Consider the following 115,107-nt stretch of genomic DNA (forward strand, 5'->3'; position numbering starts at 1 on the left):
ATTCTTATCTACACCGCCTGGTGTTACTGGAAAATGTTCGGACGCATCACCAAAGAGCACGTTGAATCCAATACCCACTCTATGTACTAAGTAAGGAGCTAATAATGTGGTATTTCGCATGGATTTTAGGAACGCTTCTTGCCTGTGCTTTTGGGATTATTACCGCGCTGGCGCTTGAGCACGTGGAAGCGACCAAAGCCGGGAAAGAAGAACATTAATGAATGAAATTATCGCGAAGCTCTATGCGGTAATGGATAAGCGCCCGTTACGGGCGCTTTCATTGATTATGGCATTAGTGCTGGCAGGCTGTATTTTCTGGGATCCCTCCCGATTCGCGGCTAAAACCAGTGAGTTCGAAATCTGGCAGGGCTTTCTGCTGATGTGGGCAGTCTGTGCAGGCGTGATTCACGGAGTAGGTTTTCGCCCGCGTGCCATCGTCTGGCAGGGGGTGTTTTGCCCGTTAATCGCCATCATTGTTATGTTAACGGGTCTGATCTTTTTCTTCTTTTGAATAAGAAATCTCCGTTTACGACATGGGCTTGCAAAAGCCCATATATTTTTACTCTCCGTTTACTTCAACCCATTCCAAACCACCTTCCCCGCGCGTATAGTAGCGAAGTTTAAAAGCTCTAACTTTTTTTGCATTACCGGGATGTAAAGTGAATACAACGCTGTTTCGATGGCCGGTTCGGGTCTATTACGAAGACACTGATGCCGGTGGTGTGGTTTACCACGCCAGCTATGTTGCTTTTTATGAACGAGCACGCACTGAGATGCTGCGCCATCATCACTTTAGCCAGCAAGTCCTGCTGGCCGAACGGGTCGCATTCGTGGTACGTAAAATGACGCTGGAGTACTTTGCACCCGCCAGACTCGACGATATGCTCGATGTCCAAACGGAAATAACATCAATGCGTGGTACCTCCCTGGTCTTCACGCAGCGGATCGTCAACGCAGAGAACACGGTGCTTAATGAAGCCGAGGTTCTTATTGTTTGCGTTGATCCACTCTTAATGAAGCCTCGTGCGCTTCCCAAGTCTATTGTCGCGGAGTTTAAGCAGTGACTGACATGAACATCCTTGATTTGTTCCTGAAGGCTAGCCTTCTGGTCAAACTTATCATGTTGATTTTGATTGGTTTTTCAATCGCATCCTGGGCCATCATCATCCAGCGAACGCGTATTCTTAATGCTGCTGCCCGTGAAGCGGAGGCCTTTGAAGACAAGTTCTGGTCCGGTATTGAACTCTCACGTCTGTATCAGGAAAGCCAGGGGCGTCGCGAAAATCTGACCGGCTCGGAACAGATGTTTTACAGCGGATTCAAAGAATTTGCGCGCCTGCACCGTGCTAACAGCCATGCGCCTGAAGCCATTGTTGAAGGGGCGGCGAGGGCGATGCGTATTTCCATGAACCGTGAGCTTGAAAATCTGGAAACGCATATTCCTTTTCTCGGCACTGTGGGTTCTATCAGCCCTTACATCGGTCTCTTTGGTACCGTATGGGGGATTATGCATGCCTTCATCGCGCTTGGCGCGGTGAAACAGGCCACCTTACAAATGGTTGCGCCGGGTATTGCTGAAGCGTTGATCGCGACCGCTATCGGTCTGTTTGCGGCGATTCCAGCGGTAATGGCATACAACCGCCTGAACCAGCGCGTGAACAAACTGGAAATGAACTACGACAACTTTATGGAAGAGTTCACGGCTATTCTGCATCGTCAGGCGTTTACCAGCACCGAGAGCAACAAGGGGTAAACCATGGCCAGAAAGCGTGGACGCGGCAGTCGTGACCTCAAGTCCGAAATCAACATTGTGCCTCTGCTGGATGTGTTGTTAGTGTTGCTGCTGATCTTTATGGCAACCGCTCCCATCATTACGCAGAGTGTTGAAGTTGATCTGCCAGACGCGACAGATTCGAAAAGCGTCAGCACCAACGACGATCCACCGGTCATTATTGAGGTTTCGGGTGTCGGCCAGTACAGCGTGGTAGTGGAAAAAGATCGTCTGGATCAGCTACCGCCTGAACAGGTTATTGCAGAGGCGCAGCGCCGTTTGCAAGCCAATCCGAAAACCGTTTTCCTGATCGGTGGCGCGAAAGAAGTGCCTTACGATGAAATCATTAAAGCGCTAAACCTGTTACATAGCGCGGGTGTGAAGTCGGTTGGCTTGATGACGCAGCCTATTTGATCCCCGGCATAACAGGCGGGCAGTTTTTGGGAACCGAGAGTGTCAAAGGCAACCGAACAAAACGACAAACTTAAACGCGCGATCATCATCTCAGCCGTGCTGCACGTAGTGCTTGTAGCTCTGCTGATTTGGAGTTCGTTCGATGAAAATATTGACGCTTCTGCCGGCGGTGGTGGCGGTTCATCCATCGATGCGGTGATGGTTGATCCCGGCGCCGTGGTGCAGAATTACAACCGCCAGCAACAGCAGCAGTCCAGTGCGAAACGTGCTGAAGAGCAGCGTGAGAAACAGGCGCAACAGCAGGCTGAAGAGTTACGTGAAAAGCAGGCTGCCGAGCAGGAGCGCTTAAAGCAGCTTGAGCAGGAGCGTTTGCAGTCGCAGGAAGCGGCACGTCAGCAGGCTGAGCAGCAGAAGAAAGCGGAAGAAGCGGCGAAAAAGGCTCAGGAAGCGCAGAAGCAGGCTGAAGAGGCCGCTGCAAAAGCGGCCGCTGATGCAAAAGCGAAAGCGGATGCTCAGGCAAAAGCCGCTGCGGATGCTGCTAAGAAAGCAGCAGCAGACGCCGCGAAGAAAGCCGAAGCCGATGCAGCTAAAGCGGCGGCGGATGCGCAGAAAAAAGCCGAAGCTGAAGCTGCTAAAGCTGCAGCAGACGCTCAGAAGAAAGCGGAAGCAGACGCGGCGAAAAAAGCCCAGCAGGATGCTGAGAAGAAAGCCGCTGCTGAGGCTGCGAAAAAAGCGGCTGCAGCAGAGAAAGCCGCCGCTGAGAAGGCTGCTGCTGCTGAAAAAGCCGCTGCCGAGAAAGCTGCGGCCGCTGAAAAAGCGGCTGCTGAGAAAAAAGCTGCCGCCGCTGAAAAAGCCGCTGCCGATAAAAAAGCCGCTGCTGAGAAGGCCGCCGCTGACAAAAAAGCGGCTGCTGACAAAAAAGCGGCTGCTGACAAAGCTGCTGCTGCGAAGAAAGCGGCTGCAGAGAAAGCGGCGGCTGCGTCAGGCGTGGATGATCTGTTTGGCGACCTGAGTTCCGGTAAGAATGCACCGAAAGCGGGCGGAGGAGCGAAGGGGAATAGTGCGGCAGCAGCAGGTGCAGGTAATACTAAAAACAATGGTGCGTCAGGAGCTGATATCAGTAACTATGCGGGCCAGATTAAGTCGGCGATTGAAAGCAGGTTCTATAACGACCCTTCTTATAATGGCAAGACTTGTACATTACGCATTAAGCTCGATCCGGATGGGACACTTAGAGACATTCAGTCCGAAGGGGGTGATCCAGCTCTCTGTCAGGCAGCGCTTGCGGCGGCACGACAGGCTAAAATTCCTAAACCCCCTACACAGGCGGTTTATGAAGTGTTTAAAAATGCACCACTGGACTTTAAGCCATAACCATAGATTTCTCATGAAAATGTAGAAAAAGTGGCTATGTTATGACCATGAACTAAGTCATTTTGTGTCTTTGAGTTTGTTAACATTCTGCTAAATTATCGCGGGTTTTCCGCCCGGATAAGGGAGATATGATGAAGCAGGCATTACGTGTAGCGTTTGGTTTTTTAATGCTGTGGGCAGCGGTGCTGCATGCAGAAGTACGTATCGAGATCACCCAAGGGGTCGACTCGGCACGCCCAATCGGTGTTGTACCTTTCCAGTGGGCAGGGCCGGGTGCTGCACCTGAGGACATCAGTGATGTCGTTTCCTTCGATTTGCGCATGAGTGGAAAATTCAATCCGCTGGACAAATCTCGCCTGCCCCAGTCACCGGCAACCGCACAGGAAGTTCAGCCTGCGGCATGGTCTGCGCTGGGCATTGATGCAGTCGTCGTCGGCCAGGTAACACCTAACCCGGACGGCAGCTTCAACGTGGCCTACCAGCTCGTTGATACCGGCGGAGCGCCAGGTACTGTCCTTTCACAGAACTCTTTCAAAGTCACTAAACAGTGGCTGCGCTACGCGGCGCACACCGCCAGTGACGAAGTGTTCCAGAAGCTGACCGGCATTAAAGGCGCGTTCCGTACCCGTATCGCTTATGTGGTACAGGCTAACGGCGGCCAGTTCCCGTATGAGTTGCGCGTATCCGATTACGATGGTCACAACACCTCGGTGATTCACCGTTCGTCTCAGCCGCTGATGTCTCCTGCCTGGTCTCCGGACGGTTCGCAGCTGGCTTATGTGACGTTTGAAAGTGGTCGTTCTGCGCTGGTGATTCAAAATCTGGCAACCACTGCAACGCGTCAGGTGGCTTCTTTCCCGCGTCATAACGGTGCGCCTGCGTTCTCGCCTGACGGCAGCAAGATCGCCTTTGCACTGTCTAAAACCGGTAGCCTGAACATCTATGTGATGGATCTGGGTTCCGGTCAAATCCGTCAGGTTACCGACGGTCGCAGCAATAACACTGAACCGACCTGGTTCCCGGATAGCCAGAATCTGGCGTTTACTTCCGACCAGGCAGGCCGTCCACAGGTCTATAAAGTCAATGTGAATGGCGGTGCAGCACAACGTATCACCTGGCAGGGTTCGCAGAACCAGGATGCTGACGTCAGTGCTGATGGTAAATTTATGGTAATGGTGAGCTCCGAAGGCGGTCAGCAACACATTGCCAAACAAGATCTGGCAGCGGGTGGCGTACAAGTTTTGTCGTCAACGTTCCTGGATGAATCGCCAAGTCTGGCACCTAACGGCACGATGGTAATCTACAGCTCTTCTCAGGGGATGGGATCCGTGCTGAATCTGGTTTCTACAGATGGGCGGTTCAAAGCGCGTATTCCGGCGTCTGATGGACAGGTAAAATCACCTGCCTGGTCGCCGTACCTGTAAATAATAAATAATTGATTACTAAAGGATCAAAGAAATGCAACTGAACAAAGTGCTGAAAGGGCTGGGTATCGCTCTGTCCGTAATGGCAATCGCCGCATGTTCTTCTAAAAAGAACGTGAGCAACGACCAGAGCGGCGAAGGCATGATGGGTGCTGGCACCGGTATGAACGGCAACGGCAATATGTCTTCTGAAGAGCAGGCGCGTCTGCAGATGCAGCAGCTGCAGCAGAACAACATCGTTTACTTCGATCTGGACAAATTTGACATTCGTTCTGATTTCGCTGCGATGCTGGATGCTCATGCTAACTTCCTGCGTAGCAACCCGTCCTACAAAGTCACCGTAGAAGGTCACGCGGACGAACGTGGTACGCCGGAATACAACATCTCCCTGGGCGAACGTCGTGCTAACGCCGTTAAAATGTACCTGCAGGGTAAAGGCGTTACCGCTGACCAGATCTCCATCGTTTCTTACGGTAAAGAAAAACCTGCAGTACTGGGTCATGACGAAGCGGCTTACTCCAAAAACCGTCGTGCCGTACTGGTTTACTAAGAGAATTGCATGAGCAGTAACTTCAGACATCATCTAATGAGTCTGTCGTTACTGGTTGGCATAGCGGCCCCCTGGGCCGCTTTTGCTCAGGCGCCAATCAGTAGTGTCGGCTCTGGCTCGGTAGAAGATCGGGTCACTCAACTCGAGCGTATTTCTAATGCTCACAGTCAACTATTAACGCAACTTCAGCAGCAACTCTCTGACAACCAATCCGATATTGATACCCTGCGCGGTCAGATTCAGGAAAGTCAGTATCAGTTGAACCAGATTAATGAGCGGCAGAAGCAGATTCTGACGCAGATTGAAAGTCTGGGCAGTGGTGCAGGTGCGGCTGCAGGGCAGAACCCGCAAGCCTCTGGCGACCAAAGTGCGGCAGCGGCACCTGATGCCTCTGCATCCACTGCGGCCCCTGTGCAGAGCGGTGACGCCAACACGGATTACAATGCGGCAATCGCCCTGGTGCAGGATAAGTCTCGCCAGGATGAAGCGATGACTGCATTCCAGAATTTCGTCAAAAATTACCCGGATTCGACCTATATCCCGAATGCCAATTACTGGCTCGGTCAGTTGAATTACAACAAGGGTAAAAAGGACGATGCGGCATACTATTTTGCGTCGGTAGTGAAAAACTATCCGAAGTCACCAAAAGCGCCTGATGCCATGTTTAAAGTCGGCGTCATCATGCAGGACAAAGGTGATACAGCAAAAGCGAAAGCTGTTTATCAGCAAGTGGTCGCGAAATATCCTGGCACTGACGGCGCAAAACAAGCGCAAAAACGTCTTGGTTCGATGTAGCGAATAGCGCTTGACCAGAAATCGCGTTATTTCTGGTCTTGTCGCGTGAATCGTAAGCAGTTAAGTGATCTTCCTCGAAATTTTTGTTGCGCTGAATTCTTAAATCAGTAATATATGCCGCCGTTGCCAAGGGATATCAAACATCTCAAAAGCAGCGCAGAAGTGGGTCGTTAGCTCAGTTGGTAGAGCAGTTGACTTTTAATCAATTGGTCGCAGGTTCGAATCCTGCACGACCCACCAATCGTTCTGGTGGAACGCGATAGTAAAACGTGAAGGATAAGGTTGCGACAGCAACGGCCCGTAGGGCGAGGCGAAGCCGAGTCATCCTGCACGACCCACCACTTAAAGTAGTATCCAGCGCAGTATCGGGTGATTAGCTCAGCTGGGAGAGCACCTCCCTTACAAGGAGGGGGTCGGCGGTTCGATCCCGTCATCACCCACCACTCGGGTCGTTAGCTCAGTTGGTAGAGCAGTTGACTTTTAATCAATTGGTCGCAGGTTCGAATCCTGCACGACCCACCAATAGTTCTGGTGGAACGCGATAGCAAAACGTGAAGGATAACGTTGCGACAGCAACGGCCCGTAGGGCGAGGCGAAGCCGAGTCATCCTGCACGACCCACCACTGTATGTGGTTCCGAGTAAAAATCTTCAGGCGACACCCGAATGGGTCGTTAGCTCAGTTGGTAGAGCAGTTGACTTTTAATCAATTGGTCGCAGGTTCGAATCCTGCACGACCCACCATCCTGAATGATTTAAGCAGTAAATCCCGCAAGGGGTCGTTAGCTCAGTTGGTAGAGCAGTTGACTTTTAATCAATTGGTCGCAGGTTCGAATCCTGCACGACCCACCAATGTAAAAAAGCGCCCTAAAGGCGCTTTTTTGCTATCTGCGATATATAAGATTCGAACCTGCAGCAGGTTCGGGTCTCACGCAGTGCGACAACGGAGCCGCTCGCGGCGACGGCCCGAAGGGCGAGGCGAAGCTGAGTCATTCTGCACGACCCACCAATGTAAAAATGGCGCTGGCGGCGCTTTTTTGCTATCTGCGATATATAAGATTCGAACCTGCAGCAGGTTCGGGTCTCACGCAGTGAGACAACGGAGCCGCTCGCGGCGACGGCCCGAAGGGCGAGGCGAAGCCGAGTCATCCTGCACGACCCACCAGGGTAAAAATGGCGCTGGCGGCGCTTTTTTGCTATCTGCGATATATAAGATTCGAACCTGCAGCAGGTTCGGCTCGACAAAATTGTCGGGAACAATTTTGCACAACGCGAAGCGTTGCCCGAAGGGCGAGTCTCAGGATGAGACAAGTAGCGCAGTGAGACAACCGAGCCGCTCACGGCGCTTTATTATCCACCCTCTCTTCTGGGTATAACCTCGTTACCTATGCCTGTACCTGGCGCAGCTAATCAATTCCTGTGACTTTTGCCGCCCGATCCGCTATCGTGTTTAGTATATAAAACACATTAGCCTTTCTTTTCTCCCCATCCTTCAAAGACAGGCATTTTTGTTAAGTCAGCAAAACGAGTGAGCAGAATGAGCGTAATGTTTGATCCGGAAGCAGCCATTTATCCTTTCCCGCCTAAACCCATGCCTCTCAGTCGGGATGAGAAACAGTTTTACCGCGACAAAATCAAGCGCTTACTAAAAGAGCGCGATGCGGTAATGGTCGCGCATTACTATACCGATCCAGAGATCCAGCAGCTCGCTGAGGAGACAGGTGGTTGCATCTCTGATTCCCTGGAGATGGCGCGCTTTGGCGCGAAGCACGCCGCCTCGACGCTGCTGGTAGCCGGGGTGCGTTTCATGGGTGAGACGGCGAAAATACTCAGCCCGGAGAAAACCATTCTTATGCCAACCCTCCATGCAGAGTGTTCACTCGATCTTGGCTGCCCCATTGAGGCTTTCAGCGCTTTTTGCGATGCCCATCCAGACAGAACCGTGGTGGTGTACGCCAATACCTCCGCTGCGGTAAAAGCACGCGCCGACTGGGTTGTCACCTCCAGCATTGCCGTGGAACTGATAGAACATCTGGACAGTCTGGGGGAGAAAATCATCTGGGCCCCGGACCGCCATCTCGGTAGCTACGTGCAAAAGCAGACCGGTGCCGATGTGCTGTGCTGGCAGGGGGCCTGCATTGTCCACGATGAGTTTAAAACGCAGGCGCTGGGTCGGATGAAGGCCCTCTATCCTGACGCGGCGGTGTTAGTGCATCCTGAATCCCCCCTCGCCGTGGTCAGGCTCGCCGATGCCGTAGGCTCAACCAGCCAGTTAATTAATGCTGCAAAGACCCTTCCGCACAAACAGCTTATCGTTGCCACTGATCGTGGGATTTTTTATAAAATGCAGCAGGCGGTGCCAGAAAAAGAGCTACTGGAAGCGCCAACAGCCGGAGAGGGCGCTACCTGCCGCAGCTGTGCCCACTGCCCGTGGATGGCGATGAATGGCCTTAAAGCGATTGCTGATGGCCTTGAAAATGGTGGAACAGCTCATGAGATTCATGTGGATGCGGCACTGCGTGAAGGGGCGTTACTGCCGCTTAACCGTATGTTAGATTTTGCGGCTACACTACGTCCGTAACATTTATAACGCGTAGGAATACGCTCTGGGGAAAAGATGGATTTTTTTAGCACGCAGAACATTCTGGTACATATTCCGATCGGGGCCGGAGGCTACGATCTTTCATGGATAGAGGCGGTAGGAACGCTGGCGGGGCTACTGTGTATCTGGCTCGCCAGCCTGGAGAAAATCAGTAATTATGCGTTTGGCTTAATCAACGTCACGCTGTTCGCCATCATCTTTTTCCAGATCCAGCTCTATGCCAGCCTGCTATTACAGCTCTTCTTTTTTGCGGCAAACATTTATGGCTGGTATGCATGGTCCCGACAAACGACATCGAACGAAGCCGCGTTGCAGATTCGTTGGCTGCCGTTGCCGAAGGCCATTGGCTGGCTGGTAGCCTGTGTCTGTGCCATCGGGCTGATGACGGCCTTTATTGATCCTGTCTTTGCGGTACTGACCCGCATTGCGGTGAGCCTGATGCAGACGCTCGGGCTTAATGTCGCCATGCCGGAACTGCAACCCGATGCCTTCCCGTTCTGGGATTCCTGCATGATGGTGCTGTCGATTGCTGCCATGATCCTGATGACCCGTAAGTATGTTGAAAACTGGCTACTTTGGGTCATCATCAATGTCATCAGCGTTGTTATCTTCGCACTGCAAGGCGTCTGGGCCATGTCGCTGGAATACATGCTGCTGACCTTTATCGCGTTAAACGGCAGCCGTATGTGGATGAAGAGCGCCCGTGAGCGTGGCTCCAGAGCGTTTTCCCGTTAATGATGATGTAAATGGGCGTGCTCAGACTGCATCTCGCTGAGGTGGCAGTCTGGCACGCTGCAGGGGTGATACTCCATCTGAATAGTGGCGTGTTCAATTTGGTAATGATGGGCCAGGAAATGCGCAATCTGGCGGAGAAGACCATCATGGTCGTGGGGCGGGATAACATGCACATGCAGCGTCATAAGCCTTTTCTCGCCCACCAGCCAGACATGCACATGATGAACATCGCGTACCGCCGGAATAGCACGCCGGACATGGCGTTTAAGCGCCTCCACATCCATTGACACCGGCGCCCCCTCCAGCAGTTCATTGACACTCTCGCGTAACAGTGACCATGCGCTACGCAGTACCAGTAGCGAGACCAGTACCGAGAGGATCGGGTCGGCAGCCGTCCAGCCGGTATACATGATAATGAGCGCGGCGATAATCGCCCCGACCGATCCCAGTAAATCGCCCAGCACATGCAAAGCCGCCGCGCGCACATTGAGATTCTTCTCTTCGTTGCCGCGATGCAGCAGCCAGAATGCCAGCAGGTTTGTCAGAAGCCCGGCCACCGCGATAGCCATCATGGTCGCACCGGCCACCGGTTGCGGGTGTCTGAAGCGAACAAAAGCTTCCCAGATGATAAAAACCGTAATCACCACCAGGGCAATGGCGTTAACGAAAGCAGCTAGTGTGGTCAGTCGCAGCCAGCCAAACGTGCGGGTGGCGCTGGGAGGTCGTCTGGCAAAATGAACCGCCAGCAGGGCGAAAAAGAGGGCCGCGGCATCGGTAAGCATGTGGCCCGCATCGGCCAGCAGAGCCAGCGAGCCTGAAATAAACCCGCCGACCACTTCCACCAGCATAAACAGCGCCGTAACGCTAAAAGCCAACAGTAGACGTCTGGCGTTGGCATCTTCAGGAAGGGATGAGTGTGAATGAGAATGCGCCATGTTAAGCGTCCTGTGTCAAAACGATATCAGCGACTTACATCATTGCAGATCTTTTCCCATCCCACAGAAAAAATTAAGGAGAGCCGAAGCTCTCCTTTTTCATTCCCGAATCAGTGTTACTGAGTCGTACCGTCGGTTTTAGTGTTGGTATCGTTGTTAATACCCTCACCGGTCTGGACTTTTTCATTGATGTCCGGACATTTACCGTCTTTACACTGGGAATTTTTATGAATTTCATCTTTGGTCATGCTGTTATCGCTCATCCCGTGTTTACCATCATTGTTGGAATGCAGCATGGTACCGCTTTGAGTGCCCGAGTTGTTCGGCGCAAGATTTTCTTTTGCATCTGGTGCAACCTGGCCTGCATTTGCCGCGGCGTTAGCCTGGCCGTTATTCGTTTGTGAAGTGGAGTCCGCTGCTAATGCCGCGCCACTTGCCATGGTCAGGGTAGTCGTCAGTAAAAGTGCCGCTAATTTATTCATTTTCATCATGATGCTCCTGTTCTGGTCGTCATTTGCCGATCGGCTGATCGGTTTAACGTGCGCGAACGAGTTATCACGCTCAGTGGTTAAAAATTCCTTACATGCAATAAATTGCAGCATGGAATATCGCAATAAAATAAAAACAAAGTATTTACACTTAAAAAGTGTAGCCCTGGAATCACTGTTCGCTACTTTCTGGCGGTTTTTAGCGTAATTCCAGGAATTTTCTGCCCGTAGTGTAAAATCGCGTTTACACTCCTTGACCGACAAGTTAGATTGGATAGATTGCATTCATTAAAAATAGTTGGCAAAGCTGGAACGAACATGACTTATCAGAACGATGATTTACGCATAAAAGAGATCAACGAGTTATTACCCCCGGTCGCACTCCTTGAGAAATTCCCCGCCACTGAAAATGCAGCCAATACGGTTTCCCATGCCCGCGCTGCTATCCACAGCATTTTGCGCGGCAGCGACGATCGTCTGCTGGTGGTCATTGGTCCTTGCTCCATTCACGATCCCGCAGCGGCGAAAGAGTATGCCGCACGGCTGCTGACGCTACGCGAATCGCTTAAAGATGAGCTGGAAGTGGTAATGCGCGTCTATTTTGAAAAGCCGCGTACCACCGTGGGCTGGAAAGGGCTTATCAACGATCCGCATATGGATAACAGCTTTCGGATCAACGATGGACTGCGCATTGCACGTAAGTTGCTGCTTGAGATAAATGACAGCGGTCTGCCGGCAGCGGGTGAGTTTCTCGATATGATAACCCCACAGTATCTTGCTGATTTGATGAGCTGGGGGGCCATTGGTGCCCGCACCACTGAATCGCAGGTCCACCGTGAACTGGCCTCCGGCCTCTCATGCCCGGTTGGTTTTAAAAACGGTACTGATGGCACCATCAAAGTAGCCATCGACGCCATTAATGCTGCCAGCGCGCCGCACTGCTTCCTGTCGGTGACGAAATGGGGCCATTCAGCTATTGTTAACACGGCGGGTAATGGCGACTGCCATATCATCCTGCGCGGCGGGAAAACGCCTAATTACAGCGCCTCGCACGTGGCAGAAGTGAAGCAGGGTCTGGAAAAAGCCGGTCTTAAAGCCCAGGTCATGATTGACTTCAGCCATGCAAACTCCAGCAAGCAGTTTAAAAAGCAGATGGACGTGGGTACGGATGTCTGTGGCCAGATTGCCAGTGGCGAAAACGCCATTATGGGCGTGATGATTGAAAGTCATCTGGTAGAAGGTAATCAGAGTCTGGAAAGCAGTGAACCGCTGGTCTATGGCAAGAGTGTGACCGACGCCTGTATCGGCTGGGAAGACACGGAAATCCTGTTGCGTCAGCTGGCAGAGGCAGTAAAAGCCCGCCGCAAATAAATACACTTCATCCTTTGGTCTGTCTCTTTGTTGGCCGGACTCAGAAGCCCCAGTTACATAGTTATATGTTACTGGGGATTTCTTCCTTTGCCGCCTCGACACAGCCTCAAATGAGTTTGTGTATTGGACCCACAAAGAAAAAAAGCGTGGATTTCTCCACGCTTTTTCATGCAAAACGAAAAATTACTTCGCTTTACCCTGGTTGGCGACGGCTGCTGCTTTTGCAGCGATTTCGTCGGCGTTACCCAGGTAGTAATGCTTAACTGGCTTGAAGTTTTCATCGAACTCATAGACCAGCGGGACGCCAGTCGGGATGTTCAGTTCGAGAATTTCATCTTCACCCATGTTATCCAGGTATTTCACCAGCGCACGCAGGGAGTTACCGTGGGCCGCGATGATCACGCGCTCGCCGCTTTTCAGGCGTGGCAGAATGGTTTCTTCCCAGTAAGGCACAACGCGTTCGATGGTCAACGCCAGACTTTCTGTCTGCGGCAGCTCTTTATCGGTGAGTTTTGCGTAACGCGGATCATGGCCCGGGTAACGCTCATCATCTTTAGTCAGCTCCGGCGGGGTTACCGCAAAGCCGCGACGCCATTGCTTAACCTGCTCGTCACCATACTTCTCAGCAGTTTCCGCTTTGTTCAGACCCTGCAGCGCACCGTAGTGGCGTTCGTTCAGCTTCCAGGATTTCTCAACCGGCAGCCAGGCCTGATCCAGTTCGTCCAGTACATTCCACAGGGTGTGGATGGCACGTTTCAGCACAGAGGTATAAGCGAAATCGAAGCTGAAGCCTTCGTCTTTCAACAATTTACCTGCCGCTTTGGCTTCGCCCACGCCTTTTTCTGACAGATCAACGTCATACCAACCGGTAAAGCGGTTTTCGTTGTTCCACTGACTTTCGCCGTGACGAACCAGAACCAGCTTAGTTACAGCCATATACTTACTCCTCATAAGCCTGATTGAATGATAACAATTCTCATTATATTGCCCGGCGATGCGCCGCAGCAACGATTACCCTTAACCATAGCGAAAATAGTCGCGCAGTGTAAGGTGCATGTGAATCAGGGGTTACCATTTTGTCGATAACTGACCGATTTTTCAGCGTTTCGGGCAAAAAAAACCCTCCGCAGGGAGGGTTTTACATCAGGCTGGAATGAACTGATACACCGTCTGGCTGACGTACCTGTCGCCGGGCTTAAGCACGCAGTCAGGCTGCGGGAAGTCCGGGCGGTTGGGGCTATCAGGTAAAAATTCACTTTCCAGCGCCAGGCCCTGCCACGCGCTGTAGACGTTGTTACCCCGCGCCGGGGCGCCTTCCAGATAGTTACCGGAGTAAAACTGTAAGGCGGGTGCAGTAGTGAAGACGGTCATCTGCAGCTGCTTATCTGTTGACCATAGCTGGGCGGCTGGCTTTGTGACGTCGCCCTGGGTCTGCAGTAAGAACGCATGATCATAGCCCTTCACGGCCCGCTGATCGTCATCGCTGAGGAATTCCAGGGCGATAGGTTTCGGCTGGCGAAAATCGAAGCTGGTTAAGGCTACTTTTTTCAGACTACCAACCGGGATCCCCATCTCATCAACCGGAAGATAGGTATCGGCCAGCAGTTGCAGGGTATGGTTACGCACATCGCTCTGCTCGCCATCAAGATTGAAATAAGCATGGTTAGTAAGATTGACAGGGCAGGGCTTGTCGGTAGTCGCCTGGTATTCAATCGCAAGGCGGTTATCGTCATCCAGCCGGTAGAGCACGCTGGCGAGAACGTTACCTGGAAAACCCTGGTCCCCATCGGGAGAGGTAATAGAGAGCAGGGCTTCGCTGTCGTTCTGACGCTCAATTTTCCAGCGACGCTTGTCGAAGCCTTCCGGGCCGCCGTGCAGCTGGTTTTTCCCCTGGCTTGGGGTGAGTGGGTAGGTTTTACCGTCCAGAGTAAACGAGCTGTTCGCTATACGGTTGGCATAGCGCCCCACTGAGGCACCCAGAAAGGCGGTCTGCTCAATGTAGTGTTCAGGCGTGGCACAGCCTAACAGCGCTTCACGAACGGTCCCGTCTTTCATCGGTACCCGGGCGGAGAGCAGGGTGGCCCCCCAGTCCATAACGCTTACAACCATCCCTGCGCTGTTGCGCAGGGTAATCACTCGAAAAGGCAGGCCGTCAGGTGCGGCCCCGGTGGTTTCATTTAGCACTGTCCTGCTCCCTGTGATGGTTTACAGACATAAAAGGTCTCTTTGATCCCGGTTTTCGCTTCGTATTGTGCTTCTACCGCTTGTTTAACGGTATCCACCATTGATTCGGGCACCAGTGATACGATGCAACCACCGAAACCACCGCCGGTCATACGCACGCCGCCGTGATCGCCAATCACCCCTTTTACAATCTCAACCAGTGTATCAATTTGTGGGACGGTAATTTCGAAGTCGTCACGCATAGAGGCGTGGGATTCCGCCATCAGTTCACCCATGCGTTTCAAATCCCCTTTTTCCAGGGCGGAAGCCGCTTCAACGGTGCGGGCGTTTTCGGTCAACACATGGCGAACGCGTTTTGCCACCACCGGATCAAGCTCATGCGCCACGGCATTAAACTGAGCGATATCGACGTCACGCAGCGCTTTTTGCTGGAAGAAACGCGCACCGGTTTCGCACTGTTCGCGGCGGGTGTTGTACTCACTTCCCACCAGCGTACGCTTAAAGTTGCTGTTAATGATGACGATAGCCACCCCTTCCGGCATGGAAACCGCTTTGGTTCCCAGGGAGCGGCAGTCGATAAGCAGAGCATGGTCTTTCTTGCCAAGCGCAGAGATGAGCTGATCCATGATGCCGCAGTTACAGCCGACAAACTGATTCTCCGCCTCCTGGCCATTAAGCGCTATCTGGGCGCCATCCAGCGGCAGATGATACAGCTGCTGGAAGACCGTCCCCACCGCCACTTCCAGCGAAGCCGAGGAGCTTAGCCCCGCACCCTGTGGAACGTTGCCGCTGATCACCAGATCCGCGCCGTGGAAGGTGTTGTTGCGCTGTTGCAGGTGTTTTACCACGCCACGCACATAGTTAGACCACTGTTGGCTCTGATGCGTCACGATAGGGTCATCAAGGGAAAACTCATCCTGCTGATTGTCATAATCTGCGGCTATAACGCGCACAATATTGTCAGGACGTGGGGTACAGCTGATTACCGTCTGGTAATCAATGGCACAGGGGAGCACGAAACCGTCGTTATAATCGGTATGTTCACCAATCAGGTTCACGCGCCCCGGTGCCTGGATGGTATGAGTGGCAGGGTAGCCAAATTTTTCAGCAAACAGAGCAAGCGTTTTTTCTTTCAGACTCATTTTAAACTCCTGATTCGCGAAAATGGATGTCACTGACCGCGCGCAGGCGTTCGGCAGCTTGTTCGGCAGTCAGATCGCGTTGCGTTTCCGCGAGCATTTCATATCCGACCATAAATTTACGCACGGTGGCAGAACGCAGCAGCGGCGGATAGAAGTGCGCATGCAGCTGCCAGTGGGTATTGTCCTGTTCAATAAAGGGCGCGCCATGCCATCCCATAGAGTAAGGGAACGAGCACTGGAACAGATTATCGTAACGGCTGGTGAGGCGCTTCAGTGCCAGCGCCAGATCGCTGCGCTGGGCATCGGTGAGATCCGTCATCCGCAGGATATGGGCTTTTGGCAGCAGCAATGTCTCAAACGGCCACGCGGCCCAGTAAGGCACAACCGCCAGCCAGTGTTCGGTCTCCACAACCGTGCGGCTGCCGTCTTTGCTTTCACGAGCGGCATAATCCACAAGCATAGGTGAACCGTACTGACTGAAGTATTCTCTCTGCAGTCGGTCTTCGCGTTCGGCTTCATTAGGCAGGAAGCTGTTGGCCCAGATTTGCCCATGCGGGTGTGGGTTAGAGCAACCCATGGCCGCGCCTTTATTCTCAAACACCTGAATCCACGGATAGCGTTGACCCAGCTCCAGCGTCTGTTCCTGCCAGGTTTTCACCACATCTTCCAGCGCGCTCAGGCTCAGTTCTGGCAGCGTCTTGCTGTGATCCGGCGAGAAGCAGATGACGCGGCTGGTGCCGCGAGCGCCCTGACTGCGCATCAGCGGGTCGTCACTTTCTGGCGCATCCGGCGTGTCGGTCATCAGGGCTGCAAAATCGTTGGTGAAGACATAGGTGCTCGGATAATCGGGGTTTTTGTCTCCTGTGACACGGGTATTACCCGGGCAGAGGAAACAGTCCGGATCATGTTTCGGCAGCGTTTCTTTCGACGGCGTCTCCTGCGCGCCTTGCCACGGGCGTTTGGCACGGTGCGGGGAGACCAGGATCCATTGCCCGGTCAGGGGGTTGTAACGGCGATGCGGATGATCGACCGGATTGAATTGCGTCATGATCCTTCCTTAATCTTCGTAGCCTTGCGGGTGGCGAGACTGCCAGCGCCAGGTATCTTGTGCCATCTCATCAAGCGTGCGGGTAACGCGCCAGTTGAGTTCAGTGTCTGCTTTGCTGGCATCCGCCCAGTACGCCGGGAGATCGCCATCGCGACGGGGTGCAAAGTGGTAGCTGACGGGCTTGCCGCAGGCTTTGCTGAAGGCGTTAACCACATCCAGTACGCTACTGCCTACGCCCGCACCGAGGTTATAGGTGTGTACACCTGATTTACCGGCCAGTTTCTCCATGGCGGCAACGTGGCCATCGGCCAGATCCATGACGTGGATGTAATCCCTGACGCCGGTGCCATCAGGCGTCGGGTAATCATTGCCGAAAATGGCCAGCGAATCGCGACGACCGACAGCAACCTGTGCGATGTAGGGCATCAGGTTATTGGGAATACCTTGCGGGTCTTCCCCCATATCCCCTGACGGATGTGCGCCAACCGGGTTGAAGTAACGCAGCAGGGCAATGCTCCACTCTGGTTGGGCTTTTTGCAGATCCGCCAGAATCTGTTCCACCATCAGTTTGCTTTTGCCGTACGGGCTTTGTGGGGTGCCGGTCGGGAAACTTTCGACATAGGGGATGTTGGGCTGATCGCCGTAGACGGTGGCGGAAGAGCTGAAAATGAAGTTCTTGACGTTAGCCGCGCGCATGGCATTCACCAGCCGCAGAGTACCGTTCACGTTGTTATCGTAATACTCCAGCGGTTTAGCGACCGATTCACCGACGGCTTTTAAGCCAGCAAAATGGATGACAGCCTCAATAGCATGGTCATGCAGGATTTCCGCCATCAGCGCTTCGTCGCGAATATCCCCTTCAACGAAAAGCGCGGATTTTCCGCCGAGGCGCTCCAGCACCGGCACCACGCTACGCTTACTGTTACAGAGGTTGTCGAGAATGATGACGTCATGGCCATTTTGCAGCAATTGTACGCAGGTATGGCTTCCTATGTAACCGCTACCACCGGTGACAAGAACTTTCATTTTTCACTCCATTAGGCGTATGTTATGAACTAACAGTAGCATAACAGAGATGTCAAAACTGTGATATGCGATAAGTTTGTGGAATCGCTTACACTAAGATTTCAATGCAGGGATAGAGCGGAAAAAGAGATTATAAATCAAAAGAATGAATAACGAATGATGCATAAAATCCGAAAATGAATCGACAAGAGAGCAGGAGCGACAGCTCCCGCCCATGAAACTTAATCAAACTGATAGCGCCAGCCCTCGCCATCGGACACAAATTGTAAGCGGTGCGTGATACAGTCAGGGGCATCATCAGCATGATGAGAAACAAACAGCAGCTGCGTTTCACCTTCCCCGATAAGCACGTCAATAAAACGTCTGATCAACTGGCGGTTTAGCGGATCCAATCCCTGTAAAGGTTCATCCAGAATCAGTAAGGTCGGGTGCTTCACCAGCGCGCGGACGATAAGCGCAAGCCGCTGCTGCCCCCAGGAGAGACTATGGAAAGGGGCATCAGCCGTTTGGGCAGTGAAGCCCAGAATATCCAGCCACTGCTGTGCGAGCTTACGCTGTTTATCTGATACCGCCTGGTAAAGCCCAATCGAATCGAAATACCCTGAAAGAATGACGTTGCGCACGGTGGTGCTGACGCGGTAATCCAGATGCAAGCTACTGCTGACATAACCTATGTGCTTTTTGATGTCCCAGATGGTTTCTCCGCTGCCGCGACGGCGCCCAAATAAGGTCAAATCGTTGCTGTACCCCTGAGGATGATCGCCGGTCACTAAACTTAACAGCGTCGATTTTCCTGCGCCGTTAGGGCCACTGATCTGCCAGTGTTCTCCCGCTTTCACCGTCCAGTTGAGATGCTGAATGATGGGCCGATCGTTGTAAGAGACGAGGCCATCGTTAAGAACAATCAGCGGCTCGCCCTGGTTGAGCAACTCGCGGGCTGGCGGAGCATCAGGCTCCGGCAGACGCATACCCGACAGTTTTTCACTGTGCGCCAGTTGGGCTATCAGCGCCTGCTCCAGCAGGGTGGCCTTTTCCCCCGTCGCCGTCAGGGTGCAGTCGACCAGCACTCCTGCACGCTGCACAAAACGTGGGATCTCATCGAACCGGTTCAGCACCAGCACCAGGGTATAGCCGTCAGTATTTAACTCCGCGAGTAATTCAGCCAGCTGTTCGCGCGACTGGACGTCGAGCCCGTCGAAGGGTTCATCAAGAATCAGCAGATCCGGTTGCGACATCAGGGCCTGACAGAGCAGCGTCTTTCGGGTCTCACCGGTCGAGAGATACTTAAACCGGCGGGCGAGCAGGTGGGTAATACCAAAACGTTCCGCCAGCGCCTGGCAGCGCGCACGGTCTCTGACCTCTTCCTGAATGATGTCCGCCGTGGTACGACCGGTATCCTCTTCACCAGGACTCAGCAGATCGGTGTTGTTACGTTGCCACTCCTCGCTTACCAGCTTCTGTAACTGCTCGAAAGAGAGGCGGGTGATACGGGTAAATGTGCACTGGCGTGCGCCGTTGAGGAGCGTCAGCTCCCCGGCGAGGGCTCTGGCGAGCGCGGATTTACCGCTACCGTTTGCGCCGACAAACGCCCAACTCTCCCCGGCGCTCAGGGTTAAATTCTCTATGGTGAGCGTGCGGGTGTCACTCAGACGAAACGTGCCTTGCGCAATTTGCAATGATGACATGATGTATCCCATTTTTTGCAGCGATACCACAGGGATACGTCCTGAACAACAACTTGTCAATCGGCTCAGCACAACGTGGCAAGAATAACCTTATCGGCATTAAAATATGCGGTGACCTGCCCCCCTTCTGCCAGATCTTGCGTTTCAGCCAGCGGAAGGGTGGCGCAGAGCTGCTGGCCATCAGGGAGGGTCATCAATACTTCGCTCTGGGTTTCGCCACGTTCAATATGGCTGATGTATCCACGAAGTTTATTATCCGCGCAGGATGCCTGGGTATCGTCCAGCGTAATGCCAACCCAGGGCGCTTTCAGTAATACCAGCACCTGTTTCCCCCGCACCAGATCCAGGCGTTGCGCGCTCTGGGCTGTGATTGCCACTTTCAGTGAGGTTTCGCCATCTGCCAGCAGCACCTCGACATACTGTTGTACCTGCTTGTATTCAAGCGCCGTTATGGTGCCAAACCACTGGTTGCGGGCGCTGGTTTGCAGTGAAAAACGGGAAATCGCCGCCAGCAAACTGTTCAGCGGCAAAGCTTCATCGTCGCTCAGTACATCAAAGGCTTTTTGCTGGATTTGCCCAAGCAGGTCATAAAGTTGGATAAGCCGCTGCCCGTAGCGGGTGACCAGTGCGCCGCCGCCGCCTTTGCCGCCCGTTGCGCGTTCCACCAGCGTATGCTCGCTAAGCTGGTTCATTTCATTGATAGCATCCCAGGCGCTTTTATAGCTGATACCTGCATTTTTGGCCCCCTGGCTTATCGATCCGGTCAGCGCTATCTGTTTAAGCAGGGCAATACGTCGGGGATCGGCGAAGAGGCGTTGCTGGAGTTTAAGAGTAAGAAGAATTTCAGCCTGCATAGCGTCGTGTCCTGGCTTAAAACCACTATTGTGAAGGAAAAGCCACTATAAGCCTAATGCGCAACGTTTGACGTGATTTGCCTGAAGATTAATGCGTTAGGCGCGACATACCCTCCGGTGGAGCGGAGGACCGGAAAGCCACAGCTACCTGAAAACGTCCTGCAAAGCAGGGCGATGGCACAAAAGGGGAGTGTTTTTTTGAAAGTGCAGGTTAAAATAGTCAATTCACACTGAATGGAGTCGACCATGTTAGAGTTGTTAAAGAGTCTGGTTTTCGCCGTAGTCATGGTCCCGGTGGTGATGGCAATCATCCTGGGTTTGATTTATGGCCTGGGTGAAGTGTTTAACGTGTTCTCCGGTATTGGTCACCGCGATCGTCCCGCGAAAAACCGCTGATTTCTGTAAACGCCCGCTTTTGCGGGCGTTTTGCTTTTTAAGTAACGTCCACTCCTGCCGGTATCTTATTAATTCCTGTAATGCTTCAGAGGTATGATCTCTCCCCCGGTAATATCTGTTATCATCGCTATATTCTGGAATATATAACGACACGCACAGGAGTTAGAGATGGCACGTACATGGTTACGCCTTTTTGCCGGGGCAACATTATCGCTTTCCATCGCCGGTCACGCCGTGGCTGAGGAAGGGAAAATCACGGTTTTTGCGGCAGCGTCGCTGACTAATGCGATGGAGGATATTGCCGCTGCGTATAAAAAAGAGAACCACGTCGAGGTCGTCTCTTCGTTTGCCTCTTCTTCTACGCTGGCGCGTCAGATTGAAGCGGGTGCCCCTGCCGATCTCTTTATTTCTGCCGATCAGAAGTGGATGGACTATGCGGTAGAGAAGAAAAGCATCGATACGGCGACCCGTGACACGCTGCTCGGCAACAGCCTGGTTGCGGTGGCACCAAAAGCCAGCGCACAGAGCAATATCACCATTGATAGCAACACTGACTGGAAAAGTTTGCTCAAAGGCGGGCGTCTGGCGGTAGGCGACCCTGAACACGTTCCGGCAGGCATCTATGCCAAAGCGGCCTTGCAGAAACTGGGCGCGTGGGAAGCCTTGTCTCCGGCCCTGGCACCGGCGGAAGATGTACGCGGCGCTCTGGCGCTGGTTGAACGTAACGAAGCGCCGTTGGGCATCGTCTACGGCTCCGACGCCGTGGCCAGCAAAGGGGTGAAAGTCGTCGGAACCTTCCCCGAAGAGAGTCACAAAAAAGTGGAGTACCCGATGGCCGTGACAGCGGGGCATAACACTGCGGCGGTTAGCGCCTTTTATGACTACCTGAAAGGCCCCGAAGCGTCCGCCATCTTCAAACGTTACGGATTTACGACCCACTGATGATATTAACGGATCCCGAATGGCAGGCGGTATTGCTGAGCCTTAAAGTCTCATCCCTTGCGGTTCTCTTTAGTCTGCCTTTTGGGATCTTCTTCGCCTGGCTGCTGGTGCGCTGCACTTTTCCTGGCAAAGCGCTACTCGACAGCCTCCTTCATCTCCCCCTGGTGCTCCCTCCGGTTGTGGTGGGATATCTGCTGCTGATTGCTATGGGAAGGCGGGGATTTATCGGCGAAAAACTCTTTGACTGGTTTGGCATTACGCTGGCCTTTAGCTGGCGGGGTGCGGTGCTGGCGGCGGCGGTGATGGCCTTCCCGCTCATGGTGCGTGCCATCCGTCTGGCGCTTGAAGGAGTAGACACCAGGCTTGAACAGGCAGCCCGAACCTTAGGGGCAGGCCGCCTGCGGGTTTTTGTGACCATCACGCTTCCGTTAACCCTGCCCGGTATCATTGCGGGCACCGTGCTGGCCTTTGCCCGCTCGCTCGGTGAATTCGGTGCGACTATCACCTTTGTCTCCAATATTCCTGGCGAAACGCGCACTATCCCTTCGGCGATGTATACCCTGATTCAGATGCCGGGAGGGGAAGGCGCTGCCGCCCGCCTGTGTATTATCTCAATCGTGCTGGCGCTGGTTTCGCTGTTGTTCTCAGAGTGGCTGGCGCGTTTGAGCCGTAAACGGATTGGGAGATAACCGGGATGCTGGAGCTCAATTTCACCCAGACGCTGGGAACACACACACTGCGCCTTAATGAATCGCTGCCTGCCAGCGGTATCACCGCAATTTTTGGGGTATCAGGCGCGGGTAAAACCTCGCTCATCAATGCCATCAGTGGCCTGACGCGCCCCCAAAGCGGCCACATTATTCTTAACAATCGTGTGCTGTACGATGCACAAAAGAAAATCTGTCTGCCGCCGGAAAAGCGCCGCGTCGGTTACGTTTTCCAGGATGCGCGTCTGTTCCCTCACTATAAGGTACTGGGTAATCTCCGCTATGGCATGGCGAAATCCATGACCGGGCAGTTTGACAAGCTGGTGGCGTTGCTGGGTATTGAAGCTCTGCTGGACCGCTTGCCCGGCGGGCTGTCCGGCGGTGAAAAACAACGCGTTGCCATTGGCCGCGCGCTGCTGACCGCCCCGGAACTCCTCTTGCTGGACGAGCCGCTGGCTTCGCTGGATATCCCGCGTAAGCGTGAGCTGCTTCCTTATCTGCAGCGTCTGACAAAAGAGATTAATATTCCGATGCTTTACGTCAGCCACGCGCTGGATGAGATCCTTCACCTGGCCGACAAAGTCATGGTGCTGGAGGCGGGTGAGGTGAAAGCCTGCGGCAATCTGGAAGATGTCTGGGGAAGTCGGGTTATGCACCCCTGGCTGCCTCAGGATCAGCAAAGCAGCGTGCTGAAAGCGAGCATACTGGAGCACCATCCACACTACGCCATGACGGCACTGGCGCTGGGCGACCAGCCTCTGTGGGTCAATAAACTGGATCGCCCGTTGCAGTCTGACGTGCGCATTCGCATTCAGGCCACCGATGTCTCGCTGGTGCTACAGCCGCCGACCCATACCAGTATTCGCAACATTTTGCGGGCTAAAGTGATGGCCATTTTTGACGTAGACGGGCAGGTAGAAGTGCAACTGGATGTAGGCGGACGTTCATTGTGGGCGCGTATCAGCCCCTGGGCCAGGGATGAACTTAATATCAAACCCGGCCAGTGGCTCTACGCACAAATCAAGAGCGTATCGATTACCGCCTGATCACAGCAGGTGGCTGTAGATAAAGCTGGCGATGCTGTCGGTAGTGTTATCACCAATCACGACATTGGCGCGGGCTTTCACCGCGTCATCGGCATTACCCATCGCGACCCCTACACCTGCCGCTTCCAGCATGCTGATGTCGTTATAGTTATCACCAAAAGCAACCACGTCCTGCATGGAGAGACCCTGCGACGTGACCCACTCGGTCAGACGCTTGCCTTTGCTGTTACCGCTGCGCGCAATATCCACCTGGTCATGCCAGGACCACTCGCATTCCAGCCCCAGCGTCTGTTCAACGCTGCACGCAAAACGTTTCAGTTTCTCTGTGTCTTCATCCGTCAGGGCAAACTTCCAGATAGCCTCGACTTCGCTTGCCGCCGCACGCAGAGAATCGACCTGAGTAAAGACCGGACGTTGTTCAGGCGGCAGCGTTTGCGCCCAGTTATGGGTACGAATGACATGGCCGGTTGGTTTTTCGTACAGCATGGCATTGTCGACATACATCAGGCCGTGAACGTCGTGGGTGTCCAGCATCTCAATCAACTGCAGGGCTTGTGATACAGGCAGCGGATCGGCAGTTAACACTTTTTTTGCATGATAATCATACAAATAAGTGCCATTACAGCAAATTGCAGGTGTATCGAGGGCCAGCGCCTGATAAAAAGGATGGATGGCGATGTGATGCCGTCCGGTAACAATAATTAACTGGTGCCCGGCGGCTTTAGCGCGGGCGAGCGCTTCCAGCGAAGCGGGGAGAAGCGTTTTTTTGGGGGTCAGTAAGGTACCGTCTAAATCCAGTGCAATCACTCGCGAGGTCATGGCGTTTTCCGTGGTCAATGATCAATTTTAGCTCTCCCGGATGGTACACCGGGTCGGCCTGCGGGCAAAATCTCAGGGCGAAATTCGGCATTAACGACGAAAAAAGGCTATCCTGGTTAATTAACGCAGTATTGAGGAAAGGAGTATTCATGAAGCAAACCGTTTATACCGCCAGTCCGGAAAGTCAGCAAATCCATGTCTGGCGTTTAAATCAGGAAGGCACCCTGACGCTGGTGCAGGTGGTGGATGTGCCGGGCCAGGTTCAGCCGATGGTCATCAGCCCTGACAAGCGCTACCTTTATGTGGGCGTACGCCCGGAATTCCGCGTTATCGCCTACCGCATTGCGCCTGATGATGGTGCGCTGACCTTTACCGCCGAAGCGGCGTTGCCAGGCAGCCCGACGCATATTTCTACCGATCGCAGCGGACGTTTCCTGTTTAGCGGCTCCTACAACGCAGGCTGTGTGAGCGTCACCAAACTGGACGATGGTATCCCGACGGAGACCCTGGACGTGGTGGAAGGGCTGGAAGGGTGTCATTCCGCGAATATTTCCCCGGATAACCACACGCTGTGGGTGCCGGCACTGAAACAGGATCGAATCTGCCTGTTCACCCTGACGGAGGAGGGCAATCTGTTGGCGCAAGAGCCTGCTGAAGTCGCCACGGTGGAAGGCGCTGGCCCGCGTCATATTGCCTTTCATCCCAACCAGCGCTATGCCTATTGCGTTAACGAACTGAACAGCTCGGTTGACGTATGGCAGCTCAGCAATGCGCACGGCAACATCGAATGCGTGCAGACGCTCGACATGATGCCGGCTGATTTCACCGGCACGCGCTGGGCAGCAGATATCCACATCACCCCGGACGGTCGCCACCTGTACGCCTGCGACCGTACCGCCAGCGTGATTACCGTGTTCAGTGTCTCTGAAGATGGCAGTATTCTGGCTGTTGAAGGCCATCAATCGACAGAGACGCAACCGCGCGGTTTTAATGTCGACCATAGCGGTAAATTCCTGATTGCCGCCGGACAAAAATCACACCATATCGCACTGTATGAAATTGCAGGTGCGCAGGGACTACTGACTGAAAAAGCCCGCTATGCGGTAGGTCAGGGGCCAATGTGGGTGGTGGTGAACGCTCACTAAGTCTGAGCCATAAAAAAACCTCGCCGCGGCGAGGTTTTTTGTTATCCGTGGCGGTTACTTTTTGGGTTCTGCCACGACCTGGCTGCCTACGCCACGGTTATTAAATTCCCAGGCACGATTGAACTGGCTGTCATTCAACTGACGCTGAACGTTGCCTTTGTCGTCCACGGCACCCGTATTGCCTGCAAAGGCGCGACCGGAGATCGCCGCATTTCCCCAGGGCTTCGCGACGTTAAAGCCTTCGTTGATGACGCTATCACGAATAACCACCTGGCCATTGGTATTGCCATCAACGTCCAGCGAGCGACCCAGTTGTGCGACACCGTTGCCCGCCGCGGTAAAGCGGCTGTTGGTGGCGAGGAAGCCATAGTAGATGTTGGACAGCGTTGCCGGGGCAAAGACATAACCTTCCTGCTGCGTACGGGAGTTAACTATCCGGAAATCGGTATTGTCGAATACCACCGCACCACGACCCGCGACGATATCAACATCGCCTTCTATGTAGCTGTTGGTAACCTGAGTACGCGTCTGACGATCGGTACGCAGGGCATTTTCAACGCCGCTGTTGGTCACAAAGAAGGTGTTCTGACGCCCCAGGATGTTCACGTTATTCAACTGAACTTTGTCACCATCGCTACGGAAGGCCACGGCCTGATGGTTACCAGCGTCAACGCTGTCCCCAAGGGTATTCTGGATGGTCAGGTTCTGCAGTTGCAGGCCATTGTTCTGTGACCAGAAGACTGCAGAGCACATCACGCCGATGGTTGCCGTACGTTTGTTCTGGCAGTTATCAAACATGTACCAGGCCGGTTTACCCGGCATGTATTTGCCTGACGGGTTCACCAGCTTACGCCAGGTGTTTGCATCCATTTCCGCATCGATAGCAAGACCAATTTTTACGTCAAGCGGCTTCTCACCGGTGCCGTAAATTGTCACGCTGCCGGAAGCTGCGGGGACAAAGACTGTGCCTTCATAGTCGCCCGGCATCACGGCGATAAACTGACGATCGCTGGAGTGCTTGTTAATTGCCGCATCAACGGCTGCCTGAATGGTGGTGTGGGTCACGCCTGGCGTTCCGGCCGGACCTACTACGAAATTCGCCTGCGCCGGAACGCGGATAGCGAACGGTTTCCACGCTTCAGCGTTGGGCGTCAAAGAGGCAAAGTAATTCGCCGCAACAAAGTTTTTCGCTTCGCCCGCAGAGAGGACCGGACGGGAAGCCGTACCCGGCGCCGTTTGCGTGGAAGGAAGTTGATCCGGTGGCGTTGAGCTGCAGGCGGTCAATGTCACGCCAAAAGCCAGTGCCAGCGTCAGACGAGAAACCGAGAATGTGTTCAAGGAGTGCTCCAGCTGTACAAGTTTAAATGAATTCCTCAGAAGCCTGCTTTTTTATACTAAGTTGAGCGAAACGGGAAGCCGATTGTGCAAATCGGCTTCAATTCAGTGATGTTCTAGCTGAAATACACGGTAATGGAGGCACTGGCCAGGGTATGGAAATGGACGTTAAAACCGACCATTGCGCCGCTGGCATTTTCGTCGACCTCAAGGGCGGGAACATTGAGCGCGAAAACAGTGAAAACATAGCGGTGCGTCTCACCCTTTGGTGGTGCGGCACCGCCATAGCCTGCCGTGCCAAAATCGGTACGGGTCTCAAGCGCACCCTCCGGCAGGGCGGTCAGTGACGAACCTGATCCCTGGGGCAGCACACGGGTATCCGCAGGCAGATTCACCACCACCCAGTGCCACCAGCCGGAACCCGTAGGCGCATCCGGATCGTAACAGGTCACCACAAAGCTCCTGGTGCCGGCGGGCACATCGTCCCATGCCAGATGGGGAGAAATATTATCACCGTCATAACCCATGCCGTTGAAGACATGACGATGATGCAGTTTATCCCCGTCGTGTAAGTCATGGCTTACCAGTTTCATTTCACCTCCGCAGGTCGATTGTCAGCCTTCTATTTTAGTCCATTTACACCCAACGCAAGCCACGCTTAAGCCATAAAGAGATCGTCACGCCAGACGGCCGCCGTCACCGCATCCGTCAGGCAGGTGAGCTGTTCGGGGGAGATGACGTAAGGCGGCATCAGGTAAATCAGGCGTCCAAACGGGCGGATCCAGACCCCCTCATCGACGAAGAAACGCTGCAGGGCGGCCATGTTCACTGCTTTTGTCGTTTCAACGACGCCAATCGCCCCAAGTACACGCACGTCGGCTACGTTGTGGCTTGCACGGGCCGGTAAGAGGGCTGTCCGTAGCTGCGCGTCAATAGCGGCAACCTGTGACTGCCACTCCCCGTTCTCCAGCAGGCTCAGGCTGGCGTTGGCCGCAGCGCAGGCCAATGGGTTGCCCATAAAGGTCGGGCCATGCATAAAACAACCCGCGTCACCGTTGCTGATAGTGTCAGCGACCGCGCGGGAGGTAAGGGTAGCCGACAGCGTCATGGTGCCGCCGGTCAGCGCTTTACCGAGGCAGAGGATATCGGGAGCCACCCCTGCATGGTCGCAGGCAAACATTTTTCCGGTGCGACCAAAGCCAGTGGCTATCTCATCGGCAATCAACAAAATGCCTTCCCGGTCACACATTTTACGGATGCGTTTGAGCCATGCGGGATGGTACATCCGCATGCCGCCCGCGCCCTGTACGACAGGCTCCAGAATTACGGCGGCAATCTCATGGCGATGCGCTGCCATCAGACGGGCAAAACCCACCAGATCGTGCTCATCCCACTCGCCGTCGAAACGGCTTTGCGGTGCGGGGGCAAAGAGGTTCTCAGGAAGATAACCCTGCCAGAGACTGTGCATGGAGTTATCCGGGTCGCAGACTGACATCGCACCAAAGGTGTCGCCGTGGTAGCCATTGCGAAAGGTAAGAAATCGCTGACGAGGCTCCCCTTTTGCCTGCCAGTACTGGAGGGCCATCTTCATCGCCACTTCCACCGCGACCGAGCCGGAATCGGCCAGAAACACGCACTCCAGGTTATCCGGGGTCATTGCCACCAGTTTGCGGCACAGCGTAACGGCGGGCGAATGGGTAATACCACCAAACATCACATGCGACATCTCATCAATCTGCGCTTTCATCGCCGCATTCAGTACCGGGTGGCTATAGCCGTGGATCGCCGCCCACCAGGAGGACATGCCGTCGATAAGACGCTCGCCGCTGCTCAACAGAAGCTCGCAGCCGTGCGCGGACTGGACCGGATAAACCGGCAGAGGAGAGGTCATAGAGGTATAGGGGTGCCAGATATGGCGCCGGTCAAAGGCAAGATCGTCCGCTGTCATAATCGACTTGTAAACCAAATTGAAAACATTTAGGTTTACGAGTATAACCCGAATCGAATTTTTACAACACCCTTTGGAGACGCCCTATGGCTCACCACGCACGCTGGACACTGTCGCAGGTCACTGAGCTTTTTGATAAACCTCTCCTTGAACTGCTGTTCGAGGCCCAAATCGTGCATCGTCAGCACTTCGATCCGCGCCAGGTGCAGGTCAGTACGCTGTTGTCGATCAAAACCGGCGCATGCCCGGAAGATTGCAAATATTGCCCGCAAAGTGCGCGCTATAAAACCGGGCTGGAAGCCGAGCGCCTGATGGAAGTGGAGCAGGTGCTGGACTCTGCCCGCAAAGCGAAAAACGCCGGATCGACCCGTTTTTGTATGGGCGCGGCCTGGAAAAACCCTCACGATCGCGATATGCCCTACCTTGAGCAGATGGTTGAAGGGGTCAAAGCAATGGGGCTTGAGGCCTGCATGACCCTTGGCACGCTCAGCGACAGTCAGGCTCAGCGTCTGGCCACGGCGGGGCTGGATTACTACAACCACAACCTCGATACCTCGCCGGAGTTTTACGGCAACATCATCACCACCCGCACGTACCAGGAGCGTCTTGATACCCTCGGTAAAGTGCGGGATGCCGGCATCAAAGTGTGTTCTGGTGGGATTGTCGGGCTGGGAGAAACGGTGAAAGACCGCGCCGGACTTCTGCTGCAACTGGCGAATCTGCCGACCCCGCCGGAGAGCGTACCCATTAACATGCTGGTGAAAGTTAAGGGGACGCCGCTTGCGGATACCGATGACGTTGATGCCTTTGAATTTATCCGCACCATTGCTGTGGCCCGTATCATGATGCCGACCTCCTTCGTGCGTCTCTCAGCCGGGCGTGAGCAGATGAACGAGCAAACCCAGGCGATGTGCTTTATGGCCGGAGCAAACTCCATTTTCTACGGCTGCAAACTGCTGACTACACCCAATCCGGAGGAAGACAAAGACGTGCAGTTGTTCCGCAAACTGGGGCTTAACCCGCAGCAGACGGATGTACAGGCCGGAGATAACGAGCAGCAGCAACATCTGGAACAGCAACTGCTGCATGCTGACACTGAGCAGTTCTATAACGCGGCCGCCCTGTGAGCTGGCAGCAACGTATCGACGAGGCTAACCGAGCCCGTCGCGTGAATGACGCGTTTCGAACGCGCCACTGCGTCGGGCAGGGCGCAGGGCGCTGGCTGATTCAGGAGGCACACCGCTACCTCAATTTCTCCAGTAATGATTATCTGGGACTCAGCCAGCACCCGGCGCTGATTCGCGCCTGGCAACAGGGCGCTGAACGCTACGGCGTGGGCAGTGGCGGATCGGGTCACGTCAGTGGCTATACCGCTGCTCATCGCGAGCTCGAAGAGGCGCTGGCGGAGTGGCTCGGCTACCCGCGGGCACTGCTGTTTATCTCCGGTTTTGCCGCCAATCAGGCCGTGATTACGGCTCTGATGGCTAAAGATGATCGGATCCTGGCCGACCGGCTCAGTCACGCATCGTTACTGGAGGCTGCCGATCGCAGTCCCGCCCGGTTACGCCGGTTTCACCATAACGACACCGCCCACCTTGCCACGCTGCTGCAAAAGCCTGTTGCCGGAGAGCAACTGGTGGTGACTGAGGGTATTTTCAGCATGGACGGCGATGCGGCCCCACTCGCCGATCTTTACGCCCTGACGCGCAGCGCCGGGGGCTGGCTGATGGTTGATGATGCGCACGGCATTGGCGTGTGGGGTGAGGCCGGACGCGGCAGCTGTCATGCCCGACAGGTCATGCCCGATATCCTGGTCGTCACCTTTGGTAAGGGCATGGGCGTGAGCGGAGCGGCCGTGCTCTGCCGTGAACCGGTAGCCGATTATTTATTGCAGTTCGCCCGCCACCTGATTTACAGCACCTCAATGCCGCCTGCTCAGGCGGTGGCGCTTCTGGCGTCGCTCAACGTCATCCGCAGTGCAGAAGGCGATGCGCGACGCGAAAAGCTTGCTGAACGGGTTGCCCAGTTTCGCGCTGGCGCATCGTCGCTGGGGTTAACGATAAGCGGATCGCAGAGTGCCATTCAGCCGTTAAGGGTGGGTGAAAACAGCCGCGCGCTCATGCTGGCCGGCGCCCTGCGCGATCGCGGATGTTGGGTCACGGCCATCCGACCGCCGACGGTGCCCGCGGGGACCGCCCGTCTGCGCCTTACACTTACTGCGGCCCATGAAGCCGCAGATATCACGCAGTTGCTGGAGGTGCTGAATGACGCCAGTCAATAAGCAGGCCGTGGCCCGTGCCTTCGGGCGGGCGGCGCAACACTACCGGCAACACGACGACGTGCAGCGCCAGAGCACTGAACTGCTGCTCTCCCGTCTGGGCAACATTCCGGTTCGCAATGTACTGGATGCCGGATGCGGCCCCGGTTCGACAGGGCACTACTGGCGACGTCTGGGGGCGCAGGTCACCGCGTTCGATCTCAGCGTGCCCATGCTGGATGAAGCCCGTCAGCAGCAAACGGCACACCATTACGTACAGGGTGATATTGAAGCCATGCCCTTCCCTGACGGGCAGTTTTGCCTTGCCTGGAGCAACCTGGCTGTGCAGTGGTGCAATTCGCTGCGTCAGGCGGTAAACGAGCTCTGCCGGGTGGTTCGTCCGGGCGGGTATGTGGCCTTTACCACCCTCGCGCACGGCTCGCTACCGGAGCTGAACCAGGCGTGGCGGGCGGTAGATGGTCTGCCTCATGCTAATCGCTTTATGGCTATTGAGCAGATCCATGCCGCGCTTGCAGGGCGGCGTTATCAGGCCGGTGTGGAAACTCTCACCCTGCATTTTGATGAGGTGACGCAGGCGATGCGTTCGCTCAAAGGCATTGGGGCAACCCATCTTCATGCCGGACGTCGTTCAGGATTAACGCGGGGAGGGTTACAGCAGCTGCGGCAGGCCTGGCCACAGCAGGGCGGCGGCTACCCGCTCAGTTATCAACTATTTTGGGGAGTTATCAGCCGTGACTGAACGTTATTTTGTCACCGGAACAGACACTGAGGTCGGGAAAACGGTCGCCAGTTGTGCCTTGCTACAGGCGGCGAAAAAGCAGGGATGGCGCACCGCAGGGTACAAACCCGTTGCCTCGGGCAGTGAGCTGACCCCCGCGGGACTGCGTAACGGCGATGCACTCGCACTCTTGCGCAACAGCACACTGTCGCTCTCATATGAGGAGGTAAACCCCTGGACGTTCGCCGAGCCAACCTCACCACATATTGCCAGCGCGGCGACGGGCAAACCAATAATACCCGCAGCTCTTTCAGCCGGGCTGCGCCATCTGGAACAGCAGGCAGAGTGGGTGCTGGTCGAGGGGGCAGGGGGCTGGTTTACGCCACTGAGCGATGCTTACACTTTTGCAGACTGGGTAGTGGCCGAGCAGTTGCCGGTCATTCTTGTGGTGGGGGTAAAGCTTGGGTGTATTAACCACGCGATGCTGACCGCACTGGCGATTGAACAGGCGGGCTTAACGCTGGCAGGGTGGATTGCCAATGATGTCCAGCCGCCGGGGCGTCGTCACCCGGAGTATATCGCAACGCTGCGGCGCGTGATTAAAGCGCCTCTGATCGGGGAGATCCCCTGGCTTTCTCACGCGCCGGATGAGGCAAATAACGGTCATTATCTCGATCTCAGCGTACTGACTCCGGCGTCATCCAGTGGGACAGGACCTCTTCATTCAGTTGACTGACATCCCCCTGGGCAACATTGCGCCCCCTGTGTAGCAGGCAGAACCGGTCCGCCACGCGGCGGATAAAACCAAGGTGCTGCTCAGCCAGCAGGACGGTCATACCGACATCCTGATTCAGACGCACGATAAAATTACCGAGCTTATGAATAAACGCCTGCCCCATGCCCCGTGTAGGTTCATCAAGAATGAGCAAGCGCGGGCGGTTCACCATCGCCCGCGCCATCGCCAGTTGATACTGATTCTCCTCCGATAATACCGCCACTTTTTCCTGACGAAAGGCGTACAGCTCGGGAAAGAGGTCGTAGACCTCACTGCTCACAGCCTGACGGGGCGTCGCGCCCGCCAGCAGGGCGATGTGCAGGTTCTCTTCCACTGTGAGCTGCGAAAAAATGCGCCTGTCCTGAGGCACATAACCTATCCCCATAGCGCTACGGTGCGCCGCCTGCAGTGCCAGCAGATCTTTCGGAGGGCCGCTGGCATCCTGCCAGACCATGCTGCCACTCTCTACGGGCAGGAAACCCGTTATACAGTTAAATAACGTTGTTTTGCCCATACCTGGCAGGCCAATCACGGAGGTACAGCTACCGGTCACCAGATCAAGGTCGAGGTTCCACAACGTATGCTGATCACCGTAATACTGATTTACCGAACGTAAATGCAACATAACCTGCTCCTGTTGTTGCGTTAAGGTGGAGTAATAGGTGCAAAACGCTTGCCAACGCGCCAAAGCGTGGCTGTTTTCAGAGTCCGCTGATGAATTGCCCCGCACTGCACCGGTTCAGGAAAATAGGGCGTTATTGGCTGCACGTTGCCAGTGCTGCAGATGATGGTTATTGGTGCAGCAAATGAGAGAAATGTGAGAACGTTCGCAGGATATTTTGCCGTTTCGTCAACAGTCGTCATGCAAAAATAAGTGATAAAAAATTTTTACTGACGGCTGAAAAGGAGTTGTTAACATTTTGTGGGCTGGCTGTGGATGTGGCCTGGAATGAGTTATCCACTATTCCTGTGGATAACCTTGTGTATTAGAGTTAGAAAAAGTGCGACAAGCGAGTAAACACGCGGCTTGCGCCTGAATTGATGCGAAACGCGGCTTTTTATATAAAATGATAAATTTCAACGGGTTATATAAAAGCAATGGTTGTAAAAAAAGTGTCACCCGCTGCCACAAAACTTTCATCACCTTACTTGACAAATGTTAAAAAAGGAAATGTTCTGGGGATAACCTGTTTCGTCAGGCGTTTTATGCCATCCGGCCACCGTTTTACGGTGAACAACACAAGCTGTTCCCTGCGCTAGTCCAGATTTGGCATATTGCTACTGTTTTTTCATCCAGTATTAATGACTGGCATTTCCCGCCACGGTGAGTAAAATTACTAACCTGCCCGCTCATTCCTTCATCAGGTAGCTGTCCATGAGTAAACCGTTAAAATTGCATTCCGCTTTTCGCCCTTCCGGCGATCAGCCTGAGGCTATCCGTCGCCTGAAAGAGGGCCTGGAAGATGGGCTGGCCCATCAGACGCTGCTGGGCGTGACGGGGTCGGGTAAAACCTTTACCGTCGCCAATGTGATTGCTGACCTGCAACGCCCGACGATGGTGCTGGCGCCCAACAAAACGCTGGCTGCCCAGCTCTATGGCGAAATGAAAGAGTTCTTCCCGGAAAACGCGGTGGAGTACTTCGTCTCCTATTACGATTACTACCAGCCGGAAGCCTATGTGCCAAGTTCGGATACCTTTATTGAAAAGGATGCCTCGGTAAACGAGCACATAGAGCAGATGCGTCTGTCTGCGACCAAAGCATTGCTGGAGCGGCGCGATGTGGTTGTGGTGGCCTCTGTCTCAGCGATTTATGGTCTGGGTGACCCGGATTTGTATCTCAAGATGATGCTGCATCTCACTAACGGGATGATCATCGATCAGCGCGCCATTCTGCGTCGCCTGGCAGAGCTGCAATATACCCGTAACGATCAGGCTTTCCAGCGCGGCACCTTTCGGGTACGCGGCGAAGTCATTGATATTTTCCCTGCGGAGTCTGACGACATCGCCCTGCGGGTGGAGTTGTTTGATGAGGAGGTTGAACGGTTATCCCTGTTTGACCCGCTGACCGGGCATGTGGAGTCCGTGATCCCGCGGTTTACCGTTTACCCGAAGACGCACTATGTCACCCCGCGCGAACGCATTGTTCAGGCTATGGAAGAGATCAAAGGCGAACTGGCAGTACGGCGTAAGACGTTGATGGATAATAACAAGCTGTTGGAAGAACAGCGTATTACGCAGCGAACCCAGTTCGATCTGGAGATGATGAACGAACTTGGCTACTGTTCTGGCATCGAAAACTACTCGCGTTATCTCTCCGGGCGTGGGCCGGGTGAGGCACCGCCAACGCTGTTTGACTATCTTCCGGCTGATGGTTTGCTGGTGATTGATGAATCCCACGTAACCATTCCACAAATTGGCGGCATGTTTAAAGGCGACAGGGCGCGTAAAGAGACGCTGGTCGAATACGGTTTCCGCTTACCTTCAGCGCTGGATAACCGCCCATTGCGTTTTGAGGAGTTTGAAGCTCTCGCCCCCCAGACGATTTATGTGTCAGCCACTCCCGGCAAATATGAGCTGGAAAAATCGGGTGATGAGGTCATCGATCAGGTGGTGCGTCCAACAGGACTGCTCGATCCGGTTATTGAGGTACGCCCGGTTGCAACCCAGGTAGACGATCTTCTTTCTGAAATCCGTAAGCGCTCCACCATCAACGAGCGCGTGCTGGTGACGACCCTGACCAAACGGATGGCGGAAGATCTGACCGAATACCTTGAAGAGCATGGGGAGAAGGTGCGTTATCTCCATTCTGATATCGACACCGTCGAGCGTATGGAAATTATTCGTGACCTGCGCCTTGGGGAGTTCGATGTGCTCGTCGGCATCAACCTGCTGCGTGAAGGTCTGGATATGCCTGAAGTGTCGCTGGTGGCGATTCTGGATGCCGATAAAGAGGGCTTTCTGCGTTCAGAGCGCTCACTGATTCAGACCATCGGTCGTGCCGCGCGAAACATCAACGGTAAAGCGATTCTGTATGGCGACAAAATCACCCCCTCTATGGCAAAAGCCATTGGCGAAACGGAGCGTCGTCGTGAGAAACAGCAAAAGTACAATGAAGAACACGGTATTACCCCGCAGGGCCTGAATAAGAAAGTGGTGGATATTCTGAGCCTCGGGGAGAACCTGGCGAAAACCCGGGCCAAAGGGCGTGGCAAGTCACGCACGCCTGCGCAGGCGGAGGCAGCAGAGATGGCGCTGTCGCCGAAAGCCTTGCAGCAGAAAATACAGGAGCTCGAAGGGATGATGATGCAGCATGCGCAGAATCTGGAATTTGAGGAGGCGGCAAAATGCCGCGACAAGCTCCATCAGCTAAGAGAGCTGTTTATCGCAGTGTCATAACGGGAGGCCCGTCACAACGTGGTGAACGGGCCTTAATGTTCGCTTAATGTTGTTCCGGTACTCTCCCTGCCACTACCCCGGAGGGTCCCTATGCAAAAAGAAAACGTCTATCAGTTTCTCGCCATTGCGCTCTCATTGGCGATTGTGATTGCCTTCAGCCACAGCTGGGTGCTCAGTTACTGAACCCCGTCTGGCGTGATACCGGTTTGAATTTGACCCATGCCCGCACGCCGGGCGTGGTTGTTTTGTTCTGCAGGAAAAACTGAGCATCGTGCAGACGGGCAATGCGCGTCACGATACTCAACCCCAGTCCCGCGCCATCGTACCGGCTGTCCATACGCACAAACGCTTTGCTTAACTCTCCGCTACGAGATTCGTCGATGCCCGGGCCATCATCTTCAACCGCCAGAACAGGCTCGTCGCTGCTATCGATGCAAATACGAATAGTCGAGCCGGTGGGGCTGTAACGATGGGCGTTTTCCACCAGGTTTCTCACCAGCACTCGCAACAAGGTGACATCGCCGGCGACCGCCACATCCTGATTGCTTTGCGGCAGTAACAGCGTCTGCCCCCGCTCGGCCAGCATCGCATCCAGTTGCCCCCATACGGGCAGCACCACGTCGGTCATTAACATTACCTGCTGATAACTTCCCGCTGAGAAAGACTGCCCCACACGGGCGAGCTGCAGTAACTGCGCGATGTTTTCGGTCATCTGGTCGAGGCGCTGGATAAGCGGCGCAACGTTAAGATTGTGCGTTCTGGACATTAACTCCAGATGCAAACGTAAGCCTGCCAGCGGAGTGCGAAGCTCGTGAGCGACGTCGGCAGTAAAAAGTCTTTCACGATCCAGCGTCAGCGTTAAACGTTCTACCAGCTGATTAATAGCCGACTGCACGACTTCCACTTCCGGCACCGCATTATTCAGTACAATGGGTTGGAGGTTATCCGGCGTGCGGGCGTCGAGCTCCCGCTGCAATTCCGCGAGCGGGCGCAGGATCATTTTGACGGCCTGTAAACACAACAACAGCGCAAGGCCAATAATCAGCAGGCTCGGCACCAGTAAACTGGCTACGGCTTCATGCACCTCATGCCGGATGTGCCGGTGGTTGTTTTGGTTATGTACCGCGCTTTCTACCAGCAGCTGAATCTGCTCTTTGCTCTCGTGCCAGAGCCAGAACACGCTGACAAGCTGGCAGAACAGCAGAATGATGCCGATGGTCAGTACCAGACGGCGGCGCATGGACCAGCCTTTTACCGTGAATTTCACCCTGTACTATCCTGTCACTCTGCGTTAACCAGCATGTAGCCATAACCGCGAACGGTGCGGATACGAGCTTTGCCAATTTTGTCGCGTAGGTTATGGATATGAACTTCAAGCGTATTGGTTGCCGGTTCGTTATCCCAGTTATAAATGTCATTATAAAGAATTTCGCGGTGCACCGGGCTGCCTGCTTTCAGCATCAGCCGGGAGAGCAGGGCATACTCTTTTGGCGTCAGTTCAATCTGCTGGCCAGCCCGCCATGCCTGACGCCGCGTAACGTTCAGGGTTAAATCACCGTTGATGATTTCGTTGTCAGCCTGGTTGTTATGACGGCGCAGTAACGCCCGAATGCGCGCGTTGAGTTCTTCCAGTGCGAAGGGTTTGACAAGGTAATCGTCGGCACCGGTATCCAGACCGGTGATGCGATCACCCAGCGTATCGCGGGCGGTCAGGATCAGGACCGGCAGAGTAAACTTCTCCCGGCGGATACGCTGTAAAAAGTGCAGGCCATCTTCGTCCGGCAGGCCTAAATCGAGCACCATCAGGCTGTAATGTCCGGTGGTCAGACTGAGTCCTGCCTCATGGGCTGTAGATACCCCATCACAGGCGTAACCTTCGCTTTGCATGGCCAGCAGCAGTCCCTGTAGCAGCAGGGCATCATCTTCTACCACCAGAATTTTCATTTTTGCTCTCCACGGCAGGCGGTCAAAATATCATCCTGTGCCCGGTATTCTTTGGTTTCAACGCCGGTTAATCCCAGCATGGTTGAAAACAGATTATCCTGCGACACCTTTTTCTGCTGCGCTTCTTTTTGCAGGCAGGTACTGCTCACACCGTAGCGGTGCTGATAATCGTCAGATAGCCAGATTAAAAAAGGCACATGTTTTTGGCTCGCCGGGGCAATGGAGTAGGGCAGACCGTGCAGGTAGACGCCATTCTCCCCCAGAGATTCACCATGATCGGAGAGATAAACCAGGCTTGTGGTAAATCTGTCCTGCTTGCTTTGTAATAATTTAATGACCTTATCAACAATATAATCCACATACAGGATGGTATTGTCATAGGTATTCACTAACTGCTCCCGGGAACAGGTCTGGATTTGGTTGGTGTCGCAGGTTGGTGTGAATTTACGGAACGATGCAGGGTAGCGGTTATAATAGGTCGGCCCGTGGCTACCAATTGTATGTATTACAATAACGCCGTCCTGTTGGAGATTATTAATATACTCCTCAAGCTGGTGGAACAGCACCTCATCCAGACACTCACCCTCAATACACTGGCCCGGCAATTTCAATGCCGTCATATCCTGGTGTGGGACGCGATCGCAGGCACCTTTACAGCCGCCGTCATTTTCATTCCATAACACCTGAAGACCGGCACGCTGAATGATATCCAGAAGGCCTTCCTGGTGGTGGGCTAACTGTTCGTTATAACTGGCTCTTGGCATGCCTGAAAACATACAGGGTACCGAGATGGCCGTAGCGGTTCCACAGGAGGTAGTGTCGGGAAAATAGACCACGTTATCCTGCTTAAGCAACGGATTCGTTTCCCGCGTATAGCCGCCAAGGGAAAAATCATCTGCACGGGAGGTTTCACCCAGCACCAGAATAGTCAGGTTTTTCCGCGGGCCGTGCTGCATGGCCGGGTTTTGTCTGGCATCTTCACCGATGCGCACCAGTGGCAGATTTGCCATACGGTTATGCGTATACCAGGAGAGCGATGCCGCAATACTGTTCGACGGATTCAGGGATTTCACCAGCTCCTTATTGTTGCGAAACAACGAGGCGTAATCTTTATAGAAAACCAGGGCGACCAGGATTATCAACAATGCGGAGAGAACAATATTAAGGGTTCGCACTGTTATACCGCGCCAGAAAGAGCGGGCCGGTTTACTTTTCACCCACCAGGCTATCGCGACTGGCACAAAGGCGGAAAAGAAAAGCACCATCACCATCCGCAATGAGAGAAGGGCAAAACTCTCAGCCGGCGTAGTATCAAGAATATTGGTTATCATTGAGCGGTCGATAATCACGCCAAAGCTCAGGATGAAATATTGCGCCGCCGCACTGAGGATAATAAACAGACTTATCACCATGCGCTCTAACCGTAAAAAAGAGGCCAGTGACAGCACAATATTTATCACGCTGAAAGCCACTACCGGCATGGATAAAAAGACCAGCGTGTTGTGCAGCGAATTGACCGGCAAAAGCGTAAACGCCTGGTGATAAAAAGCGATATTTAAGAGTAGTGAAATATAGAGCGCAAAAAAGATAATCAACTGCAGACGGCTTAACGCTGGCCGGCGAAGCGTGAGTCCAGACATGGCGGCACTTCCTGGGAGAACATGCGGTCATGGTAGGCGGCGATGTTTAAGACAACCTTAAGAAATTAAGATTACGGGAAAAGCCACGCCGCTGCGAGAGAGGCACAAGGGCTGGCGAAACGGCGAGTGCTGATAAAAAAAATCCGGAAACGGGTAAGCGTTTCCGGACAGGAGTAGGTATAAACCGCCTGACGGATGCTGAACGGACAGTGCAGTCGTCAGGATCAGCAGAGGTTAGTCGGCGCGACCCATATAACGTTTTTCTTCGATATGGATACGAATTTTTTCCCCGGCGGAGAGATACTCAGGCACCTGAACCACCAGGCCAGTGGTCAGGGTTGCAGGTTTGTTACGCGCGCTGGCGGAGGCGCCTTTGATGCCCGGCGCCGTATCCACGATTTCGAGATCCACCGTCTGTGGCAGTTCGAGTGCGAGCAACTGACCATCCCAGGTCAGAACCTGCATGTCCGGCATGCCGCCTTCAGGAATGAATTGTAACTCTTCTTCAATCTGATCTTTGGTGAAGATATACGGAGTGTAATCTTCTTTATCCATGAACACATATTCGTTGCCGTCGATGTAAGAGAAATCGACATAACGGCGGGTCAGCGTCACGGTATCGACGATATCATCGCCTTTAAAACGCTCTTCTACCTTAAGCCCGGTGCGAACATCAGCAAAGCGCATTTTGTAGAGCGTCGCAGCACCACGGGCGCTGGGTGCCTGAATATCAATATCTTTTACAATCAGCAGTTTGCCGTTGTAATTCAGCACCATACCTTTTTTAATCTCGTTCGCTCTTGGCATCGCGTAAATCCTGTAAATTTAAAAGAGAGAAAATATCGCGACAAATTACTCGGGAGGGCCTTTCCAGGCAAGCGGAATCGCTGAGTTTTGCGTTTCGCACCGTGGACTTCAGACGTGCGGACCCCTCGATACAACGGCCAGTGGTCTTTCTTGCGAATTAGCTAGGGTAACGGGGATGAAAATGGTAGCCTGGTGGTTTACTGGTTAAAGAGTTGTCATTATGGAATGCCGCCCGGATTGCGGGGCCTGCTGTATCGCCCCCTCTGTATCAAGCCCGATCCCCGGCATGCCGCACGGCAAGCCGGCAAATACCCGCTGCGTTCAGCTGGCGGACGACTTCACCTGCAAGATTTTCACTTCGCCTTTGCGCCCGAAAGTGTGTTCCGGGCTGCAGCCGAGTCCTGATATGTGCTTCAGCCGCCGGGAAGAGGCGCTGACCTTTCTCATTGACCTGGAAGTGGCAACGGCACCTTAACCGCCGCAGACGATGTCAGCGCCTCCTCGTGCTCTAGCAGCCATTTTTTACGTGCAATGCCACCGCCATACCCGGTCAAGCCGCCAGCTTTGCCGGAAATCCGGTGGCAGGGGATGATAATGGCGATGCGATTCGCCCCTGTTGCACTGGCGACGGCGCGAACAGCATCCGGCCTTCCCGTTTTTGCGGCCAGCAGGGCGTAATGAGCCGTCTCGCCGTAGCCAACCTGCCGCAGCGCCTGCCAGACAGCCTGCTGAAAGGGCGTCCCGGGGATATCCAGGGGCACGGTAAAATGGGTGCGTGTCCCGCAAAAATACGCTTCGATCTCTTTTATGGCCTGCTGCGTATGCGCATTCTCTCCTGCCAGAATGCGGGCCTGATATACCCGTTGCAGAGCGTCGATTTCCCTCTTAAGCATTTTGCGGTCGGTGAACTCAAGCAGGCAGACCCCCTTATCGGTGGCGCAGACCACCATCGGCCCCAGCGGTGTGGTAAAGCGCTGCATAAGGATGACGCTGACCACCCCGGTGGGTGCTGCGCCGGTCAACTTTTTAAAGGTATAGCCGAAGCCGCTCAGGGAGTCATAGCCACTGTCAAACGCGGTTTCAGTGGCCGTACGTCCCGATTTCAGCGACAGCAGGGCATCATTGACCCGTTGCATACGCTGATAGGCCTGAAACGTCATACCCTGATGTTTACGAAACCAGCGCCGCAGGGCTTCCGGGCTTATCTGATGCTCACGCAAAACCCTATCACTGATTTTCATTCCGGCATGGTGACGCAGTAAGGCCAGCGCTTTTTCCACTTCTTGTGGCGGGCTGGCGGCGTTTTCCGTGGGGCGGCACACTTTACAGGGACGAAAGCCCGCCTCCTGTGCCGATCTCATCGTCGAATAAAACTGTACATTTTCACGCCTGGGTTTGCGCGCACGGCAGGTGGCGATACAAAAAACGCCGGTTGTCCTGACGCCAACAAAAAAGATACCGGCATAGTCCGGCGCGCGTTCAAGCAGCGCCTGGTACCAGGTATCACAGGTCGCCTCGTCATTCACCTGCATGGGCAAACACCGCCTCAAAAGATTGGTCATTCAGAATAGAGGAAAACAGACGGTGCGACGATGCCTGCGCGTGTTGGTGGATAACATTTCCCATCGAGATACGCTTAACGCCCAGCGCTTTTAGCGTGGTGAAATCGGCAAGCGCTGGCATGCACATGACATTAAGCGGCAGGGGAACGGCCTGCACGATGGCTGAAATTGCCTCCGGTTCCGTCAGGCCAGGGACGAAGAGACCATCAGCGCCGTGCTCAGCATACAGCATGCCTCTGGCGAGGGTCTTTTCACAGGCGTTTTCAAGACCCAACAAAAAAGTATCCGTGCGCACATTAATGAACAGCGGCAAGCCCCTGCGCGCCAGTTGCTGACGACAGGCGCGCAGAAGTAAGGCAAATTCCGTTGCGTCCTGTAATGTCCGCTCCCCTTGCCGGACCAGACTGTCCTCCAGATTGATACCGGCAACGCCCGCTTCAGCAAGCGTAAGCACATTCTTCACAATTTCTTCTGAGTTCGCACCGTAGCCATACTCCATGTCCACGGTGAGCGGGAGCGTGCAGCAGGCGAGCAGTCGTTGCACCAGATGGTGCAGTTCAGAGAAGGAGAGTCCCTCTCCGTCGGGATAACCGTAGATATCGGCAAGGGCGGCACTTGAGGTGCCCACTGCGTTAAAGCCGGCATACTGCGCGGCTTTCGCACTCGCCACATCCCAGACGTTGGCAATAAGCAAGGGGGTGGATCGGGCATGTAATTCCGTAAAATTCATTTTGAAGCTCCTGAGTCGACGAGCCATGACGATATAAAGCGTGCTCTCTCCTCACAACCGAAAAACAGACAGGTATTTTTTTGCCTGGCGTGCCTCACGTTTATTCCTTTCCCCTCAACCGTCAGCTTCAGCCTGAAGCTGACGTTAGCTGAAACATCAGCAAAAGGGCGGTCAGCTTTGTTCAGCAAAAAATTTACGTTCGGGGATAAAATGTGCAGTAGATCGAAATTTTGCGATTGAAAATGAGACTTTTCTTGCGTGCTGACGCGGAAAGGTCAAAACTTCGCGAAACGTTTCAGCGTCATCTTGGTTTACACACAGTTCAGGGTGGCGCATTATTTCTCAAGTTAGCTGAAACGATTCAGTTCAGCAGGAGAGGACCCACATGTTCCAGTTATCCGTTCAGGACATCCATCCGGGCCAGCAGGCCGGGAATAAAGAAGAGGCGATTCGTCAGATTGCCGCCGCTCTGGCAGAAGCAGGCAACGTAGCCGGGGGTTACGTTGAGGGCATGCTGGCGCGCGAGCAGCAGACCTCTACCTTCCTTGGCAATGGCATTGCCATTCCACATGGCACGACGGACACCCGCGACCAGGTGCTGAAAACCGGCGTGAAAGTCTTTCAGTTTCCGCAGGGCATTCTGTGGGGTGACGGTCAGGTGGCCTACGTGGCGATTGGTATTGCCGCCAGTTCCGACGAACATCTGGGCCTGCTGCGTCAGCTGACGCATGTTCTCAGCGATGACGCCGTCGCCGCACAGCTGCAATCAGCTACCACTGCTGAAGAGCTGCGTGCGCTGCTGATGGGTGAGCAACAAAGCGCCACCCTGAAGCTGGACAACGACACGCTCTCCCTTGACGTGGTCGCCAGTGACCTGGTGACGCTGCAGGCGCTGAACGCCGCGCGTCTTAAAGAAGCTGGCGCGGTCGACGCGGTTTATGTCGCGCGCGCTATCAATGAGCAACCGCTGAACCTGGGCCAGGGCATCTGGCTGAACGACAGCGCACAGGGCAATATGCTGAGCGCCATTGCCGTTAGCCGGGCGACCACCCCCTTCACTGCTGAGGGTGAAACCGTTGCGCTTCTGGTGAGTGTCGCAATGGTCGATGACCAGCCAATAGCAGTGCTGAAACGCCTGAGTGACCTGCTGCAGGCCAACAAAGCCGATCGTCTGCACGCGGCTGATGCCGCCACTTTGCTGGCATTGCTGACCAGTGACGACGCTATTGCTGACGATGTGCTGAACGCTGAATTCGTTGTGCGTAATGAGCATGGCCTGCACGCGCGTCCTGGCACCATGCTGGTGAACACCATCAAACAATTTAACTGTGACGTGACCGTGACCAACCTCGATGGTTCCGGCAAACCGGCCAACGGACGCAGCCTGATGAAAGTCGTAGCGCTGGGCGTGAAGAAGGGCCATCGCCTGCGTTTCACCGCGCAGGGTGAAGATGCGGAACTGGCGCTGAAAGCGATTGGCGACGCCATCGCCGCGGGCCTTGGGGAGGGAGCGTAATGAGCAGACGTGTTGCCACAATTACGCTTAATCCGGCTTACGACCTGGTAGGATTCACTCCGGAAATTGAACGTGGTGAAGTCAACCTCGTTCGCACCACCGGGCTGCACGCCGCCGGTAAAGGCATCAACGTAGCCAAAGTGCTGAAAGATTTAGGTATTGACGTCACCGTTGGCGGTTTCCTCGGGAAAGACAACCAGGACGGCTTTCAGCAGCTCTTCAGCGAGCTGGGCATTGCTAACCGTTTCCAGGTAGTGCAGGGCCGTACCCGTATTAACGTAAAACTGACTGAAAAAGACAGTGAAGTGACCGATTTTAACTTCTCTGGCTTTGAAGTGACGCCGGCAGACTGGGAACGCTTTGTTGCGGACTCCCTGAGCTGGCTGGGGCAGTTCGACATGGTCTGCGTGAGCGGCAGTTTGCCATCGGGTGTAAGCCCGGAAGCCTTCACCGACTGGATGACCCGTCTGCGCAGCCAGTGCCCGTGCATTATCTTTGACAGCAGCCGTGACGCGCTGGTCGCAGGACTGAAAGCCGCGCCGTGGCTGGTGAAACCGAACCGCCGTGAACTTGAAATCTGGGCGGGACGTAAATTACCGGATCTGCAGGATGTCATCGAAGCGGCGCATGCGCTTCGTGAACAAGGCATTGCCCATGTGGTGATTTCACTGGGCGCGGAAGGGGCGTTGTGGGTTAACGCTTCTGGCGAATGGATCGCCAAACCGCCGTCAATGGAAGTGGTAAGCACCGTTGGCGCAGGGGATTCGATGGTTGGCGGTCTGATTTATGGTCTGTTGATGCGAGAGTCCAGTGAACATACGTTGCGCCTGGCCACGGCGGTTGCAGCACTGGCAGTGAGTCAGAGCAACGTTGGTATTACCGATCGTACCCAGTTAGCCGCGATGATGGCGCGTGTTGACTTAAAACCCTTTAACTAACAGCAGGAGAGCATAATGAAAACGCTGCTGATAATTGATTCTGAACTCGGTCAGGCGCGTGCATACATGGCGAAAAGCCTGTTGGGCGCAGCCGCACAAAAAGCAAATTTGCAGTTTATCGACAACCCTGGTGAAGCGGATTTAGCCATTGTTCTGGGCTCACGCGTCCCTGCTGACGCTGCTCTGACGGGCAAAAAAGTCTGGCTGGGCGATATCAACCGTGCGGTGGCACACCCGGAGCTGTTTTTAAGCGAAGCGAAAAATCACGCTTCCCTTTACACGGCACCGGCGACCGCCCCCGCGACGGCCAGTGCGGGTCCGAAACGTATCGTGGCGGTCACTGCCTGCCCGACAGGTGTGGCTCACACCTTTATGGCTGCTGAAGCCATCGAAACCGAAGCGAAAAAACGCGGCTGGTGGGTGAAAGTAGAAACCCGTGGTTCCGTGGGCGCAGGCAATGCTATCACCCCGGAAGAGGTGGCAGAGGCGGATTTAGTGATTGTGGCCGCAGACATCGAAGTGGATCTGGCGAAATTTGCCGGTAAACCGATGTACCGCACCACAACAGGTCTTGCGTTGAAGAAAACGGCGCAGGAACTGGATAAAGCCCAGGCTGAAGCCAGACCTTACCAGCCGAGTGGCGGCGCGCAGGCGGGCAATGGTGAGAGTAAGAAAGAGAGCGCAGGCGCTTATCGTCACCTGTTGACCGGTGTCTCCTACATGCTGCCAATGGTGGTGGCGGGTGGTCTGTTAATCGCGCTCTCCTTCGCCTTTGGTATCGAAGCGTTCAAAGTGGAAGGTACTCTTGCCGCTGCACTGATGAAAATCGGTGGTGGTTCAGCCTTTGCACTGATGGTTCCGGTACTGGCGGGCTTTATCGCCTTTTCCATCGCTGACCGTCCTGGCCTGACGCCGGGTCTCATCGGCGGGATGTTGGCGGTGAGCACGGGCTCTGGTTTTATCGGCGGTATCATCGCTGGTTTCCTTGCAGGTTATCTGGCGAAAGGCATCAGCAAAGGGCTGAAGTTGCCACCGAGCATGGAAGCCCTTAAGCCAATCCTGATAATCCCGCTGGTTTCCAGCTTGGTCGTCGGTCTGGCAATGATCTACCTGATTGGTACGCCGGTTGCGAAAATCCTTGCGGGCCTGACCACATGGCTGCAGGGCATGGGCACCGCGAACGCCGTTCTGCTGGGCGCAATCCTCGGTGGCATGATGTGTACTGATATGGGTGGACCGGTGAACAAAGCGGCATACGCCTTTGGCGTCGGCCTGCTGAGTACCCAGACTTATGCGCCGATGGCCGCCATCATGGCAGCAGGTATGGTGCCACCGCTGGCGATGGGTCTGGCGACGATGGTTGCCCGTAAGAAGTTCGACAAAGGGCAGCAGGAAGGGGGTAAAGCTGCGCTGGTTCTCGGCCTGTGCTTCATCTCTGAAGGTGCGATTCCGTTCGCGGCGCGTGACCCTATGCGTGTGCTGCCATGCTGCATCGCCGGTGGCGCGTTGACGGGTGCTATCTCTATGGCGATTGGCGCTAAACTGATGGCGCCGCACGGCGGTCTGTTTGTGCTGCTGATCCCGGGCGCAATCACGCCGGTGCTGGGTTACCTGTTCGCTATCGTGGCGGGCACCCTGGTGGCTGGTCTGGCCTACGCCTTCCTGAAACGTCCGGAAACCGAAGCGGTTGCCAAAGTCGCATAAGCGTATTTATGAGTTCAAAAGGCCGATTCGTTCGGCCTTTTTTATTGCCTCAGTTCCGCACGCTTATGCATCTGTTTTTATCCGTGCCTTCCTCCGTTCTGCTTTTTCTACCGATATCCGTCCTGGTGGCATTTAACACCCGCTATTTTTCATACTTGATGATAAAAGAGGGCGACAGATTAAGTTGTCATGGCGATGTATTGAAATTTTCCTGAGGCATTACTTTATTGACACAATTAACTGTGACGGCGGAGGAGTAACCATTAATTCCGTTTCAGGGATGCAATAAAGTTCTGTTTAAGTGGCTTGTGTTATTACTGCGCTGGTTTTAATGATAGGTGTAATATGAATCATTCATTATAAATATAATAAAGAAATAAAGAATTCATAGGGGTTATGAAAAATAAAGACAATCAAAGCGGCGCATCATTTTTATAAAGTGTACGCTGGCGCTGAGAGGCGGATCCAGCGCTGTCTTGCCCCTAAAATGCTTATTTACATTACAGAGACTTCTAACAAATCAGGCGTTCATGGTAGGATTCGGGGCGTGACAGGAGGGTGCCTGCACCATTTTTTACCCATTAATCCATGCATTGTTATTCCCTTCTCCATTAACAACAACGATAAGGATTTCTATGTTGTGTTACCTTAAAGTATTTCCGTTAATGTTACTTTCGCTTATTTTTTTTGGCACTTGCGCATATGCAGGGTGTGGGTTTAACCAGACAGCTGAATATACGGCTAATGCGACAAGAAATTTCACTGTTCCTTTTGTGGCAAATACGACGATATCCGTGCCACCAGGTACGGCAATCGGGCAGGTTATTTATCAACAAGAAATTCAAATTAAAAATTTCGAGCCCGTACAAATTAAATGTGACAGTGCCGATAATTTCTTTTTTAGCTACACCTACGGTGTGCTGCCGCTGCCAGTATCGACAACGGATTCAAATATTTATGAAACAGGGGTGGCGGGAATAGGAATTAAATTTACTGTTAATTCCGCCGTCAATGTTCCCTACCTCTCTACCAGCATCAGTCACTGTGCGCATAGTCTAAGCTGTGTGCCTACCACAAGCTGGTACTATCCCGTGCAATTTGCCCTTGTCAAAACCGCAAATACCGTCGCTGCTGGTATGATTTCCGCCAACAATCTCCCCTCGATCCTTTTCAATCTGGGGCAAAAAAACAGTATGGTAACCCTGCACAATGTTAAGTTGACCGGGGGAATTACCGTAACGGTGCCGACCTGCGATGTGACTCCCGCCAGTGGCTCTATGAGTATTAAGATGGGTGTACATGATGTCGATGCCTTTTCCGGTATCGGCACGGGAACGGAGTGGAAGGACGCCAGTATTATGCTTATGAACTGTGCCCGCTTTTACGGCACGACCAGCGCCTCCATCGCCAGCTTTAATGGTTCAACAAACACCTCAATGGGGACGCTGGCTAACAATGAGTGGGCCCTTACGTTAGCCCCCCACAGCGCCATTATCAATGCCACACAAGGGATAATGGATATAGACAATGATCCCCTGCGGGCGACCGGGATCGGCATACAGCTTTCAACCAGCAGCAGTACAAGTGGGGTGGTCGATCTCTCTCAGGCGGTAAAGGGGGCATTACCTAAAGATGGCAGCCCGAACGTGACTATCCCTTTGTTTGCACGCTATGTTCAGACTCAAAATAACCTTTCTGCGGGCACCGCCAACGGAAAACTGGTTTATACCGTCACCTATCAGTAGCTAAGCGTACCAGCACAGCGCTACACCATTTTTTATCGAGGCCGCTTTTGCGGCCTTTTTCATTGTTTATTTGACATATATCGCAACTTTAAACGCTATCCATTGAGAATGGCTAAATAATTGTGACCGCCTTCATATCTGTAAACCCAGGATCGTTTTGCACGCTTTACTTTAAACAAAACCCACTTACTATGAACACATGTTTGAAGATAAACATGTGCTCTAATAGAGTGATTCATTTTCCTGTAGTGTATTTTCAGCGATCTCACTGATATGGCAATAAGTTGCCAGAGGGCGTTTTATGCGTAAAAAGGATTATATTGTCACTGTCGGCTCCGCTAACATGGATGTTGCCGGGTATTCTCACGGTGTACTGAATTATGCAGATTCCAACCCCGGTAAAATAAAGTTCACGCCCGGCGGCGTCGGGCGCAATATTGCGCAGAACCTGGCGCTGCTGGGTAAAGAGTCATGGTTATTAACCGCCGTTGGCGACGATTTTTATGGTCAATCTCTGCTAAATGAGACCCGCCGTTCCGGGGTTCATGTCAATAAGTGCCTGGTGGTGCCGGAAGAGAATACTTCAAGCTATTTATCCCTACTGGATAATACCGGTGAAATGCTGGTGGCTATAAATGACATGAATATTAGTAGCTATTTATCCGCAGCGTTTCTGGCAAAACATATTGATTTTATACGCGATGCAGCGGTGATTGTGGTTGATTGTAATATCAGTGAAGATGCGCTCTCCTGGCTTCTCACGCATGCCGGTAATACACCGATTTTTGTCGATCCGGTTTCCGCCTGGAAGTGCGTGAAAATTCGCAACTGGCTCCCTCAGATACACACCCTGAAACCGAATCGTGTCGAAGCGGAAACCCTGAGCGGCCTTGCACTGACCGGGCGTGATGACGTGAGCAACGTTGCAAGGTGGTTTCATGAGCGCGGGCTTAAACGTCTGGTGCTGAGCATGGGGGGCGATGGCGTCTACTACAGCGAGCTGGGTGGAGAAAGCGGCTGGTCACTCCCTTTTAAAACGCAAATTATTAATGTTACCGGCGCAGGCGATGCCATGATGGCCGGGCTGGCGGCGTGCTGGGTAGAAGGTTTTTCATTTAGTGATTCGGTCCACTTTGCGCAGGGTTGCTCTTCAATGGCACTCGCCTGTGAATATACCAATAACCCCGACTTGTCTTTTTCAAATGTCATTTCGTTAGTGGAGAAACAAAATGTCTGAATTAACACTCTCACCTGCATTGTTAGAAATATCACCCGAAGTACAAGATGCACTTAACAATAAACAACCGATTGTTGCACTCGAATCAACTATTATTTCTCACGGTATGCCCTTCCCGCAAAATGCGCAAACGGCCATTGAAGTTGAAGACACTATTCGTAAACATGGAGCGGTTCCTGCCACCATTGCCATTATTAATGGGGTGATGAAAGTTGGTCTTTCGAAAGAGGAGATCGAATTATTAGGCCGCGAAGGTCATGACGTAGCGAAAGTCAGTCGCCGTGATTTACCCTTTATTGTCGCGGCAGGATTAAACGGCGCTACCACCGTTGCCTCGACAATGATTATTGCGGCTCTTGCAGGAATTAAGGTTTTTGCAACCGGCGGCATTGGTGGTGTTCATCGTGGCGCCGAGCACACCTTCGATATTTCGGCTGATTTACAAGAGCTGGCACATACGAATGTCACAGTGGTCTGTGCAGGGGCGAAATCAATACTCGACCTGGGCTTAACCACTGAATATTTAGAAACCTTTGGCGTTCCGTTAATTGGTTATCAAACCACCTCCCTGCCGGCCTTTTTCTGTCGCACCAGTCCGTTCGATGTGAGCATTCGCCTCGATACGCCGCAAGAGATTGCCCGCGCGATGGCGGTGAAGTGGCAAACCGGCCTGAACGGTGGCCTGGTGGTGGCTAATCCTATCCCAGAGCAGTTCGCGATGGCAGAAGAGAGCATCAATGCGGCCATTGACAGGGCGGTTGCCGAAGCCGAAGCCCAGGGAGTAACGGGAAAAGCCAGTACCCCGTTCCTGCTGGCGCGTGTTGCAGAACTGACCGGTGGCGATAGCCTGAAATCGAATATTCAACTGGTGTTTAACAACGCCATTCTGGCTTGCGAAATAGCGAAAGAGTATCAACAGCTCGCCTGACTTTTATGCGGGCAGTTTGTGGTCGCCCGCCACGTTATCAGACACACCAAAACCTGGCGCAATCGCCGGGTTTCCTGGCATGAAGGGAAATCATTATGGATATAATGAGAAGTGTTCTGGGGATGATGGTATTACTGGTCATCGCATTTCTGCTGTCCGTTAATAAAAAACGCATCAGTTTACGAACCGTCGGGGCGGCATTGCTGCTGCAAATCGTGATTGGCGGGGTGATGCTCTACTTTCCGCCAGGCAAATGGCTGGTGGAGCAGGCGGCACTCGGCGTGCATAAGGTCATGTCCTACAGCGATGCGGGCAGCGCCTTTATCTTTGGTTCGCTGGTCGGCCCTAAAATGGATCTCCTGTTTGACGGTGCGGGTTTTATTTTTGCCTTCCGTGTTCTGCCGGCGATCATTTTTGTGACTGCATTGATAAGCCTTCTTTATTACATCGGGGTTATGGGGCTGTTGATTCGTATTCTGGGGGGAATTTTCCAGAAGGCGCTCAGGATCAGCAAAATAGAATCTTTTGTGGCGGTGACGACGATTTTCCTCGGGCAGAACGAAATCCCGGCTATCGTCAAGCCCTTCATCAATAAGCTTAATCGTAATGAACTCTTTACCGCTATCTGTAGCGGGATGGCCTCCATTGCCGGTTCGATGATGATTGGCTATGCCGGCATGGGCGTACCGATTGACTATCTGCTGGCGGCATCATTAATGGCCATTCCGGGTGGCATCCTCTTTGCTCGTTTGCTGAGTCCGGCAACGGAAGACTCACAGGTCACCTTCGAGCATCTCTCTTTTACCGACACGCCGCCAAAAAGCATTATTGAAGCGGCGGCCAGTGGCGCTATGACCGGGCTGAAGATTGCCGCTGGCGTAGCAACGGTGGTGATGGCCTTTGTGGCGATCATTGCCATGCTGAACGGTATCATTGGCGGTATTGGTGGCTGGTTTGGCTACGGGCAGGCCTCGCTTGAGGGGATTTTTGGCTATGCGCTGGCACCGCTGGCGTGGATCATGGGAGTGGACTGGAGCGACGCGACCCTTGCCGGTAGCCTTATCGGGCAGAAACTGGCTATTAACGAGTTCGTGGCCTATCTGAATTTCTCCCCCTATCTGCAGACAGCAGGTGCGCTGGACGTGAAAACCATCGCCATCATCTCATTTGCGCTGTGCGGCTTTGCCAACTTTGGATCGATAGGGGTCGTGGTGGGGGCGTTTTCTGCCATCGCGCCGCAGCGCGCGCCGGAAATTGCTCAGCTTGGCCTGCGGGCGCTGGTAGCGGCCACGCTCTCTAACCTGATGAGTGCGACCATTGCCGGCTTCTTTATTGGTCTGGCCTGATATTGAGCGTGCGCCAGCGGCGGCTGGCGCATGTGAAAGTCTGCCGCCTGTCATGGTTAGTGGAGTAAATGACCAAATTTATTCTCAGGATCCATCTCACGTGCCAGCGCGGTTATACGCTTTTTATCCCTGAGGAGATAGCCAGATTTCTGCTTCTCTAATATGCCTTGCTTCGTAAACTGCGCTATTACAAACAAGAGATGACGGTAGGAGACGCCCATGTATTCCGCTGCCTGGGTATGTTTTTCATGATAGACGTCGTTATGTTGCGTCAGCAGGATAAACGCCGCCAGCCGGTTCGCCAGGGGAAATGACTGATTTTGCGTTAACGAGACAATGTTACGGTAATTTTTATGACTCAACGCAACACAGAGGTAGCGCAGGAAAACCACGTCATTTAATAGCTGGGGCCGAAACGCTTTCATTGGCAGGGCAAGGCACCAGCACTCTTCGATAGCCTGTACCGCCCGTGGTTCATGGCTGATGTCCACCAGTTCAATCTCACCGATGAAACAGGGCGCACCGAAAAAATCGATCAGTGATACCCGCCCATTGGGTAAGCTGGCGTAGAGTTTTGCTCGTCCCCGTGCCAGATAAAACAGGTAAGCCGGCTGGGTGCCTTCTCTGATAATAAAATCGCCTGCCATCACATGAAACAGCCGGGTTTCGCTGACGACCGTTGCGGTGAATCGCTCAATATAGCCGGAATCCCGGATAAGCTGTTGTTTTAGTTCTTTATTTTGTATTTCTTTCACAATGATTTCCTGGTATGAGATTTCTCATATTTTGCAACGGTTTTCTGTTGTTATTCTTCAGTCGTCGGCCTGAATAGTTTTCTTTGATGAAGTGAAAATAACCTAACAGCAACAGAGGAAATAGAATATGGAAAGAAGAAAGATTATCCTGGATTGCGATCCCGGTCATGATGATGCTATTGCCATTATGATGGCGGCAAGGCATCCGGCAATAGAATTGCTGGGCATTACCATTGTTGCTGGAAATCAGACGCTGAATAAAACATTAATCAATGGATTAAACGTTTGTCAGAAGTTAAGCATTAATGTTCCTGTCTATGCAGGAATGCCTCAGCCTATCATGCGCCAACAGATTGTCGCTGATAATATACACGGCGAAACTGGATTAGATGGTCCTGTATTTGGACCGCTCACCCGTAAAGCAGAAAGCACACATGCTGTTAAGTATATTATTGATACGCTTATGGCAAGTGATGGTGATATTACTCTGGTGCCGGTCGGGCCACTCACCAATATTGCGGTTGCCATGCGTATGCAACCCGAAATTCTGCCGAAAATTCGTGAGATCGTATTAATGGGCGGTGCTTACGGGACCGGCAATTTCACCCCCTCGGCTGAATTTAATATTTTTGCCGACCCGGAAGCGGCCAGGGTGGTCTTTACCTCGGGTGTCCCGCTGGTGATGATGGGACTGGATCTTACAAACCAGACCGTATGTACCGCAGACGTGATTGCCAGAATGAAAAAAGTGGGTGGGCCTGCGGGTGAATTATTCAGCGATATCATGAGTTTTACTCTGAAAACCCAGTTTGAAAACTACGGGCTCGCAGGCGGGCCGGTACATGATGCCACCTGCATCGGATACCTGATCAATCCGCAGGGCATCAGGACCCAGGAGATGTATGTTGAGATCGATGTGAACAGTGGCCCCTGCTACGGACGTACCGTATGTGACGAACTCGGCGTGCTGGGGAAAGCTGCCAATGCAAAAGTTGGGGTAACCATCGACACCCAATGGTTCTGGGATTTAACCGAAGCGTGTATACGGATGTATATTTGATTTACGGAATCTGTACTCCCGGTTTTCACGTGTAAAGACTCTTACTCCTGACCTGTATTAATGGGCAGTTTGCTGTCGCCCATATCAATATCAGTCATACCAAAAAAATAATATTGAGATAATCATTATGGATATAATGAGAAGTGTTCTGGGTATGGTGGTATTACTGGCGATAGCATTTCTGCTGTCAGTAAATAAAAAATGCATTAGCTTAAGAACCGTCGGCGCTGCGTTAGGGTTGCAGATTGTTATTGGCGGTATCATGCTCTATTTCCCGCCGGGTAAATGGCTGGCGGAGCAGGCGGCGCTGGGTATTCATAAAGTAATGACCTACAGCGATGCGGGCAGTGCGTTTATTTTTGGATCGCTTGTGGGGCCAAAAATGGATGCGTTATTTGACGGGGCAGGCTTTGTATTTGCATTTCGCGTCCTGCCCGCCATCATATTTATTACCGCACTGGTGAGCTTACTTTATTACATTGGCGTTATGGGGTTCCTGATTCGGATCCTCGGCGGCATTTTCCAGAAAGCGCTCAGTATCAGTAAAATCGAGTCCTTCGTAGCGGTCACCACTATCTTCCTCGGTCAAAACGAAATCCCGGCGATTGTTAAACCCTTTATCCACAAGCTCAACCGCAATGAGCTTTTTACGGCTATCTGTAGCGGCATGGCATCTATTGCCGGTTCGACGATGATTGGCTATGCGGGGCTCGGCGTACCTATTGATTATTTGTTAGCAGCATCGCTCATGGCGATTCCGGGCGGCATCCTCTTTGCCCGTCTGCTCAGCCCTGCAACAGAGGCAACTCAGGTTACCTTCGATAATCTCTCATTCACCGAAACGCCGCCGAAGAGTTTTATTGAAGCGGCGGCCAGTGGCGCAATGGCAGGGTTAAAAATTGCGGCGGGTGTGGCAACGGTGGTGATGGCTTTTGTGGCAATCATCGCCATGCTTAACGGCATTATTGGTGGTATCGGTGGCTGGTTTGGCTATGATCAGATTTCGCTTGAGGCGATCTTCGGCTATGCGCTGGCGCCGCTTGCCTGGCTGATGGGCGTTGACTGGGGTAATGCTACCCTTGCCGGTAGCCTGATTGGACAGAAACTGGCTATTAACGAGTTCGTGGCCTATCTGAATTTCTCCCCCTATCTGCAGGCTGCAGGTACGCTGGATGTAAAAACCATCGCCATCATCTCATTTGCGCTGTGCGGCTTTGCCAATTTTGGATCGATAGGGGTCGTGGTGGGGGCGTTTTCTGCCATCGCGCCGCAACGCGCACCGGAAATTGCTCAGCTTGGCCTGCGGGCGCTGGCAGCGGCCACGCTCTCCAACCTGATGAGCGCAACCATTGCCGGGTTCTTTATTGGGTTAGCTTAATTTCTGGAGAAAGCCGCTCTGCTTCAGGCCAGCGAGGCCTGAAGCAGAGAAAGCGCATTTTCGGCAGACAGGGCAGGGTTATTAATGCTGACACTGGCGCGGGAAATGGCGGCGCAGGCCATGGCGAAGTGGGCGCACTCTCTGAAATCACCCCCATCCATAAAGCTGTAGACCAGCCCTGCCATGAAGGCATCATCAGCGCCAAAGCGATCAATTACCTGATGATCCGGGGAAGGGATCAGATACTGTTCACCCTCACGTTTACTGCAAAACACCGAATCGTCGTCAAGACAGACAAATATCCGCTGAACGCCCTGTTCATGCAGTGAGGCTATTGCCGCGAACTGGTCTGCCTCCCGGCGAATGGGCTCTCCCCACAATATCTGCAACTCTTTAAGGGTCGGCTTCAGGGTGTGGATACGCGAAAGCCAGGGACGGATTTTATCCGCTTTAAACTCTGATACGGTATCCACAAACACCGGAAGATGGCCAGCCATAGTGAAAATCCACTCCAGCGCCTCTTCCGTCAGATTACAGTCCGCTACCACCACGCCCGCATGCAACACCAGATCCCGGGAGTTATTGAGTAACTGTGGCGTAAGCTGCTGCAAAATATGGGTGTCGTTAATCGCCAGCACCGTCTCTTCCTGCTGGTTGGCCACTGAAAGATAGGTAGAGGTATTATGACCGTGCAGGCGCAGACAGCTTTGAACATTCACCCCGGCGACACGCGTCTGTTCCAGCAGCGTTTCACCATAGAAGTCATCACCCACGGCGGAAATCAGATGCACATCGCGTCCGAGCAGGGCCAGATTGTGCGCCACATTGCGCGCCACACCGCCTGCCGAGCAGTGAATACTGCCAGGGTTGGAGGAGGACTGAGGATAATGGATAGCTGCCGTACCGCGAATATCCATGTTAATGGCACCGAAAGCGACGCAATAATCCTGCTCGGTGAGTATATAGCCTTTGCCTTTAATAAGTCCTTTGCGCATCAAATCCATGATATGAGCCGCAACGCGTGAACGGCTTATCTGCAGAATATCGCCAATTTCATTTTGCTGAATCAGCGGGTTACTGCGCAGGATTTTGAGTATCTGTTTTTCCCTGTCATTCATTTACGCGGCTGCCTCTTGATGTTGCTGCGCTTTAAGCCAGGCGATCTCTTCTGCCCAGATATCCGGGTTAATGGTTTCCAGAATCAGTGGAATACCGTCGAAACGGCTGTCCTGCATAATCCAGCGAAAAGCATCATGACCGATGTTGCCTTCGCCGAGACTATGGTGACGGTCAACACGGCTGGCAAACTGGCTTTTCGCATCATTAAGGTGCATCCCCCGCAGATACTGAAAACCCACCACACGATCAAACTCAGCGAAGACATCTGCCGTGGTTTCAGCACTGCGCAAATCGTAGCCAGCAGCAAAGGCGTGGCAGGTATCAATGCAGACGCCGACGCGGGATTTATCCTCCACGCCCTCAATGATAGCCGCCAGATGTTCAAAGCGAAAACCCAGGTTGCTGCCCTGACCGGCGGTATTTTCAATCACGGCTGTCACACCGGTGGTTTTATCCAGCGCAATATTAAGGGACTCAGCAATACGTGCCAGACACGCGTCTTCACTGATTTGCAGCAGGTGGCTGCCGGGATGGAAGTTCAGCAACGTCAGCCCGAGTTGCTCACAGCGCTGCATCTCATCCAGAAATGCGTCGCGGGATTTCTCCAGCGCATCCTGAACCGGATGACCCAGATTTATCAGATAGCTGTCGTGCGGCAGGATCTGCCCCGGTTGATAATGGTATTTTTCGCAGGCGGCTTTGAAACCATCAATCACCTCTGTCGTCAACGGGGCGGCCCGCCACTGACGCTGGTTTTTAGTGAACAGGGCAAATGCGGTGGCATCAATTTCAGCGGCACGGATTGCGGCATTTGCAAGGCCGCCAGCGGCGCTGACGTGCGCTCCAATGTATTTCATGAATAACTCCTGTTAAACCCGCCAGGGGAAAGCAATCCCCTATCATAGCGGGTAAACCGGAGGGAGATGTATGGGTTTATGCCATCACATGGTGTACAAGGAGATTTATTGCCCCGCCCCCTACGATTAACCAGATAAACAGCATCAGCGCCATCAACAGCGGTTTAGAACCTGCACGTTTCAGGGCGCTGATATGGGTGGTTAACCCCAGCGCGGCCATCGCCATGGCGAGGAACAACGTGTCGACCGTGACCAGCGCGTTCACCACACCCTGCGGCAGCAGGTGAAAAGAGTTAAAGAGCGCGACAACGATAAAAAACAGGGCGAACCAGGGGATGGTGATTTTGCTCTTCTGCGCCGCATTCGCCGGTGCCAGCGTTTTTACCCGCATCGCCAGAATAATCAGAAAGGGGGCCAGCATCATCACGCGGAGCATTTTGGCAATAACCGCTGCGTTTTCCGCATCGGGACCGATAGCATGCCCGGCAGCCACCACCTGCGCCACTTCGTGCATGGTCGACCCCATATAGATACCGTAATTTTCCAGGGTAAACAGGTGGCTCAGAAAGGGATAAAGCGCCGGGTATAAAAAGATGGCGAGCGTACCGTAAATCACCACCGTTGCGACGGCTACCGTTACTTTCGACGCTTCAGCTTTCACCACCGGCTCAGTTGCCAGCACCGCCGCTGCGCCGCAGATGCTGCTGCCAGCCCCAATCAACCAGCTGGTCTGGCGGTCAAGACCAAACACTTTCTGCCCCAGCCAGCAGGCTAAAAGAAAGGTGGAACTGAGGGTCAGAACGTCAATAACGATGCCGCTGACGCCAACGTCAGCAATCTGGGAAAAGGTCAGGCGGAACCCGTACAGAATGATGCCCAGACGCAAAAGATAATGTTTTGCCACGCGCACCCCGTCGTCACAGGAGCGGCTTAAACGCGGATAAAGGGTATTGCCGAGCAGTATGCCGAGCAGTATCGCCAGCGTCAGTGCGCTCATGCCTGCTGCGGTCAGCGTCGGAACAGTCCCTGCCCATAAGGCCACGCCTGCGACCAGTGCGCTGAGTGCAAGCCCCGGTAACAGGCCAGGCTTCAGCAGGGGGGCATGTTGGGATTGTGTGATGTTGTTCATAGCCTTCTCCTTTGTCTGCGGAAAAGGGTACGTCGCGATGGTTTAAAGGTAAAATTGATTATATATTTATAATTAATCTTTATAAGTGGTAAGGGCAGGGTATGCATATCACGCTCCGGCAGCTTGAAGTGTTTGCCGAGGTTTTGAAAAGCGGATCAACGACGCAGGCCTCACAGAGGCTTGCGCTGTCGCAGTCTGCGGTCAGCGCCGCATTAACCGATCTGGAAGGCCAGCTCGGTGTACAGCTGTTTGACCGGGTAGGTAAAAGGCTGGTGGTGAATGAGCATGGCCGCCTGCTTTATCCGCGCGCGCTGGCATTGCTGGAACAGGCGCTTGAAATTGAACAGTTATTTCGCGAAGAGAACGGGGCCATACGGGTGTATGCCAGTAGCACCATCGGCAACTATATTTTGCCGGAAGTGATCGCCCGCTATCGTCGCGATCTGCCGGATCTGCCGCTGGATATGCGCGTCGGTAACAGTCAGGACGTGATCAACGCGGTGGCAGATTTTCGTGTGGATATCGGCCTGATTGAAGGACCGTGCCACATGGCCGAAATCATTGCCGAGCCCTGGCTTGAAGATGAGCTGGTAGTGTTTGCGCCGCCGGGCTGCGCATTACTCCAGGGTGAGGTCACGCTGTTACGGCTTGCGGCAGCCCCCTGGATCCTGCGTGAACGCGGTTCAGGGACCCGTGAAATTGTCGATTATCTGCTGCTTTCTCATCTGCCTGAGTTTCACCTGGGCATGGAGCTTGGAAACTCCGAGGCAATAAAGCATGCGGTGCGCCACGGTCTGGGCATCAGCTGTTTATCGCGACGGGTGATTGCCGAGCAACTGGATGCCGGCTCACTGGTGGAGGTGCCGCTGCCATTGCCACGCCTGGTGCGCACCCTCTGGCGGATCCATCACCGCCAAAAACACCTCTCCAGCGCACTCCATCGCTTTTTGCGCTACTGCGACATCTGACTGCACCATCACGATGCGCCTGCACCTTTCTGGTGTGCAGGCGTAGCCATAATCTCTCCCCCGACGCCCGCAGCGACAGCGGCCGTCGTGTAGCGCCGCGTTGGCACATTAGTTGCAAAATATGATTCAAAGAATCTTTTGTTTCATAAGCGACAGGGTGATGACGATGAAAAAGTGGATGCGGGCAGCAGCAGGTGCTGCATTAATGTTCTCCTCAGTGAGTGCGGTTCTGGCGGATCAACTGCAGGATATTCAACAGCGCGGCGTGTTGCGCGTTGCGGTGCCGCAGGATTTCCCGCCGTTTGGGTCAGTTGCTATCGACCTTAAGCCGCAGGGCTACGACATTGACATGGCAGAATATCTGGCAAAAGGCATGAAGGTGAAAGTAGAGCTGGTGCCGGTGACCAGTGCCAACCGCGTTCCCTACCTGCAGACCAATAAAGTGGATTTGGTGATTTCCAGCCTCGGTAAAAACGCGGAGCGCGAAAGGGTCATCGATTTCAGCCGCGCCTACGCGCCGTTCTTTCTCGGCGTATTTGGCCCCAAAGATGCCGCGCTTGCCGATGCCAACGCCCTGAGCGGGAAATCGGTGGGGGTCACGCGCGGTGCCGTCGAGGATATGGTCCTGACCGACCTGGTGCCGAAAGATGCGCAACTGAAGCGCTATGAAGATAACAACACCACCATTTCTGCTTATCTTTCCGGACAGGTGCAGTATCTCGCTACCGGTAACGTCGTGGTCGCGGCCATCGCGCGCCAGAACCCATCGCAAGCGCCGGTGAGCAAATTTATGCTCAAAGATTCACCCTGTTACATCGGCCTGAAGAAAAATGAACCAGCGTTGAAAGCGGAAGTGGACAAGCTGGTCGCGCAGGCGCTGAAAGAGGGCACGCTGAACACCTTCTCCGAAAAATGGATGCAGGCGCCATTGCCGGCTCATTTCGGCGCTTAAGGGGTCGGCATGACGACAACCCTTGATTTTGCCGCCCTCTGGCCCTTCTGGCCGCAGTTGCTGGCGGGGCTGTGGACCACGGTCACCCTGACCACTGTGGCGACCCTCGGTAGGGTGTCGCTCGGGATCATCGGCGCGGCGCTGCGCAGTGGTAAACCGACTCTCCTCAGTCACCTCTGGGGGGCGTATGTGGAGCTGATTCGCAATACCCCCTTCGTGGTGCAGCTTTTTTTCATTGTGTTTGGCCTGCCAGGGCTTGGCCTCAAGCTTACGGCAGGGCAGGCGGCGCTGATTGCCATGTTGATTAACCTCGGCGCGTACAGCACTGAAATTATCCGCGCCGGTATTCAGGTCGCGCCAAAAGGCCAGTGGGAAGCGGCGAGGGTGCTGGGATTAACGAAAGTGCAGACCTTTATACGGGTGATTCTCCCCCCGGCGCTGGGGCGGATTTACCCGGCGCTGGTGAGTCAATGCATCATCGTGATGCTGGGGTCATCGGTGGTGTCGCAGGTCTCATATGAAGAGCTGACCTTTATGGCAAACCTGATTCAGTCTCGCACTTTTTTGAGTTTTGAAGTCTATCTGGTCACCACGCTGTTGTACCTTGCGCTCTCATTGCTGATGCGTCAGGTTTTGCTGGCCGCCGGGCGCAAGTGGTTAGGGAGTGAACACTGATGAGCACATTTACCGACTGGGATATTCTGCGCAACCTGCTGCTGGCCGCACGCTGGACGCTGCTGCTCTCCCTGATTGCCTTTATTTGCGGCACCTTAGTGACTCTGCCGCTGCTGGTGCTGCGCATCAGCCGCTGGGTGTGGCCGAAACGTTGTATTGCAGCTTACGCCGCCCTGTTTCAGGGCACGCCGCTGCTGATGCAGCTCTTCCTGGCGTTCTTTGGTCTTGCGCTGTTTGGCATTGATGTCAGCCCCTGGACGGCGGCCACGCTGGCGCTGACCTTATTCACCAGCGCTTTTTTGCTCGATATCTGGTACGGCAGCATCAAAGCGTTACCAAAGGGGCAGTGGGAGGCGTGCCGCTGCCTGGGGTTAAGCTTCGGTCAGACGTTGTTTCGCGTGATTGCGCCCCAGGCAATACGTATTGCCATCGCCCCGACGGTGGGCTTCTCGGTGCAGGTGGTGAAGGGGACAGCCCTGGCTTCCATTATTGGCTTTGTTGAACTCACCAAGGCGGGCACCATGCTCAATAACGTCACCTTTGCACCCTTTAAAGTGTTTGGCCTGGTCGCGCTGGGCTATTTCCTGATGTGTTACCCGCTGTCGCGTTACAGCCGTTACCTGGAGAAGAAATTCCATGCCGCTCATCACCATTAATGACGTGCAAAAATATTACGGCGACAACCATGTGCTGAAGGGCGTCAGTCTGGATATCGAAATGGGTGAAGTGGTGTCGATTATCGGGCGCAGCGGCTCGGGAAAAAGCACGTTGCTGCGCTGCATGAACGGCCTGGAAGGTTACCAGGACGGCAGCATCAAGCTCGGTGGCATGACGGTGACGGACAGAGATTCGCAAGCCCGCGAGATCAGCCGTTCTGTCGGGATGGTGTTCCAGAGTTTTAACCTGTTTCCCCATATGACCGCGCTGGAAAACGTGATGCTGGCGCCGCGCCGGGTGCTGAAATTGCCCGCTGATGAGTGCCGCCAGTTGGCAAAAGAGATGCTGGAGAAGGTCGGGTTAGGGGAGCGTATGGACTATTATCCGTCGAACCTCTCCGGGGGGCAGCAGCAGCGCGTGGCCATTGCCCGTGCGCTGGCGATGAAACCCAAAGTGCTGTTGTGCGATGAAATCACCTCAGCACTGGACCCGGAGCTGGTGGGGGAGGTATTGCGCGTGCTGGAGCAACTTGCCGCTGAAGGTATGACGCTGATTCTGGTGACCCATGAGATGAGTTTCGCCCGGGAAGTGGGTGACAGGGTGGTGTTTATGCATCAGGGAAAAGTCTGGGAGCAGGGGGAGAGCAAGTCGTTCTTTAATCAGCCGAAGACACCAGAATTACAGCAGTTTATTGCGTCGGTAAGAGGGCTGAACTAGCCCTTGTGTAACCACCCCTCATCCTTACCTTCTCCCCAAAAGGGGGGAGGGACCCTGGTAATATTACGTTTTTACCGCCATAACGCGGCGCAATCAGAATAAAGCAATTACAGCGATGACAGGGTCCGGCTGAAAATCGGCGACGCGTATCCGCAAGGCCGGGGCGCCGCGCAGGGATGCGCGGCGAGGGCGGCTTTACAGGGAGGTTTCCTCCGCCCGTCCCCGATAAGCCTGAAGGATTAAGCGTCGTGGACTGCGCAGCGGCGATTTTCTTAGCCGGGAGCCCGGGTCGCCAGGGTGGTGGCGGTGAACCACCCTGGCACGTTCACGGGTTCTGGAGCTACAGAGAAGCAAGGAAGATAAGGTGAACGGAATGACCCTCAGAGCCGCATGTTCCCCTCACCCTGACCTTCTCCCCCAAGAGGAGAGGGAGCTGTCCGTGCTCGCATTTTCTTTGTGGTAATTCCTTAACCCTGAGTGAGAGGGAACTGTCCGTGCTCGCACTTTCTTTGTGGTAATTCCTTAACCCTGAGTGAGAGTGAACCGAACGAGAATGGCTTTGATTTTCTCCCTCTCCCTTAGGGAGAGGGCCGGGGTGAGGGGGCGTCATCCACTGCCTTACTTATAATCCACCTGCTATCATGAAGGTGTCTAATATGAGGGTTTTTGTGCCAGATTGAACCCTTTTCGTTTGCTACAATCGCGCCTCATTTTTTGGATGGATAGCATTTTCTTATGGTTTGTGAAACTAAAACCACACAAGCGCCCACGCTTCGCCGTGCGCTCAAGGCGCGTCACCTGACGATGATCGCCATTGGCGGATCTATCGGAACTGGTCTTTTTGTTGCATCCGGGGCGACGATTTCCGCAGCGGGCCCGGGCGGCGCGCTCTTCTCTTATATTCTCATCGGCCTGATGGTCTATTTCCTGATGACCAGCCTGGGCGAGCTGGCGGCGTACATGCCGGTTTCCGGTTCATTTGCCACCTATGGTCAGCAGTATGTTGAAGAGGGTTTTGGCTTCGCGCTGGGCTGGAACTACTGGTACAACTGGGCCGTCACCATCGCCGTGGACCTGGTTGCCGCGCAGCTGGTAATGACCTGGTGGTTTCCCGATACGCCGGGCTGGATCTGGAGCGCCGTGTTCCTCTGCGTCATCTTCCTGCTGAACTATATCTCGGTGAAGGGCTTTGGTGAGGCCGAATACTGGTTCTCGCTGATTAAAGTGGCGACCGTGGTTATCTTTATCGTCATCGGTATCATGATGATTGTGGGCATTTTCAAAGGCGCGCAGCCTGCGGGGTGGAGCAACTGGACGACAGGAGATGCGCCTTTTGCCGGCGGCCTGTCGGCGATGATTGGTGTGGCCATGATCGTTGGCTTCTCTTTCCAGGGCACCGAGCTTATTGGCATCGCGGCGGGTGAATCTGAAGATCCTGAGAAAAATATTCCGCGCGCCGTGCGCCAGGTCTTCTGGCGTATTCTGCTGTTCTATGTGTTCGCGATTCTGATTATCAGCCTGATCATTCCGTACACCGATCCGAGCCTGCTGCGCAACGATGTAAAAGACATCAGTGTCAGCCCATTCACGCTGGTGTTCCAGCATGCCGGTCTGCTCTCTGCGGCTGCCATTATGAATGCGGTGATCCTGACGGCGGTACTCTCAGCCGGTAACTCTGGCATGTACGCGTCGACCCGTATGCTTTACACCCTGGCCTGCGACGGTAAAGCGCCGCGTATCTTCGCTAAGCTGTCAAAAGGCGGTGTCCCACGCAACGCGCTGTATGCCACTACCGTGATTGCGGGGCTGTGCTTCCTGACCTCTATGTTTGGTAACCAGACGGTTTATCTGTGGTTATTGAATACCTCCGGCATGACGGGCTTTATCGCCTGGCTGGGGATTGCCATCAGCCATTATCGTTTCCGTCGTGGTTATGTGATGCAGGGGCACGATCTCAATAATCTGCCGTACCGCTCGGGTTTCTTCCCGCTGGGGCCGATGTTTGCCTTCGCCCTGTGCCTGATCATTACCCTTGGTCAGAACTATGAAGCCTTCCTGAAAGACACCATTGACTGGGGCGCAGTGGCAGCAACTTACATTGGTATCCCGCTGTTCCTGATTATCTGGTTTGGTTACAAATTCTCCAGAGGCACCCGCTTTGTTAGCTACAAAGAGATGGTGTTCCCGGAGCGTTTTACGAAGTAAATCTCAGTTCCTGGCAGTCACAAATAAAAACGCCCCGGCAATCTGTCGGGGCGTTTTCTCATGTACGGATATCAGAAGCTATAGGTTAAACCGAGAGTATAACGGCGGCCATCAAGCACGGTGTCGTAGGTATCATAGTCAATTTGCTTATCAAGCACGTTATAGACACCCGCAGAAACCAGCAGATCTTTGGTGGCGTTATAGCGCACGCCCACATCCACCTGCGTGTAGGATGGCGTGCCCTGAGACATAGAGGTACGGCTCAGGTATTCCGAGGTTTTGCCGCGGAAGTTCAGGCGGCTCCATAAGCCCACATCCTGCATCGCCTGCCAGTCCAGCGTGGTGTTCAGCATGTGTTTTGGCATTTTGTTCAATGGTTTGCCAGAGAACTGCCCGCTTTTTTGCTCAGACTCCGTGTAGGTGTAATTGGCGGTCAGGTTCAGGTCAGGGGTGATTTTCCAGCCAAAGGAGGACTCCACGCCGCGCATGTTAGCTTTGTCGACGTTCACCCGGTCACTGACGAAATCATAGCTGACGTTACCGATAGTACAGGCCGGATCGGCGCTACTGTTGCAGCGACGAACTTCAGTTATTTTGTTTTTAAAATCGGTGTTAAAGAGGGTGATCCCGGCGTTCAGGTTATCGTTGTTATCCCACAACAAGGCCAGTTCTTCGCTTACGCTCTTCTCGGGCTTCAAATCCGGGTTACCCACGATAATGCCGTTCAGTCGACCGCCCCCTGTCACCTGTCCCCAGTTCGCGGAGGACTGACGCAAATCAGGTGCCCGATAACCGGCGGATACGCCCCCTTTCAGCGTCCATTGATCGGTCAGATGCCAGACACCGTAGCCACGCGGCGTCCAGTTGGTGCCATAGTTTTCATCCTTGTCCATACGCAGACCGCCGGTCAGACTCAGATTATCGAGAATGGCCCACTCATCTTCAGCAAACAGCGCCCAGCTCCAGCGGGTCAGTTTATTCAGACCGTCTGCCGCTTCCAGCTGGTTACCGTTATCGCGCAGTTTTTCGTAGCGATACTGACCGCCCAGCGTCAGGGTATGCGCATCCAGGAAGATCTGGTTCTGGGTGTTAAAGGTGGTGTTCCAGGACTTCATTTCACGACCTGGGTTATTGGTCTCTTCCTGCTGGAGATAGCTGACGGTGTTGACGTCTTCGTAATACCCGCTGTGGGTCAACGCATAAGTGGTGTGCTCGTAGCGGCTTTCACTTTTGCTGTTGGGGGTGCAGACGCTTCCACGGCAGCTTTGCGCAGCAGACGATTTACCTGGCGTACTGTTTCGATCCTGTAATTCACGTGAGACATCGAAATCGATGTCGTTTTTATCATCCGGTGTAAAGTTCAGTGTGACCCCGCCGTTGCGCAGACGCTGCTCGTTGTAGCCATTAAGAATCTTATCTTCGGCACGACGGGAGAAGAGGCCGGTCGCCTTCACGCCCAGCAGACCATCAATTAACGGGCCGGAGGCATAGGCATTGGTCTGATACAGATCGCCGGAGTCGCGATTTTCCTGCCAGGTGGCATCGCCATGCAGCGAGCCTGTCCAGGCCTGGGTATTGGAGACTTTTTTGGTGATGACGTTGATAACCCCGCCCATTGCATCCGAACCGTAGAGCGAGGACATCGGGCCACGAATCACTTCAATACGCTCTATGGATTCCAGAGGGGGCAGCCAGCCCTGTTCTATACCGGCGTTGTCGCTGTTCGGCCGAGTGCCACGGGTGCTGACGCGTTTGCCATTAACCAGGAAAAGGGTGTACTGGGAGCCCATACCGCGAATGCTGATATCGCTGCTACTGCCTCCGCCCGTTACCACTACGCCCGGGACATCTTTCAGGGCGTCGGTAACATCACGATAGGCCTTATCTTCGATTTGTTGTTTAGAGATAACCGAAATTGAGGCCGGGGCATTCTGGATTTTTTGTTCAAAACCGGTAGCGGAGACAACAACGGTATCCTGGTCGGCGGCGTGTAACAGGGAGGGGGAGAGTGCTGCACAGATTGCGACAGCAAGGACGTTTGCGCGAGGTGTCATCATCATGTCATTCCGTTTCAATGAAAAAGATGCCATATCAAAACCATGAAAACGCTAAGTGTTTGTCTTTTAAGCCTTCATGAGATGGCGAAGCGCAGGGATTGTGAAGAAAAAATGTCTTTATGTAAATACAAGTGAGAATTGAAATCATTTGTATTTAATTATTAATAAATGAAGAAAGCAAAGACGTTCAACGGGATAGGGGTGAATGTAAGGAAAAGTAAAGGGGAGGGCAGGTGCCCTCCCGCCTTATTTCAGGAGATGCCCGGCATGAAAACGCAGGTGATCTTCAATAAAGGAGGCAATGAAATAGTAGCTATGATCGTAACCCGGCTGCACGCGAAGCGTCAGCGGCCATGCATTCTGACGGGCGACTTCGGTCAGTCGCGCAGGTTGCAATTGCTCCGCGAGGAACTGGTCTGCATCTCCCTGATCGATAAGGGTCGGGATAGCATCTTCAGCCTGGCTTGCCTGCATCAAAAGGCAGCTGTCCCACGCCTGCCATGCAGACGTATCGTGACCAAGATAGGCCGTAAAGGCTTTCTGGCCCCAGGGGACTTTTATTGGGTTAACAATAGGGGCGAATGCCGAGACGCTGGTAAAACGGCCCGGGTTTTTCAGCGCCATTATCAATGCGCCATGACCTCCCATTGAGTGACCGCTGATAGCCTGACGATCGCTTACGGCAAATTCCGCCTGAATTAGTGCAGGCAGCTCATCGCGCAGATAGTCGTACATCCGGTAGTGAGAAGCCCAGGGCTGCTCGGTCGCATTAAGATAAAAACCCGCCCCTTTTCCCAGATCGTAACCGTCAGCATCCGCGACATCGTCACCGCGCGGGCTGGTGTCCGGCATGACTAGCGCTATACCCAGCTCAGCCGCCACGCGCTGCGCGCCTGCTTTGAAGGTAAAGTTCTCGTCATTGCAGGTCAGGCCGGAGAGCCAGTAAAGGACCGGCGGCGGTGTATTTTCACGGACAGGGGGCAAAAAGATGCTGAACGTCATCGCGCATTTCAGCACGGTTGAGTCATGTCGCACACGTAGCTGACGCCCTTCAAAACAGCGGTGCTCTTCAAGCAATTCCATGCAAGGCTCCTTTGAACTCGATTAAATAAAAGCGTGATAGCTCTCCATAATACAGATTATTCATGTCGCTGTGAGCAACTTTAACTTTCGCTTCGTTTCATCATATTGCATCATAAATTTTACTTTTTTTTAACTTTCGGGGTGCGGATGGCGCTTAGAATTGCGCTGAGCGGTTTTATTGTGCTGGTCGTGGCGATGGGAATAGGGCGCTTTGCTTTCACGCCTCAGGTGCCGCTGATGATCCACGATGGGCAACTGACCCTGACCAGCGCCGGGCTGGTGGCCGCCATGAACTACCTTGGTTACCTCATTGGCGCATGGGACGCAATGCGTGCCCGTCGCCACGTCGAAATGCGTCTGTACCTCGGCGTCGCGGGTGCCGTTGCTTTGACCTTGCTCTCCGCTGTTGCCGACAACCCGTTCACGCACGCTGCGCTACGTCTGGTGATTGGTGCCATGAGCGGCTGGGCGATGGTGCTGACCGCCGCCTGGACCAACGAGCGTCTGGCACACCATGCCCGCCCCGGCCTCAGCGCCGCCGTGTTTGCTGGGCCTGGCGCAGGCATTGCCTTAAGTGGCGTGCTGGCAGTGGCTATTCAGTCGCGCGGTCTTTCTGCCGCGGCGGCCTGGCAGGTTTACGGCGTGCTGGCGCTGATCCTGATTGCCTTTATTGGACGTTATCTGCCGCGCCCTGGGCAGTTACATCGCTCTGGCGACCAGCCGGCGCCTTTGCCTCTCACCCCTGACCTCAGGCGCCTGGTCTTAAGTTATAGCCTGGCGGGCTTTGGTTACATCCTGCCGGCCACCTTTTTATCGCAAATGGCGGCGCTGCGTTTTCCGGGAAGCCTGTTTGCCCAGTTTGTCTGGCCGGTCTTCGGCGCGGCGGCGGTGGTGGGTATTGCGCTGAGTATCGCGCTGCGTCATCTGGGAGAGAGCCATCAGCGCCTTGCCATAGTGTTATGGCTGCAGGGCGCAGGCGTATTAGCAGCAAGCGTGCTGCCGGGAATGAGCGGACTGGTGACTGGCGCGCTGTTAGTCGGCGGCGGTTTTCTGTGTGCGGTGCAGTTGTCGCTGTTATATGGCCGTGAACTGGCACCGAACCACGCGCGATATATGGCCGGGTTATTGACCACCGGTTATGCTATCGGACAACTGATTGGGCCCGTAACCTCAGCGCTCTCAACCTGGCTTACGCAGCGGCTGGAACCCGCGTTGGGGCTGGCGGGAATCGCCTTGCTGACGGGTGGTCTTCTGGTGTGGAAGCGTGCGCGTTAACAGGCGCGGGCTATTTCATTAATTATCGCCGTGAATACTGGATTCTGTGCGCGACCTCACGCACAATGCTTGCTCACTTCGCTTGTCATTCGGGCGAAGATGCCACACCTGCAGGAGAATAAAAAATGTCATCACTCAGTAAAGAAGCGGCTCTCGTTCATGAGGCCCTGGTTGCTCGCGGCCTTGAAACCCCCTTGCGTCCACCCGTCGACCTGGATAACGAATCCCGCAAGCGCCTGATAGCCGGTCATATGACTGAGATTATGCAGCTTCTTAATCTCGATCTTGAGGATGACAGCCTGATGGAGACGCCGCACCGTATTGCTAAAATGTACGTTGATGAGATCTTCTCGGGCCTCGACTATGCCAATTTCCCGAAAATTACCGTCATCGAAAATAAGATGAAAGTGGATGAAATGGTCACGGTACGCGATATCACGCTGACCAGCACCTGCGAGCACCATTTTGTCACCATCGACGGTAAAGCGACCGTGGCGTATATTCCAAAAGATTCGGTCATTGGGCTCTCCAAGATCAACCGCATTGTGCAGTTTTTTGCCCAACGTCCGCAGGTGCAAGAGCGTCTTACGCAGCAGATCCTGACCGCCCTTCAGACCCTGCTCGGCACCAACAATGTCGCGGTTTCCATTGATGCCGTGCATTATTGCGTGAAAGCGCGCGGTATCCGCGATGCCACCAGCGCCACCACCACCACCTCGCTGGGGGGATTGTTTAAGTCCAGCCAGAACACGCGTCAGGAATTCCTGCGCGCCGTGCGTCACCATAACTAGTTTTTAACAGGAGCCGGGTACATGGAAAGAAATGTCACGCTGGATTTTGTTCGTGGCATTGCCATTCTCGGTATCCTGCTGTTGAACATCGTCGGCTTTGGTCTGCCTAAAGCCGCCTATCTTAATCCCGCCTGGAAAGGCAGCATCAGTTTGCAGGATGCCTGGACATGGGCGGCACTCGACCTCGTGGCGCAGGTCAAATTTCTCTCTCTGTTCGCCATCCTCTTCGGGGCCGGCTTACAAATGCTCTTACCGCGCGGTAAACGCTGGATACAGTCACGTTTAACCCTGCTGGCGCTGCTTGGCTTCATCCACGGGCTGGTGTTCTGGGACGGCGATATTCTGCTGGCGTATGGTTTGATTGGCCTGGTCGCCTGGCGAATGGTACGTGATGCCGTCAACGTGAAAACGCTCTTTAATACCGGTGTGGCGCTCTACATTATTGGCATTGCGGTGCTGCTGCTGTTGGGGGTGATTTCCGGGAGTACGCCAAACCGTTCATGGCTGCCGGATGCGGCTACGCTGCAGTACGAAGGTTACTGGAAGACCACGGGCGGGTTCATGGAGGCCATTGGTAACCGTGCCGATATGCTCTCAAATGGATTGCTGGCGCTGGGAGCGCAATATGGCTGGCAGCTTGCCGGGTTAATGCTGATTGGGGCAGCCCTGATGCGTAGCGGCTGGCTGAAAGGGCAGTTCAGTCTGTCACATTATCGCCGCACGGGGCTTTTCCTGACGTTGCTGGGGCTTGCCATAAATCTGCCCGCCATTATTGCCCAGTGGCAGCTGGAATGGGCCTACCGCTGGTGTGCATTTATTTTACAGGCACCCCGCGAACTCAGTGCGCCGCTCCAGGTGCTGGGTTATACCTCACTCATTTTTGGCTTCTGGCCGCAGCTCTGCCGGAGCAGGCTGGTGAATGCCATTGCCTGCGTCGGACGCATGGCGCTCAGTAATTATCTCTTGCAGACGCTGATTTGCACCACGCTGTTTTACCGTTTTGGTTTGTTCATGAAGTTTGACCGCCTGCAGCTGCTGGCACTGGTTCCCCTCGTCTGGGCGGTCAATATCCTCTTCTCCCTCTTCTGGTTACGTCGCTTTCGTCAGGGTCCCTTCGAGTGGCTCTGGCGTCAGTTAACCGCTCGTGCTGCGGGGATGTCATTACCCCGCACATCCAGATAACGATCTGGATCACAATCATTAACAAAATGGATGTAACCGTTTCCATTCGTGTGATGCCACTCACGTAGCGGACTTACGCCGACTGAGAGAATACTCGCCTTGCTAACGACAGGGGGTGTGTCTGTGAGCTTCCGCCATCCATACAGGGTAAAACTATGGTAACCATTCGTGACGTGGCCCGTCAGGCGGGCGTTTCCGTTGCGACGGTTTCTCGCGTATTGAACAACAGTGCGCTGGTAAGCCAGGATACGCGTGAGGCCGTAACCCGTGCGGTTGCGCAGCTTGGCTACCGGCCAAACGCAAACGCGCAGGCGCTGGCCACTCAGGTCAGCGACACCATTGGTGTTGTGGTGATGGACGTATCCGATGCTTTCTTCGGTGCGCTGGTGAAAGCGGTGGATGTCGTCGCGCAGCAGCACCAGAAATATGTGCTGATAGGTAACAGCTACCACGAGGCTGAAAAAGAGCGTCATGCCATTGAGGTTCTGATTCGTCAACGCTGTAACGCCTTGATTGTTCACTCTAAAGCACTGAGTGATGAAGAGCTTGTCGGGTTTATGGAACAGATCCCCGGCATGGTGCTCATCAACCGTGTGGTGCCCGGGTATGCCCACCGCTGCGTTGAGCTGGATAACGTAAGCGGCGCCATTATGGCGACCCGAATGCTTCTTAATCATGGGCATCAGCGCATCGGGTATCTTGCTTCAAGCCATCAGATTGAAGATAACGATTTGCGCCGTGAGGGCTGGTTTAAGGCGCTGGCAGAACACGGTGTTACTGCACCGGACACCTGGGTTGGCACCGGCTCGCCCGATATGCAGGGCGGAGAGGCGGCAATGGTGGAGCTGCTGGGGCGTAACCTACAACTTACCGCGGTATTTGCCTATAACGACAGCATGGCCGCAGGCGCACTGACGGCGCTGAAAGACAATGGCATTGCGGTGCCACCGCATCTCTCCCTGATTGGCTTTGACGACATCCCCATTGCTCGTTACACCGACCCGCAACTGACCACGGTGCGCTATCCCATCGCCTCAATGGCGCGACTGGCGACCGAGCTGGCGCTGATGGGGGCCGCGGGCAAGCTTGATCCTGAAGCAAAACACTGCTTTATGCCGACGCTGGTGCGTCGTCACTCTGTTACATCACGGCAAATTGGGGTAACGATCACTAACCTATGAGTTTTGATGATGTAACCGTTTTCAATCTGTGAGTAAATTCACAGTATCTTAACAACGCGCTGACTATGATGTCAGCGTTTTAAGAGCTGAAACACGATGTAACGGTGGCGACCCGGCAATGGGGGCGTCAGTAAGCCTGAAGCATCGACAATTGCGCATCACTGGAGCGTTACCTTACACGGAAGAAAGAATTTTTTGAGTGAACTTCGGCCGACAGTAACGTTTCACTACCTTGCTGCCCCGCCGACCCTTGAATTCACAAGAACTACCCTGCAAAAAACCGGAGATACCATGAATAAGAAGGTGTTGACTCTGTCTGCTGTTATGGCAAGCATGCTGTTTGGCGCGGCCGCTCACGCTGCGGATACCCGTATTGGTGTGACCATTTATAAATACGATGACAACTTTATGTCCGTTGTACGTAAAGCCATCGAGAAAGACGCTAAAGACGCTTCCGGCGTACAGCTGCTGATGAACGACTCGCAGAACGACCAGTCCAAACAGAACGATCAGATTGACGTGCTGCTGGCAAAAGGCGTGAAAGCACTGGCGATCAACCTGGTTGACCCGGCGGCTGCAGGTACCGTCATTGAGAAAGCACGTGGGCAGAATGTGCCTATCGTCTTCTTCAACAAAGAACCGAACCGTAAAGCGCTGGATAGCTACGACAAAGCCTTCTATGTGGGTACTGACTCTAAAGAATCCGGCATCATTCAGGGCGACCTGATTGCTAAACACTGGGCTGCGAACAAAAACTGGGACCTGAACAAAGATGGTCAGATCCAGTTCGTTCTGCTCAAAGGCGAACCGGGCCACCCGGATGCAGAAGCACGTACCACTTACGTTATCAAAGAGCTGAATGATAAAGGCATCAAAACTGAGCAGCTTCAGCTTGATACCGCGATGTGGGACACCGCAATGGCGAAAGATAAGATGGATGCATGGCTCTCTGGCCCGAATGCAAACAAAATTGAAGTCGTGATTGCCAACAACGACGCCATGGCGATGGGTGCAGTTGAAGCACTGAAAGCGCACAATAAGTCCGCTATTCCGGTATTTGGTGTGGATGCCCTGCCAGAAGCACTGGCACTGGTTAAATCTGGCGCACTGGCCGGTACCGTTCTGAACGATGCCAACAACCAGGCGAAAGCGACCTTTGATCTGGCGAAAAACCTCGCCGACGGCAAAGGCGCGGCGGATGGCACCGACTGGAAAATCGACAACAAAATTGTGCGTATTCCTTACGTTGGTGTAGATCAGGAAAACCTGTCTCAATTTACTGGTAAGTAATCTTTAGCTTTTCGTACACACAGGGCGCGAGATCCTGCGCCCTGTTATAATAACTATGCCAGGCCAACAAGGTATAATTATGGTCAGCAACAATACTCAGTCGTCCGGTGAATTCTTGTTGGAAATGAGCAATATCAACAAGTCCTTTCCTGGCGTAAAGGCTCTCGATAATGTGAATTTAAAAGTGCGTCCTCATTCTATCCATGCATTAATGGGAGAGAATGGCGCGGGTAAATCAACATTATTAAAATGCCTTTTTGGGATCTACCAAAAAGATTCCGGCAGCATTCTTTTTATGGGAAAAGAAATAGATTTCCATTCTGCAAAAGAAGCACTGGAAAATGGTATCTCAATGGTTCATCAGGAATTAAACCTGGTGTTGCAACGTTCTGTTATGGACAACATGTGGCTGGGTCGTTATCCGACCAAAGGCGTGTTTGTCGATCAGGACAAAATGTATCGCGATACCAAAGCCATTTTCGATGAGCTGGATATTGATATCGATCCCCGTGCGCGTGTCGGAACCTTATCCGTTTCGCAAATGCAGATGATCGAAATTGCGAAAGCGTTCTCCTATGACGCCAAAATCGTTATTATGGATGAGCCTACTTCCTCGTTGACCGAAAAAGAAGTTAATCATCTTTTTACTATTATTCGTAAGCTGAAAGATCGTGGCTGCGGTATCGTTTATATCTCACATAAAATGGAAGAAATTTTCCAGCTGTGCGATGAAATCACGATCCTGCGCGATGGTCAGTGGATTGCCACCCAGCCGCTTGAAGGGCTGGATATGGATAAGATCATCGCTATGATGGTTGGCCGTTCACTGAATCAGCGTTTCCCGGATAAACATAACACCCCTGGCGAAACTATTCTTGAGGTGCGCAACCTGACGTCGATGCGCCAGCCGTCAATTCGTGATATCTCCTTTGATTTGCGCAAAGGTGAGATCCTCGGTATCGCGGGACTGGTCGGGGCGAAGCGTACTGATATTGTGGAAACGTTATTTGGCATCCGTGAAAAAGCATCGGGTACCATTAAGCTACATGGCAAAAGTATTAATAACCACAACGCGAATGAAGCCATTAATAATGGTTTTGCGCTGGTGACGGAAGAACGTCGTTCTACCGGTATTTATGCTTATCTGGATATTGGTTTCAACTCACTGATTTCTAATATTCAGAACTACAAAAATAAAGTTGGTTTGCTCGACAATTCCCGCATGAAGAGTGACACCCAATGGGTAATTGACTCAATGCGCGTGAAAACGCCTGGCCACCGTACACAAATCGGCTCCCTTTCCGGTGGGAACCAACAGAAAGTGATTATTGGTCGCTGGCTGTTGACTCAACCTGAAATACTGATGCTGGATGAGCCTACTCGTGGTATCGACGTAGGTGCGAAATTCGAAATCTATCAGCTGATTGCGGAGCTGGCGAAAAAGAATAAAGGGATAATTATTATCTCCTCAGAAATGCCTGAATTGTTGGGTATCACTGACCGTATTCTGGTGATGAGCAATGGTCTCGTCGCTGGAATTGTTGACACGAAAACGACAACGCAAAACGAAATTCTCCGTCTTGCGTCTTTGCACCTTTAAGATCAGGGGCTCCTCATGAGTGCGTTAAATAAAAAAACTTTTCTCACTTATCTGAAAGACGGCGGTATCTACGTTGTTCTTTTGGTGTTGCTGGCAATTATTATTTTCCAGGACCCCACCTTCTTAAGTTTGCTGAACTTAAGTAACATTCTGACCCAGTCCTCGGTGCGCATTATTATTGCACTGGGCGTTGCCGGTCTGATTGTGACGCAGGGTACTGACCTTTCCGCCGGTCGTCAGGTGGGTCTGGCAGCGGTTGTTGCCGCAACGTTGTTGCAGTCCATGGAGAACGTTAACAAAGTTTTCCCGGAAATGCAGACCATGCCAATCATTGCCGTTGTGGCGATTGTGTGTGTTATCGGGGCGATTATCGGCCTGATTAACGGGATTATCATTGCCTACCTGAACGTGACGCCCTTTATTACCACCCTGGGTACCATGATCATCGTTTACGGTATTAACTCCCTGTACTACGACTTCGTGGGTGCGTCGCCAATTTCGGGTTTCGACAGTGGTTTCTCCACCTTTACGCAGGGCTTTGTTGCGCTGGGCTCGTTCCGCCTCTCTTACATCACCTTCTACGCGCTGATTGCCGTGGCGTTTGTTTGGGTGCTCTGGAACAAAACTCGCTTCGGTAAAAACATTTTCGCTATCGGTGGTAACCCGGAAGCAGCGAAAGTGTCTGGCGTTAACGTTGCGCTGAACCTGCTGATGATTTATGCCCTCTCCGGTGTGTTCTACGCCTTCGGTGGGATGCTGGAAGCGGGCCGTATCGGTTCGGCGACCAACAACCTCGGCTTTATGTATGAACTGGATGCGATTGCGGCCTGCGTGGTGGGTGGCGTCTCCTTCAGCGGCGGTGTAGGTACCGTTCTGGGTGTGGTAACCGGTGTCATTATCTTCACCGTTATCAACTACGGCCTGACCTATATCGGTATTAACCCTTACTGGCAGTACATCATCAAGGGCGGCATCATCATCTTCGCGGTGGCGCTGGATTCTCTGAAATACGCCCGTAAGAAATAAGTGCTCTGCGCCGGCCGCTACCTGGCCGGTAAAGCTAAAACCCCGTCTCGTTGCAGACGGGGTTTTTTATGGGCGGTTTACGCACATCGGGAGAGGGCATCCGCTGCGGTGATGAGCGCCAGATGGCTCAGACCCTGAGGGACGTTTCCGCGCCACTCGCCGCTGCGGACATCAAACATCTCGTTAAAGGTTTCAACGTTGCCTTTGTCGCAGAGCGTTTCCAGTATGGTGTCCATACAGGTTGTGGCGCGTTCCTGTTCACCCATATAGGCCAGCGCTTCGACCAGCCAGAATGAACAGGCGACAAACGTACTCTCTTCCTTTTCCACCTCGCTGTAGCGATAGAGCATGGGGGTGCCATGACCCAGTTCGCGGATGATGGCATCAAGCGTCGACTTCATGCGCGCCGGGTTGCATTGCCGTCCGTAGTGCCATGCCATGCAGAGCGAAGCATCCAGTTTGTCGGTGCCCGCATAGAAGGTGTATGCCTGCTTTTTCTCCGACCAGCAATGCGTTTCAATCCACTCCTGAATGCGCACTTTCTCCCGGTCCCAGCGCTCAAGCCAGGTCTTTTCAATGTGCCCTTCATTGGCGAGGTAAACGGCCACATCCAGGGTAACCCAGCAGGCCATCTTTGAGTGGGTATAGTGCTGGAGATCGTGCAGTTCCCAGATGCCTGAATCATCCTGACGCCAGGTATCTGCACAGGTGTTGGCGAGTGCGGCCAACAGTCTGGCGGTAGTGAGATCGAGAATATGGCCTGCCCGGACAAACAGCATTGCGGTTGCCAGTAAATCGCCGTACATACTCAGTTGCTGCTGATCCCGTGCATTGTTGCCAATACGCACCGGGCGGGAGTTTTTATATCCACTCAACGGTGGATAGTGCTCAGCCGGGACAATTCCCCCTTGCAGGGTATAGCAGGCAAGCACCTTACCGTCGTGGCGCAGGATAGTATTGGTAAGCCATGAGAATGCCGCTTTACACTCTTCAAGGGCCCCAATAATGCTGAATGCGCGAATGATAAGGCAGGCATCGCGGGTCCACGCATAGCGATAATCATAATTTTTTTCCCCACCTATCCCTTCCGGAAGCGAGGTGGTAGGCGCAGCCGCCAGCGCGCCGGTCGGCGAGTAGAGCAAAAATTTCAGCGCCAGCGCAGAGCGTGTAACGTGGCCCGGATAGGCCCCTTCATAGGTCAGGCTTTCGGCCCAGATGCGCCAGACATGGTCAGAGGTATCAATATGCCCGTCTATTTTTTCCAGGGACGGGATAGCAAGCGGCTCTTTTTCACTGACTAACAGGGCAATAAGGGAGCGCACGCCTTTACGGGTGATGAGTGTGCCTTCAATGGCGTGATCGTCATAGCAGGTAATGCTGACGTCCTCTGTTGAACGCAGCATGCTCATCAAATCACCGATGTGCATCACCTGACCCTGTTCCGTCTTCTGCATCCAGGGCGCTCGCGTACAGGCGGCGCTACCGGGAACAAACATCATGCGAAGTTCGACTTCACCCTCAATGCCCTCAATACGCCGCGCCAGTTCACACCACGGCAGTCGACCTGCATAGTTACTGTTCAGTGACTCGGTAATCAGCACGCTGCCTGAGGCAGTGTCAAAGCGGGTTTCAAGCACATTGCTGTTATCACGATAGCGTCGCTGAACACGGTACTCTTCTACCGGTTCAATCTGGAAATAGCCGCCCGTGGCAGCATCCAGAATGCGATCGAAGAGAGGAGGGGAGTCCATATTGGGGGCGCACCACCAGTCGATAGCGCCATCCGGCGCAATCAGTGCGACTGAGCGCCCGTCACCAATAGCCGCATAATCGCCCAGTCCCGCGTACCCGTCGATTCGTTTTGGGTGAATGTACGACTCGTTCTTCATCTTTTCTCCTGTTTAAGACAGGACAGCAGAGAGCCGCCCCGTATTAAGCGTAAACAGAATTAGCGAGAACGCTGAAAAATGCCGATGATTTCACAAAAATTTTCAATGATGACTTATTGCAGGGGGCAGGTTTGCACTTGCCTGGCCTGAATTGACGACACTTTCTGTCGGAATGTACCGGGCATACAGCGGGAGGAGAACAGCAGGCAGCTATCCTGGAGAATAGTCATTTTTGAGGGGGTAGCCACGGTAAGGGAGAATCACCGTCGTCATGGCGTTGAGCAGATGTAGGCTCCAGGAGCAGGTCAAAACCTGCCCCTGGATGTGACGGATTACACCGTACCGGTGCCGCCATCTGAGCACCATACCTGACCGGATGAATAAGAACTTTCATCAGAGGCAAACAGCACGTACAACGGCGCAATTTCTACTGGCTGACCAGGGCGGCCAAGCGGGGCAGAAGCACCAAATTGTTTCACTTTTTCCTGAGGCTGCCCGCCGCTCGATTGCAGCACGGTCCAGTAAGGGCCGGGAGCAACGGCATTAACGCGAATGCCTTTCGAGCCCAGCTGTTGGGCCAGTGCTTTGGTAAAGGCCGCGTTACAGGCTTTGGTCTGCGCATAGTCGAGCAGCATCGGGCTTGGCTGGTAAGCCTGAACGGAAGTGGTATTGATAATCACCGCCCCTTCCTGCAGGTGCGGAATTGCCGCTTTGGTTATCCAGAACGGTGCATACACGTTGGTTTTGAAGGTCGCGTCGAAGGCTTCGGTAGTCAGGTCTTCAATGGACTCGCAAAATTGCTGGCGGCCCGCGTTATTTACCAGCACTTCCAGCCCGCCGAGCTGACTTACCGCATCTTCCACCAGTTGCTTACAGAATGCTTCGTCGCGAATATCGCCAGGCAACGCAACGGCTTTGCGCCCTTCAGCGTTGATAAGGGCAATAACGGCTTCAGCATCCGACTGCTCTTCTGGCAGATAATTTATTGCCACATCTGCCCCTTCACGAGCGAATGCGATAGCAACAGCGCGCCCGATACCTGAGTCACCCCCGGTGATGAGCGCTCGTTTGCCAGCCAGTCTTCCGGAGCCGATATAACTGGTTTCACCATGATCGGGGATAGGTTTCATCTCCGATGCCAGTCCCGGTGGCTGCTGTGGCTGTTCAGGAAAAGGTGGGCGCGGATATTGAAGATGTTTTTTGTCTGCAGGAGTCATATTTATCTACCTCTTAGAGAAAGCCATTTACACAAAACCAGAATTTTAAGGTAGACCCAAATATTCGTTTTCGCTAACAACCAGGAATAAACCAAACATTAATTTGATTATTTATACAAATTTAAGGGTGCCAGTGGATTATTAAAAATGCCAAATTAAAACTTCGTTTTAAATAATCTTTAATTTATGAACGTCAAGAATATATCCTTACAATGTGCTTTTTTGAACATAAAACCAACAACTTGTTAACTAATCAATGTGCCGAAAATAACATTGTTAGAGAATTATCTTAAAAGAGCTAATAAGAGGTCTTACCACTAATGTCACCCAAAAAATATATTGCTTCAGAAACGAAAAGTTCACGCATTACGTGTTGTTAAATTTTTCGTTTCGGTGCTACGCTCATGGAGGCATAACTTTCGTCACAACATTCACAAGGAGATTAGGATGAACAACGAATCAGCATTTCCTGCATTTCCAGTTAATGGATGGCAGGTAGGCGCAGTGGAAGATCTGAATAGTGTGGTGATACAGTTTGGCTATAGCACATCACCTTATGCACCGGGTGGCTCAACGTTCGAATCGCAGTTTTTCAGCCTCACACCTGAAAAGGTACGCAGCCTGATTTATGATTTGCAGGTCAGTTTGCACAAGTATGAAGATAAAGTAGCCTGACGGATTACTGTCAGCAGGGGTGCGTGTAGTGGCAGCAGTCTGTAAAGTATCAACGGTCTGCTGCAAGGATATATTTGTAGCATTACAACGTTTTACCTGATTAATCGTGCAGCGCTCACAAATATGGATGTTTAAGGCTAATCTTAATGTCAGGATCGTAATCAGATCTATGCTTATTGATGAGACAATGAAGTAATGATGAGCTGGAGCGCCTATGAATGTTGTGTATTTCAAAGTTGATCATCCGCCGCATGAAAAAATTCACCCCATTCACTTCTACCTGAAATCGGTAAAGCTTATCCGTGATAATGAGGTTATTGCCGATCTGGGCGACCTTAAAATCACCTCATTGCCATTTTACTCCTTCAGCATTGTCCCCACGGGCTTTGGCAAAATAGAGTTTAGCCTTGCAAACCGCTCTCAGCTGCGTATTGAATGCTCGACAGGATATATAAAAACCGGTGAATATTTGGTTGCTACACCTGAAGGTGAAGTAATCATGTCTTTTAACGCGTTAAGCGGTCTGTGGACGTTAAATAAGGCGGAGAAACGGGTTATCGATATTCAGGAGTTTACCGAGCGCCACTATTATTTACTTGGCCCGGTGAGAAATATTAACCGTGGCGCCTCGGTTTACTGACCCGACACGCACTATTCCTGACTGTTTTTCTTTTGCAGATCAAGCAACTGTTCGATGGTAACTGCAGGGTAGTCCTGCGCATCGTTCGGCACTTCCTGTAAAGAGGGGATCGGCTCCAGCGGCCCCAGGAAGCGTGGCTCGCGTTTGAACACATACAGATCAGCAATGGTGGCGAGCCGCGCGCCAAATTCCCGTACCCGCACACTCCACATATTCTTCGGCGAAGGCACGGCATAACATTGTGCCTGAATCCCCATATAACGGGCGATAAACAGGGCGCGCTCGCAATGGAAACGCTGGGTAATAATAATAAAATCGTTGGTATCAAAGACTTTGCGCGTGCGCACAATCGAGTCCAGCGTGCGGAATCCCGCATAATCAAGAACGATATCGGAAGGGTCAACGCCGCCTGCTATGAGGTCTTTGCGCATGGTCACCGGCTCATTGTAGCTCTGCTGGGCATTGTCGCCGCTTAGAAGCAGGTAGTTAACTTTGCCGCTGTTATAAGCATTTAACGCGCCCTGAATGCGGTAGCGGTAATACTGATTAATCACGCCGGTGCGGTAATATTTTGCTGTACCCAGTACCACGCCCACCTGACGCCACGGAAGGTCCTGCAGATCATCGTAAATGTAAGGGGCGGTTTTCCAGCTCATCCAGCGATCCAGGCCGAGCGCCGTTAACAGCAGTAAGCCGATAAGGACAAACAGGCTGTAAACAAAACGCTTCAACATGTAGACAAACTCGGTACAGGATTAAATTTCACTCAAGGCTACTTTACCCGTTCGGCAAGCGCAAGAAACGGAGGTTCAACTGCGGGGTTTTTCACCACTGCGGGAGCGAGCCCGCAGGGGAGAGATCAGGCAAGACGTTCGTGGTCAACGTTCTGACAGCCCAGCGCACGCAGGGTGGCCATTGTGGCATCCCACTGCGTTAAAGGCGCGTCCGCTTTTTCTGCCAGCACCGCACGTTGGATATCCGGATAATCATAACCGCTGAGGCTCAGCAGATTGAGCGCCCCTTGCAGAGGGGGAAGGGTGGGGTTAAACGCCGCATTTTCGGCATAACTGCCACTGAAGATCTGCCCGTCACGGCAGAGAATGGCGACACCAGAATAGGAGTGGGTATAAGGGCTATGGCTTTTATTCGCCGCGACAATGGCCGCCTGAACGAGGGCATCGCCACGCAGGGAAAACCCATGATCCTGCTCATCGAGCAGCAGCGTTTTGATCTCCAGATCTCTCGGGCCAAAGGCATCGGGAAGGTAATCACCCAGCGTATGCGGTGCGCGACCAGGCAGGTTAATACGCAGCGTCAAACCACTGTTCAGCTCATTCATAAACTGGCGACAGTGACCGCACGGGGTGTAATTCACCGTGATGCAAACCAGCGCTTTCTCACCGCGCGACCACGCATGGCTGATGGCGCTCTGTTCAGCATGCACGGTCTGTTGCATGGTGGCACCGAGGAACTCCATGTTGGCACCAAAATACCAGGCACCGCTGACGCCCCTGGCAATGGCACCGACGTTGAAATGGGAGAGTTCAGTACGCGCGCAGGCGGCGGCAAGGGGGAGCAGAGCGAAGGCCAGCGCGTCTTCGTCCATCCCGGTGGCGTCAAGCAGGTCAGATACCTGCTGCGCGCTTAACATCGCAGGAAAGTGCGCGTCATCGAGAAGCGGTGCCAGCGCGGTCCTGAGTGTGTCCGCGAGGGCCGGAAACGCAGTGTGGAAACGTGAATGCATGGCGTTGCCTCATAACAGTGTAATGGGATCGTAGTTTACGGGCCGTTTGCGCCTTTATATGTGATCAGCATCGCACTGTATATGCAACTTATGAAATTCAAATGAAAAATGCGCGATCCATCGCAAATTTTAGCCCGCCATCGCCAGAATAAGCGGGAATAAAAAGGGGGCAATAAGCGAGGTGATAATGCCGCAGATCACCAGGGCCAGCGAGCTGAACGCCCCTTCCTGATAATCAAGCTCAGTAGACCGGGCAGTACCGAGCGCATGCGAGGCGGTCCCCATCGCGAGCCCTCGGGCAGATTTCGTCTGTATTTTCATCAAATTCAACAGGGTATGACCAAAAACCGCCCCCAGAACACCCACAAAAATCACGCATACCGCACTGATGGCAGGAATGCCGCCTATGCTTCCTCCTACGGCCATCGCAATGGGCGTCGTCACGGATTTTGGAAGAACCGAAGCTGCAATTTCAGGTGTCGCCCCCATCATCAGGGCGATAACTGAACCGGTGACCATGGCGACCACGCTACCAATAAAGCAAATAGTGATTATCGATTTCCAGCGCGCCCGGATCTGGTGAAGCTGTTCATAGAGCGGGAAGGCGAGCGCCACGACCGCAGGCTGCAGCAGGTCATTGAGGATTTTGCTCCCCTGAAAATAGTGATCGTAAGGGATCCCCGTCAGCAGCAGGAAAGGAATAATCACCACCATGGCTATCAGCAACGGATTAAGCAGCGCCATCTTAAAACGTGCGGCGAGTTTGCGCGCAGCGAAGAACACGGCCAGGGTCAAAGGCAGGGACCACCAGATATACGTCATCATTATTTACTCTCTTTTTTACCAACGACGTTACGTTCGCCATGTACCAGATGGGTGCTCCAGCTCACAACCAAAAAGACAATGAGCGTACTCACGGCACAGGAGACCACAATGGGCCCGAACTGAGCGCGTAGCATGTCGTAATACTGCATGACCCCCACACCGATAGGCACAAAGAGAAGCGCCATATAGCGGATCAGGACGTAGCAGCCAGGGGCGACCCATTTCGCCGGCAGGATTTGCAGTGCCAGCAGGACAAATAAAATCAGCATGCCAATAATGCTGCCGGGAATAGTAATAGGTAGCAGCGAAGAGAGGTAAATTCCCGCATACAGACAGGCGTAAATAAGAGCAAAAGCGCGCAGATAGTGCCAGATATTAGTCAGTGATTTACTCATGGTGAAAACCCTTGATGAACCGCATTCATCATACAATTAAAGGCTAAAATGTGCTACCGATCACATCATGAATTATGAGCATACCAAATATTCCTTTAGGGAACGTCAGGCCTTACCACAGGATAACGCCTGCTTTTCGTCTGTCAGCTTGCGTATTGCCTCAGTAATATGGTGAACGACTTCCTGTATGCCACGGTGGACTACACGATCCTGGCGCATAACCCAGCCTAATGTACGGTGCAGCGGGGGCTCCAGAGGAAAAATTTCAAGGCCCTCTCTTTCCAGCGGCTGCGCAACAGCCATGCGTGGCACGATACTCACCCCCAGTCCTGCACGCACCATGCGTTTAATCGCTTCGACGCTGCCAAGCTCCATCACCGATTTCGCCTCTACGCCAGCGCTTAAAAACCAGTTATCAATTTGCTGGCGAACGCCGCTACCGGATTCAAACACAATGAGCGGCATCGCGGCGCAACGGGCCGGGGAAAAAGGGGCATCCACGCCTTCGAGTCCCGTCGCGCCAATCACCACAAACTCTTCCTTCATCGCCGGGGTTATCTCTATGTTTTTGCCTGCCGCGGGCAGAGTGACGAGGCCGATATCAATCCTGTTTTCTTCAATGGCGCGAACAATGTCCTGGGTATTCCCGGTGCGTACGTCGACGGTAAGCTTTGGCCAGAGCTGACGCAGCGCCAGCAATACCGGAGGCAGTAAATGAATACACAGGGTTGCGCCTGTTCCCAGAACAACGCTGCCGCTGATGTGCTGCTGGTGTCTGGCGACAGCCTGCACTGCCGTGTTGACCGCTCTGTCAATCTCAGCGCAATGTTCGAGTAACGTCAATCCGGCAGGCGTAGGGCGGATACCGCGCCCGGTTCGCTCAATTAAGCGCGCCTGCAAGGTGGCCTCTAACTGGCGTATCTGCAAACTGACCGCAGGCTGGGAGAGGCCCAGCACCGTGGCCGCAGCGGTAAAACTTCCCCGACTTATCACCAGCTTATAGGTGGCCAGCTGATCGAGACTGAGGGTGGTCATGCAAGGTTTTCCTTATACAGGTCATAAGTGAAGACCTGTGCCTGAAGAGAGAGGGAACGGTTATCCTGCCTGCATCAGAAACAGGAGTTGAAGAATGCACATTACTGAAGCCGAAGAACATCATATTCCCGCCATCCACGCAATATATGCCTGGCACGTGGCCCACGGCACCGCCTCGTTTGAAACCGAAATCCCCACGCCTGACGATATGCTGGTGCGCCTGAACAACTTGCGTGACGCCGGACTGCCCTGGTTTGTATTGATCCATGAGGGCAGTGTTAAAGGGTACTGCTACCTGTCACGCTACCGGACTCGTGCGGCGTACCGCTACACGCTTGAAGATTCGATTTACATTGATAATGCTTTTTGTCGCCAGGGGGCGGGCAAAAAGCTGCTCGCCAGGGCTATAGCCTGGGCCGAAGCACACGGGTACAGACAGTTGATCTGCGTGGTCGGTAACAGTGAAAACGAAGCTTCACTGGCTTTACACCAGCGTGCTGGTTTTACGCTAACGGGCACGCTAAAAAATGTTGGGTTCAAACATAATCGTTGGCTGGATATTGTTATTCTGCAACGTATGTTGGGGGAAGGGGCGCTAAGCGTGCCCAAGGACGCGCATCCTGCTTTAACCTGCGCATGACATCCACTTTTGCGTGGGTGGTCGTGGACCGTTGTTGTGACAAGCCTTATGGCATTACGCCAGCGCTGAACGTTAAGAGTAACGTTCTCTTACCTTCAGCGCGCCCGAAATAAGGGAAGGGGCATCACTCCGGTGCCGCTTTTTACGAGCCCGTTTCCATAAGCGGAAAAAGCATTACCCCTGAAACGTGAAAAATGCCACAATGGTGGCTGTTTATACAGTGTTTCAGGTTTGACGATGGCCCTTACCACTGCGTTAAGAGCGCAAATTGCCGCCTGGTATAAGGCGTTGCAACAACAGATCCCCGATTTTATTCCCCGAGCCCCGCAACGACAGATGATTGCCGATGTGGCGAAAACCCTCGCCGGGGACGAAGGACGGCATCTGGCAATCGAAGCGCCAACGGGGGTCGGCAAAACCCTCTCCTATCTGATTCCGGGGATCGCCATTGCTCGTGAAGAGCAGAAAACGCTGGTGGTCAGCACCGCTAACGTCGCTCTGCAGGATCAAATTTTCAGTAAGGATCTGCCGCTGCTGCGCAAGATTATCCCGGACCTGCGCTTTACCGCGGCCTTTGGGCGCGGGCGCTATGTCTGCCCGCGTAATCTGGCAGCGCTCTCCAGTACCGATCCCACACAGCAGGATCTGCTGGCCTTCCTTGAGGATGAGCTCACGCCAAATAATCAGGAGGAGCAGAAGCTTTGCGCCACGCTGAAAGCCTCTCTGGACAGCTACAAATGGGATGGCCTGCGCGATCATACCGATAAGCCGATAAGCGACGATCTCTGGCGGCGTCTCAGCACGGACAAAGCCAGCTGTCTGAATCGTAACTGCCATTACTACCGTGAATGCCCGTTTTTTGTCGCACGTCGTGAGATTCAGGAGGCAGAAGTGGTGGTGGCGAATCATGCGCTGGTGATGGCCGCACTGGAAAGTGAAGCGGTATTGCCCGAGCCGAAAAATTTGCTGCTGGTACTGGATGAAGGCCACCACCTGCCTGATGTGGCCCGTGATGCGCTGGAAATGAGCGCTGAAATCACCGCACCCTGGTTTCGTCTGCAACTTGACCTGTTCAGTAAACTGGTAGCGACCTGCCTTGAGCAGTTCCGGCCCAAAACTACGCCGCCGCTGGCGAACCCGGAACGCTTTAATGCCCATAACGAAGAACTGTACGAGCTTATTGCCTCGCTGAATAACATTCTCTGTCTTTATCTTCCCGCAGGTCAGGAAGCGGAACACCGCTTTACGATGGGGGAACTTCCCGAAGAGGTGATGGTGATTTGTCAGCGGCTGGCAAAGCTTACCGAGATGCTGCGCGGGCTGGCAGAGCTATTTTTGAACGATCTGAGTGAGAAAACCGGCACCCATGACATCGTGCGTCTTCATCGGGTACTGTTGCAGATGAACCGGGCGCTGGGCATGTTTGAATCCCAGAGCAAACTCTGGCGGCTGGCCTCAATGGCGCAGGCCTCTGGCGCACCGGTCTCCAAGTGGGTTACCCGCGAAGTACGGGACGGGCAAATTCACCTGTTCTTCCACTGCGTTGGCATTCGCGTCAGCGATCAGCTGGAAAAACTGCTCTGGCGCAGCGTACCGCACATTGTGGTCACCTCTGCCACCTTACGCTCGCTTAATAGCTTTTCACGCCTGCAGGAGATGAGTGGCCTCAAACCCAAAGCGGGCGACCGTTTTGTGGCGCTGGACTCTCCCTTCAACCATGTTGAGCAGGGGAAAATCGTTATCCCGCAGATGCGTCATGCGCCGCTTATTGACAATGAAGCGGCGCACCTGGCCGAAATGGCAGCCTATTTTCGCGAACAGGTTGAGAGTAAAGCCCACCGCGGAATGCTGGTGCTGTTTGCCAGTCAGCGGGCGATGCAGCTCTTTTTAACCTTTGTTACAGACTTGCGTTTGTTACTGCTGGTGCAGGGCGATCAGCCCCGCTACCGGCTGGTTGAACTTCACCGTAAACGCATCGATGAAGGGGAACGTAGCGTGCTGGTCGGTTTACAGTCCTTTGCGGAGGGGCTGGATCTTAAGGGCGACTATCTGACGCAGGTGCACATCCATAAAATCGCCTTCCCACCCATCGACAGCCCGGTCGTGCTCACCGAAGGCGAGTGGTTAAAAAGCCTTAATCGCTATCCCTTTGAGGTACAAAGTTTACCAAGCGCCTCGTTTACCCTCATTCAGCAGGTGGGGCGTTTGATTCGTAGCCACAGCTGCCACGGTGAAGTGGTGATTTACGACAATCGCTTGCTGAGCAAAAGTTACGGCAAGCGCCTGCTTGACGCGCTCCCGGTTTTTCCTATTTCCCAACCCACTGTTCCTGACGTTATAGTGAAGAGACCGAAGCAAAGCCGCCGTAAGCGCCGCTGAAAATGTGAGTCAGTGAGGAGTGTCGATGGATTACCGCAAGATCATCAAAGAGATTGGTCGGGGAAAAAACCATGCCCGCGATCTGGATTTTGACACCGCCCGTGGGCTGTATTCCCGGATGTTAAGTGGTGATGTCCCGGATCTTGAACTGGGTGGTATCCTGCTGGCCCTGCGAATAAAAGGGGAAGGCGAAGCAGAAATGCTGGGGTTTTACGAGGCCATGCAGCAGCAGACCCTACGCCTGACGCCACCGGTCGCGAAACCGATGCCGATTGTCATACCCAGCTATAACGGTGCGCGTAAGCAGGCAAACCTGACGCCGCTGCTGGCGATCCTGCTCAATAAACTGGGTTTCCCGGTTGTGGTTCACGGCGTAAGCATCGATCCGACCCGGGTAGTCAGCGAAACCATTTTCGCTATGCTCGGGATTGAAGCTACACATCATGCCGGGCAGGCACAGGCAAAACTGGAAGGTCAAAAGCCTGTGTTTATACCCGTGAGCGCGCTGTGCCCACCGCTGGAAAAACAGCTCTCTCTGCGCTGGGTGATGGGTGTCCGTAACAGCGCCCATACGCTCGCGAAACTGGCGACGCCCTTTGAGAAGGACGCTGCACTTCGCCTCTCCAGTGTTTCTCACCCGGAGTATATTCCACGCGTCGGTAAGTTTTTTGCCGACATTGGCGGCCGTGGTTTGCTGATGCATGGAACGGAAGGCGAAGTGTACGCCAACCCACAGCGTTGTCCGCAAATCACGCTCATCGACGCGCAGGGCACGCGTGTGCTCTTTGAACGTCAGGATGCCCCGACGCAAGCGGTTTTACCCTCAGCAAAAGACCCCGAAACCACAGCGCGCTGGATTGAGCACTGCCTGTGCGGGCGTGAACCGATACCGGAATCCTTAAAGATTCAGATGGCGTGCTGTCTGGTGGCGACGGGTGAGTGCAGTTCACTGGAAGCCGCGCACTCGCGCATTGCAAGCCACTTCTGATCGACAGGCAAAAAAAAGCCCGTCTCATCACTGGACGGGCTAAAAAGGGTAATAACAACAGGGTCAATGAGGGGTGGAGCATCCGTCAGAGGGTTAGTCTACGGGGTACATCAATTTAGGTTACTTGTAGATAACTGCAGTGCCGCTCAGTTTGTTGCTGGTGTTGGCAGAGGTGATGCTATAACCCGTTGCGCCAGCAGCAGCAGCTTTTTCAGCCAGTTGTGCTTCCAGACCATCCAGAGTGGTAGCGCCTTCGGCGGAAACGACACCGATTTTATTCATGTTCTGGGCCTGCGCCGGGTTAATCGCCTCTGCGGCGAAAGCACCGAAGGACAGAGTAGAAAGGGCGATGGCAGCAACAGCATATTTGATGGTTTTCATAGTTAATCTCTCGCAGGTTATTCTGTTCAGGGGACGTTCTTCCGTCGATGTGATAAGTATCACGGTTTTTTACGAGAGAGAAAATCTAAGAGAATTGACGGCCTTGTTTAAAAAAATTGAATAACTTTTAACGTGTTGATTTATCTGTTAATAATTAAAAAGCAGCGCTTTTTTTGCCGCTTCGTCTGACGGGGTTAAAGGGTTAGGCACAGAATGCTACTTTTTATCGGCATAAATGTGCGCGCAAGCGAAACCGCTTGCGCTGCATAAATCGGTAAAACAGAGTCAACGAAGCTGGCTGTCTTTGGAACCTCTGCGATTATATCCTGCATGTGTCGAGTTTTGTAAATCTTTCTGCTGCTGACACTGAAGACAGAATCGTACCCCCGGAATCGCTTTACGCCGTGCATCAGGAATAGGTTCTCCGCACTCGGCGCACTCTTTAAGGCTTTCACCTTTAGGCAGGTCGTTACGCGCCCGCGCTACTGCATCTTCAATAGTGCTGTCGATCTGATCCTGTACTGCACCGTCATTTGCCCAACCGGAAGCCATCGTCTTCACCTCGGTGTTGATCATTCATAAGATCAATATTGCGTATTATTTCGCCATTTCAAGCCCCGGAGATAAAAAACCCGCAGCGAGTGCGGGTAAGCGCAACGCGAAAGAATTAGCGGTCGTCGGGGCGACGCATATCGAAACGCTGCGCATCCGTAATGGTGTAATAGGCTGTCGGGCCACCGGCCCGCAAAATGGGCTGCGCTTTTGCCGTCTGGTATATACCCTCTTCTAACAATGATTCATCAATATGGATGGCAACCGCTTCACCCAAAACCAGCCAACTGTCCAGCTCGTCACCATTGGCCTTTGTCAGTTGAATACACTGGGAGAGCCGGCACTCGAAATGGACGGGGCTTTCTGCCACGCGCGGGGCTTTAACGAGATGACTGGCAAGGGGTGTTAACCCGCCAAAAGCGAACTCATCCTCGCCGGGGGCGAGTGAGGCGGAGGTTTCATTCATTCGCTCTGCTAACGCACGGGTTGCCAGATTCCAGACAAAGACTTTCGTCTCAACTATGTTTCGCACGCTGTCTTTCCAGCCGCTACTGGCGAAACCAATAATCGGCGGGCGATAATTGAAGCAGTTAAAGAAGCTGTAGGGCGCAAGATTCTGCTGACCACTACTGTTTAACGATGAGATCCAACCGATGGGGCGAGGGCCAATAATCGCATTAAGCGGGTCATGGGGCAGACCGTGTCCCTTTGTAGGTTCGTAAAAATACATGGTGCGTTCCTGACAGCTGAGAGTTTCTTTAACCTCACTTATTTACCCTGCCGCCGTCAACGGGTATCTTACGCCGCTGCCAACAGGAGAATGCCATGAATGCCCAGAAGCCGGGGTTACACCCACGTAACCGCCACCACAGCCGCTATGACCTCGACACGCTTTGCGAGAAAACACCCTCATTGCGTGAATTTATTACCACCAGTCCGGCGGGGGAGGCCACAGTAAACTTTGCCGACCCGCAGGCGGTCAAAACGCTAAATAAGGCGCTACTGGCACATTTTTATGGCGTTAACGAGTGGGACATCCCGGCGGGCTTTTTGTGCCCACCTGTACCAGGTCGTGCGGATTATATACACCATCTGGCAGATCTGCTGGCAGAGAACAATGAAGGCAAGGTGCCTGCTCAGGCCACTATTCTGGACGTCGGCACCGGCGCGAACTGCATCTATCCCCTGATAGGCGTTCATGAATATGGCTGGCGTTTTACCGGCAGTGAAGTGAGCCAGGAAGCGTTGACCAGTGCGCTTGCCATCGTTAACGCTAACTCAGGGCTGACCCGTGCCATTCGTCTGCGTCGTCAGAAAGATCCCGCGCTGATTTTGCCGGGCATTATCCATAAAAATGAGTGCTTCGACGCCACTCTCTGTAACCCTCCATTTCATAACAGCGCCGAAGCCGCTGCTGAAGGGGGGGAGCGTAAGCGCCGTAATCTGGGGCTGGCAAAAGACAGCGAAGCCAACTTTGGCGGTCAGCAGCAGGAATTGTGGTGTGAAGGTGGGGAAGTGGCCTTCATCAGTAAAATGATTGATGAAAGTAAACAGTTTGCGCGGCAGGTGATGTGGTTCAGCTCGCTGGTTTCCCGTGGCGATAACCTTCCGCTGCTCTATCGCGCGTTGACGCAGGCGGGGGCGGTTAAGGTTGTGAAAAAAGAGATGGCGCAAGGCCAGAAGCAAAGCCGGTTTATCGCCTGGACCTTTATGGACGACGCCCAGCGTAAACGCTGGGCGCAGACCCGTTTTAAAGGGTAGGTGGGGCGGGGGGCTGTGGCATAAGGGCCTGCGGCTGGCTGCCCGGCGACGGCAGCACCTGATAGGTCTGCACTGGCGGGCGCACGTCCGCCAGGTCAAAGTGCTTTTTCACCATACTGTCGAGCGCAAAACGCACCGTCCACTGCTTGAGTGGCAATGTGGTGAAGGTGACACGGATGGTAAAGGCGGTGTTAGTCAGCCCCACGATGCCCACAAAAGACGGCTCGCCGATGATGAGCCCCCGAATATCCTGCATCTCCATCAGCTCCGCGACGGCATCCGCCAGCGCTTTCTTCGCTTTGTCCGCATCCTCATGACGATCCACATCGTAGTTGGCCACCACCGACCCGATTCCCCGCACAAAGTTGGCGAAGGTGGTTATCGATGACCAGGGAATGATGTGATAGGCCCCGGTATCCTGACGCACCCCCACTGACCGAATCGACATACGTTCAACAGTCCCGGTTAGCGGGCCAATAGTGACCAGATCCCCCGTATTCATGCCGTTTTCGAACTGAATAAATATCCCTGTAATGATGTCCTTTACCAGCGTCTGGGAACCAAAGGAGATGGCCAGGCCCAGAGCGCCAGCACCAGCCAGCAATGGGGCAATGTTAACGCCAATTTCCGACAGAACAATCATGATGGTAATGGTACTGATAACCACCGCCAGCGCATTACGAAACAGCGTCAGGAGCGTGCGGGTTCGTGCGCTGGGAAGCGAGCGACCATGAATGTCCAGCGCCAGACGGTTCTCAATGATGCTTGCCAGCAGCGTCCAGCCTACTGCCGAGAAGAACAGAATGAGGGCAATGCGGATAAGGATATCCACCGCTTTTTCCCCGGCGCCATAAGTCAGCCAGTACCAGAAATCAAACAGCCCCCAGGCGTTGAGCAACAACAGCACCGTGGCGCACACTACCAGGATACGCGCAACTTTCAGCGAGGATGAGAGCCAGCCGTTGAGGCGCTTCTGGAGCTCCGGATAGTTGCGCTGGGTTTCCGGTGAGAGGGTGATGGTTTTATTTATCCAGCGGGAAAGCATGCCGGAAAGAAAGGCGGCAATACTCAGAATCGCGAGGCTGCTCACTGAGGCGCCCATCATAAATTTCAGGCTGTTACCCGGATCGAACAGGGAGAAGAAGAACAACACAATGAAATAGGCGCTGGCCAGCCAGTGCCACACCAGCGCGAAGGCGCGGATAAACAGGCTGAAAAAAGCTAACGACCGATCGGCAAGTGTGTGCAGGTTTTTTTGAATCACCTTTTTATTGTGGAAGATAAGATAGAGCGCCCAGATGGTTATGCACAGCATGATAATGACGTTAGCCAGTGCACCCACCTGCACGTTGACCTGATTTGAGATGATGGGTACAGCCACCAGCAGGCCATAGCCAATCAGGCTGCTTAATGCGCTCAGGCGTAAATGCCAGTAGCGCGCGGTTTCATCGGCAATGCGAAAAGGGCGCAGATCGGGGATGCGGGGGCAAAAGACCAGTCTGAGAATCGCTTTAAAAAATTCAATCAGCGCGAAAGCGTTGAGAAACAGGCTTTGCTGAAACGCGATAGTACGATTACCGTTATTGAGATTCGTACTGAGGAGCTGTCCGACAAACAGCGTCAGGGCCAGCAGCATCATATCAATGATAAACGCCCCGATAATCATCGACGGCAGCTGGAGCCAGTTGCTTCGTTCGCGGTTTTTATGTCGGCCCCACTGACCCATTTTTCGGTACAACGGCATCACGCTAAAGCGCACCAGAAACCAGAAGGCGAAGACCAGGGCTGCCAGCAGTAAAAAGTAAGTCGCCGCATTGTAAAAGGTGTGTGGATTAAAGGCTTTATGGGGAGAACCGGTGATATTGCGATAGAGCTGGGCAAAGCGCTCAGAAAAGGCGTCGCCATAGTATCCGCTGACTTCGGTAATCTTCTCCAGCACAGTTTTTTCTTCGGTTATCGCCGGTGGCGTAATAAGCGGAACGGGGTCCTGCGGGGGCGTGGTGGCGACCTTACGCAGTTGATCGATCAGTTCCTTTCGGGATTGCTCATTATCAAGTACGTCGGCAAGGGCAGCATAGGCCGCTTTTTTCTGTTCGACGTCCGGTTCTTGTGTGCTGGTCGTGGGGGTTGAAGGGGCTGCGCCCGTGGTCACCCCCGGTATAGCAACCGCCTGAACTGATGAGCAGAACAAGCTGGCGAGCAACAACAGGATCCACGGCACGGCATTCTCCGATGAAAAAAAGTAGCAAAATGATAAGTATAGATGGCAAGCGGAGGAAAGGAGATTTTGGGAACATTCTGGCGTAAAAAAGCCGGGCGAACCCGGCTGGTCATGTCATGCGCCAGAATCAGGAGACGTGTTGCAGGAACTCCTGCAGACGTGGACTCGGCGGATTTTCAATCAGGGTCTGCGGATTACCATCTTCAGCAATGCGACCTTTATCGATAAAGATCAGGCGGGAAGCTACTTTCTCAGCAAAACCGATTTCATGGGTCACGATAACCATCGTCATTCCCTCTTCGGCCAGATCCTGCATGACTTTCAGGACTTCATGGCGCAGTTCCGGGTCAAGCGCAGAGGTCGGCTCATCGAACAGCATCATTTTCGGTTTTACTGCCAGTGCACGGGCAATGGCCACACGCTGCTGTTGACCGCCGGAAAGTTCAGACGGGTAGTGATGCGCGCGCTCTGCCAGGCCAACTTTTGCCAGCAGCGATTTCGCCAGCGTTTCGGCATCCGCTTTTTTCGTGCCGCGCACGCGCAGCGGACCAAACATCACGTTTTCCAGCGCGGTCAGATGCGGAAAGAGATAGAACTGCTGGAACACCATGCCCGCTTCCTGGCGGATCAGGCGGTCGTCAACCTTCGGATCATTGACCTTCAAACCATCGACAATCAGTTCGCCGCTGGTTATCTCTTCAAGTTTGTTGATACAGCGCAGCAGGGTGGATTTACCGGAGCCGGAGGGACCGATAATCACGACGACTTCGCCCTGAGTGATGTTCAGGTCGATATTGTGCAGCACCTGAGTTTGCCCAAAGTGCTTGGATACGTTCTTAAATTCAATCACAGGATTTTCATCCTTCTTTCAAGGCGGCGCAGAACAAAGCTCAGAACCAGCGTAATAATCAAATAAACAACGGCAACGGCGCTCCAGATTTCCAGGGCGCGGAAGTTACCGGCGATGATCTCCTGGCCCTGGCGGGTCAGCTCGGCCACGCCAATAACGATAAATAGCGAGGTGTCTTTAATACTGATGATCCACTGATTCCCCAGCGGCGGCAGCATACGACGCAGCGCCAGCGGCAGAATAACGTGACGAATGGTCTCACCGCGGGACAACCCCAGCGCCAGACCGGCCTCACGAAAACCTTTGTGGATGGAGAGTACAGCACCGCGGGTGATTTCCGCGATGTAGGCGCCTGAGTTGATCATGATCGTGACCACCGCAGCGCTGAAAGGGTCGATACGCAGATCGTTGAATGCCATCGGCAGGGCGAAGTAAATAAACATCACCTGCACAACGATAGGGGTACCGCGAATAACTTCAATAAAAACAAGCGCAATATGGTTGGCAATCCAACCGCCAAAGGTGCGTGCGAAACCTGCCGCTAAACCAATAATCAGGCCGCCAATTAAGCCAAGGACCGAGATCCAAAGCGTCATTTTTGCACCTTCAATCAGAAGCGGAATGGCGGGCCAGATGGCACTCCAGTCAAACTGCATGATGAATTCCTGTAAACCGTGGTGGAGATATACAAATACCCATAGTACCGGAACGTCGGCCTACGGGTTATAAATCTGCTTTTGTATGCCCGGTAAACATCAGATTACCGGGCAAAAAAACAGCGAAAAAATAGTTTTATTTAGGTTCGGTACCGAACCATTTTTTATAGATTTCGTTATAAGTACCGTTGTCGCGTAAGGTTTTCAGTGCGCCATTCACTTTAGTACGCAGGTCATCGCTGCCTTTCGGGAAAGCAATCCCGTACTGCTGAGCTTCAAGAGAGTCACCCACAGCTTTGAACTGACCCTTACCGGCGGTCTTAATGAAATAGAGGATGTTTGGCGTATCATGCAGAACCGCATCAGCACGGTTGGTGCCAAGCTCCATATACGCATTATCGATATTCGGGAACTGACGCAGGTCTTTGGTTTTAATGTTGGCCTTCGCATAATCTACGGAGCCAGTACCGCTTTTGACCGCAACCACTTTACCATCAAGATCTTTTACGCTTTTTACGTCGTTGTTACTGCTTTTCACCATCACCAGCAGGCCGCTTTTGTAGTAGCCGTCAGAGAAATCGATCGCTTTTTTGCGTTCGTCAGTAATGGTGATACCGGCCAGCGCCAGGTCAACGTTCTTGGTCTGCAGTGCCGGGATGATGCCGCTGAAGTCCATTGGTTTCAGCTCATAATCAAGCTTCAGTTCTTTTGCAACGGCGGCCCACAAATCGACGTCAAAACCGACGTACTTGTCACCTTGTTTGAATTCGAAAGGAACGAATGCGGTGTCAGTCGCAACAACTAATTTTTCTGCGGCCTGGGAAGATACAGCGAAAGCAAGAGCGAGTGTAGCCAGGGAAAGTTTGAATACAGACTTCATAGTTTTTCCTTTTATATCCACGGGGCAATCCCCTGCGAGAACGTACGCAGTATGAAAAAATCGTGCCAGGTTTACAACCCGTTGTTTTGTAAAGAGGCGGGATTCTCAACGTGCACGATGGCGCGCGCATTACCGGCGTTTTGCACCAAATTGGGGCTTTATTATGGTGCGTGCGCAATGCATGCACAGATTACTAGCAATTTAGCGCGGAAATTCGCCAGTAAACAATCTTTTCATAACAATTTTGTGAAGTGATGATAACAAGATGGGCGTGATTAGCGGGACAGATAATTTTTTTTGCACTTTTATGGTGCAGGGGAATAAAAAACCCCTTTGCGCGGGCGCAAAGGGGTCAGAATCACAGCTTATGGATTACTCGATGTTAGATTCGATAAACCACAGGAACTGATCGAGGTCGCGTGAGGCAGCGGTGAAGATATCGGCAGTATCTTCATCTTTCGCTTCGCCGATAGCTTTACGCACATCATTAGCGACGACTGCGTAACGGTCAGCCAGCTCTTTCAGGTGATCCTGTACGCTGTGAATATCCAGCGGGTAGCTCTTCAGCGCGGTTTTGCTGTTGATGACCTGAGTGGTCCCGAGCGCAACACCACCTAACTGTACGGCACGCTCTGCCATGGTATCCAGATGATTCACCAGGGCGGTGCGGAAACCATCAAGCATTTCGTGAACGGCGATAAAATTCGCCCCGCGCATGTTCCAGTGCGCCTGTTTAGTGATCAGGGAGAGATCAATGAACTGGACCACCTGGCGATTCAGCACCTCAATGGTTGCCTTCTTCTCGCTGTCCGGTACATCGTTGCGGGTATAAAGCAGATTAGACGCTTTCGTTTTAACCAGTTTAGCGGTACTCATAATCTCATATCCTCTTGATGTTTGTGTCCCAGGTAATGACTGGAACTAAGTATAGCACCAGATTTCAGAGTGATAATTTGGATATGCCTATCGGTTTGATAGCATCGGTTAAAATTTAACGCATTTGTGGCTGAATAATAATTATTATCACGGCTGAGGCCGTTTAATAATTATCGACAAAACGAAAGCGCCTGTAACGATATATAAATCTTACGGCTAAAGGCACAAATAATAGAGGGGAAATGAGAGTGGTAAAGTGCATGGTTATTCAGTCTGAGCTCAACAACCATGCGCAAGAATAATAATTATCCGATCTCTACTTTCTTTATTTCGCTCTCTTTGCGGATGGTAAGCGTCGAACCGATGGAGGCGATAACAATACACATAAGTGCCATAATTTGCTGAAAATTAAGCGTTTCGCCTAAGAAAACCATGCCGGACATTGCCGCCAGCGCAGGTTCCATACTCATTAGTGTCCCGAAGGTGCGGGTTGGAATCCGGGTCAGAGCGATCATTTCCAGTGAATAGGGCAGGGCGGTTGATAATATGGCAACGGCAATACCCAGCGGGAGCACTGACCAGTGCCATAATAACTCTCCAGCCTGGATAATTCCTAAAGGAACAAAAACAATGGCCGCTATTAATGAACCAAGGGCGACAGTCGCAGGCCCGTGATCTTCTCCTGCTTTCTGTCCGCTAATAATATATACCGCCCAGCAGGCCCCCGCGCTTAATGCAAATGCGGCCCCGGTGAGATCCACATGGGCGACATCGTCACCTAATGGTAATAAATACCATAGCCCCACAACGGCCAGGATAACCCATAAAAAATCAATGGCCCGGCGGGAGCCAAAAAGGGCCACTGATAGCGGGCCGACGAACTCCAGTGCTACCGCTATGCCTAACGGAACGGTTTGAATGGAAAGATAGAAGAGATAATTCATCGCCCCCAGCGACAGACCGTAAAAAAGCAGGGGCAGCCGCTGTTCACGGGTGAATCGTAAGCGCCAGGGCTTGAATATTACGATCAAAATCAGAGTACCCAGTGCAATGCGCAGCGCCGTTACACCGGGTGCGCCAACCAGCGGAAACAGTGATTTTGCCAGTGACGCGCCCCCCTGAATGGAACACATCGCCACCAGCAGCACGATTACAGGCAGCCATACCGGCATTTTACGAGACGTACCAGGCATCCTTTCTCCCGTCAATTTTTGTCAAAAGAAGTAAAAGAACGAGTCTACTTTAAATAGACCCGGCTGGTTGAGGGTTTGTTGAAAATCCGTCGCGCAAACCAGGTAGAATAGGGCGCATCTGCTGGTTAATTAAGCTATTCGATTAGGATTAATCTGGATGAATATGCCATGGTGGAACCTTCATAATGGCAGGTAGTATGGCAAAACGGCTGTTTAATGAAAGAGTTAGTCAACAGAGGAAATGTTCTGTTACAGGAAAAGCGTCATTAGACATCGTTAATGCCAAAGAGTTTCTTAACATTTTTTGATATATTTAAAACTTAGGATTTACTTGAAGCACATTTGAGGTGGTTATGAAAAAAATTGCATGTCTTTCAGCACTGGCCGCTGTTCTGGCCGTTTCCGTAGGTACTGCTTCCGCTGCAACTTCTACCGTTACCGGTGGTTATGCTCAGAGCGACGCGCAGGGCGTACAAAACAAAATGAACGGTTTCAACCTGAAATACCGTTATGAAGATGATAGCAGCCCGCTGGGTGTGATTGGTTCTTTCACTTACACTGAGAAAGATCGTTTCGAAGACGGCACTTACAATAAAGGTCAGTACTACGGTGTTACCGCAGGCCCGGCATTCCGTCTGAACGACTGGGCAAGCATCTACGGTGTTGTAGGTGTTGGCTACGGTAAATTCCAGCAGTCTGAAGACCAGCTCAAAACTGCAAGCAACAGCGACTACGGTTTCTCCTACGGCGCAGGTATGCAGTTCAACCCAATGGAAAACGTTGCCCTGGACTTCTCCTACGAGCAGTCTCGTATTCGTAACGTTGATGTTGGCACCTGGATCGCAGGCGTCGGCTACCGTTTCTAAGACGGTAACGATAAAAAATCCGCCTACGGGCGGATTTTTTTTATCTGCAATAAACGCACATCTTAGCGATTACGCGGTTCGAAAATATCCGTCGCAAGCTGGCTGTAGTCAATTTTCTGTAACTTAAAATTGGTAACGTAGACTGGCCCGGCTTTTTTCTCAGACATAAACGGGTACGAATTTTTTATCTCTTTCGCGCTAATACCTGTCCACTGCGAGAAGAAGCTCAGGAAATCGTTAGCCGAACGCCGCGCGTTAATCACCCGATGCGTTTTATCATCGCTCGAAATCACCATGAAAGGCACCTGGAAGTTCTGCTGGAACTTGTCGTCATGTGCCAGATATTGCACCTCTTTTCCCCGCTCTCTGAAGGTCAATCCATGATCGGAAAAATAGGTGATGGAGAAGCTCTCTCCGCTGCTATTTAACTGCGAATAAAGTTTGCCAAGCAGCTCATCCGTTGCGGTGATGGAATAGAGATAGCACGAGGTCTCCTTCGACTGCACGAACTCGTTATATTTATCCCCTGAACGTTCACAGGTTGAGGGGTGCGACCCCATCAGGTGCAGAACAATCAGCTGCGGCTGGGTACGGTGAGTTGAGAGCACCTGCGATGTCATTTTAAGTAAATCTTCGTCGCGGGTATTTTTATCAGCTTCAAAATCGCCCTTTTTCAGGAACTGCACTTCGTCGGCGCGCTTCGCGATACTGGCAATGGCGGTATCATACTCGCCGATCTGCCCCTGGTTTGAAAACCACCAGGTCTGAAAACCGGCACGGTTCGCCAGGGTGACGAAATTGTTCTGGTATTCCGGCTTGCCGTTTACAACGCGGTTCAGGGTCAATCCCAACGATTTTTGCGTTGACCCACTTGCGGAAATGTAATCCATAAAGAAGGTGCCGTTAGCCTGACTGGCAAAAGGGGAGTTATTCCAGTGCCCACCAAACGCCCCGACGGCATCGCGGCGTACGCTTTCACCAATGACAACCACATAGGTATGGTATCGGGTTTTTACCGCCGTCACGTTCCAGGAGTCTTTCATGTTGGCAAGCTGGGCCATGCTGGCCTGCTCATCAATCACGCCCTGATTGTTGACCACCACGTCGCGGACGAAGCGCAGCACCGGAATCCCGGTATCGCGAAGATGCACGTCATACCCGCGGAAATAATTTTGCACCGGCCCCACAAAATAGCAGCCAACGCAGAAGAGGGCTGCAAGGGTATCCCATTTGGTCCAGGCGGGCTTAGGTTCCGCTTTGCGGCGAAATGACACCACGCCAAGCGCGAAAATGAGTAAGCCGATAGCGTAGTGATACCAGGGAAAAATCTTCAGGATTTCCGTCGACTCTTCCATATTGGTGGAGTGCAATGCCAGCAGGGTATTAAAGTTCGGCGCGCCATAGGCCTGACCAAACGGATAATATGAGGCCGCAACCAGTGAAAAAATCCCGATGAGCACTTTTTGCGTACGCGGCGCATGGCGCCACATAACCCACATAAAGGCGGTAAGCACCACAGCATAAAGCACGCTGAATTCATAACCGAGCGCGTGATTTATCAGAATGGATTGTAAAAAGTAGAAGCCCGTCCACGGGCTTAACGCCTGTCCACGGGAGACAAGAGGTTCTTTAATTATCAGGCTCATAGTCACTATCACGAAAACGCCATGTGAACACCCTGGCGTAAGGGTCAATACCTGCCGGACAGTGCGTGGAGAGGGGAGTGGTCCACTTCTGCGAGCCGCAAGTTGTGCAGGGCTGCGCAAAGATAAATTGAGCGGCGGAGAAGGTCAACACCCGCTAAGGGATTGTTTTGGGAGGAACGCTGCAAATTGCAAAAATAAGGGAGACTGAGGGTCGGTCAGGCCAAATATAACGAGGGATTATGACAAAAAAATGAAGCGGCGTACCGCGACGCCGCCTTAATGAGAAGATTTTTCGTCTGATTTTGGTTTGCCGCTGATGATGTCACACAACATGTTAAGCAGCAGCAAACGTACTTTAAAGGGGGAGTGACTGAACACGTTCATGCACCTCTTGAATTCATTCATGATGACCTCCTGACGTTCACGTTCAGCGCGGTTTGACCTTGTCGCAGTGAACGTTATACATACAGATATAGCACAGGCTATATTGTATAGCTACGGCTAATACGTTAATTTTTTGTGCTGCTTCACGATTGGTTTACAATGAGCCCTCTCTTTTATGGCGCGAATGTCGCGTTACACCCCAGAGGAAGCACAATGAACCGTCGCGCAGGTAAGCAAACTATAAAAAAAGTGACGCTGGTGAATGTTGAAGAGCATGTCGAAGGGTTTCGTCAGGTACGTGAAGCGCACCGGCGTGAACTGATTGATGATTATGTCGAACTAATTTCTGATTTAATTCATGAAGTAGGGGAAGCCCGTCAGGTGGATATGGCGGCACGTCTTGGGGTTTCACAGCCCACTGTCGCAAAAATGTTAAAGCGTCTGGCAACGGTAGGGCTGATTGAACAGATCCCCTGGCGCGGCGTTTTTCTGACCCCCGAAGGCGAAAAACTGGCGCAGGCCAGCCGCGAGCGTCATCAGATAGTGGAAAGTTTCTTGCTGGTGCTGGGCGTTAGCCCGGAGATCGCACGCCGCGATGCGGAAGGTATGGAGCACCATGTCAGTGAAGAGACGCTGGAGCGCTTTCGCCTCTTTACCCAACAACGCGGGCTACCCACCGAATGAACCTGCCGCTTTTCCACGCGCTAAAGCGGGATCGCTTCTTACAACTTTTACTCCTTTTGGGAACAGGTCTGTGCGTTGTGGTTCCCTTTGCGCCTGGTACCTGGCCTGCCGCCATTGACTGGCACACCATTATTACGCTGAGCGGGCTGATGCTTCTTACCAAAGGCGTGGAGCTAAGCGGCTATTTTGATCTCCTGGGGCGCAGAATGGTGCGCCGCTTTCGTACCGAACGGCAGCTGGCTATGTTTATGGTGCTGGCGGCCGCGTTGTTATCTACCTTCCTTACCAACGACGTGGCACTGTTTATTGTGGTGCCCCTGACCATTACCCTTAAAAGGCTCTGCGAGATCCCGGTCAACCGACTGATCATTTTCGAAGCACTGGCCGTTAATGCCGGTTCACTGCTGACTCCTGTAGGAAACCCGCAAAATATCCTGTTATGGGGGCGCTCCGGCAGTTCGTTTCTGGCGTTTATCGGGCAAATGGCCCCTCTGGCGCTGGCCATGATGATATCGCTTCTTATCTTTTGCTGGTTCTGTTTTCCCAAAAACGCGCTTCGCTATCATAGCGGGACCACCACGCCCGACTGGCAACCACGACTGGTCTGGGCTTGCCTGGGCTTTTATATCGTCTTCATTACCGCGCTGGAGCTGAAGCTTGAGCTATGGGGGCTGGCAGCGGTGGCGATCGGGTTTCTTCTCTTTGCGCGCCGGGTAGTGGTGAGCGTGGACTGGACGCTATTACTGGTCTTCATGGCGATGTTTATTGATGTGCATTTGCTCACTCAACTGCCGGTTTTGCATGACCTGCTCAGTGCGACACGTGAGCTTTCTGCGCCCGGTTTGTGGTTTACGGCCATCGGACTATCGCAATTTATCAGCAACGTGCCGGCGACTATCCTGCTCCTTAATTATGTCCAGCCGGATACGCTGCTTGCCTGGGCGGTAAACGTGGGGGGCTTTGGCCTATTGCCTGGCTCTCTGGCTAACCTGATCGCCCTGCGCATGGCTAACGACCGCCGTATCTGGTGGCGTTTTCACCTTTACTCCCTGCCAATGCTGCTCTGGGCAGCGCTCATCGGCTACGGGTTATTTCTTCTCAGATAGTGCTGATTTGTCAGTTTATCCTGGCAAATGTATAGCGAGCTTCTAACTTTAGTAAACGGCGTAACTATGACGCCGTTCACTGACAGGATTGTTGCGAGCTATGGCAGACACTACAACTTCGCCTGACAACGGGCAGGAAAAAGAAGAGAAAACCCCGCGCAAACGCCCCGGTAAAAAGCCACTGATTATATTGGGGGTAGTGGTGGTCGTGATGGTTATTGTTGCACTGGTCTGGTGGATGATGACCCGCAATCAGAAGACCACCGATGACGCCTTTACCGATGGCGATGCCGTAACCATTGCGCCAAAAGTCGCAGGCTATGTTACCGAGCTGCGGGTGAAAGATAACCAGCAGGTGAAGAAGGGTGACCTGCTGCTGGTGATTGACCCGCGTGATGCGGCGGCCCAGCGCGATCAGGCGCAGGCTCAACTGGGCCTTGCCGAGGCGCAGCTTCATCAGGCCGAGGCACAGCTTGCGCTTTCCAAAGTGCAATATCCCGCCCAACGCGATGAAGCACGCGCGCAGGTGCTGAAAGCGCAGGCTGATTTAGCCAATGCTCAGGCGGCTTATAAACGCCAGCGGGGCGTTGATCCCCGTGCTACCACACAACAGAACATCGACAGCGCCAATGCGCAGTTGCGTAGCGCCCAGGCCCAGCTCGCCAGCGCGCAGGCCCAACTTGAGGTGGCCGATCAGGTACAGCTTCAGATCCGCCAGCAGGAGACCAACGTTGAGGCCCGGCAGCGGCAGGTCGATCAGGCCAAAGCCCAGCTTGAAACCGCAAAGCTCAATCTTTCCTGGACCGAAGTTCGCGCACCTTTTGATGGTTATGTCACTAAACGCAACGTGCAGACCGGCACCCTGGTGCAGGCAGGCACCGCGCTCTTTTCCCTGGTCTCGCCACACATCTGGGTGACAGCGAACTTTAAAGAGTCGCAGCTTGAACGTATGCGCCCTGGCAATAAAGTCACCGTGAAGGTTGATGCATGGCCAGACATGGAGCTCGAAGGACATATTGACAGTATTCAGCAGGGCAGTGGTTCGAAGTTTTCCGCCTTCCCGTCGGAAAACGCCACCGGCAATTTCGTGAAGATTGTGCAGCGTGTGCCGGTGAAAATCGTTATCGATAAAGGTCTGGACACCAGCCGCCCCCTGCCGCTTGGCTTATCAGTTGAACCTAAGGTCACGCTGGAATGACCGATACCCATCATGAAAACTGGCGCCCGGCCAGTAATCCCTGGACGGTGGCATGGGTCGTGACGCTGGCGGTGTTTATGGAAATTCTCGACACCACCATCGTCAACGTTGCCCTGCCGCATGTCGCCGGTTCGCTGTCAGCAAGCTATGACGAATCGACATGGGTACTGACCAGCTACCTGGTCGCCAACGGGATTGTGCTGCCCATCTCTGCGTTTCTGAGCCGGGTATTTGGCCGCAAGCAGTTCTTTCTGATCTGTATTGTCATGTTTACCGTCTGCTCATTCTTATGCGGTATTGCCACCGAACTCTGGCAAATCATTCTGTTCCGCATTTTGCAGGGCTTTTTTGGCGGTGGGTTACAGCCCACGCAACAGTCAGTGCTGCTGGACTACTTTAAGCCAGAGGACAGGGGCAAAGCCTTTGGTCTCTCATCAATTGCTATCATTGTCGCGCCGGTGCTGGGGCCCACCCTTGGCGGCTGGATAACCGATAATTATTCGTGGCGCTGGGTCTTCTTTATAAACATCCCGGTTGGGATCGTCACGGTGTTAGCTATCTACCAGTTGCTGGAAGATCCGCCCTGGGAGCGAAAATCAGAAGAGAAGCTCTCCATTGACTGGGCGGGGATCAGCCTGATTGCACTGGGGCTGGGCTGCCTGCAGGTGATGCTCGATCGCGGGGAAGATGAGGACTGGTTTGCCTCCGACTTCACCCGTACCTTTGCGGTTCTGACGATGATTGGCATCATTGGTGCCATTTACTGGCTACTGTATGCCAAAAAGCCGGTGGTGGATCTGCGCTGTATGGCAGATAAAAACTTTGCCGTGTCCAGTCTGCTGATGGCGGGGATGGCCATGATCCTGTACGGCAGTTCGGTGGTTATTCCCCAACTCGCGCAGCAGGACCTGGGCTATACCGCCACCTGGTCCGGGCTGGTGCTCTCGCCGGGGGCGGTGCTTATTGTGCTGACGATCCCGCTGGTGCTTAAACTGATGCCCGTCGTGCAGACACGCTGGATAATCGCCTTTGGCTTTTTCTGCCTCGGGGCCTCCTTCTGGTGGTCGCGCACGCTCACGCCTGACATCGACTTTGAAACTCTGGTGCTGTTTCGTAGCGCGCAGTCGATAGGGCTCGGGTTCCTGTTTGTGCCGCTCACGACTATTGCCTTTATTACCATTCCACGGCAGCTCAACGCCGATGCGGCGGCGCTGTTTACCATGTTCCGTAACGTGGCGGGGTCGATAGGTATTTCGCTCTCTACGGCCGCCATTACCGAGCGCTCGCAGGCACACAGCGCGCATCTGTCAACCCATGCGTCGCCCCTGAATGAGCAGTTCCAGCTTGCGCTTCGCGAGTCGGCTGAAGCGATACGCAATTTCACCGCCATCACCGGCGATGCGATGAGTGCCGCAACCGGCCAGATGTACAAAATCATGATTGCGCAGTCGCGTTTTCTCGCCTATATCGACGTGTTTACGTTGCTCGCGGTGGTGGCGTTTTTACTGATTCCATTTTGTTTACTGCTTTCGCCCATCAAGAGCGAAGGCAGCGCAGGAGCACATTAATATGTCCAGGCGTGGTCTCTCTTTGATGATGTTGTCGCTCTTACTGGCAGGATGCGCGGTGGGGCCGGATTACCAGCAACCGAAGCCGCAAACCCCGGCACGCTGGAACGATCCGGGTGATAAAAGTGTGGCGTCGCAAACCGCCCCGCAGGCCGTCAACCCGCGCTGGTGGACAACCTTTAACTCCCCACAGCTGAACAGTCTGATTGACAGGGCTGTTGCCGGGAATCTGTCGCTCCAGCAGACGGTGCTACGTATCGCCGGGGCACGTGAACAGATTAATCAGGCAGGCGGCGCCTTTTTGCCAGCGGTCAATGGCAACCTGCAGGCGACCCGACAACAGCTTGGCCTGGAAGGGGAGCTGAAATCCCATGACGTCTATGGACAGCTCGATAACGTCGACCCGGAAATTTCCGGCGCGTTAGGGGCATTAACTCAGCCGGTCAATCTCTACCAGGGCAGCTTTGATGCCCAGTGGGAGCTCGACCTGTGGGGCAAAGTGCGCCGCCAGGTTGAGGCAAGCGAAGCGCAACAGCAGCAGGCCATTGAGCAGCGCAACGATGCCCTGGTCTCCCTGCAGGCGGAGGTGGCACGCGCCTGGCTGCAACTGCGTGGCGCGCAAAGTATCATCAAAACCCTGCAAACCCAGATTGATACCGCACAACAAACGTTTGAGTTGACGGAAAACCGCCAGCGCGGCGGATTGTCACCGCAATTAGATGTGGAAAATGCCCGTGCGCAGGTGGGCAATCTTGAAGCGCAGTTGCCGCAGTATCAGGCTCAGGAGCGCCAGGCAATGAACGCCCTGGCGGTGCTGCTGGGTAAACCGCCCGGTGCGCTCGACGGCGAATTGCGCGGTTCGCGGCCGCTGCCCGTTCTGCCAAAAATTGTGCAGACCGGTATTCCCTCCACGCTGGCGCGCCGCCGCCCGGATGTGCGGGAAGCCGAAGCGACCCTGCACGCGGCAACGGCACAGATAGGCGTCTCGGTAGCGCAGCTATTCCCGAGCCTCACGCTCAGCGGACAGTTTGGCCTGCGTAACAGCGAAACCGACTGGCTGACCGACTGGAGCAGCCACTTCTACAGTTTCGGCCCGCAAATCTCAATTCCGATTTTCCAGGGCGGACGGCTGGTCTCCAGCGTGAAGCTGGCCCGTGCTCAACAGGGCGCTGCGGTGCTTAACTACCGTCAGACGGTACTGGAAGCGCTGGGGGATGTGGAAAATGCCCTGGTCAGCTACCGCAGCGATCAGCAGCGGGAAGCGGGGCTTGATAAAACCATTGAAGCGCTGCAAAACGCCTTCAGTCTAGCCAGCGACAGCTATCGACAGGGGATCGCGACCTTTATTGATGTGCTGGATGCCCAGCGCCAACTGGCACAGGCTGAACAGCAGCGCGCCCAGGCACGGGTGCAAAGCAGCCTTGATCTGGTGGCCTTGTACAAAGCGCTGGGAGGCGGCTGGGAACCTTACCAGAACGTGCGACTGCCAGAGTATGACGTTTTCGGTGATGCGCCGCGCGGATAAGTTTCAGAGGTTCAGGCAAGAAACAGGCAGAAACCTCACATTCCGGCGCGCCGCGTTTTGCGTATAACTGTTTGCGTCAACCCACAATGAGAGGAGACGCGCCATGCGTTATCAAAAACTCGGCAATACCGGTCTGTTTGTATCTGAATTATGCCTTGGCACCATGACCTTTGGTGGTGAAAGCGGGATGTGGAGCAAAATCGGCCAGTTAGGCCAGTCGCAGGCAGACCAACTGGTGGGCAGCGCGCTGGATGAAGGCATTAATTTTATCGATACCGCGAACGTCTATTCTGAGGGCCGCTCGGAAGAGATAACAGGTCAGGCGCTGAAAAACCTGAAAATCCCCCGCGAGAACGTGGTGGTGGCGACCAAAGTGTTCGGTGAAACCGGGACGGCGGGGGTGAACTCGCGCGGCAGCTCGCGTTACCACATCATCGGCAGCGTGAAAGAGAGCCTGAAACGCCTGCAGCTCGATCATATCGATCTCTACCAGTTGCACGGTTTTGATCCGGCAACCCCAATGGAGGAGATGCTCTACGCGCTGGATAACCTCGTGCAGCACGGCCACGTGCGCTATATCGGCGTCTCCAACTGGGCAGCCTGGCAAATCACCAAAGCGCTGGGGATATCTGAGCGTCTTGGGCTGGCGCGTTTTGCCTCGCTGCAGGCTTATTACACCATCGCCGGACGTGACCTTGAGCGCGAACTGATGCCGATGATGCAGAGCGAAAACGTCGGTCTGATGGTCTGGAGCCCGCTGGCTGGTGGCCTGCTGAGCGGTAAATATGATCGCGACGGGCAGGGCGAAGCGGGCAGCCGCCGTCTCGAATTTGATTTCCCACCGGTGAATAAAGATCGCGCATTTGACTGCGTGGACGTGATGCGGGTCATTGCACAAGCCAAAGGGGTATCTGTGGCACAAATAGCGCTGGCCTGGTTGCTCCATCAGCCCGTCGTGAGCAGCGTGATCATTGGCGCGAAACGCCAGGAGCAGCTGATGGACAATATTGCGGCAACGCATATCCGCCTCACGGAAGAGGAGTTGCGCCAGCTTGATGCGGTGAGTGCCTTACCCCGTGAATACCCCGGCTGGATGCTGGAGCGTCAGGGCGAATACCGTCGCAATCAGTTAGCAAGCTAGTTCTCTTCTTTGCCTCACCCCGGTGATGCCTTTGGGCCACCGGGGTTTTCTTTTTTCTGCGTTTTGCCCCGTCCTGTTTTCTCCACCTTGCTCACAAAAAACGATCGTCGTCGTGGCCTGACTTTTCATATTTGTCTATATGACTAGTCATGAAATAGATATGACTTTACATGTGACCACGGAGATAACGAGATGACAAAAACACTACCGCCGGGCTTTTTATGGGGCAATTCGGTCTCCAGTATGCAGACCGAAGGGGCATGGAATGAGGGCGGAAAGGGGCCTTCAGTGTACGACATCCGCGAAGCCAGCGAGTTTGCCTCAGACTGGAAGGTTGCCACCGACTCTTACCACCGTTACACGGAAGATTTCGACTGCATGCAGGATCTGGGCATGAACTGCTACCGGTTCCAGATTTCATGGAGCCGCGTCTGCCCGAACGGTGACGGCGACTTTAATGAAGAAGGGATCGCGTTCTACGATCGTTTTATTGACGATCTGATTGCCCGTGGCATTGCGCCGATGATCTGCCTCTACCATTTCGATATGCCGCTGGCGCTTGCGGAAAAATATAACGGTTTTACCGATCGCCGCGTGCTGGATGCGTTTGTGCGTTACGGGCAAAAGATGATCGACTGCTTCGGCGACAAGGTGACCTGGTGGCTGACCTTTAACGAGCAGAACATCTACCACATGCCGGAAGCGTTCAAAGTCGGGGGCTATCTTAAGGGGGAGAAAACGCTGCGCGAGCTCTATCAGATTCAGCATCATGTGATGATGGCGCATGTGCAACTCACCCATTACCTGCACCAGACAAAACCGAAGGCGCTGATGGGCGGGATGCTCGCACATCAGTTGGTCTACCCGGCGACCTGCAAACCGCGTGATGTGTTCTGCGCCCAGCAGTATGACGAATTCCTCAATCAGAACCTGCTGCGCGTCTTTGCCGGCCAGGGCTACAGCCCGGCGGTGATGGCGGTGGTAGAACGCGAAGGTTTTAGCGATATCTATCGGGCTGAAGATTTAACGCTCATCAGCCAGGTGAAAAGTGATTATATGGCCTTCAGCTACTACGCCAGCAAGACGCTGGACAGCGACGCCATCTCCCCCGATGCGCCGGTCAATTATTATCTGCAACAGGGCGACGTGCCTAACCCGCATCTGAAGGCGACGGAGTGGGGCTGGCAGATCGATCCGCTCGGTTTTCGCGCCATCATCACCCGTTACTACAACGACTGGCGGCTGCCGGTGTTCCCGATTGAGAACGGTATCGGGGTGATTGAAAGCTGGGATGGTGTCAACCCGATTCAGGATGATTACCGCGTGGCCTATCACCGCGATCACCTGCAGGCCATGAAAGACGCCATCTTTGAAGACGGGGCGCAGGTGATTGGCTATCTCGGCTGGGGGCTTATCGATATTCTCAGCTCGCAGGGGGACATGCGTAAGCGCTACGGCGTGGTGTATGTAAACCGCGAAAACCACGATCTGAAAGACCTCAAGCGCATTCCAAAACAGAGCTACGCCTGGCTGAAACAGGTAATCCATACCAACGGTCGCGAGATGTAACGCGCCGCCGTAAGCCATTCACGGGAGACCATTATGTCTGACGCTAAACAGCCTGAAAATACGCCGTCCTTTGTCGACAGGTTTGTCGATTTTTCTGCACGCCTCGCAGGACAGGTGCACTTGCGATCGCTCAGAGATGCCTTCGCTGCCGTCATGCCGATATTTATTCTGGCCGGGCTTGCGGTGTTAGTAAATAACGTGGTCTTCCCGTGGATCCTGGAGGGTGAAACGCTGGCGCGTTTCAAAGTCTGGGGTGACGTCATTATCAATGGCACGCTCAATATCGCGGCCCTGCTGATTGCTCCCATGACCGCCTGGTCCCTGGCGCGCAATCGCAATTTCGATAACCCGGTGTCGGCGGTGGTCATTGCCTTATCGAGCTACATTATGATGATGCCAGTGACGCTTGAGGTCGTACCGGTTGGCGGCAACGCGGCGGTAACGGTAGGCCAGATGCTCTCGTTCGGCAACATAGGTTCGACCGGGATTTTCGCCGGGGTGATTATCGGCCTGCTCTCCACCGAGCTGTTTATTCGGATCGCGACGATTAAAAAGCTGAATATTTCCCTGGGGGAAAATGTGCCCCCGGCGGTCGGCCAGTCATTTTCGGCGCTGATCCCGACCATTATCACGCTGTCGACGTTCGCCATTGTGGCGGCGCTGCTGGCAAATGTGCTGCACACGGATTTGATTCATCTCATCACCACCTTGATTCAGCAACCGCTACGGCTCGTTAATACCAGTCTTCCGGGCACACTGTTTATTTATAGTTTTGGTAACTTCCTGTTTACGCTGGGTATCCATCAGTCAGTGGTCAACGGCGTGATTCTGGAACCTTTCCTCTTAATCAACACCAACGAGAATATGCTGGCCTTTGCTAACGGGCAGCCGATTCCGCATATCATCAACAATATCTTTGTGCCGACCTTCGGCATGATTGGCGGTACGGGCAGTACGCTCTCGTTGCTGATTGCTATCTTCATCTTCTCGAAGCAGAAAGCGGCCAATCAGGTGGCGCGGCTCTCTGTCTCCCCTGGGCTATTTAACATCAATGAACCAGTGATTTTTGGCCTGCCCATTGTCTTTAACCTGCCGCTGATGATCCCGTTTGTGCTGCTGCCGGCGATAGGTATTTACTTCGCCTGGCTGTGTACCACGCTCGGCTGGATGGCAAAATGTGTGGTGATGATCCCCTGGACCACGCCGCCTGTTCTGAGCGCATGGCTGGCCACGGCGGGGGACTGGAGGGCCGTGGTGGTGCAGTTGATAATCATCATCTTTGGTGTATTCTTCTACCTGCCTTTCCTCAAGATAGCCGAGAGAGTGGCCTTAAAAAACAACGGCATAACCGAATAATATGAAGGACAGGCAATGGCGGCGAAATACATACTTATCGCGCGGGAAATCAAACAGCGGATCCTCAGTCAGCGTTACAACGCCAGCGAACCGTTGCCTGACCAGTTTGCCCTTGCCGGGGAGTTTAATACCAGCCGGATGACTATTCAGCAGGCGATGCGCCAGTTGATTGTGGAGGGACTGGTCTATACCCGCCAGGGGCAGGGCACCTTTATTCGTAAAAACTTTCTGCAGCTCTCCCGTTGGGATTTACCAGGCAGTGATTACTATGGCGCGACCAAAACCTGGGAGCACGTCGGGCAGGTCACCAGTAAAATCATCCGCTTTGAGCTGCGCTTCCCGACGGAAAAAGAGCAGGCGTCGCTGCTGGTAGGGCCGGATGACCCGGTCTATGACTTTATCCGTCTGCGTCTGCTTGAGGGCGAACCCATGTCGCTGGAGTTTACCCTGATGCCGGTAAATCTGGTGCCGGGGCTTAATCGCTCCCATCTTGAGAGTTCTGTTTTCAGCTATGTGCAGGATGCCCTGGCGCTGAAAATCATGGGCTCATACCGCATAGTGCGCGCGCTCAAACCGGGTGAAGAGGACAGGCAGTATCTCAATTGCGATGAGACTGACCCGGTGCTGGAAGTGGAGCAGGTCATTTATCTGGAAGATGGCACGCCCCTGGAGTATGCACACTGCCATTACCGCTACGATCACGGTGGGGTGATTGTGGTGAATAACGGATAAAAAAAAGCGGGTCTGAGACCCGCTTTTTTATGGATAAGCTACAGCTTAGTTCAGACGGACCGGCATACCGGAACGGTTCTGAATCGCCTGTTCAACAATGTTCTGATCAACATCCGCCTGGCTGGTCACGCTCTGCACGCTTTTGGTCAGCGTGATAGGCACGATTTCGCCTTCGTTGAACTGCTCTTCGGTCGTCGACAGCGGGTTATGCACTTCAACATAACGTGAACCATCTGGCTCAGTGGTCGCTTTTACCGGCTCATCAATAAACTGAACGCGTGTGCCGACCGGCACATTTTCGAACAGGAATTTGATGTCGTCGTTACGCAGACGCACACAACCGTGGCTTACGCGCAGACCGATACCGAAGTTCGCATTGGTGCCGTGAATAGCATACAGACGACCAATGTAAAGCGCGTACAGGCCCATCGGGTTATCCGGGCCCGCCGGCACTACCGCAGGCAGCGGCTCACCCGCAGCAATATACTCGGCATGCATTTTCGCGGTCGGCGTCCAGGTCGGGCCCGCTTTTTTGCGCTCAACTTTGGTTGTCCAGTTGATCGGGGTGTCTTTACCTAACTGACCAATACCGATTGGCAGTACGATCACGGTATTGGTGCCTTTCGGATAGTAGTAGAGGCGCATTTCGGCGCTGTTGATGACAATACCTTCGTGCACGGTATCCGGCAGAATCAGCTGCTGCGGGACGTTCATGACGGTGCCGCCTTTCGGCAGGAAGGCATCAATGCCCGGGTTGGCTTCCGTCATATTGGACAGGCCCATCTGGTACTCCGCGGCAAAGTACTCCAGCGGTTGGGTGTTGCCCTCAGGAATAGTTACGACCTGGTTCTGACCAACCAGACGGCTACCATCGGTTGGCAGCGGGTAAGTAACAGCAGACGCGGTATTGCAAAAGCCTACGACGGCAAACGCCGCCGCTAAAAGCGTTTTTAATTTCATGTTCATGTTGTGCGAGATTCGTGCCACAGGCCGTTGGGTTAATAATGCTTTCTATAGATGGGAGCGCATTATATGTGCATTCCCTCGCCCAGGGAATTCAGATGTGTACGAAATCACATTTTTTTCCCGTTGCTTTCATTTTAGCCGTGCGTTTCGAAGCAGGAATCTAATTCGGAATTGTGGCATAATACGGCGTTTGTCACACATTTCAGGATACTTCCGTGTTAGTAACCAGCAACGTCACCATGCAGTTCGGCAGCAAGCCGCTCTTTGAAAATATTTCCGTCAAATTTGGCGGCGGCAACCGTTACGGCCTGATCGGCGCTAACGGGAGCGGTAAATCCACCTTTATGAAAATCCTTGGCAGCGACCTGGAACCTACGCTTGGGAACGTCTCACTCGATCCTAATGAGCGCATCGGTAAGCTGCGTCAGGATCAGTTCGCCTTCGAAAATTTCACCGTACTTGATACCGTCATCATGGGTCATGGTGAATTATGGGAAGTGAAACAGGAGCGTGACCGCATCTATGGTCTGAGCGAAATGAGCGAGGAAGATGGCTACAAAGTGGCCGACCTCGAAACCCAGTATGGCGAAATGGACGGCTACTCCGCTGAAGCACGCGCGGGCGAGCTGCTGTTAGGCGTGGGGATCCCTGTCGAACAGCACTACGGTCTGATGAGCGAAGTCGCGCCAGGCTGGAAACTGCGTGTGCTGTTAGCCCAGGCCCTGTTCTCTAACCCGGACATTCTGCTGCTCGATGAACCTACCAACAACCTGGACATCGACACCATCCGCTGGCTGGAGCAGACGCTGAACGAACGCGACAGCACCATGATCATCATTTCGCACGACCGTCACTTCCTGAATATGGTCTGCACGCACATGGCCGATCTTGATTACGGCGAGCTGCGTGTGTATGCGGGTAACTATGATGAGTACATGACCGCGGCAACCCAGGCGCGTGAGCGTCTGCTGGCGGATAACGCCAAGAAAAAAGCGCAGATTGCAGACCTGCAATCCTTCGTGAGTCGCTTTAGTGCCAACGCCTCCAAATCTCGTCAGGCCACCTCCCGCGCCCGTCAGATTGATAAAATCAAACTGGATGAGGTGAAAGCCTCCAGCCGCCAGAACCCGTTCATTCGCTTCGAGCAGGATAAGAAACTGTTCCGTAATGCGCTGGAAGTGGAAGCCCTTACCAAAGGCTTCGATGACGGTCCGCTGTTTAAAAACGTTAACCTGCTGCTGGAAGTGGGCGAGAAGATTGCCATTATTGGTGCGAACGGCGTGGGTAAATCCACCATGCTGAAGACGCTGGTAAGCGACCTTGCGCCTGATAACGGTACGGTGAAATGGTCCGAAAATGCGCAAATCGGCTATTACGCGCAGGATCATGAATATGAGTTCGAAAACGACCTGACCGTGTTTGACTGGATGAGCCAGTGGAAACAGGAAGGGGATGATGAGCAGGCGGTGCGCAGCATTCTGGGGCGTTTACTTTTCAGCCAGGACGACATCAAAAAGCCGGCAAAAGTGTTGTCCGGTGGTGAAAAGGGTCGCATGCTGTTTGGCAAGCTGATGATGGAAAAACCGAATATCCTGATCATGGATGAACCGACCAACCACCTGGATATGGAATCCATTGAATCGCTGAACATGGCGCTGGAGATGTATCAGGGAACCCTGATTTTCGTCTCTCATGACCGTGAATTTGTCAGTTCGCTCGCTACCCGTGTAATCGAAATTACGCCAGAGAAAGTCATCGACTTCTCCGGTAATTATGAAGATTACCTGCGCAGCAAAGGCATCGAATAATTCGCACCACGTCATGCGCTTTTCCTGAATTCAGGAAAAGCGCAGTTTCTGTTTTAAACGCCATTCTCTTTGCTATGCCAGCAGAATCAGTCGGCCACCATCCCCAGCGCACGTTTACCGTAATCATTCAAATCCGCCACGGTAAAGCGATTCTGCCAGTCGGTTTCATAATCTTCACGCGGGAAATCCCCCGGCGATGCTCCTTTCTCCAGAGCCGCTTTAACCTTGCGGGCGTAGGCCAGATTTTTCTCGCACATAGGGGCCGCGGGAATATACATCACGTTTCCCCAACCCTGCTGGTCATTAACCGGGGCCACGGAGTGAATCACATCGCAGTGCCACCAGACGGAATCGCCGGCTTCCAGCGCCGGAATAGAGGTCAGCGCCTCTGTCAATAATGGATGCCACTGCTCAGAGATGGGCAGAACGCGACCCGGCGCCACACCGCACAGCTCATCTTCCGGCACATCATCAAGCAGCGGGCGCAGCAGAATGTACGCCATCGCTTCGGGAATCGGTACTACGTGCAGCAGCCCTTGTCCTGGGATCATGTCGGAAAGTGCTGTCCAGCCCTGGAAGGTCCGGAACACTGAACATTTTGTGGTGTTATCCACCGTGTACTCTTCCACTTCGGTGCGGTGCGCGGCGTCCCACGGATCGTACTCATCCAGCTTACCGTTAAAGACATTGGCAAACACCCGTTGATAAGCGGGTAACAGCCAGCGCTCCAGTGCGCCGGAATCGGTATGCGCGCCGAGTCCTTTTGAGGTCGTTCCCGGTGGGCGTCGACGAATACGGTCAGGGT

The 115,107-nt window shown here is 53.5% G+C and carries 108 protein-coding genes, 5 tRNA genes, 2 other RNA genes and 1 pseudogene (2 of these 116 cut by a window edge); 70 read left to right on the top strand and 46 right to left on the bottom strand.

Translation table 11 applies throughout. The features are described from left to right. The 19 genes from cydB to pnuC form a co-directional block, all read left to right on the top strand. On the top strand, positions 1–90 hold the 3' portion of the coding sequence (gene cydB, locus KXR87_RS03720; RefSeq protein WP_437430919.1) for a cytochrome d ubiquinol oxidase subunit II. The gene continues 1,050 nt to the left of window position 1, outside the view; 90 of the gene's 1,140 nt are visible here — the last part of the coding sequence; its start codon lies beyond the left edge, outside the window; the stop codon is at positions 88–90. A 14-nt stretch (positions 91–104) separates the two neighbouring features. Continuing rightward, the gene (gene cydX, locus KXR87_RS03725) at positions 105–218 is read left to right on the top strand and encodes a cytochrome bd-I oxidase subunit CydX (RefSeq protein WP_049292487.1); all 114 of its coding nucleotides are present in this window, start codon (positions 105–107) and stop codon (positions 216–218) included. Continuing rightward, entirely contained in the window at positions 218–511 is a 294-nt protein-coding gene (gene ybgE, locus KXR87_RS03730; protein ID WP_437430920.1) for a cyd operon protein YbgE, read from the top strand. Before cydX ends, ybgE begins: the two co-directional genes overlap by 1 nt. A 148-nt stretch (positions 512–659) precedes the next feature. Further along, complete coding sequence (gene ybgC, locus KXR87_RS03735) at positions 660–1,064, top strand: tol-pal system-associated acyl-CoA thioesterase (RefSeq protein WP_437430921.1); 405 nt, start codon at positions 660–662, stop codon at positions 1,062–1,064. Next, positions 1,061–1,753 carry a Tol-Pal system protein TolQ gene (gene tolQ / locus KXR87_RS03740; protein WP_437430922.1) on the top strand — a complete coding sequence of 231 codons (693 nt, stop codon included), beginning with the start codon at positions 1,061–1,063 and terminating at the stop codon, positions 1,751–1,753. Before ybgC ends, tolQ begins: the two co-directional genes overlap by 4 nt. Positions 1,754–1,756: 3 nt before the next feature. Then, positions 1,757–2,185 (top strand): colicin uptake protein TolR, encoded by a 429-nt coding sequence (tolR, locus tag KXR87_RS03745; RefSeq protein ID WP_437430923.1) that lies wholly within the window; start codon positions 1,757–1,759, stop codon positions 2,183–2,185. A 39-nt stretch (positions 2,186–2,224) separates the two neighbouring features. Then, the gene (tolA, locus tag KXR87_RS03750; RefSeq protein WP_437430924.1) at positions 2,225–3,559 is read left to right on the top strand and encodes a cell envelope integrity protein TolA; all 1,335 of its coding nucleotides are present in this window, start codon (positions 2,225–2,227) and stop codon (positions 3,557–3,559) included. A gap of 131 nt (positions 3,560–3,690) precedes the next feature. Next, the gene (gene tolB, locus KXR87_RS03755; RefSeq protein ID WP_437431029.1) at positions 3,691–4,983 is read left to right on the top strand and encodes a Tol-Pal system beta propeller repeat protein TolB; all 1,293 of its coding nucleotides are present in this window, start codon (positions 3,691–3,693) and stop codon (positions 4,981–4,983) included. 34 nt (positions 4,984–5,017) lie between these two features. Further along, a complete protein-coding gene (pal, locus tag KXR87_RS03760) occupies positions 5,018–5,533 on the top strand; it encodes a peptidoglycan-associated lipoprotein Pal (RefSeq protein WP_437430925.1) in 516 nt (171 codons plus the stop codon). 9 nt (positions 5,534–5,542) lie between these two features. Beyond that, positions 5,543–6,328 (top strand): cell division protein CpoB, encoded by a 786-nt coding sequence (cpoB, locus tag KXR87_RS03765; protein ID WP_437430926.1) that lies wholly within the window; start codon positions 5,543–5,545, stop codon positions 6,326–6,328. A 164-nt stretch (positions 6,329–6,492) separates the two neighbouring features. Next, positions 6,493–6,568 (top strand) — tRNA-Lys (locus tag KXR87_RS03770). A gap of 127 nt (positions 6,569–6,695) precedes the next feature. Then, positions 6,696–6,771, top strand: a tRNA-Val gene (locus KXR87_RS03775). Positions 6,772–6,774: 3 nt separating this feature from the next. Next, positions 6,775–6,850: transfer RNA gene (locus KXR87_RS03780), tRNA-Lys, on the top strand. Between the two features lie 144 nt (positions 6,851–6,994). Beyond that, positions 6,995–7,070: transfer RNA gene (locus KXR87_RS03785), tRNA-Lys, on the top strand. Between the two features lie 32 nt (positions 7,071–7,102). Further along, positions 7,103–7,178, top strand: a tRNA-Lys gene (locus KXR87_RS03790). A gap of 29 nt (positions 7,179–7,207) precedes the next feature. Continuing rightward, positions 7,208–7,335, top strand: a non-coding RNA gene (locus KXR87_RS03795) — RtT sRNA. 28 nt (positions 7,336–7,363) lie between these two features. Further along, a non-coding RNA gene (locus KXR87_RS03800) (RtT sRNA) lies at positions 7,364–7,491 on the top strand. 372 nt (positions 7,492–7,863) lie between these two features. Continuing rightward, a complete protein-coding gene (gene nadA / locus KXR87_RS03805) occupies positions 7,864–8,907 on the top strand; it encodes a quinolinate synthase NadA (protein WP_437430927.1) in 1,044 nt (347 codons plus the stop codon). Positions 8,908–8,943: 36 nt separating this feature from the next. Beyond that, positions 8,944–9,663 carry a nicotinamide riboside transporter PnuC gene (gene pnuC, locus KXR87_RS03810; RefSeq protein WP_437430928.1) on the top strand — a complete coding sequence of 240 codons (720 nt, stop codon included), beginning with the start codon at positions 8,944–8,946 and terminating at the stop codon, positions 9,661–9,663. On the opposite strand, the gene zitB is transcribed toward pnuC, so the two are convergent. Then, positions 9,660–10,598, bottom strand: a complete 939-nt coding sequence (gene zitB / locus KXR87_RS03815; RefSeq protein ID WP_437430929.1) for a CDF family zinc transporter ZitB — start codon at positions 10,596–10,598, stop codon at positions 9,660–9,662. The two genes, pnuC and zitB, sit on opposite strands and share 4 nt — an antisense overlap. A 116-nt stretch (positions 10,599–10,714) precedes the next feature. Next, positions 10,715–11,086 carry a protein YbgS gene (locus tag KXR87_RS03820; protein WP_437431030.1) on the bottom strand — a complete coding sequence of 124 codons (372 nt, stop codon included), beginning with the start codon at positions 11,084–11,086 and terminating at the stop codon, positions 10,715–10,717. Positions 11,087–11,404: 318 nt separating this feature from the next. Between KXR87_RS03820 and aroG the strand changes: the two genes are divergently transcribed. Then, positions 11,405–12,457: a 3-deoxy-7-phosphoheptulonate synthase AroG gene (aroG, locus tag KXR87_RS03825; RefSeq protein ID WP_437430930.1), complete on the top strand. Its 1,053-nt coding sequence runs from the start codon at positions 11,405–11,407 to the stop codon at positions 12,455–12,457. Positions 12,458–12,640: 183 nt separating this feature from the next. On the opposite strand, the gene gpmA is transcribed toward aroG, so the two are convergent. The 7 genes from gpmA to modE form a co-directional block, all read right to left on the bottom strand. Continuing rightward, on the bottom strand, positions 12,641–13,393 hold the full coding sequence (gene gpmA, locus KXR87_RS03830) for a 2,3-diphosphoglycerate-dependent phosphoglycerate mutase (protein WP_437430931.1): 753 nt from the start codon (positions 13,391–13,393) through the stop codon (positions 12,641–12,643). A gap of 207 nt (positions 13,394–13,600) precedes the next feature. Continuing rightward, positions 13,601–14,641, bottom strand: coding sequence for a galactose-1-epimerase (galM, locus tag KXR87_RS03835; RefSeq protein ID WP_437430932.1), 1,041 nt, complete (start codon positions 14,639–14,641; stop codon positions 13,601–13,603). Continuing rightward, complete coding sequence (gene galK / locus KXR87_RS03840; RefSeq protein WP_437430933.1) at positions 14,635–15,783, bottom strand: galactokinase; 1,149 nt, start codon at positions 15,781–15,783, stop codon at positions 14,635–14,637. The genes galM and galK overlap by 7 nt, the downstream gene beginning before the upstream one ends. A 1-nt stretch (position 15,784) precedes the next feature. Beyond that, positions 15,785–16,831 carry a galactose-1-phosphate uridylyltransferase gene (galT, locus tag KXR87_RS03845; RefSeq protein ID WP_437430934.1) on the bottom strand — a complete coding sequence of 349 codons (1,047 nt, stop codon included), beginning with the start codon at positions 16,829–16,831 and terminating at the stop codon, positions 15,785–15,787. Between the two features lie 9 nt (positions 16,832–16,840). After that, complete coding sequence (gene galE / locus KXR87_RS03850) at positions 16,841–17,857, bottom strand: UDP-glucose 4-epimerase GalE (RefSeq protein ID WP_437430935.1); 1,017 nt, start codon at positions 17,855–17,857, stop codon at positions 16,841–16,843. A gap of 221 nt (positions 17,858–18,078) precedes the next feature. After that, entirely contained in the window at positions 18,079–19,542 is a 1,464-nt protein-coding gene (gene modF / locus KXR87_RS03855) for a molybdate ABC transporter ATP-binding protein ModF (protein WP_437430936.1), read from the bottom strand. Positions 19,543–19,607: 65 nt separating this feature from the next. Next, on the bottom strand, positions 19,608–20,396 hold the full coding sequence (gene modE / locus KXR87_RS03860; RefSeq protein ID WP_437430937.1) for a molybdenum-dependent transcriptional regulator: 789 nt from the start codon (positions 20,394–20,396) through the stop codon (positions 19,608–19,610). Positions 20,397–20,642: 246 nt separating this feature from the next. Between modE and KXR87_RS03865 the strand changes: the two genes are divergently transcribed. From KXR87_RS03865 to modC, 4 genes are all read left to right on the top strand, one after another. Next, positions 20,643–20,792, top strand: a complete 150-nt coding sequence (locus KXR87_RS03865; protein WP_437430938.1) for an AcrZ family multidrug efflux pump-associated protein — start codon at positions 20,643–20,645, stop codon at positions 20,790–20,792. Positions 20,793–20,960: 168 nt separating this feature from the next. Next, a complete protein-coding gene (gene modA / locus KXR87_RS03870) occupies positions 20,961–21,734 on the top strand; it encodes a molybdate ABC transporter substrate-binding protein (protein WP_437430939.1) in 774 nt (257 codons plus the stop codon). Continuing rightward, complete coding sequence (gene modB, locus KXR87_RS03875; RefSeq protein WP_437430940.1) at positions 21,734–22,423, top strand: molybdate ABC transporter permease subunit; 690 nt, start codon at positions 21,734–21,736, stop codon at positions 22,421–22,423. Before modA ends, modB begins: the two co-directional genes overlap by 1 nt. Positions 22,424–22,428: 5 nt before the next feature. Next, positions 22,429–23,487, top strand: a complete 1,059-nt coding sequence (gene modC / locus KXR87_RS03880) for a molybdenum ABC transporter ATP-binding protein ModC (RefSeq protein ID WP_437430941.1) — start codon at positions 22,429–22,431, stop codon at positions 23,485–23,487. On the opposite strand, the gene KXR87_RS03885 is transcribed toward modC, so the two are convergent. Continuing rightward, the gene (locus KXR87_RS03885; RefSeq protein WP_437430942.1) at positions 23,488–24,306 is read right to left on the bottom strand and encodes a pyridoxal phosphatase; all 819 of its coding nucleotides are present in this window, start codon (positions 24,304–24,306) and stop codon (positions 23,488–23,490) included. It abuts the gene before it with no gap. Between the two features lie 149 nt (positions 24,307–24,455). Between KXR87_RS03885 and pgl the strand changes: the two genes are divergently transcribed. Further along, positions 24,456–25,451 (top strand): 6-phosphogluconolactonase, encoded by a 996-nt coding sequence (gene pgl / locus KXR87_RS03890; protein WP_437430943.1) that lies wholly within the window; start codon positions 24,456–24,458, stop codon positions 25,449–25,451. Between the two features lie 54 nt (positions 25,452–25,505). Here pgl and KXR87_RS03895 read toward each other — a convergent pair whose 3' ends face one another. The 3 genes from KXR87_RS03895 to bioA form a co-directional block, all read right to left on the bottom strand. Continuing rightward, positions 25,506–26,789 (bottom strand): putative acyl-CoA thioester hydrolase, encoded by a 1,284-nt coding sequence (locus tag KXR87_RS03895; RefSeq protein ID WP_437430944.1) that lies wholly within the window; start codon positions 26,787–26,789, stop codon positions 25,506–25,508. A gap of 113 nt (positions 26,790–26,902) precedes the next feature. After that, positions 26,903–27,379: a kinase inhibitor gene (locus KXR87_RS03900; protein ID WP_437430945.1), complete on the bottom strand. Its 477-nt coding sequence runs from the start codon at positions 27,377–27,379 to the stop codon at positions 26,903–26,905. 65 nt (positions 27,380–27,444) lie between these two features. Then, positions 27,445–28,734: an adenosylmethionine--8-amino-7-oxononanoate transaminase gene (bioA, locus tag KXR87_RS03905; RefSeq protein ID WP_437430946.1), complete on the bottom strand. Its 1,290-nt coding sequence runs from the start codon at positions 28,732–28,734 to the stop codon at positions 27,445–27,447. An 86-nt stretch (positions 28,735–28,820) separates the two neighbouring features. Between bioA and bioB the strand changes: the two genes are divergently transcribed. The 4 genes from bioB to bioD are packed head-to-tail and all read left to right on the top strand — an operon-like array spanning position 28,821 to position 32,466. Further along, the gene (gene bioB, locus KXR87_RS03910) at positions 28,821–29,861 is read left to right on the top strand and encodes a biotin synthase BioB (RefSeq protein WP_437430947.1); all 1,041 of its coding nucleotides are present in this window, start codon (positions 28,821–28,823) and stop codon (positions 29,859–29,861) included. Next, positions 29,858–31,015 (top strand): 8-amino-7-oxononanoate synthase, encoded by a 1,158-nt coding sequence (gene bioF, locus KXR87_RS03915; protein ID WP_437430948.1) that lies wholly within the window; start codon positions 29,858–29,860, stop codon positions 31,013–31,015. Before bioB ends, bioF begins: the two co-directional genes overlap by 4 nt. After that, complete coding sequence (bioC, locus tag KXR87_RS03920; RefSeq protein WP_437430949.1) at positions 30,999–31,751, top strand: malonyl-ACP O-methyltransferase BioC; 753 nt, start codon at positions 30,999–31,001, stop codon at positions 31,749–31,751. Before bioF ends, bioC begins: the two co-directional genes overlap by 17 nt. Beyond that, on the top strand, positions 31,744–32,466 hold the full coding sequence (gene bioD, locus KXR87_RS03925) for a dethiobiotin synthase (RefSeq protein WP_437430950.1): 723 nt from the start codon (positions 31,744–31,746) through the stop codon (positions 32,464–32,466). The genes bioC and bioD overlap by 8 nt, the downstream gene beginning before the upstream one ends. On the opposite strand, the gene KXR87_RS03930 is transcribed toward bioD, so the two are convergent. Beyond that, complete coding sequence (locus tag KXR87_RS03930; protein WP_437430951.1) at positions 32,408–33,130, bottom strand: ABC transporter ATP-binding protein; 723 nt, start codon at positions 33,128–33,130, stop codon at positions 32,408–32,410. The two genes, bioD and KXR87_RS03930, sit on opposite strands and share 59 nt — an antisense overlap. A 750-nt stretch (positions 33,131–33,880) precedes the next feature. Here KXR87_RS03930 and uvrB point away from each other — a divergent pair. Then, the gene (gene uvrB, locus KXR87_RS03935; RefSeq protein ID WP_437430952.1) at positions 33,881–35,902 is read left to right on the top strand and encodes an excinuclease ABC subunit UvrB; all 2,022 of its coding nucleotides are present in this window, start codon (positions 33,881–33,883) and stop codon (positions 35,900–35,902) included. Between the two features lie 172 nt (positions 35,903–36,074). Here the strand turns inward: uvrB and pmrB are convergent, their stop codons facing one another. The 4 genes from pmrB to yeiP all read right to left on the bottom strand — a co-directional run bounded on the left by pmrB (position 36,075) and on the right by yeiP (position 40,293). Next, a complete protein-coding gene (gene pmrB, locus KXR87_RS03940; protein ID WP_437431031.1) occupies positions 36,075–37,142 on the bottom strand; it encodes a two-component system sensor histidine kinase PmrB in 1,068 nt (355 codons plus the stop codon). Between the two features lie 41 nt (positions 37,143–37,183). Continuing rightward, complete coding sequence (pmrA, locus tag KXR87_RS03945; protein ID WP_437430953.1) at positions 37,184–37,846, bottom strand: two-component system response regulator PmrA; 663 nt, start codon at positions 37,844–37,846, stop codon at positions 37,184–37,186. Further along, complete coding sequence (eptA, locus tag KXR87_RS03950; RefSeq protein ID WP_437430954.1) at positions 37,843–39,486, bottom strand: phosphoethanolamine transferase EptA; 1,644 nt, start codon at positions 39,484–39,486, stop codon at positions 37,843–37,845. Before eptA ends, pmrA begins: the two co-directional genes overlap by 4 nt. Positions 39,487–39,720: 234 nt before the next feature. Continuing rightward, the gene (gene yeiP, locus KXR87_RS03955) at positions 39,721–40,293 is read right to left on the bottom strand and encodes an elongation factor P-like protein YeiP (RefSeq protein WP_437430955.1); all 573 of its coding nucleotides are present in this window, start codon (positions 40,291–40,293) and stop codon (positions 39,721–39,723) included. A 220-nt stretch (positions 40,294–40,513) separates the two neighbouring features. Here yeiP and KXR87_RS03960 point away from each other — a divergent pair, with 220 nt between their 5' ends. Continuing rightward, entirely contained in the window at positions 40,514–40,768 is a 255-nt protein-coding gene (locus KXR87_RS03960) for a YkgJ family cysteine cluster protein (RefSeq protein WP_437430956.1), read from the top strand. Here KXR87_RS03960 and KXR87_RS03965 read toward each other — a convergent pair. Beyond that, a complete protein-coding gene (locus KXR87_RS03965; protein ID WP_437430957.1) occupies positions 40,737–41,825 on the bottom strand; it encodes a bifunctional transcriptional activator/DNA repair enzyme AdaA in 1,089 nt (362 codons plus the stop codon). The genes KXR87_RS03960 and KXR87_RS03965 overlap by 32 nt on opposite strands. Next, positions 41,812–42,585 carry an isocitrate lyase/PEP mutase family protein gene (locus KXR87_RS03970; protein WP_437430958.1) on the bottom strand — a complete coding sequence of 258 codons (774 nt, stop codon included), beginning with the start codon at positions 42,583–42,585 and terminating at the stop codon, positions 41,812–41,814. Before KXR87_RS03970 ends, KXR87_RS03965 begins: the two co-directional genes overlap by 14 nt. A 385-nt stretch (positions 42,586–42,970) precedes the next feature. Between KXR87_RS03970 and fruB the strand changes: the two genes are divergently transcribed. From fruB to KXR87_RS04005, 7 genes and pseudogenes are all read left to right on the top strand, one after another. Further along, on the top strand, positions 42,971–44,101 hold the full coding sequence (gene fruB / locus KXR87_RS03975; protein WP_437430959.1) for a fused PTS fructose transporter subunit IIA/HPr protein: 1,131 nt from the start codon (positions 42,971–42,973) through the stop codon (positions 44,099–44,101). Beyond that, positions 44,101–45,039, top strand: a complete 939-nt coding sequence (gene fruK / locus KXR87_RS03980; protein ID WP_437430960.1) for a 1-phosphofructokinase — start codon at positions 44,101–44,103, stop codon at positions 45,037–45,039. The genes fruB and fruK overlap by 1 nt, the downstream gene beginning before the upstream one ends. A gap of 15 nt (positions 45,040–45,054) precedes the next feature. Next, on the top strand, positions 45,055–46,743 hold the full coding sequence (fruA, locus tag KXR87_RS03985) for a PTS fructose transporter subunit IIBC (RefSeq protein ID WP_437430961.1): 1,689 nt from the start codon (positions 45,055–45,057) through the stop codon (positions 46,741–46,743). A gap of 635 nt (positions 46,744–47,378) precedes the next feature. Continuing rightward, positions 47,379–48,488: a fimbrial protein gene (locus KXR87_RS03990; RefSeq protein WP_437430962.1), complete on the top strand. Its 1,110-nt coding sequence runs from the start codon at positions 47,379–47,381 to the stop codon at positions 48,486–48,488. A 301-nt stretch (positions 48,489–48,789) separates the two neighbouring features. After that, positions 48,790–49,730: pseudogene (locus KXR87_RS03995) on the top strand (pseudouridine kinase). Next, entirely contained in the window at positions 49,718–50,653 is a 936-nt protein-coding gene (locus tag KXR87_RS04000) for a pseudouridine-5'-phosphate glycosidase (RefSeq protein WP_437430963.1), read from the top strand. The pseudogene KXR87_RS03995 and the gene KXR87_RS04000 overlap by 13 nt, the downstream one beginning before the upstream one ends. Positions 50,654–50,748: 95 nt before the next feature. Next, complete coding sequence (locus KXR87_RS04005) at positions 50,749–51,999, top strand: NupC/NupG family nucleoside CNT transporter (RefSeq protein ID WP_437430964.1); 1,251 nt, start codon at positions 50,749–50,751, stop codon at positions 51,997–51,999. Between the two features lie 56 nt (positions 52,000–52,055). Here the strand turns inward: KXR87_RS04005 and KXR87_RS04010 are convergent, their stop codons facing one another. Continuing rightward, positions 52,056–52,754 carry a transcriptional regulator YeiL gene (locus KXR87_RS04010; RefSeq protein ID WP_437430965.1) on the bottom strand — a complete coding sequence of 233 codons (699 nt, stop codon included), beginning with the start codon at positions 52,752–52,754 and terminating at the stop codon, positions 52,056–52,058. A 127-nt stretch (positions 52,755–52,881) separates the two neighbouring features. On the opposite strand from KXR87_RS04010, the gene rihB reads away from it, so the two are divergent. Both rihB and KXR87_RS04020 read left to right on the top strand, forming a co-directional pair. Next, complete coding sequence (rihB, locus tag KXR87_RS04015; RefSeq protein WP_437430966.1) at positions 52,882–53,814, top strand: ribosylpyrimidine nucleosidase; 933 nt, start codon at positions 52,882–52,884, stop codon at positions 53,812–53,814. Positions 53,815–53,941: 127 nt separating this feature from the next. Further along, entirely contained in the window at positions 53,942–55,192 is a 1,251-nt protein-coding gene (locus tag KXR87_RS04020; RefSeq protein ID WP_437430967.1) for a NupC/NupG family nucleoside CNT transporter, read from the top strand. Positions 55,193–55,215: 23 nt separating this feature from the next. On the opposite strand, the gene KXR87_RS04025 is transcribed toward KXR87_RS04020, so the two are convergent. The 3 genes from KXR87_RS04025 to KXR87_RS04035 form a co-directional block, all read right to left on the bottom strand. Next, entirely contained in the window at positions 55,216–56,310 is a 1,095-nt protein-coding gene (locus KXR87_RS04025) for a sugar kinase (protein WP_437430968.1), read from the bottom strand. Next, positions 56,311–57,168 carry a deoxyribonuclease IV gene (nfo, locus tag KXR87_RS04030; RefSeq protein WP_437430969.1) on the bottom strand — a complete coding sequence of 286 codons (858 nt, stop codon included), beginning with the start codon at positions 57,166–57,168 and terminating at the stop codon, positions 56,311–56,313. Positions 57,169–57,244: 76 nt separating this feature from the next. Beyond that, positions 57,245–58,297, bottom strand: coding sequence for a YeiH family putative sulfate export transporter (locus KXR87_RS04035; protein WP_437430970.1), 1,053 nt, complete (start codon positions 58,295–58,297; stop codon positions 57,245–57,247). Positions 58,298–58,398: 101 nt separating this feature from the next. Between KXR87_RS04035 and yieE the strand changes: the two genes are divergently transcribed. The 6 genes from yieE to KXR87_RS04065 all read left to right on the top strand — a co-directional run bounded on the left by yieE (position 58,399) and on the right by KXR87_RS04065 (position 64,471). Then, positions 58,399–59,265 carry a DNA-binding transcriptional regulator YeiE gene (gene yieE / locus KXR87_RS04040; protein ID WP_437430971.1) on the top strand — a complete coding sequence of 289 codons (867 nt, stop codon included), beginning with the start codon at positions 58,399–58,401 and terminating at the stop codon, positions 59,263–59,265. 166 nt (positions 59,266–59,431) lie between these two features. Beyond that, positions 59,432–60,217 carry a transporter substrate-binding domain-containing protein gene (locus KXR87_RS04045; RefSeq protein WP_437430972.1) on the top strand — a complete coding sequence of 262 codons (786 nt, stop codon included), beginning with the start codon at positions 59,432–59,434 and terminating at the stop codon, positions 60,215–60,217. Between the two features lie 9 nt (positions 60,218–60,226). Next, positions 60,227–60,892: an amino acid ABC transporter permease gene (locus KXR87_RS04050; RefSeq protein ID WP_437430973.1), complete on the top strand. Its 666-nt coding sequence runs from the start codon at positions 60,227–60,229 to the stop codon at positions 60,890–60,892. Continuing rightward, positions 60,892–61,548 carry an amino acid ABC transporter permease gene (locus KXR87_RS04055; protein ID WP_437430974.1) on the top strand — a complete coding sequence of 219 codons (657 nt, stop codon included), beginning with the start codon at positions 60,892–60,894 and terminating at the stop codon, positions 61,546–61,548. The genes KXR87_RS04050 and KXR87_RS04055 overlap by 1 nt, the downstream gene beginning before the upstream one ends. Continuing rightward, positions 61,529–62,266 (top strand): amino acid ABC transporter ATP-binding protein, encoded by a 738-nt coding sequence (locus KXR87_RS04060; protein WP_437430975.1) that lies wholly within the window; start codon positions 61,529–61,531, stop codon positions 62,264–62,266. The genes KXR87_RS04055 and KXR87_RS04060 overlap by 20 nt, the downstream gene beginning before the upstream one ends. 735 nt (positions 62,267–63,001) lie before the next feature. Next, positions 63,002–64,471 (top strand): amino acid permease, encoded by a 1,470-nt coding sequence (locus KXR87_RS04065; protein WP_437430976.1) that lies wholly within the window; start codon positions 63,002–63,004, stop codon positions 64,469–64,471. A gap of 71 nt (positions 64,472–64,542) precedes the next feature. On the opposite strand, the gene KXR87_RS04070 is transcribed toward KXR87_RS04065, so the two are convergent. Both KXR87_RS04070 and fghA read right to left on the bottom strand, forming a co-directional pair. Then, positions 64,543–66,528: a ligand-gated channel protein gene (locus KXR87_RS04070; protein WP_437431032.1), complete on the bottom strand. Its 1,986-nt coding sequence runs from the start codon at positions 66,526–66,528 to the stop codon at positions 64,543–64,545. Between the two features lie 246 nt (positions 66,529–66,774). Continuing rightward, positions 66,775–67,611 (bottom strand): S-formylglutathione hydrolase, encoded by an 837-nt coding sequence (gene fghA, locus KXR87_RS04075; RefSeq protein ID WP_437430977.1) that lies wholly within the window; start codon positions 67,609–67,611, stop codon positions 66,775–66,777. A gap of 147 nt (positions 67,612–67,758) precedes the next feature. Between fghA and KXR87_RS04080 the strand changes: the two genes are divergently transcribed. The 7 genes from KXR87_RS04080 to mglC all read left to right on the top strand — a co-directional run bounded on the left by KXR87_RS04080 (position 67,759) and on the right by mglC (position 75,956). Next, a complete protein-coding gene (locus tag KXR87_RS04080; protein ID WP_437430978.1) occupies positions 67,759–68,886 on the top strand; it encodes a YbfB/YjiJ family MFS transporter in 1,128 nt (375 codons plus the stop codon). A gap of 125 nt (positions 68,887–69,011) precedes the next feature. After that, positions 69,012–69,677: a GTP cyclohydrolase I FolE gene (gene folE / locus KXR87_RS04085; protein WP_437430979.1), complete on the top strand. Its 666-nt coding sequence runs from the start codon at positions 69,012–69,014 to the stop codon at positions 69,675–69,677. 21 nt (positions 69,678–69,698) lie between these two features. Then, entirely contained in the window at positions 69,699–70,859 is a 1,161-nt protein-coding gene (gene yeiB, locus KXR87_RS04090) for a DUF418 domain-containing protein YeiB (RefSeq protein ID WP_437430980.1), read from the top strand. A 155-nt stretch (positions 70,860–71,014) separates the two neighbouring features. Next, the gene (galS, locus tag KXR87_RS04095) at positions 71,015–72,040 is read left to right on the top strand and encodes an HTH-type transcriptional regulator GalS (RefSeq protein WP_437430981.1); all 1,026 of its coding nucleotides are present in this window, start codon (positions 71,015–71,017) and stop codon (positions 72,038–72,040) included. 291 nt (positions 72,041–72,331) lie between these two features. Further along, positions 72,332–73,330, top strand: coding sequence for a galactose/glucose ABC transporter substrate-binding protein MglB (mglB, locus tag KXR87_RS04100; protein WP_437430982.1), 999 nt, complete (start codon positions 72,332–72,334; stop codon positions 73,328–73,330). 79 nt (positions 73,331–73,409) lie between these two features. Next, on the top strand, positions 73,410–74,930 hold the full coding sequence (mglA, locus tag KXR87_RS04105) for a galactose/methyl galactoside ABC transporter ATP-binding protein MglA (RefSeq protein ID WP_437430983.1): 1,521 nt from the start codon (positions 73,410–73,412) through the stop codon (positions 74,928–74,930). 15 nt (positions 74,931–74,945) lie between these two features. Then, positions 74,946–75,956: a galactose/methyl galactoside ABC transporter permease MglC gene (gene mglC / locus KXR87_RS04110; protein ID WP_437430984.1), complete on the top strand. Its 1,011-nt coding sequence runs from the start codon at positions 74,946–74,948 to the stop codon at positions 75,954–75,956. A gap of 77 nt (positions 75,957–76,033) precedes the next feature. On the opposite strand, the gene KXR87_RS04115 is transcribed toward mglC, so the two are convergent. After that, a complete protein-coding gene (locus KXR87_RS04115) occupies positions 76,034–77,845 on the bottom strand; it encodes a glycoside hydrolase family 15 protein (RefSeq protein WP_437430985.1) in 1,812 nt (603 codons plus the stop codon). A gap of 332 nt (positions 77,846–78,177) precedes the next feature. Further along, entirely contained in the window at positions 78,178–79,062 is an 885-nt protein-coding gene (locus KXR87_RS04120) for an SDR family oxidoreductase (protein ID WP_437430986.1), read from the bottom strand. Positions 79,063–79,509: 447 nt separating this feature from the next. On the opposite strand from KXR87_RS04120, the gene KXR87_RS04125 reads away from it, so the two are divergent. After that, the gene (locus tag KXR87_RS04125) at positions 79,510–79,737 is read left to right on the top strand and encodes a hypothetical protein (RefSeq protein ID WP_437430987.1); all 228 of its coding nucleotides are present in this window, start codon (positions 79,510–79,512) and stop codon (positions 79,735–79,737) included. 214 nt (positions 79,738–79,951) lie between these two features. Further along, positions 79,952–80,377, top strand: coding sequence for a hypothetical protein (locus tag KXR87_RS04130; protein ID WP_437430988.1), 426 nt, complete (start codon positions 79,952–79,954; stop codon positions 80,375–80,377). A gap of 11 nt (positions 80,378–80,388) precedes the next feature. Here KXR87_RS04130 and sanA read toward each other — a convergent pair whose 3' ends face one another. From sanA to KXR87_RS04155, 5 genes are all read right to left on the bottom strand, one after another. Beyond that, the gene (gene sanA, locus KXR87_RS04135) at positions 80,389–81,111 is read right to left on the bottom strand and encodes an outer membrane permeability protein SanA (protein WP_437430989.1); all 723 of its coding nucleotides are present in this window, start codon (positions 81,109–81,111) and stop codon (positions 80,389–80,391) included. Between the two features lie 125 nt (positions 81,112–81,236). Next, positions 81,237–82,121 carry a cytidine deaminase gene (gene cdd, locus KXR87_RS04140; protein WP_437430990.1) on the bottom strand — a complete coding sequence of 295 codons (885 nt, stop codon included), beginning with the start codon at positions 82,119–82,121 and terminating at the stop codon, positions 81,237–81,239. Positions 82,122–82,250: 129 nt separating this feature from the next. Further along, on the bottom strand, positions 82,251–82,946 hold the full coding sequence (locus tag KXR87_RS04145; RefSeq protein WP_437430991.1) for a CidB/LrgB family autolysis modulator: 696 nt from the start codon (positions 82,944–82,946) through the stop codon (positions 82,251–82,253). Further along, positions 82,946–83,341 carry a CidA/LrgA family protein gene (locus KXR87_RS04150; protein ID WP_437430992.1) on the bottom strand — a complete coding sequence of 132 codons (396 nt, stop codon included), beginning with the start codon at positions 83,339–83,341 and terminating at the stop codon, positions 82,946–82,948. Before KXR87_RS04150 ends, KXR87_RS04145 begins: the two co-directional genes overlap by 1 nt. 105 nt (positions 83,342–83,446) lie before the next feature. After that, entirely contained in the window at positions 83,447–84,376 is a 930-nt protein-coding gene (locus KXR87_RS04155) for a LysR family transcriptional regulator (protein ID WP_437430993.1), read from the bottom strand. A 94-nt stretch (positions 84,377–84,470) separates the two neighbouring features. Here KXR87_RS04155 and KXR87_RS04160 point away from each other — a divergent pair, with 94 nt between their 5' ends. From KXR87_RS04160 to ybiB, 3 genes are all read left to right on the top strand, one after another. Continuing rightward, positions 84,471–85,016, top strand: coding sequence for an N-acetyltransferase family protein (locus KXR87_RS04160; RefSeq protein WP_437430994.1), 546 nt, complete (start codon positions 84,471–84,473; stop codon positions 85,014–85,016). A gap of 237 nt (positions 85,017–85,253) precedes the next feature. After that, positions 85,254–87,395 carry an ATP-dependent DNA helicase DinG gene (dinG, locus tag KXR87_RS04165; RefSeq protein WP_437430995.1) on the top strand — a complete coding sequence of 714 codons (2,142 nt, stop codon included), beginning with the start codon at positions 85,254–85,256 and terminating at the stop codon, positions 87,393–87,395. 25 nt (positions 87,396–87,420) lie between these two features. Next, the gene (gene ybiB, locus KXR87_RS04170) at positions 87,421–88,383 is read left to right on the top strand and encodes a DNA-binding protein YbiB (RefSeq protein WP_437430996.1); all 963 of its coding nucleotides are present in this window, start codon (positions 87,421–87,423) and stop codon (positions 88,381–88,383) included. Between the two features lie 120 nt (positions 88,384–88,503). Here the strand turns inward: ybiB and ybiJ are convergent, their stop codons facing one another. From ybiJ to KXR87_RS04185, 3 genes are all read right to left on the bottom strand, one after another. After that, a complete protein-coding gene (ybiJ, locus tag KXR87_RS04175; RefSeq protein WP_437430997.1) occupies positions 88,504–88,764 on the bottom strand; it encodes a DUF1471 family protein YbiJ in 261 nt (86 codons plus the stop codon). Positions 88,765–89,049: 285 nt separating this feature from the next. Continuing rightward, the gene (locus KXR87_RS04180) at positions 89,050–89,316 is read right to left on the bottom strand and encodes a DksA/TraR family C4-type zinc finger protein (RefSeq protein ID WP_437431033.1); all 267 of its coding nucleotides are present in this window, start codon (positions 89,314–89,316) and stop codon (positions 89,050–89,052) included. A 115-nt stretch (positions 89,317–89,431) separates the two neighbouring features. Further along, positions 89,432–90,046 (bottom strand): flavin reductase family protein, encoded by a 615-nt coding sequence (locus KXR87_RS04185; protein WP_437430998.1) that lies wholly within the window; start codon positions 90,044–90,046, stop codon positions 89,432–89,434. A 95-nt stretch (positions 90,047–90,141) separates the two neighbouring features. Here KXR87_RS04185 and rlmF point away from each other — a divergent pair, with 95 nt between their 5' ends. Continuing rightward, a complete protein-coding gene (gene rlmF, locus KXR87_RS04190; protein ID WP_437430999.1) occupies positions 90,142–91,077 on the top strand; it encodes a 23S rRNA (adenine(1618)-N(6))-methyltransferase RlmF in 936 nt (311 codons plus the stop codon). Here rlmF and ybiO read toward each other — a convergent pair. The 6 genes from ybiO to rhtA all read right to left on the bottom strand — a co-directional run bounded on the left by ybiO (position 91,067) and on the right by rhtA (position 97,753). Next, on the bottom strand, positions 91,067–93,298 hold the full coding sequence (gene ybiO, locus KXR87_RS04195; RefSeq protein ID WP_437431000.1) for a mechanosensitive channel protein: 2,232 nt from the start codon (positions 93,296–93,298) through the stop codon (positions 91,067–91,069). The genes rlmF and ybiO overlap by 11 nt on opposite strands. Positions 93,299–93,425: 127 nt before the next feature. Then, positions 93,426–94,148, bottom strand: a complete 723-nt coding sequence (gene glnQ / locus KXR87_RS04200; protein WP_437431001.1) for a glutamine ABC transporter ATP-binding protein GlnQ — start codon at positions 94,146–94,148, stop codon at positions 93,426–93,428. After that, positions 94,145–94,804: a glutamine ABC transporter permease GlnP gene (gene glnP / locus KXR87_RS04205; RefSeq protein WP_437431002.1), complete on the bottom strand. Its 660-nt coding sequence runs from the start codon at positions 94,802–94,804 to the stop codon at positions 94,145–94,147. The genes glnQ and glnP overlap by 4 nt, the downstream gene beginning before the upstream one ends. A 136-nt stretch (positions 94,805–94,940) precedes the next feature. Then, on the bottom strand, positions 94,941–95,684 hold the full coding sequence (glnH, locus tag KXR87_RS04210; RefSeq protein WP_437431003.1) for a glutamine ABC transporter substrate-binding protein GlnH: 744 nt from the start codon (positions 95,682–95,684) through the stop codon (positions 94,941–94,943). A 372-nt stretch (positions 95,685–96,056) separates the two neighbouring features. Then, positions 96,057–96,560: a DNA starvation/stationary phase protection protein Dps gene (gene dps, locus KXR87_RS04215; RefSeq protein ID WP_437431004.1), complete on the bottom strand. Its 504-nt coding sequence runs from the start codon at positions 96,558–96,560 to the stop codon at positions 96,057–96,059. Positions 96,561–96,865: 305 nt separating this feature from the next. Continuing rightward, a complete protein-coding gene (gene rhtA / locus KXR87_RS04220) occupies positions 96,866–97,753 on the bottom strand; it encodes a threonine/homoserine exporter RhtA (protein ID WP_437431005.1) in 888 nt (295 codons plus the stop codon). A gap of 353 nt (positions 97,754–98,106) precedes the next feature. Here rhtA and ompX point away from each other — a divergent pair, with 353 nt between their 5' ends. Further along, positions 98,107–98,619, top strand: a complete 513-nt coding sequence (gene ompX / locus KXR87_RS04225; protein WP_437431006.1) for an outer membrane protein OmpX — start codon at positions 98,107–98,109, stop codon at positions 98,617–98,619. A gap of 62 nt (positions 98,620–98,681) precedes the next feature. Here the strand turns inward: ompX and KXR87_RS04230 are convergent, their stop codons facing one another. Both KXR87_RS04230 and mntS read right to left on the bottom strand, forming a co-directional pair. Continuing rightward, entirely contained in the window at positions 98,682–100,265 is a 1,584-nt protein-coding gene (locus tag KXR87_RS04230) for a phosphoethanolamine transferase (RefSeq protein WP_437431007.1), read from the bottom strand. A gap of 276 nt (positions 100,266–100,541) precedes the next feature. Next, positions 100,542–100,670, bottom strand: coding sequence for a manganase accumulation protein MntS (gene mntS / locus KXR87_RS04235; protein ID WP_437431008.1), 129 nt, complete (start codon positions 100,668–100,670; stop codon positions 100,542–100,544). A gap of 192 nt (positions 100,671–100,862) precedes the next feature. Here mntS and mntR point away from each other — a divergent pair, with 192 nt between their 5' ends. The 9 genes from mntR to KXR87_RS04280 all read left to right on the top strand — a co-directional run bounded on the left by mntR (position 100,863) and on the right by KXR87_RS04280 (position 111,528). After that, positions 100,863–101,333 carry a manganese-binding transcriptional regulator MntR gene (mntR, locus tag KXR87_RS04240; RefSeq protein ID WP_437431009.1) on the top strand — a complete coding sequence of 157 codons (471 nt, stop codon included), beginning with the start codon at positions 100,863–100,865 and terminating at the stop codon, positions 101,331–101,333. Then, the gene (locus KXR87_RS04245; protein ID WP_437431010.1) at positions 101,330–102,439 is read left to right on the top strand and encodes an anion transporter; all 1,110 of its coding nucleotides are present in this window, start codon (positions 101,330–101,332) and stop codon (positions 102,437–102,439) included. Before mntR ends, KXR87_RS04245 begins: the two co-directional genes overlap by 4 nt. Positions 102,440–102,539: 100 nt before the next feature. Continuing rightward, positions 102,540–103,637, top strand: a complete 1,098-nt coding sequence (locus KXR87_RS04250; RefSeq protein ID WP_437431011.1) for an HlyD family secretion protein — start codon at positions 102,540–102,542, stop codon at positions 103,635–103,637. Continuing rightward, positions 103,634–105,205, top strand: coding sequence for a DHA2 family efflux MFS transporter permease subunit (locus tag KXR87_RS04255; RefSeq protein WP_437431012.1), 1,572 nt, complete (start codon positions 103,634–103,636; stop codon positions 105,203–105,205). Before KXR87_RS04250 ends, KXR87_RS04255 begins: the two co-directional genes overlap by 4 nt. A 1-nt stretch (position 105,206) precedes the next feature. Then, positions 105,207–106,730 (top strand): efflux transporter outer membrane subunit, encoded by a 1,524-nt coding sequence (locus KXR87_RS04260; RefSeq protein ID WP_437431013.1) that lies wholly within the window; start codon positions 105,207–105,209, stop codon positions 106,728–106,730. 103 nt (positions 106,731–106,833) lie between these two features. Then, complete coding sequence (locus KXR87_RS04265; RefSeq protein ID WP_437431014.1) at positions 106,834–107,871, top strand: aldo/keto reductase; 1,038 nt, start codon at positions 106,834–106,836, stop codon at positions 107,869–107,871. A gap of 192 nt (positions 107,872–108,063) precedes the next feature. Next, entirely contained in the window at positions 108,064–109,440 is a 1,377-nt protein-coding gene (locus KXR87_RS04270; protein ID WP_437431015.1) for a glycoside hydrolase family 1 protein, read from the top strand. A 33-nt stretch (positions 109,441–109,473) separates the two neighbouring features. Continuing rightward, positions 109,474–110,796: a PTS sugar transporter subunit IIC gene (locus KXR87_RS04275; protein WP_437431016.1), complete on the top strand. Its 1,323-nt coding sequence runs from the start codon at positions 109,474–109,476 to the stop codon at positions 110,794–110,796. Positions 110,797–110,811: 15 nt separating this feature from the next. Beyond that, positions 110,812–111,528, top strand: a complete 717-nt coding sequence (locus KXR87_RS04280; RefSeq protein WP_437431017.1) for a GntR family transcriptional regulator — start codon at positions 110,812–110,814, stop codon at positions 111,526–111,528. A 45-nt stretch (positions 111,529–111,573) separates the two neighbouring features. Here the strand turns inward: KXR87_RS04280 and ldtB are convergent, their stop codons facing one another. Next, on the bottom strand, positions 111,574–112,494 hold the full coding sequence (gene ldtB / locus KXR87_RS04285; protein WP_437431018.1) for a L,D-transpeptidase: 921 nt from the start codon (positions 112,492–112,494) through the stop codon (positions 111,574–111,576). 215 nt (positions 112,495–112,709) lie between these two features. On the opposite strand from ldtB, the gene KXR87_RS04290 reads away from it, so the two are divergent. Continuing rightward, a complete protein-coding gene (locus KXR87_RS04290) occupies positions 112,710–114,302 on the top strand; it encodes an ABC-F family ATPase (protein ID WP_437431019.1) in 1,593 nt (530 codons plus the stop codon). Between the two features lie 86 nt (positions 114,303–114,388). Here the strand turns inward: KXR87_RS04290 and KXR87_RS04295 are convergent, their stop codons facing one another. Continuing rightward, positions 114,389–115,107, bottom strand: partial view of a DUF1479 domain-containing protein gene (locus tag KXR87_RS04295; protein ID WP_437431020.1) — the 3' portion only. It continues 544 nt past the right edge of the window; 719 of the gene's 1,263 nt are visible here — the last part of the coding sequence; its start codon lies off the right edge, out of view — the gene reads right to left on this strand; the stop codon is at positions 114,389–114,391.

The organism is Yokenella regensburgei (genome assembly GCF_051486985.1).
GTDB lineage: Bacteria > Pseudomonadota > Gammaproteobacteria > Enterobacterales > Enterobacteriaceae > CBFFRJ01.

Bases quoted from the DNA above. Each gene is read 5' to 3' on its own strand.
- rlmF (WP_437430999.1), top strand. From the start codon at position 90,142: ATGAATGCCCAGAAGCCGGGGTTACACCCACGTAACCGCCACCACAGC.
- pgl (WP_437430943.1), top strand. From the start codon at position 24,456: ATGAAGCAAACCGTTTATACCGCCAGTCCGGAAAGTCAGCAAATCCAT.
- KXR87_RS03990 (WP_437430962.1), top strand. From the start codon at position 47,379: ATGTTGTGTTACCTTAAAGTATTTCCGTTAATGTTACTTTCGCTTATT.
- KXR87_RS04250 (WP_437431011.1), top strand. From the start codon at position 102,540: ATGGCAGACACTACAACTTCGCCTGACAACGGGCAGGAAAAAGAAGAG.
- ybiB (WP_437430996.1), top strand. From the start codon at position 87,421: ATGGATTACCGCAAGATCATCAAAGAGATTGGTCGGGGAAAAAACCAT.
- sanA (WP_437430989.1), bottom strand. From the start codon at position 81,111: ATGTTGAAGCGTTTTGTTTACAGCCTGTTTGTCCTTATCGGCTTACTG.
- KXR87_RS04125 (WP_437430987.1), top strand. From the start codon at position 79,510: ATGAACAACGAATCAGCATTTCCTGCATTTCCAGTTAATGGATGGCAG.
- KXR87_RS04265 (WP_437431014.1), top strand. From the start codon at position 106,834: ATGCGTTATCAAAAACTCGGCAATACCGGTCTGTTTGTATCTGAATTA.
- KXR87_RS03865 (WP_437430938.1), top strand. From the start codon at position 20,643: ATGTTAGAGTTGTTAAAGAGTCTGGTTTTCGCCGTAGTCATGGTCCCG.
- pnuC (WP_437430928.1), top strand. From the start codon at position 8,944: ATGGATTTTTTTAGCACGCAGAACATTCTGGTACATATTCCGATCGGG.
- galS (WP_437430981.1), top strand. From the start codon at position 71,015: ATGGTAACCATTCGTGACGTGGCCCGTCAGGCGGGCGTTTCCGTTGCG.
- KXR87_RS03930 (WP_437430951.1), bottom strand. From the start codon at position 33,130: ATGTTGCATTTACGTTCGGTAAATCAGTATTACGGTGATCAGCATACG.
- KXR87_RS04180 (WP_437431033.1), bottom strand. From the start codon at position 89,316: ATGGCTTCCGGTTGGGCAAATGACGGTGCAGTACAGGATCAGATCGAC.
- zitB (WP_437430929.1), bottom strand. From the start codon at position 10,598: ATGGCGCATTCTCATTCACACTCATCCCTTCCTGAAGATGCCAACGCC.
- yeiP (WP_437430955.1), bottom strand. From the start codon at position 40,293: ATGCCAAGAGCGAACGAGATTAAAAAAGGTATGGTGCTGAATTACAAC.
- rhtA (WP_437431005.1), bottom strand. From the start codon at position 97,753: ATGCCTGGTACGTCTCGTAAAATGCCGGTATGGCTGCCTGTAATCGTG.
- KXR87_RS03960 (WP_437430956.1), top strand. From the start codon at position 40,514: ATGGAATGCCGCCCGGATTGCGGGGCCTGCTGTATCGCCCCCTCTGTA.
- fruK (WP_437430960.1), top strand. From the start codon at position 44,101: ATGAGCAGACGTGTTGCCACAATTACGCTTAATCCGGCTTACGACCTG.
- KXR87_RS04025 (WP_437430968.1), bottom strand. From the start codon at position 56,310: ATGAATGACAGGGAAAAACAGATACTCAAAATCCTGCGCAGTAACCCG.
- fruB (WP_437430959.1), top strand. From the start codon at position 42,971: ATGTTCCAGTTATCCGTTCAGGACATCCATCCGGGCCAGCAGGCCGGG.
- KXR87_RS04020 (WP_437430967.1), top strand. From the start codon at position 53,942: ATGGATATAATGAGAAGTGTTCTGGGTATGGTGGTATTACTGGCGATA.
- cydX (WP_049292487.1), top strand. From the start codon at position 105: ATGTGGTATTTCGCATGGATTTTAGGAACGCTTCTTGCCTGTGCTTTT.
- galT (WP_437430934.1), bottom strand. From the start codon at position 16,831: ATGACGCAATTCAATCCGGTCGATCATCCGCATCGCCGTTACAACCCC.
- dps (WP_437431004.1), bottom strand. From the start codon at position 96,560: ATGAGTACCGCTAAACTGGTTAAAACGAAAGCGTCTAATCTGCTTTAT.
- KXR87_RS04270 (WP_437431015.1), top strand. From the start codon at position 108,064: ATGACAAAAACACTACCGCCGGGCTTTTTATGGGGCAATTCGGTCTCC.
- KXR87_RS04245 (WP_437431010.1), top strand. From the start codon at position 101,330: ATGAACCTGCCGCTTTTCCACGCGCTAAAGCGGGATCGCTTCTTACAA.
- KXR87_RS04275 (WP_437431016.1), top strand. From the start codon at position 109,474: ATGTCTGACGCTAAACAGCCTGAAAATACGCCGTCCTTTGTCGACAGG.
- KXR87_RS04130 (WP_437430988.1), top strand. From the start codon at position 79,952: ATGAATGTTGTGTATTTCAAAGTTGATCATCCGCCGCATGAAAAAATT.
- KXR87_RS04055 (WP_437430974.1), top strand. From the start codon at position 60,892: ATGAGCACATTTACCGACTGGGATATTCTGCGCAACCTGCTGCTGGCC.
- yieE (WP_437430971.1), top strand. From the start codon at position 58,399: ATGCATATCACGCTCCGGCAGCTTGAAGTGTTTGCCGAGGTTTTGAAA.
- cpoB (WP_437430926.1), top strand. From the start codon at position 5,543: ATGAGCAGTAACTTCAGACATCATCTAATGAGTCTGTCGTTACTGGTT.
- KXR87_RS03820 (WP_437431030.1), bottom strand. From the start codon at position 11,086: ATGAAAATGAATAAATTAGCGGCACTTTTACTGACGACTACCCTGACC.
- KXR87_RS04060 (WP_437430975.1), top strand. From the start codon at position 61,529: ATGCCGCTCATCACCATTAATGACGTGCAAAAATATTACGGCGACAAC.
- mglB (WP_437430982.1), top strand. From the start codon at position 72,332: ATGAATAAGAAGGTGTTGACTCTGTCTGCTGTTATGGCAAGCATGCTG.
- bioC (WP_437430949.1), top strand. From the start codon at position 30,999: ATGACGCCAGTCAATAAGCAGGCCGTGGCCCGTGCCTTCGGGCGGGCG.
- KXR87_RS04045 (WP_437430972.1), top strand. From the start codon at position 59,432: ATGAAAAAGTGGATGCGGGCAGCAGCAGGTGCTGCATTAATGTTCTCC.
- modA (WP_437430939.1), top strand. From the start codon at position 20,961: ATGGCACGTACATGGTTACGCCTTTTTGCCGGGGCAACATTATCGCTT.
- KXR87_RS04120 (WP_437430986.1), bottom strand. From the start codon at position 79,062: ATGACTCCTGCAGACAAAAAACATCTTCAATATCCGCGCCCACCTTTT.
- KXR87_RS03965 (WP_437430957.1), bottom strand. From the start codon at position 41,825: ATGCAGGTGAATGACGAGGCGACCTGTGATACCTGGTACCAGGCGCTG.
- KXR87_RS04150 (WP_437430992.1), bottom strand. From the start codon at position 83,341: ATGAGTAAATCACTGACTAATATCTGGCACTATCTGCGCGCTTTTGCT.
- KXR87_RS04280 (WP_437431017.1), top strand. From the start codon at position 110,812: ATGGCGGCGAAATACATACTTATCGCGCGGGAAATCAAACAGCGGATC.
- mntS (WP_437431008.1), bottom strand. From the start codon at position 100,670: ATGAATGAATTCAAGAGGTGCATGAACGTGTTCAGTCACTCCCCCTTT.
- glnP (WP_437431002.1), bottom strand. From the start codon at position 94,804: ATGCAGTTTGACTGGAGTGCCATCTGGCCCGCCATTCCGCTTCTGATT.
- nfo (WP_437430969.1), bottom strand. From the start codon at position 57,168: ATGAAATACATTGGAGCGCACGTCAGCGCCGCTGGCGGCCTTGCAAAT.
- mntR (WP_437431009.1), top strand. From the start codon at position 100,863: ATGAACCGTCGCGCAGGTAAGCAAACTATAAAAAAAGTGACGCTGGTG.
- KXR87_RS03885 (WP_437430942.1), bottom strand. From the start codon at position 24,306: ATGACCTCGCGAGTGATTGCACTGGATTTAGACGGTACCTTACTGACC.
- modB (WP_437430940.1), top strand. From the start codon at position 21,734: ATGATATTAACGGATCCCGAATGGCAGGCGGTATTGCTGAGCCTTAAA.
- KXR87_RS04185 (WP_437430998.1), bottom strand. From the start codon at position 90,046: ATGTATTTTTACGAACCTACAAAGGGACACGGTCTGCCCCATGACCCG.
- KXR87_RS04160 (WP_437430994.1), top strand. From the start codon at position 84,471: ATGCACATTACTGAAGCCGAAGAACATCATATTCCCGCCATCCACGCA.
- aroG (WP_437430930.1), top strand. From the start codon at position 11,405: ATGACTTATCAGAACGATGATTTACGCATAAAAGAGATCAACGAGTTA.
- rihB (WP_437430966.1), top strand. From the start codon at position 52,882: ATGGAAAGAAGAAAGATTATCCTGGATTGCGATCCCGGTCATGATGAT.
- nadA (WP_437430927.1), top strand. From the start codon at position 7,864: ATGAGCGTAATGTTTGATCCGGAAGCAGCCATTTATCCTTTCCCGCCT.
- ybgE (WP_437430920.1), top strand. From the start codon at position 218: ATGAATGAAATTATCGCGAAGCTCTATGCGGTAATGGATAAGCGCCCG.
- KXR87_RS04050 (WP_437430973.1), top strand. From the start codon at position 60,227: ATGACGACAACCCTTGATTTTGCCGCCCTCTGGCCCTTCTGGCCGCAG.
- folE (WP_437430979.1), top strand. From the start codon at position 69,012: ATGTCATCACTCAGTAAAGAAGCGGCTCTCGTTCATGAGGCCCTGGTT.
- KXR87_RS04080 (WP_437430978.1), top strand. From the start codon at position 67,759: ATGGCGCTTAGAATTGCGCTGAGCGGTTTTATTGTGCTGGTCGTGGCG.
- yeiB (WP_437430980.1), top strand. From the start codon at position 69,699: ATGGAAAGAAATGTCACGCTGGATTTTGTTCGTGGCATTGCCATTCTC.
- KXR87_RS04005 (WP_437430964.1), top strand. From the start codon at position 50,749: ATGGATATAATGAGAAGTGTTCTGGGGATGATGGTATTACTGGTCATC.
- bioB (WP_437430947.1), top strand. From the start codon at position 28,821: ATGGCTCACCACGCACGCTGGACACTGTCGCAGGTCACTGAGCTTTTT.
- modC (WP_437430941.1), top strand. From the start codon at position 22,429: ATGCTGGAGCTCAATTTCACCCAGACGCTGGGAACACACACACTGCGC.
- ompX (WP_437431006.1), top strand. From the start codon at position 98,107: ATGAAAAAAATTGCATGTCTTTCAGCACTGGCCGCTGTTCTGGCCGTT.
- tolR (WP_437430923.1), top strand. From the start codon at position 1,757: ATGGCCAGAAAGCGTGGACGCGGCAGTCGTGACCTCAAGTCCGAAATC.
- glnH (WP_437431003.1), bottom strand. From the start codon at position 95,684: ATGAAGTCTGTATTCAAACTTTCCCTGGCTACACTCGCTCTTGCTTTC.
- KXR87_RS04145 (WP_437430991.1), bottom strand. From the start codon at position 82,946: ATGATGACGTATATCTGGTGGTCCCTGCCTTTGACCCTGGCCGTGTTC.
- cdd (WP_437430990.1), bottom strand. From the start codon at position 82,121: ATGCATTCACGTTTCCACACTGCGTTTCCGGCCCTCGCGGACACACTC.
- bioA (WP_437430946.1), bottom strand. From the start codon at position 28,734: ATGACAGCGGACGATCTTGCCTTTGACCGGCGCCATATCTGGCACCCC.
- KXR87_RS03970 (WP_437430958.1), bottom strand. From the start codon at position 42,585: ATGAATTTTACGGAATTACATGCCCGATCCACCCCCTTGCTTATTGCC.
- modE (WP_437430937.1), bottom strand. From the start codon at position 20,396: ATGCAGGCTGAAATTCTTCTTACTCTTAAACTCCAGCAACGCCTCTTC.
- KXR87_RS04070 (WP_437431032.1), bottom strand. From the start codon at position 66,528: ATGATGACACCTCGCGCAAACGTCCTTGCTGTCGCAATCTGTGCAGCA.
- KXR87_RS04065 (WP_437430976.1), top strand. From the start codon at position 63,002: ATGGTTTGTGAAACTAAAACCACACAAGCGCCCACGCTTCGCCGTGCG.
- mglC (WP_437430984.1), top strand. From the start codon at position 74,946: ATGAGTGCGTTAAATAAAAAAACTTTTCTCACTTATCTGAAAGACGGC.
- ybiJ (WP_437430997.1), bottom strand. From the start codon at position 88,764: ATGAAAACCATCAAATATGCTGTTGCTGCCATCGCCCTTTCTACTCTG.
- KXR87_RS04155 (WP_437430993.1), bottom strand. From the start codon at position 84,376: ATGACCACCCTCAGTCTCGATCAGCTGGCCACCTATAAGCTGGTGATA.
- fruA (WP_437430961.1), top strand. From the start codon at position 45,055: ATGAAAACGCTGCTGATAATTGATTCTGAACTCGGTCAGGCGCGTGCA.
- KXR87_RS04260 (WP_437431013.1), top strand. From the start codon at position 105,207: ATGTCCAGGCGTGGTCTCTCTTTGATGATGTTGTCGCTCTTACTGGCA.
- dinG (WP_437430995.1), top strand. From the start codon at position 85,254: ATGGCCCTTACCACTGCGTTAAGAGCGCAAATTGCCGCCTGGTATAAG.
- ldtB (WP_437431018.1), bottom strand. From the start codon at position 112,494: ATGAACATGAAATTAAAAACGCTTTTAGCGGCGGCGTTTGCCGTCGTA.
- KXR87_RS04035 (WP_437430970.1), bottom strand. From the start codon at position 58,297: ATGAACAACATCACACAATCCCAACATGCCCCCCTGCTGAAGCCTGGC.
- tolB (WP_437431029.1), top strand. From the start codon at position 3,691: ATGAAGCAGGCATTACGTGTAGCGTTTGGTTTTTTAATGCTGTGGGCA.
- fghA (WP_437430977.1), bottom strand. From the start codon at position 67,611: ATGGAATTGCTTGAAGAGCACCGCTGTTTTGAAGGGCGTCAGCTACGT.
- uvrB (WP_437430952.1), top strand. From the start codon at position 33,881: ATGAGTAAACCGTTAAAATTGCATTCCGCTTTTCGCCCTTCCGGCGAT.
- KXR87_RS04115 (WP_437430985.1), bottom strand. From the start codon at position 77,845: ATGAAGAACGAGTCGTACATTCACCCAAAACGAATCGACGGGTACGCG.
- galK (WP_437430933.1), bottom strand. From the start codon at position 15,783: ATGAGTCTGAAAGAAAAAACGCTTGCTCTGTTTGCTGAAAAATTTGGC.
- KXR87_RS04000 (WP_437430963.1), top strand. From the start codon at position 49,718: ATGTCTGAATTAACACTCTCACCTGCATTGTTAGAAATATCACCCGAA.
- eptA (WP_437430954.1), bottom strand. From the start codon at position 39,486: ATGTCTGGACTCACGCTTCGCCGGCCAGCGTTAAGCCGTCTGCAGTTG.
- KXR87_RS04255 (WP_437431012.1), top strand. From the start codon at position 103,634: ATGACCGATACCCATCATGAAAACTGGCGCCCGGCCAGTAATCCCTGG.
- pal (WP_437430925.1), top strand. From the start codon at position 5,018: ATGCAACTGAACAAAGTGCTGAAAGGGCTGGGTATCGCTCTGTCCGTA.
- gpmA (WP_437430931.1), bottom strand. From the start codon at position 13,393: ATGGCTGTAACTAAGCTGGTTCTGGTTCGTCACGGCGAAAGTCAGTGG.
- KXR87_RS03900 (WP_437430945.1), bottom strand. From the start codon at position 27,379: ATGAAACTGGTAAGCCATGACTTACACGACGGGGATAAACTGCATCAT.
- pmrB (WP_437431031.1), bottom strand. From the start codon at position 37,142: ATGCGCCGCCGTCTGGTACTGACCATCGGCATCATTCTGCTGTTCTGC.
- modF (WP_437430936.1), bottom strand. From the start codon at position 19,542: ATGTCATCATTGCAAATTGCGCAAGGCACGTTTCGTCTGAGTGACACC.
- KXR87_RS04230 (WP_437431007.1), bottom strand. From the start codon at position 100,265: ATGAGCCTGATAATTAAAGAACCTCTTGTCTCCCGTGGACAGGCGTTA.
- mglA (WP_437430983.1), top strand. From the start codon at position 73,410: ATGGTCAGCAACAATACTCAGTCGTCCGGTGAATTCTTGTTGGAAATG.
- pmrA (WP_437430953.1), bottom strand. From the start codon at position 37,846: ATGAAAATTCTGGTGGTAGAAGATGATGCCCTGCTGCTACAGGGACTG.
- galE (WP_437430935.1), bottom strand. From the start codon at position 17,857: ATGAAAGTTCTTGTCACCGGTGGTAGCGGTTACATAGGAAGCCATACC.